The organism is Cobetia sp. PS-4MA, from assembly GCF_057670765.1.
In genome coordinates this window covers 1900357-2015699 of sequence record NZ_CM173107.1, presented here as the reverse complement: position 1 = coordinate 2015699, position 115343 = coordinate 1900357, and the positions used below count along the sequence as shown (strand labels likewise).

The window sequence follows — 115343 nt, the reverse complement described above, 5'->3', positions numbered from 1 at the left end:
GCGCCCCTGTCACTGAACTCTCGGTGGCAGGGGCGCTTTCTTGAGGACGCGATGCAGGGTGCGAGCCAGGGGGCGGGTAAAAGTGGCGTGAATGGCTTACGCCGAGAGAGGTGTCACGAATTCTTCCGGAGCATAGGCGACGCCGTCATGGATACGATAATGATCGGTAGGGCCGGAGACCTGGCAATTGCTGACGCAGGCCTGGCTGGCGGGAAGCTGGCGCAGCGGATAGCGCACACCGGATTGACACAGTTCCAGCATCTTCTTGAGCGCGCTGCGTTCACAGTAGCCACACAGGCACTCGAGGGCGTTGTCGAGGCAGTCCTCTTCGCTCATGCCTGCCCCATAGATGCGCTTGTCATCACAGACGACGAATCCGAGCGCGCCGGGGGATATGGCGGGTGTTGTCATGTCTGCTGCCATATCAGGTACTGCACTGAGAATGTTATCAGCCATGATGAACCTCATTGGAATGGGGATTCCGGCGTCTCCTCGCCAGTCGCAAGCGTGTGGATCCATGACCCTCTCTGGTCATGTCTGTACCCAGAGTAGACGGCCGTTGGCAAAGTGCCATGCAACACCGCTCCAGGTGTCAGGGAAGTGTCGATGCTGCGGCAGCAATGTGACAGATGAATGACGATTGGATGACGGAAATTCCCCGGTTCACCGGGCCTGACAGGGCGTCGATTGGCGATAGCGCATGTTGAGGGCCAGCAGGATCGCGGCGCTTTCCGCATCAAACTGGCCACTGATGGCCCCGGGGCGAAAGTGCGCCTGGAACGCGGCGATCGCCATCCAGGGCCGCTCGGCCTCCACTGGATAACCATAGTGGGCGAGTGCCGCGATCAAGGTCTTCTCCGCGGGCAGTCCATCGCTGGCCATCTGTCGTCGAAAGCAGCTGACGTCGGCATCCCGTGGCCAGGCCCCGATGCCGGCTTCATGCAGACGGCGCCAGGGGAAGCGCGGGCCCGGGTCGGTCTTGCGGTCCGGGGCGATGTCGGAGTGTCCGACGACATCCACCGCCTTGATGTCATGGCGGCGCACAATGGGGGAGGCCAGCGCGATCAAGGCCGCGATCTGCTGTTCATTCCAGGCCGCGAAGTGGCGATCAGGGGACCAGCGCCTTGCCACGCCGGAAGCTCGGGTCTCCGTCTGCCCGGGTGCCAGGGGCGTGAGCGCCTCGGGCCCGGCATTGACCATCTCGATGCCGATGGAGGTGTCGTTGAGGTGGCCGCGTTCACCCCACTGGCTGATGCCGGCGTGCCAGGCGCGGCGGTTCTCTGACACCAGCGGGTAAACGCGGGGAAGCGCTTCGCCATCTGCAGGTGCCGAGAGCAGGTAATGCGCGCTGACGTCAGCGCCGGTGAGGCTGATCAGAGAGCCTGTGAGATCATCATCGGTGTAATGCAGTACCAGGTGGCGCACGCGAGAATTGCTTTGACTCTCGGTGCTGGCCTCCATCCGCTGATAGCTCCCCGAGGCCTCGTCAGTGTCCGACCGGGAATGCTGCATGCAGCCCGACAGCAGCGTCAGCGAGGCTATCGTCAAGCAGGTGAGAGGGCGAAACGCATTGAAGCCTGATGTCATGAGTCGCTCGTGAGGGGAAGTGGCAGTGAAGAGGTGGCAGTGAATCGGGGGTCATCGCGCGGGGCATGATGGCAGTCTCCACGCCCGTCATTTGCGCTGGATGGGCTGGGATGTCCTGACATGCGGGTTGCAGGATTCGCTCTGCCGCCGCGTGCTCGCTTGAGGTATAATCCCGGCCACCTGACCCGGCGCCCGCCCCATGGTGGCGCGATTTCTGTCCCTGACAACAGTAATCGGCCTGACGCCCTGGGCGCCAGTGTGCCTGTCTTTTCCATCGCTTGCCCTTGAGGAGCCGATCCTGATGACCGTGATCCGCCAGGATGACCTGATCCAGAGCGTCGCCGACGCGCTGCAGTACATCTCCTACTACCATCCGAAGGACTTCATCGACGCCATGAACGCGGCGTACGAGCGTGAAGAGAATCCGGCCGCCAAGGATGCCATCGCGCAGATTCTGATCAACTCCCGGATGTGTGCCCTGGGTCATCGTCCCATCTGTCAGGACACCGGTATCGTCACCGTTTTCGTCCATGTCGGCATGAACGTGCGTTTCGAGGCCGAGATGAGCCTGGATGACATGGTCAACGAAGGCGTCCGCCGCGCCTATCTGCTGCCGGACAACGTGCTGCGCGCCTCCGTGCTGGCAGACCCGGACGGCAAGCGTGCCAACACCAAGGACAACACGCCGGCCATCATCCACCACAAGCTGGTGCCGGGGGATACCGTCGAGATCCACGTCGCGGCCAAGGGCGGCGGCAGCGAAGCCAAGTCCAAGTTCGCGATGCTCAACCCCTCCGACTCCGTGGTCGACTGGGTGCTGGAACAGATTCCGAAGATGGGCGCTGGCTGGTGTCCGCCCGGCATGCTGGGCATCGGCATCGGCGGTACCGCCGAGAAGGCGATGCAGCTGGCCAAGGAATCCCTGCTCGAGCCGATCGATATCCAGGAACTGCAGAAGCGTGGTGCCTCCAACCGCGCCGAAGAGATCCGTCTCGAGCTGTTCGAGAAGGTCAACGCGACGGGTGTCGGCGCACAGGGCCTCGGCGGTCTGACCACCGTGCTCGACATCAAGGTCATGGATTACCCGACCCACGCGGCCAACAAGCCGGTGGCGATCATCCCGAACTGCGCGGCGACCCGTCACGTGCACTTCACTCTGGATGGCAGCGGCGCGGCAGAGCTGCCGGCACCCAAGCTCGAGGACTGGCCGGAAATCACCCGTGAAGCGGGCGACAGCGTCAAGCGCGTCAACCTCGACACCGTGACGCCCGAGGAAGTGCAGAGCTGGCAGCCGGGCGACACCCTGCTGCTCAACGGCAAGCTGCTGACCGGCCGTGATGCGGCCCACAAGCGCATGACCGAGATGCTGGCACGGGGTGAGCAGCTGCCGGTGGATCTGAAAGGTCGCTTCATCTACTACGTCGGCCCGGTCGATCCGATCCGTGACGAAGTCGTCGGTCCGGCTGGCCCGACCACCGCGACCCGCATGGACAAGTTCACGCGTACGCTGCTGGAAGAGACCGGCCTGTTGGGCATGGTCGGCAAGGCCGAGCGTGGCCCGACCGCGATCGACGCCATCCGTGACAACAAGTCCAGCTACCTGATGGCGGTCGGCGGCGCCGCCTACCTGGTCGCCCAGGCGATCAAGAAGTCCCGCGTGCTGGCGTTTGAAGACCTGGGGATGGAAGCGATCTACGAATTCGAGGTCGAGGACATGCCGGTCACCGTGGCGGTCGATAGTGCAGGTGTCTCCGTGCACCAGACCGGCCCGGCCAAGTGGAAGGAAATCATCGCCAGCCGCGCCTGAAGGCCGTCTGCGTGATGTGCACGTCATGTCCGTGAGGGCATGAGCCAGGAACCCCGCCCGTGTCATGACATCGGCGGGGTTCTGCGCATCTGGACTCTGCCACGCCGAGGCATCGTTGCCAGCGCAGCTGTGGCATAATCTGGCGACCCTGACGCCTGCAATGGAGCTGCAATGACCGCCTGGTTACTTGGCTTTCTGCTGTTGAGCAGTCACATTCTGGGTGCGATGACCGCCGTCATGGCCCTGATGTCCAGTCGTACCTCACAGGGTGCGATTGCCTGGATTCTGTGTCTGCTGACCTTCCCCTACGTCGCCCTGCCGCTTTACTGGGTATTCGGGCGTCCCCGTTTCTATGGCTATGTCAGTGCCCGCGAGGAGCGTGACTCGACGATGCGACGCGTCTTGATGCGTTTTCGTCCCAAACTCTCCCCCTGGCTCTCGCGTCCGCTGGGCGGCAACCCCACGCACCTGGATGCCATCGAACGTCTGGCGATGATGCCGGTGACCACCGGCAATCGCGCCAAGCTGTTGATCAATGGCGAGAAGACGTTCGATGCCCTGTTCGCGGCCATCAAGGCGGCCGAGGATTACATCCTCATCCAGTTCTTCATCGTGCGGAATGATGAGCTCGGTGTACGGCTCAAGCAGGCTCTGATGAAGCGTGCCGAACGTGGCGTGCGGGTCTGTTTCCTGTATGACGAGATCGGCTCGCGCAAGCTGCCGGATGGGTACCTCAATGATCTGCTGGAATCCGGCTGCGAGGTGAGTGCCTTCAACTCTTCGCGGGGCTGGCGGCACCGCTTCCAGATCAACTTCCGCAATCACCGCAAGATCACCGTCATCGACGGCCGAGTGGGCTTTGTCGGCGGACTGAATGTGGGCAATGAGTATCTGGGCCATTCCGAGCGCTACGGCGCCTGGCGCGATACTCACCTCAAGCTGGAAGGACCCAGCGTGATGGGGCTGCAGGAGGCCTTCTGGGAGGACTGGCACTGGGCGACTGGCGAGGTGCTGTCGCTGGAGTGGGAGCCGCGCATCAGCTGTGAAGAATGTCAGCACGTGGTGATCGTGCCCTCCGGCCCGGCGGACCGTCGCGAGACGGCCAGTCTGCTGGTTCAGCAGGCCATCCACTCCTCGGTCAGCCGCATATGGATCACCAGCCCCTATTTCGTGCCGGACCAGGGCGTGCAGGATGCCTTGAAGCTGGCAGCATTGAGAGGCGTGGACGTGCGGGTGATGATCCCCGAACGTCCCGATCATCTGCTGGTGTTCCTGTCGGCCTTCTCGTTCCTCTCCGACATGATTCGCTCGGGCGTGCGCGTCTTCCGCTATCAGCCGGGCTTTCTGCATCAGAAGGTGATGTTGATGGACAGTCACACGGCGACCATCGGGACGGTCAACCTCGACAATCGCTCCTTCCGTCTGAACTTCGAGGTCACCGCCTTTGTGCCGGATCACCAGTTCGCGGCAGAGGTGGAGGCCATGCTCGAGGAAGACTTCCGTCATTGTCGCGAGATCAGCTGCGAGGAGCTGGAGGCGCGGCCCATGTGGCGCAAGCTGGTGTCGCGGGCGGCCTATCTGCTGGCCCCGATCCAGTGACCCCGCGCACTGCATGAACCTGCCGCCTGCCGAGTTGAACGAAACTCACTCGGCAGGTCTTGTCATTCGTGGCCATTGCAGGCATCTTCTCGCTATAACTGATCGCCTGTTTATTTCTTTTTGGAATAAACTGAGAGCCTGGATACTTCTCTCGCCATGCATTGGAGAGGGCATCCAGGACGGCGGCTTCATGATTCCGCGCTGAGACCTGCCATGACCGTTCAAGACCCTCACGCCAGCCAGGCACCTTCCATCGAGTATCAATTCCGGGATGACGCCGATGTCATTGCCTTCGCACGCCAGCATGTCGGCGATCAGTTGCCTGCCTTCACTATGGCCAGTGACCTGCTGGTCGAGGAGATCGGCGATGGCAACATCAACTATGTCTATCGCGTCTGCACGCCGGACCGCTCAACCTCGGTGATCGTCAAACAGGGGCTGCCCTGGGTGCGCATCATCGGCGAAAGCTGGCCGCTGTCGCTGGTGCGGGTGCGCATCGAGGCCGAGACGCTGCAGTTCGAGGCCGAGTGCGCGCCTGAACTGGTGCCGGCGCTCTATCACTTCGAGGAAGCCCGCTCGGCGATCGTGATGGAAGATATCGGCGATCACCGCAATCTGCGACACGCCTTCCTGGAGCGTGCGTCACTGCCGCAGCTGGGTCAGCAGATGGGGCATTTTCTGGCCACGACGCTCTATCGCAGCAGTGATCTGGCACTCGATGCCCACGACAAGAAGGCGCGCGTCGCACGCTTCACCAATCCCGATCAATGCAAGATCACCGAAGACCTGTTCTTCGTGGACCCTTTCTGCGATCACGAGCGCAACAGCATCAATCCGGCGCTGCGCAGCGATGCCGAAGCCCTGTGGCAGGACGCGGCACTCAAAGTGGAAGTGGCGGAGCTCAAGCAGCGCTTCCTGTCCACACCCGAGGCGCTGCTGCATGGCGACCTGCATGCGGGATCGATCTTCGTGCGTGAAGACAGCACCAAGGTCATCGACCCGGAATTCGGCTTCTTCGGTCCGGCGGGCTTCGATATCGGCAGCTGGCTGGCGGCGCTGTGGCTTGCAGCCTGCGCGCATACCGAACTCGAGGGCGACAGGCGTGACTACGTGGCGCAGTTGCGTGCCCAGGCGGTCGCCAGTTGGGAAAGCTTTGCCCGCGAGTATCGTGAGCAGGCCGCCCACACGTCGGATGCTAGCTTCGCGGCACCCGGGGTGGCGGAACGATTGCTGAGCCGTATCCTGCGTGATGCGTTGGGTTATGCGGGCTGTGAGTTGATTCGTCGCACCATCGGGCTTGCGCACGTGCTGGAGCTTGAGTCGATTAACGATGATGCCGTGCGGGCGCGTGCCGAGCGCCGTGCTCTGGCACTCGGGCGTGAGCTCATCCTTGCGCGTGAGTCGCTGGAAGACCTCGCGGCGGCGGATGGCGTGGTCGCACGTCTGCTGGGGTGAGGCATGCAGCGTCAGGGCTTTGACGCTCGTCGCAAGCGTTGCGGCGCCGGCTAGGGTAGACTCTGCGCTTTCATCGCCACGCAGACAGGCTTGTCTTGGCTGCGTGGGTCGCTGGCGGGAGATGTCCTGCCGAGCATCCGCTTTTCAATAAGAGACTTTCATGGCCCTGTCTTCCACGCCTTACAAGGTTGATCTCTCGCTGACCGACCTTGATCGTGGTGTCTACGAGACCCTGCGTTTTACCGTTGCCCGTCACCCCTCTGAAACCGAGCTGCGTCTGTGTGTTCGCCTGTTGGGCCATGCGCTGTGGTACAGCGAGAACATCGCATTCGGGCGTGGTCTGTCGGACGTCGATGAACCGGCGCTGTGGGAGAAGAGCTTGGATGGCCGCGTGCTGCACTGGATCGAGGTGGGCCAGCCGGATGCCGAGCGCCTGACCTGGTGTTCACGGCGCACCGAGCGCACCTCGCTGCTCGCCTACGGTAGCCTGCGCGTCTGGGAAACCAAGGTGGTGCCGGCAGTGGCTGGACTGTCCAATCTGAGCATTGCCGCGGTTCCTGAGGGCGCACTGGACGCCATCACCGAATCCCTGCCACGCAACATCAAGTGGACCATGATGATCTCCGAGGGCACCATCTTCATCACCGATGACAATGGTCAGCACGAGATCAATCTGGAGTGGCTGAAAGGGGAGCGCTGAGGGACATGCCGTTCGCGGCATTGGCTGACTGCCCCTGAACCTTCAGGTCAGATACCACGAGACAGCCCCCGCAAATCTTGATTTGCGGGGGCTGTCTCGTAGAGGGCGAATCGTAGAGGGCGAATCGTGTCGAACGGCTCGCAACGCAGGCAAGTCTGACTGCCGGAGAACCTGGCCTCACACCATGCTGATGTCGTGATCGACGATGAGTTGATCACGGCCGCTGGCCTTGGCGTGGTAGAGCGCCACGTCGCTGCGTTGCACCCAGCTGCTGAGGGTATCCGGATGGCGCCGTTCACTGGCCCCGGTACTGAAGCGGATCACGCCGTGGGCCAGGGGAGACGCCTCACAGCTTTCACGCAACTGGCGATCGAATTCTCGGGCCACGGCAAGATTGCCCGGCAGCAGGATCATGAATTCCTCTCCCCCATAACGACCGGCCTTGCCTGAGTATTCTCGGCTCAACGTCTGGATGTGCATCGAGAAGTGCGCCAGGACCTGGTCGCCGTAGGGGTGGCCGTGGGCATCATTGATCTGCTTGAAGTGGTCCAGATCACAGATCAGCAGACAGCTGATGTCGCGTTCGCTGAGGTGGTGTTCGGCGTGTTCATGGATCGTGCGGTGATTGTAGAGTCCGGTCAGACTGTCCAGTCGGCTCAGGCGTTCAAGCTTCTTTGCATAGGCGCGAGCCAGATCACGCTCCTCTCGAATGCGCTTGGCATAACCGGCGATCACGAGGCTCAGCAGTCCGAACGCCAGGGTATAGCTGACCCCCATGTCCAGGCTGCGCATCGCGGTACTCGCATAGGAGGAGACCAGTTGCGGGTTGGCCATCTCCCCCCACAGCAGAATCCAAGGCATCAGCATCAGGCCGCTGATGATGACGCCACGACGCAGACGGTCCGGCGGGAGAACCCCCAGCACGTAAGCGGCGGCCATAAGATAGAACAGCAGCGTCGGGCCCGAGGCGCCGTGATTGAAGACCCAGTTGCCCGGCAGCATCACGAAGGTCACCAGCGTGCAGAACAGCCAGGACATGCGGCTGAACTCCCCGTGGAAACGTGAGCGATACCACATCACCATGACCATCAGACTGATGACGGCAAGCGCCACGCTGTAGGCGGGGACCGTCAGCTCCATCAGATAGTTGAAGACAGCGGAAAACAGGCCGATCAGGACGGCGGATACCAGAAACCCGTGGTGCAGAATCTGTCGTGCGGAGCCATTCTCGCCAACCAACCAGCGCCAGCTGGTGCCTACCATTTTTGCAAGACGAGTCATGGTACCTCGACGGTCATTGGGCCAGTCGGATGCTTCAGGCATCGGCTGATGATGAAGGCTCATGTGACGTTGGTCGTTGTTCAGTGTCAGCCTACTCGAGGAAAGCCGTTTCCGGTTTCACTGTGCCCCAACGTTTCTCGCCTATGCGGGGGGCGTGACTCACCATCGTCTCAGGGGCCGCCTGTCCTCGATGATAGGCGGCAGGGCAGCAGTGGCCCGGCGACAGGCTCGGCTTTTATGAGATAGTCCTCATGCTGTCTGGACGATACTGCCAATGGCTGGCCGATGCATCTTTTCTCTTATGGCTGCCTGTCCGAGGCTATTTCCACGGCGTATAGCGATAGCTGTCCGGGTCCGAGGGGTCAGGCTTATCCGACTCGGTAAGTGCCACGAGGGTGTTGCCGTCATCATCTTCTTCCACTTTCGTGACGGTGACGGGGAAGTTGGGTGACAGGGCGTCCAGTGCCGGCCAGTCACCTTTCTGTATCGTGTTGCCCGTTTGCGGCGTGCTACTGGCACTGACCTTGATCGGGTCGCCGCTGACGGTTTGCCCGTTCTTCAGGTGCGTCGTGAGAGTGAAATGAACGTTCGCCATGTCATCCTTCCTATCAAGTGGTACTGATGGGGTCATGACTAGAACATGGTTCGTCCCATGGGAGAATTCAATCTTTTCCGGAGCGCCACGGGTCGCGGGTCACGCGCTTGCGCGACGAATGACAAGAAATGTTCATATCGGGCTTTTCTTTTTGAGATCAATGCGGTACATTACGTCTCGTCTTGAGGGGGAAGCCTTTCAAGGACGAAGTCGGGACGTGGCGCAGCTTGGTAGCGCGCTGCAATGGGGTTGCAGAGGTCGCAGGTTCGAATCCTGTCGTCCCGACCAGAATTGAAAAGAAAAGGCCACCCGGTTCACTCGGGTGGCCTTTTCTTTTGGGCGGTATTTCTCACGCCGTTCCTTCCGCGAATGCGGCATCTCTGCATGCCGGTCACCCCTGTGACCTCGTCACGAAAGTCCAGTCAGCTTTTCCTGCACTCATTTGCGATGGCGTGTTGTCGATAGTCCATTGTCGATTGTCTAACGTCAGAGGCCTCCAATCACTTGATGTCTAGAGGCGCTGATCGTCGTCGCTTGTTACCGATTGTCGCCATTTTCCTTTGCATTACCTCACTCTCGTGAATGAAAACGGTTAACACTTACATGGAGAGTCGGTTCAACCCGGAGCGCTCCATCCTCAAGGAAAGCCTGGGGGATGGCTACGTGGCAAGGACCTGTGCGGCGGAAGCCCCCAACTTCCTGTTCGAGGTACATCAGGGACAGGATTTCGTGCTGGGGATAGAGGTCGCGGGGGCACGCAGTGCCGAATTCCTGTCGATAATCACGGAGGATTACGTCTATCAGCATCCCAGCAGCGAGCCGAAGACGCTGGCGGAGTATCTCAAGAGTCGTGCGCAGCACCCGATCCGACGCAGGAAGCGTCAGGTCGAGGTATCCCCAGTGGCGTACTCTGGCTGAGAGTGCGTGCCTCAGACGTGCACATGGGAATTGCGGTACAGGCAGGATGACTCGATGCCGGGGCAGCGGTATCGAGGCGGGGCTGACACAGCCGTTCCGGCTCAGGCAGAGCGCCTGCGCCAATGTCTTGCAGCCTGCGCCAGTGACGCGCAGATCACGCATGACACCAGCGGCAGGGCCACGTCCAGGCAGGAGTCCCAGTTCCAGTGGTACAGCAGGCCATGATCCCAGGCGACTGCCTTGGGGCCACCCCCCTTGTACTCGTGCTGGGCAATTTCCCGGCCCAGAAAGATGGCGACCGCAATGGCGCCAGACGACCACAGCGTGAAGACTGGCCAGAGCATCAGCTGGATGATCACGGCGATGACGGCGTGCTCGAGAGCGCTTGTCCAGATGTCCGCCGTCAACATGTCTCAACTCCCTCCAGAATGTCTCGGCCATTTCCAGACGCCCAGCGTCAGCAGTGCATCGAATCGCGCGTGGCGATCAATCACGCGTAGCCCAGCACCCGTTGCAATCGTGCGGCATTGTCGGCGACCCATTGGGCATTGATTGGCCCCCAGTCCCGAATCACGTAATGACCAATGTTGTGACGTTGACCTTCCGCATGCTGGAATTCACAGACAATCTCGAGTTCGGCAAGTGCCGAGATGGTGTCCTGGGCGGTGCGCCTCGGCATGCCGGTGGCCTCGATGATGTCCGGCACGCTGGCGATCTCGTGGGCGATGAGATGCGCCACGAACAGGCGACGATAGAAGCTGGTCTGGGTCTTGCTGAGAACGGTGTCGGACATGCAGGCTCCGCTGTCGAGGAAATCATGAAAGTCGATAAGGAGCGGCGGGGGCGATTGCCCGCCCGCCGGGAGGTCAGTGACTGAGCGTGTAGTCGATGGTGGTGACGACCCTGACCTGCTTGATATCGGGGGTATAGCTGTCGAGGTCCGAGATCGAGAAGTAGCCCTGGCTTGCATGCTTGATATGCCCCACCTGGCTGCCGGAATCCTCGGCGAACTGTTGCGCGGCACGTCGTGCATCCGCGGTGGCAGCCGCGATCATCTCCGGCTTGAGAGCGGCAAGCCCCGTGAACAGGAATTCGGTGCGGTAGGCATAGTCCGCCGACAGCAGAATGCCTTCACGCACCAGCTCGCCGGTACGGGAGGCGCTCTGCTTGACGAGGTCCACCTCGGGCGAGCGCACCAGTACCGTGGCCTCGGCGCGGTAGCGCTCGTCAGGGCGCTGTGCGTTGTAGCTGTTGGCATGCAGGTCGGTTACCTGCGGTGACGTCACGCTGATCTGCTCGGACGGGAAGCCGCGTGCGGTGAGAAAGTCGCGAATCTTGCGTTCATCATCAGCCAGCGCTTCGTGCAGGTCGGACAGGTGGTTGGCATTGACGCTGAAATGCAGTGGCCAGAGAGCCAGGTCTGCCTTGACGTCCCGCTCTGCCAGGCCCTTGACCGTCACCACCCGGTTGGACGCCTCCCAGACCTGTGCCGCTTCCTTGAGATAGCTGCCACTCCAGACCATCCCCACGGCCAGCAGGCCGCCCAATACCAGTGAGCTTGCGAGAGTGCGCATGTCACATCTTCCTTGAGAGGTGGAAGGCCCGTTGCCGAGCCTGTCTGATCAAGCCTCGAGCCTGCCGATCAGCGCTGAGTGTGTCGATCCGCCATGGGCGCCGGATCAGTCCTGAACCTTGCCGCGCATCGCCTTGATCTTGCCCTTGCGAGTCTTGCTGTCGACCCGCCGCCGTTTGGCGCCCTTGCTGGGGCGAGTGGCGCGGCGTGCCTTCTGTACCTTGACGGCATCGAGGACCAGCGCCTTGAGGCGTGCCAGAGCATCTTCCTTGTTGAGTTCAAGGGTGCGGTGGCTCTGGGCCTTGATGATGATGATGCCGTCCTTGCTGATGCGTTGATCCGACAACTGCATCAGGCGTTCCTTGTAGAACGAAGGCAGGGTGGAGCGTTGCACGTCAAACCGCAGGTGGACGGCTGACGCCACCTTGTTGACGTTCTGGCCGCCATTGCCCTGAGCACGAATCTGGGTGAGGTCGATTTCCCAATCCGCCAGTGTCACCGAACTGGAGATGGTCAACATGGCTTATCTCCTTGTCGTGGGGAGCCGCATCGAATCTGTCGCGGCCGTGGGGTCATGTTACCGCAATCAACGTCGGGCTTCAGAATCGCCCGAGAGTCGGCCGGCAGAGTCAGCCGAGAGGGGAATATCCTCGTCTGGCACAATCTGGTTGCGAAGATATCACGGCAGGCGACACTCACTCCGCCTTCTCGGGCATGTATCTGGTACGCTGTTGCGTAGTGAGGCAGGAGTCGCTGACCGCCGGGCGGCTGATAGCCGGCCTCTGCATCCACGTGAGTCTTTCTCGTGTCAGGCGCTCTTCTCGAGCGTGCTTCCCAGTCCCCGCGACGTCAAGGCATCGGGTCGTGGCCTTCGAGACGTTCATCCGTAGGGTCATGGACATGCGGGATGTCTGGCCTCAGTTCAACCTCTTGCGCAGCGTTCACTCATGGATATTCCGCATCAACGCCTCGTCTATTTTCAGGTCACCATTGAAGCGGGGTCGATCCGGCAGGCTGCCGCTCGACTGGATATCGCGCCGTCAGCGGTCAGTCGCCAGATCGGATTGCTGGAAGAGGCGATGGCCGCCACGCTCATCGAGCGAACCCGTGATGGCGTACAGCCGACACGAGTGGGCGAGATGCTGCTGGACTACATTCAGCAGCGCGAGCAGCTGGATCAAAGCTTCGGTGAGCGTCTGGATGCCTACCAGCGGCTGGAAACCGGCGAGATTCGCCTGATCATCGGCGAAGGCTTCGTGGGCGATCTCGTCAACATCCCCCTGCGCGCCTTCCGATCCCAGTACCCGGGGATCACCCTCAAGGTCAATACCGGCAGCATGCAGAGCATCATCGACCGTGTGGTCGAGGATGAGGCGGATATCGGCCTGATGTACCACGAACGCGTGCACCCTCAATTGCGCTTCTGGCATTCAAGCCCACAACCGCTGGTGGCGATGATGTCCCCAGAGCATCCGCTGGCGGCGGTGAACCATGCGCTGACCCTGGAAGAGGTGGCAGCGCATCCCATGGCGTTGTGGGGCCCCACCCATGGAGTGCGTCAGCTGATGGATGACGGCTTTCGTGACGCGGGCGTACGTCCCCACATGGTGATGCAGACCAATTCCATGGAAGTGCTCAAGCAGGCCGCACGCTCGGAGCTGTGCATCACGCTGCTGCCGGCCTTCGCGGCTGCGCGCGAGCTGGAGGAGGGCGTATTGATCGCTCGTGATGTGGAATGCAGCGCCTTTCGCCAGGCACGCGCCCACATCATCACGCGGATCGGACGGCGCATGCCACGGGCCAGTCTGCAGCTTCTGCGCCACCTGGAGCGCTGGATCACGGCCTTCAGTGGCCCCCGTCAGGAGTAGGCCTGTCGGGGGTGAAGGCTAGACGCGTCAGCCCGCGATGGGGGTGGGCTCAGGCTTTCTCGGCAGGCGACCGGGAGCCATCCGTCACCCTGCCCGGCGCCGAGGCATCGCGTTCTGATGAGCGAGGCGCTCCGGCGTCGGTCGGCGCGCTCGGGGCATCGGCGGCAGGTGATGAGGTGTGACGCAGTTGAGCGGGAATATCGCTGAGCCAGCGATCACACAGATGATGGATGTCATCCTCATCCGCCGGGCACAGTTCGGGTGGTTGCCAGCGATCGAAGACCGCCTTCATCAGCCCGGAAGGCAGCTTGAGAGTGGTCACGTAGCTGCGCGCCAGGCGCAGGTCGCGGCGCAGGGCACCGGTGGAGATACCGGAATCATAATCTCCCGGCAGCACCCAGCGCGGGAAATTCACCTCGCTGACGGCGCTGCGGCCGGCCCCCAGATTGATGGCATCGATGCAGGCGTGAGGCCGCACCCCGGCGCGATAGGCCATCGCGATCGCCTCTGCCGTGGTGATGAGATGGGCGGCGTGGAGATAGTCATTGGCCAGCACGGCCGCATGCCCACAGCCGGCATCCCCGACGTGCAGGTGGCGGGTAGCGATGGCCTCGAGCAGGGGCGTCATGCGTTGCACGGTGGCGTCATCACCGCCGACCAGCAGCGTGAGATGGCCTTCGCTCTCATCGCGAGGGTCGCGACTGGAAGCCGCTTCCAGCCAGTGATGGCCAGCCAGCCGGGTCTGCACGGCCAGCTCACGGCTGATGTTCACATCGCCCCGGCAGAGATCGACGATGACACTGCCCGGCGGTGCCAGTCGCAGCAGGCCTTCCTTGCCGGTCAGTACCTTCTGCACCTGTTGGGAGGTTGCCAGCGCCAGCAGGTAGACCTCGCTGGTGAATCGCTCACGCGGCCGTGCATGCGTATCGAACCACCGCTCGGCCTCGCTCTTCTCATGAGGCGCGTGGCAGCGTTGCTCCACCGTGGCGGTCGCAGCGCCCGCCGTCTCGGCCGTCACCTTGTCCGTCACTTGGTCTGCCACTTCGCCCGCCACCTCAAACCCTGCCCTTGAGAGCGCCGTACGGCTCCGTGCGCCAATGGCTTCCCTGCCGATCACGCTGATTTTCATGTCGCTCCTTCCTCACCAGAGTCATGACACTGTGTAGATTGCGATGGTCCTTGATCAAGTTCAACGCCGCGCCTGGCGACGTCATCCGCATCGCGCTTGCCGCCAAGGGCATGTGGCCATCAATCGCGCGTCAGCAACTCGCGCACCAGTGACGTCCAATAGCTGACCCCGATGGGGGTGGCAGCATCGTTGAAGTCGTAGTTGGGATTGTGCAGTGAGGCACTGTCCTCGCCGTTGCCCAGCCAGATATAGGCGCCGGGGCACTCCTGCAGCAGATAGGCGAAGTCTTCCGAGGCCATGGAGGGCGGCAGATCGCGATGGACCTTCTGGATGCCGGGCAGTTGCGCCAGTACATTGGCACAGCGTTCGGCGTGTCCCGGGGTATTGAGGGTCGCCGGGTAGCGTGGCTGATAATCGAACTCGACCTTGAGGCCATGGAAGGTCGCCATGGCATCGACGGCATCATGGAAGCGCTGCTGCAGGTGCGCCCGCAGTGCCGGGTCGAAACAGCGCAGCGTGCCACGCAGCTCGACCACTTCCGGCATCACGTTGAAGGCATCGCCGGCATGGAACTGGGTGATGCTGAGAATCGCGGTCTTGTGGGCCGGCGTCTCACGGCTGATCAGCCCCTGAAGCTGGGTCACCAGCTGGCAGGCCGCCAGGATGGTGTCCTTGCCCAGATGCGGCATGGCCGCATGACAGCCATGACCGCTCAAGGTCAGGGTGAAGACATCGAAGGCCGCCATCACCGCCTCGTCATGCACAGCGGCTTCGCCCAGCGCCAGTCCCGGCCAGTTGTGCAGGCCGTAGATGGCCTCCATCGGGAACTGCTCGAACAGGCCATCCTCGACCATGCGGCGTCCGCCGCCTTCGTTTTCCTCGGCGGGCTGGAACACGAACACCACGCGCCCGGCGAAGTCAGGATCACGCGCGAGCATGCAGGCCGCGCCCAGCAGCATGGTGGTATGGCCATCGTGGCCACAGGCATGCATCTTGCCGGGTGTGTGCGAGCAATGTGAGACGGCGTTGGCCTCGGTGACATCCAGCGCGTCCATGTCGGCACGCAGACCGATGGTACGTCCCGGCCCCAGATTGCCATCCAGTACCGCCACCACGCCGGTCTCGGCAAGTCCGGTGGTGACCTCGAGACCCGCCGCACGCAGGATCTCGGCGACGCGCGCCGAGGTGCGGTGCTCCTCGAAGGCCGTCTCGGGATGCTGATGAAACTCATGACGCCAGCTGCGCAGCAGTGCCTCGTCGATGTTCTCGGGTAGTTGCATGCTGAATTCCTGTGGAAACCGGCACCCTGGAGTGCCGGCTTGAATGGGTTGAGAGGGGTGAAGCAACGTGCGAAGCCCGTGTGATCAGAGCAGTGCCTGCGCCACGACCGCCGAGCCGATATAGGTGCCAGTGAAGACCAGCAGCGAGATGATCACCAGCTTCCAGCCTGCCTGGCGGAACATGCTGAACTCGCGCTTGCTCAGCGCCAGACCCGCGTAGCCGAGCACCGGCGTGACGATGGCGAGGAAGTTGACGAAGCTCAGCTGCTCGGTGATCCAGCCGCTGCCCGGGAACCATGGCAGTGTCATCACGATGCTGACCAGCGACACCCAGGCGATGGCCGGCAGATAGAAGGGCATCAGGCGAGCGACGCCAAGGCCGAGCATGGTCATCACGTAGAGGATCAGCATGCCGGGGGCGGCGTCGATCAGGCTGGCACCGTTGATGGTGTTGACCACCCAGCCGACCACGCAGACCGCCGCGACCACCAGCGCCGTCTTGCCCAGCTGGTTCTCCGGGCGATCTTCGGCCAGCGCCTCGGAGGCAAGCTTGGCTTCCTCGTCATTCATGGCGCCATTGTCACCGGCCCGCTTGCGGCTGAAGAAGGTGAACAGACGCTCGGCGACCGGCAGGGCGATGAACAGGGACACGTAGAGGCCGGTGGCATAGGTCAGCAGGTTGCTGGCGCCGGCAAAGGCCAGCAGCTCCTCGCCCATCTCCGGCAGGGCACCGGCGATGGCGCCGGAACATGCCGCCACCATGCTGCCGCTGCCGACACCACATGCCATGGCCAGCGCACGCGGGTCGAAGATGTCCAGCGAGGTCAGGTAGCCCGCCATCAGCGCGAACCACAGGGTGCCGAACATGGTACCCACGACATAGACGCCCATCACGCCGACACCTTCCGGGCCCTTGAGGCCGTATTTGTCGGAGATGATCGCGATATTGGGTTCCCGCGCGATGGAGTAGGTCGCGCCGATCGCCTCACGGCCCATCTTGAGTACCACGACCGCGATCGGCATCGCGATCAGCATGGTGCCCAGATTGCCCAGCTCCTGCAGGATCAGCGCCGGACCTGCCGAGATCAGTTGCTCGATGGCCGGGCCGATGGTGGAGCCGAAGCGGGCGATGAACGGCATGATCGACAGCAGGATGACCGGCCCTGCCGCCGCGCTGATCACCGGCGGGATGACGCGTTTCGTGCCGCTGAACAGGTGCGGATTGCACAGTACGGCCGCAATGAAGGCATAGAACAGGGGCAACAGCAGCAGGGTGCCGGGGCCGAGAGGGAACTTGAGGATACCGATCAGTTCGGCGCCGAGAGATAGCACCACGACCAGCAGATGCAACCGCCAGTCCAGGAGTTGAGCGAGGGGCATGTGGGACTCCGCTTGTTATTGTAGTGACTGCTTGTGTAGTAATTTCTTGTGTAAGAACTGCTTGAATAGCAACGACTTGTGAGGCGCCTTCTTGTCCAGTGCGCGCTTGTGTCGTGACGACGTCTCAGACACGGGCACCGCCTCGGGGAGACCCCGAGCCTGTCGCCCTCTGGTGGAGCGATCAGCGGGTTTCAGTATTGTCACGAGCGGCGCGCTAAAGAAACATGATAGGTGTGCGAATAAATAGAGCATGCTGGCGGACGGCGATGGGCAGAGAAGGCTCTTCTCATACGAGGACACTCCGCACAGGGCGGGGTGTCGGATGGTGCAGTCGCAGTGCGACAGGGCTCAGTCGTCCGTGATCACGCGCAGCAGCTCATGGCAGGCACCGAGGCTGTGATAGTCACACTTGGCGCCGGGCGAGCTCTTGAGATCATCGAAGCGCTGGTTGTCGGCATTCAGCAGGCGATACCAGGCGCCGTAGCGATGGTCGATGAAGTGCTGCCAGGCGTAGCCCCACAGGCGTTCATACCACTCGCCGTAGTGCGACTCGCCGGTGGCCTCGTTCAGCAGCGCTGCGGCCACCAGACTTTCGGCCTGCACCCAGAAGTACTTCTCGTCGTCGCAAATGGTGCCATCCGGCGCGAAGCCGTAGTAGAGCCCACCACGTTCGCCGTCCCAGGCCAGATCCATCGCCGTATCGAACAGACGCTTCGCGGTCGGCAGCAGCCAGTCGTCATCGCGGTGACGCTTGAGCATCAGCAGCAGCTTGGCCCATTCGGTCAGGTGGCCCGGCTGGAAGCTCCAGGGACGATAGAGGTTCTTGGGGTCGTCGCGGTTGTAGTCCCAGTCGACGTTCCAGTCGCGATCGTAATGCTCCCAGATCAGGCCATCGGCCTTGGCGGCCTGACGCTGGCAGATATTGCGGGCCAGGGTCATGGCCCGCTCCAGATAGCGTTCGTCATTCGTGGCTTCAAAGGCGGCCAGCATGGCTTCACAGGCGTGCATGTTGGCGTTCTGGCCACGGTAGTCGGACAGTGTCTGCCAGTCGGCACTGGCTTCATCGGCGTATAGACCGTGATGCTCCGACCAGAAATGCTGCTCCATCAGGGCGTGGGTCTCGTCCAGCCAGCCGCGGGCCTCCTCGATACCGGCGCGCCAGGCCGTCGCGTAGGCCAGCATCACGAACGCCAGTCCGTAGCACTGGTTGGTATGATCCGCCTCGCCTTGCTCGCTCAGCGACCACAGGTAACCACCGGTCTGCGGATCGAGATGAACCTCGCGCAGATAATCGATGCCATGACGGGTCGCGGCCAGACACGCCTGGTCACCGGTGCGCAGATATTCCATCGCGAAGTTGAAGATCATCCGCGTGCTGCTGACCAGATGACGCGCTGCGGGTGCATACACACTGCCGTCATCACGATACGCCTGGAAGTAGCCGCCGCGTTCCTGATCCACCGCGCGCGGCAGATAGAAGTCCATGATCGAGCGGATATGCGTGTCCAGAAAGCCGCGGCTGGCGCACGTTGCCGGCTTGGGCGGCACAGCCTGCCGTGTCAGCGGTGCCTTCTGCGGCGCCTGCGCCAGTGGAGAGGCTTGTTGAGGCTGTTGCTGAGAAGTTTGCTGAGAGGCGTGCTGAGTCATCAGGAGACCTCCTCGACGCCGGACGCCGCCTTACTGGCGGTGAAGCTCTCCAGCGGGTTGAGCCAGTAGAGGTCCATCGCTGCCGTCCAGGAGAAGTCGCGACCGCCACAGCCTTCGCCGGTCACCGAATTGAAGTATTCATAGTAGCCTGCCGCCGCGATGCACTGCTGGCTGGCCTGCTTGATCCGGTCGGCCTCGCGGGACATGCCATATTCCTCACAGCCGATGGCCAGCATCCAGTTGATGTGCAGCCAGCTCGGCCCGCGCCAGTAGCGCTTGGGTTCGAAGCGGGTGCTGGCCGGGTGGGTGGAGGCGACACCGAAGGGCGCCTGTTCCAGCCAGTCCTCGAGCAGGCCGCCCATGCGCTGCGCCTGGGCACCGCTGGCGACCCCGGCGAACAGCGGCAGGATACCGGCGGTGGTGACGTGCTCCAGCAGCACGTTGGCGCGCGCATCGCGGCTCAGGAAGCAGCCCAGCTCATCGTTCCACAGCGCCTGCACGCCTTCCTCGGTGCGCGCCAGCGACTGCTTGAGGCTGTAAAGCGCCTCGCCGTGGGTGTTGACCAGGCCAAGCCCGGCGGCATCCTCTTCGCACAGCGCGATCAGGTCGCGCGTGCCACGGTGCAGGATGGAGATCAGGCTGATGTCCTCGACTCGGTACGGGCAGTCGCGATACAGCACCTCGGCGTCGTGCTCGTTCTGCTGGAAGAACTTCACCAGATAGATGTAACGGTCATATTCGTACTTGTGCGGGCGCTCGGACGGATCGACCAGCCCCGTATCGCGGCGCACGTATTCGGCATCGACCGGCGGCACGCCAGCCAGCGGGCCATCCCACTGGGGGCTGTTGTCCATGCCGGACTCCCAGGGGTGATAGCTGCACACGCGGCCGGTATGTTCCGGATCACGGTCGCGGTAGAACCACAGGTGATAGCGGATGACGCCAGGCAGGGTGGCGGCCAGTTTCTCCTCGGCAAGCCGGCGGTCACGGCCTTCCTCGAACAGCAGCTTCATGACGCTGGCCAGCACCGGTGGCTGGGAGATGGCGCTGGTCGCCGGGCTGCGCTTAACGCCCCAGACTTCCGGCCCCGGGAAGTAGGTTTCCGCGTCACCGTGGAAGACGATGTGCGGCACCATGCCGTTGTCCCACTGGCCTTCCAGCAGACGCTCGATCTCACGCCAGGCGCGTGCCTCGTCACCGGCGGCCAGCCAGCCCAGCGCGGTGATGGCGGCATCCCAGTTCCACTGGAAGGGGTAGAGGCCACGCGTGGGGACGGTGTAGCCGCCCAGGTCGTTGAGCTTGAGAACGTCGTGAGCGCTGAGCGCGTCGAGCTTGGCATTCATGTAAGTCGGCTCCGTTCGGGATGACAGGTTCGAAATCAAAGGTTCTGGATCAAAGGTTCGCAATCAAAGGCTCGGGTCGAAAGGGATCAACACGCCTCACGCCGACATCAGCTGGCCGCTGTGGTCATAGAAGCGCATCTTCTCGGCCAGCGGCCGGATGTGGATGTCACTGCCATTGGCGATCTCCAGGTCACTCGGTACGTTGACGCGCAGCATCTCGTCCCCGAAGCGAGCAGTCAGCTGCTTGTGGGAGCCCAGCAGCTCCGTGACCAGCACACGGACCGGCGCGAAGTCCTCGGTGGGCTCGAAACGCACCTCGAAGTCCTCGGGGCGGATACCGCACCTGTGGATCTGGCTGGTGGCCGGGGCGGCCTGGTGCCAGCGCGCATCCGGGGCGATGAAGTTCATCGGTGGATTGCCGATGAAACTGCCGACGAATTCGGTCGCCGGGTAGTGGTAGATCTCGGAGGGCGGCGCGTACTGCTCGATCTGGCCCCCCTTCATGACCGCGATGCGGTCGGCCAGGCTCATGGCCTCGACCTGATCATGGGTCACGTAGATGGTGGTGGTGTCGGAGGCGGCGAGGATGGTCTTGAGCTCGGCGCGCATCTCCAGGCGTAGCAGCGCATCCAGATTCGAGAGCGGCTCATCCATCAGCAGCACTTCCGGTTCCATCGCCAGGGCACGCGCGACCGCGACCCGCTGACGCTGACCGCCGGAGAGCTGGCCGGAGTAATGATCCAGACGGTCCTCGATGTGCATCAGCTCGGCGGTTTCCTTCACCTTGCGCTGGATGTGCGCCTCGCTGTCCTTGCGCACGCGCAGGCCGAAGGCGATGTTCTCCGCCACCGTCATGTGCGGGAAGACGGCGTAGTTCTGGAACACCATCGCGATGCGGCGATCCCGCGGTGCCAGTGAGGTGATCTCACGCTCGCCGATGCGGATCGAGCCGCTGCTCTCGTACTCCAGCCCCGCGATGATGCGCAGCAGGGTGGACTTGCCGCAGCCGGACGGGCCGAGCAGCACGGTGAATTCCTTGTCACGGATCTCGAGATCGATGGACTTGAGGATTTCCTGCTTGCCGAACTGCTTGCGTACGGCACTGATCTGGATGGCTGACATGGTCGGACTCCTTGTAATCGTGAGCGACGGCGCTGGATGGACAGGTGACAGCCGTCGTCATGCATTGGCCGGTTGAAGGGCCGTACGCTAGCGGTTGGAAATGCCCCACATGCTGAACAGGTACTTGCGGATCGCGAACAGGAACAGCAGCGCCGGGACGACCAGGATCAGACCGCCGGCGTATTTGATCTCGGCGGGCGACTCGGAAAGGCTCTGGACCAGAAAGGCCGTCAGGGTGCGTTTCTCGACGGTGAGAATCGCCGAGGCGAACACCTCGTTCCACGAGATCACGAAGGCGAATACCGCAGAGGCGGTGATGCCCGGCGCGGCCAGCGGCAGCACCACGCGGCGGAAGGCCTGCCAGCGGTTGCACCCCATCAGCCAGGCGGCTTCCTCGAGTTCCACCGGAATGCCCATGAACAGGCTCGAGGTGATCAGCACCGCGAAGGGCAGTGCCAGGGTGGCGTGGACCATCGCCAGCCCCAGGATGGAGTCATCGATGCCCACCTGGATGAAGATGACGGCCAGCGGCAGCGCCAGCAGCGGCATCGGGAAGGCCCGCGACAGGATGATGACCAGACGAAAGGCGTTCATGCCCGGGAACACGAAGCGGGCCAGCGCATACCCGGCGGGAGCGCCGAGCACGATGGCGATCACCATCGTGAAGGCGGCGGCCAGCAGCGAGTTGCCCAGCGCACTGATCACGCCCTGGTAGTGCCAGAAGAAGTCGAGGGTCTCGAAGCTCAGCGCTGGGGTCAGGGTCTTGGGCCAGCCGCTGATCTGCTCCGGGGTGCTGACACTGTTGAGCATCAGCAAAGCGATGGGCACCAGCACCCACAGCACCAGAATCGCGACACCGGCACGGAACAGCCATTTCCAGGCCATGTCATGACGGCGTGGCTTGTGTGCGCTCTGCGCCTGCGCCGGGGCCTGGGAATCGGAACGAGAAGGCACGGGAGCCGGCATGATGGCCTCGGATGTCGTGGATTTCATCAGCGTGCCTCCTTCGGAACGTTGAGGAACTTGAGGTAGCAGCCGGTGATGACCACCGAGATCAGCATGATCAACACCGCGTAGGCGGAGGCGGCGCCGGTCTGCTGATAGAGGAACTGCCAGTCGAAGGTCTCGCTCATCAGTACCGGCATGTCGCTGCCGCCCAGCATCATCACCACCGCGAAGACTTCCAGCGCCAGCAGGGTGCGCAGGATCAGTGCCGACTGGATGCTCGGGCGCAGCATCGGCAGGGTGATCTTCCACAGGCGCTGCCAGTAGCTGGCGCCGAACACCTGACCGGCCTCGTCATATTCCTTGGGGATCAGCCCCATGCCCGACACCAGGATCACCAGCACGATGGCGGTGCCGCGCCAGATTTCCGCGACCACGACCGCCAGGAACAGCGCGAAGGCGTTCTGATAGTTGAGCCACGAGGTTGGCGCATCGATCACGCTGACCGCGCTCAAGAAGCTGTTGAGAAACCCGAACTGCTCCAGGATCGCCAGCCAGATGATGCCGGCGGCCAGATCGGAGATGCCCAGCGGGATGGTCCAGATGTAGAGGATGCTGTCGCGCCCCTTGTTCATCTTTGTGACCATCAGCGCCATGCCGATGGCCAGCACCAGCTGGACTGGCACCACGACACCGGTGAGCAGCAGGGTGTTCTTGAGCGAGGGCCAGAAATTGAAGTCCTGATAGATGCGCGTGAAGTTGGCGAGGCTCACGCCGCCGTCAGGCTGGGTGAAGGCCTGGGCGAAGATCTCCAGAAAGGGGTAGAGGAAGAAGGCGCCCATGAACAGCAGGCTGGGGGCGATCAGGTAATAAGGTAGCCAGCGATCGTGCTTCATCTTTGCTCACCTTTGACGTTGTTGTGATGGCGTGTCGGAAGGGTTTCGTGGCACCGGGTCGGCATGACAGGGGTTGGCGTACCGTCATGGCGACCCGTCGAGGGGTGCCGTTGCTGCTGCTTGTGTTGCAAGTGATGCAAGTGATGCGAGTGATGCGTTCTGTCGGTGCTGTCGAGCGACGGCTCGAGTGAGCGAATTACTTGACCGGGCAGGGGCCGTCGCTGGGCGTGTCCGGCAGCCAGCAGCTGGCCCCTGCGGTGTCGATCAGCGTCTGCAGGCGTGGGGCGAGAATATCCAGCGTCTCCTCGATGTCGGCGTCGCGCAGCACGATCTGCACGAAGGCATCGCGGTAGATCTTGTTGAACAGGCCCGCCTGTTGCCCCAGGCCGCTGGGCAGCAGGGACAGCACGGCATCCTCGGCGGAAGACTGTGTCGCCACCGCCTTGCCGGACATGCGAATGCTGGCGGGCAGATCATCGGGCAATTCAGCGGTGACCACGGGGAAGAAGTTGGTGGCGCGCAGGGTGCGAATCTGGGCCTCGGGCGTCATCAGGTAGCGGATCAGCTTGCGACTGGCTGCGGGGTCGGAGGCATTGGCCGGCATCGCCAGCCCTGCCACCACCGGCATGTAGCCGCGACCGCTGGGGCCTGCCGGCGCCGGGAAGGCCACGAAGTCATCGGGACGCTTGTTGAAGGCATCCTTGAGGCGCGCGGTGTGATCGAACGCCACCCATACCTCGCCATTGAGCAGCGGTTCCTGCATGAAGCCGTAGGCGGTGGAGCGTGGATTGGTCACCGCCCAGATCTCGCGGAACTTCTGCCACATGGCCACGGCATCGGCGCTACGGAACTCGCGCACCACCGAATGGGTGAAGGACGGGTAGAGATAGCCTTCCAGGAAGCGGTGGATCAGCCCCTTGCGACCGGCCGGGAAGCCCAGCTTGGGCTGGCCGGTGGCGGTCTCGAGATTGCGCCCCCAGGCCAGCAGCTCGTCATAGCTCAGTGCATCGAGATCCGCGCCTTCGGGCAGGTAGGGCAGCGCCTTGCGATTGGCCGCCATGATGTAGGTGGCCTGCATCCAGGGGATGTAGCGCTGCTGCTCGCCGCCCAGCTTGCCCAGTGTCAGGTATTGCTCGCTGATGCCCTTGTCCTTGAGCGTGCTTGCCAGCGTATCCAGTGGCGCGAGAATGCCGGGCGTCAGCGAGCCCAGCTCGCCATGCAGGCCGCCGAGCAGGTCCAGCGCGCCTTCGGGACTCGACTTCTCCGCCTCCAGTCGTGACAGGAAGGTACCGGTTTCCTGCGGCATGTAATCGATGGACTCGGCGTAGGGTGCCAGGGCGATCTCGCGCATCTGCTGGGCTTCTTCCAGCGGCCTTGCCTGGGTGCTGAAGAAGGTGAGGTCAGCGAGGGCGGAGGTGCTGCCCAACAGTGCCATCACGGCGAGGGCGGTCGGCATCTTGCGCATGGGTGTCTCCCGGGGCGGGTAGTGGGATGAAGAGGCAGCGTTCACGGGCGGCGCGTCAGCCAGTGGTATCGCGCAGAAGAAGCTCGTAATCGAAACAGCGGTGGCGTGGCACACCCTCTCGCGGGGCCAGTACCAGCTCGATCAGCGCTTGGCTTACGGTCTCGAAGGAGATGTCCAGCGTGCTCAGGCTGGGTTGCTGGTACATCAGCGGTGGCAGGTTGTCCGCCCCGATGATGGCGATATCCCGCCCGGGCGTACGCCCGCTCTCGCTGACGGCTTCCATCACCCCGTAGGCGAAGATGTCGCTGGCGCACACGAAGGCGGTGGGGGCATCGGCACTCGCCAGCACCTCTCTGGCGACCTGATAGGCGCTGGCGTAACCGTGGGGGCAATGGCGCGAGCTGGGGGCGAGGCTGGCCTCGCGCATGGCCTGCAGATAGCCGGTCTCACGCTCCACCGCGGTATAGAGATCGCTGAAGAAGTTGAGGAACAGAATGTTGCGATGTCCTTGCTGGATCAGATGGCGAGTGGCGCGCAGGAAACCATCGGCGGCATTGATGTCGACCCAGTCGTGCTCGTCGGCGCGGCCGGTGCGACCGTGGGTGACGAAGGGGACACCGCTGTCGAGCAGGAAATCGACGCGCGGGTCCTGGATGCAGGTACGCGCCACCACGAAGGAGTCCACCTTGCCGCCATCGATGAAACGCTTGTAGGTCTCCAGCTCGTCGCGGTCTTCCGGCACCGTAGTGACGATGAGGTCGTGCTCCGGTGCGGCATCGTGCAGTGCCTGCCCCAGCGCCACCAGCAGGCGGGTGTTGAACTGGTCACGAAAGTCGCCCTGGGCGCCGTTCATGATGTAGCCCACCGAGGAGGTGCGGCCGGTCTTCAGTCGGCGTGCGCTCTGGTTGGGTTGATAGCCCACGTCGTTGGCGAAGGCCTGGACTCGTTCACGTGTCGCTACGCTGACATCCTCGAACCCCCCCAGGGCGCGAGAGACGGTGGTCACCGAGAGCCCCAGTTCAGTGGCGAGATATTTCAGCGTGATCTTCGGTGGCATGGTGCAGGTCTCTGACAAGGTGTCTGGCAAGGTGTCAGGTCGTGAAATCGCTGAAAAGCATCTTCCGAAACGTTTCGGATGGATCATTTCACTAAATTTGGCGCCCCCGCAATGCTTTCGATACCAAAGGATATGTTGGTAATGATTCGTAATTTTCAGACGTTACGCCAGTCTGTTGCGTTGGCGCTGATGACACGCTGATTGAACGTTTCACGACATCGTGAACCGGGCAGTGAAGAGGGCACTCAAGGGGGCTGACGAGGGAACTGACGAGGGCAATCAAGAGGGCAATCAAGAGGGCAGCAACGAGAACGCCCCGCAGGGCGGGGCGTCGTGGGGATGGCATGTGTCAGCCGAGAGGTGAGCCGTCGCGGGTCAGCGGCTCTGGGGTTCGAGCGCTGCGGCCTGTTCGCGTCGGGTGGGACGAACCAGGCGGCCCTGCAGTTCCTCAAGCGAGACACCCTTGGTCTCGGGCATGAAGAACAGCACGAAGATCAGTTGCAGTAGCATCATTAAGGCGAAGAAGGCAAACACCGGCCCACCGCTGAAGTGGCTGAGGATGGTCGGCATCAGCAACGCGATCAGGGCCGCGAAGATCCAGTGTACGGAGCTGCCGAAGGACTGGCCCATGGCGCGTACCTTGTTGGGGAAGATCTCGGAGATGAACACCCAGATCACCGTGCCCTGACTCATGGCATGCGCCGCGATGAACACGCCCAGCAGGATCGGCACGCCATAGCCGCCCATGGCGGAGAAGTCCTCGAGATGGAAGGCCCAGGCGATCAGGCACAGCGACAGCAGATAGCCGGCCGAGCCGATCAGGATCAGGGTGCGGCGGCCCAGCTTGTCGATCAGTGACATCCCCAGCATGGTGAAGACCAGATTGATGACCCCGATCCCGGCCGTCGAGAGCAGGGCGGCGCTCGATTCCAGCTGCGCCTCGGCCAGAATGCGTGGCGCGTAGTAGATGATGAAGTTGATGCCGGAGAGCTGATTGAAGGCCGCGATCAGGAAGGCGAACAGGATCGGCAGACGATAGCGCCAAGCGAACAGACGGGTGTGCTGCTTGGCACTTTCCTCTCTTTCCGTGCCACGGATGATGGCGATTTCCTCGGCGATGTCGGCCTTGGGGTTGATCAGTCGGATGATCTCGGCGGCAGCCGCCTCGTCATTGCGCTTGAGGATCAACCAGCGCGGGCTGCGCGGTACCTTGCAGATCATCAGCAGGTAGAGCGCCGCCGGCACGGCTTCCACCCCCAGCATCCAGCGCCAATTCTCACCATCGACGAAGCCGATGAAGTAGTTGGAGACGAAGGCGATCAGAATCCCGAAAACGATGTTGAACTGGTAGAGCCCGACCAGCGCTCCACGGCGCTCGCGGGGGGCAATCTCGGAGATGTAGATGGGCGCTGCCACGGAGGACGCGCCGACACCGAGCCCCCCCAGCAGGCGGAAGAATGAGAACACATAAGGGTCGGTGGCCAGCGCCGAACCCAGCGCCGAGACCAGATAGAGGATCCCGATCCCGATCAGGGTCGCGCGGCGGCCGAAGTGATCTGTCGGCCAGTTGCCGAAGATGGCACCGATGACCGTGCCCCACAGTGCCATCGACATGATGACCAGGCCGTGCATGAGGTCGCTGAGACCCCACTGGCTCTGCAGAGAGGTGTCCGCACCTGAGATGACAGCGGTATCGAAGCCGAACAGGAAGCCGGCGAGAGCGACCGTGATCGACCATTGAAGAATGCGTGGCATGGCGTAGCTCATCCAATGAGGCGTGAAGGAAAGACAGCGATTCGCGGAGGTTAAACGTTCAAGAGTGTAAAGGTGAATCGTGTCACCTGACAATAATAGTCTAACGTGAGCGATAACGTTTATCCGCTATACCTTAGGGTGAGAGGCGCGCCTAGCGATAACCGAGGCACCGTCACGTGCCTTTTTTGATGGCTAATATCAATTAGTTATCAATTAGGTATTACGGTTATTCCAAATTGATTTATCGTTATTCTATTTTTGTGTTCGCGCCTGGGCAGGCGTAGGCTGAAGTCCATTCACCCTTGATTGACTCAGGAGGCCGAAGGATGGCAACCCCGACACTGCAGCCCCATGTCGAGAGCTTCTTCGACGAAGACAGCAATACCTTCACGCATCTGGTGCGTGACCCGCACTCCCGGCGTTGCGTGATCATTGATCCGGTACTGGATTTCGATTACCCCGCAGCCCGCACCACCACGCAGTCGGCGGATGCCCTGCTGGCCCACATCGCGGACGAGTCGCTGGAGGTGGAATGGATTCTCGAGACCCACGTCCATGCCGACCACCTGTCGGCCGCCGCCTACCTGAAAGACAAGCTTGATTGCCAACTGGCGATCGGGGCACGCATCCGTGAGGTGCAGGACATCTTTGCGGACATCTTCGCGGCCGAGGCGGGTTTCGCGCGTGACGGACGTCAGTTCGACCGCTTGCTGGAAGAGGGCGACAGCCTGGCCATCGGCGGGCTTGAATGCCGCGTTCTGCATACTCCGGGCCATACGCCGGCCTGCGTGAGCTATGTGATCGGTGACGCCGTCTTCGTCGGCGATACGCTGTTCATGCCCGATTACGGCACCGCGCGCTGTGACTTCCCCGGCGGTGATGCGCGCACCCTGTACCGCTCGATCCACAAGGTGCTGGCGCTGCCTGACAGCACCCGCCTGTATCTGTGTCACGACTATTCCGCCGAAGGGCGCGAGGGCTTCTGTTGTGAGACCACGGTCGGGGAGCAGCGCCAGCACAATATCCACGTGCACACCGGGATTGATGAAGCGGCCTTCGTGGCCATGCGTTCGAAGCGTGATGCCGGGCTTGGCATGCCGCGCCTGATGTTGCCGGCGGTCCAGGTCAACATGCGGGCCGGCCAGATGCCGCCTGAGGACGCCAATGATCAGGCCTATCTCAAGATTCCGCTCAATCGTTTCTGACCCTCGCCGCCTGCACAGGTAAATAAATGACGTAGACTTCTTACGTGTCTATGCCCATTTTCTTTTCAAGGAGTCACGGATGAACAATCCCGCCAGCGATTCAGCCTCATCACCGTCACCAGCAACCAGGGGCGAGACGACTGTCACGGTGCCCCCCAATGCCCACAAGGTGGTGATTCTGGGAGGAGGGGCCGGCGGGATTGCCGTGGCTGCCAGCCTGCTCAAGCGTCAGGCCGGCATGGATGTCGCCATCGTCGAGCCATCGGAGCAGCACAGCTATCAGCCGGGCTGGACGATGGTCGGCGGCGGGATCTTCACCCCGGAGTCCACTCGCCGGCCGATGTCCACGGTGATGCCCAAGGGCGTGCACTGGTATCGCGAGTCCGTGGTGGGCATCGACGCGGACGCGCATGAGGTCACGCTGGGGGATGGGCGCAAGCTTCGCTATGAGCGTCTGGTGGTGGCCATCGGGCTTGAGCTGGACTGGGCGGCCATCGAAGGCCTCGAAGAGACCCTGGGCAAGAATGGCGTCACCTCCAATTACCGCTATGATCTCGCGCCTTATACCTGGCAGCTGGTGCAGTCCCTGCGCAGCGGTCGTGCGCTGTTCACCCAGCCACCGATGCCGATCAAGTGTGCCGGCGCCCCCCAAAAGGCGATGTACCTATCCTGCGATCACTGGCAGCGTGAAGATGTGCTCGGTCAGCTGGAGGTCACCTTCCACAACGCCGGGGGCGTGATGTTCGGCGTACCGGCCTATGTGCCTGCGCTGGAAGAGGCCGTGAAGGGCTATGGCATCGAGGTGCAGTTCCATCAGCGTCTGATCGCCGTGGATGGGGAAGCGCAGACGGCGCGTTTCGAGGTGGCGGCGGCCGAGGAAGGCGGTGAGCCGCAGATCGTCGAGCAGTCCTTCGACATGCTGCATGTGGTACCGCCGCAGAAGGCGCCGGCCTTGATCAAGGACTCGGGGCTTGCCAACGCCGCTGGCTGGCTGGAGCTTGAACCCGAGACCCTGCAGCACATCACCCATCCCGACATCTTCGGACTGGGGGATATCAGCGGTACCTCGAACGCCAAGACCGCCGCGGCCGTGCGCAAGCAGGCGCCGGTGGTGGTGGAAAATCTGCTCGCGACCCTGGCCGGCGAGTCGCTGGCGGCGGGCTATCGTGGCTATGGTTCCTGCCCGCTGACGGTGGAGAACGGACGCATCGTGCTGGCGGAATTCGGCTACGGCGGTGAGCTGCAGCCGACCTTCCCCAAGTGGCTCAATGACGGTACCCGCCCGACGCGTCTGGCCTGGCAGCTCAAGGCACGTGGCCTGCCGTTCATCTACTGGAACCTGATGCTCAAGGGCCATGAGTGGCTGGCGCGTCCGGCGTCACGCGATGTCTGAGCCGTCCGAGCTGACCAACGCACGCTCGCGCGGCGCGCTGGCCCGCTGGCTGCCGCTGGCGGGTTGGCTTGCCCAGTATGATCGCCAGAGCCTCGGGCGAGATCTGCTGGCGGCGGTGATCGTCAGTGTCATGCTGGTGCCGCAGGCGCTCGCCTATGCGCTGCTGGCGGGGCTGCCGGCGCAGGTCGGCCTGTATGCCAGCATGTTGCCGTTGGTGCTGTATGCGCTGTTCGGCACCAGCAGCACGCTGGCCGTCGGGCCGGTGGCGATCATCTCGTTGATGACGGCGTCTGCCATCGCAGGCATGAGCGGTGCCGATGGTACCGCGCTCTCGACGCCCGAGATGCTCGCCGCTGCGCTGCTGCTGGCGCTCATCTCCGGTGCCATGCTGGTGGCAATGGGGCTGTTGCGGTTGGGGGCGCTGGTGAATTTCATCAGCCACCCGGTGATCTCCGGGTTCATGACGGCCTCCGGTGTCCTGATCATCGCCAGCCAGCTCGGGCCCATGAGCGGCCTGCGCCTGAGTGGCGGCAATCTGCTCGAGATGGGGGGGGCGTGGCTGTCATTGCCGCAAGGGGCCGGCGTGCATTGGCCGACACTGGCCCTCGGGCTGGGCTGCTGGGCCGCCCTGACGCTGGCGCGTCGTCATCTCAAGCAGGGCCTGATGGCCCTCGGGATGCGCGAGAGCGCGGCGGGCATGCTGTGCAAGACCACGCCGATCCTCGCCGTCATCCTGTCCAGTCTGCTGGCCTGGGGCCTGCGGCTTGGCGAGCAGGGCATGGCACTGGTCGGCAGCGTGCCCGGCGGCTTGCCCACCCTGAGCCTGCCGTCCCTTGTCAGCAGTGACTGGTCGGGACTGCTGGTGTCGGCGCTGCTGATCAGCGTGGTCGGCTTCGTCGAGTCGCTGGCACTGGCCCAGACTCTCGCCGCGCGTCGGCGTCAGCGCATCGACCCCGACAAGGAGCTGATCGCGCTGGGGCTCTCCAACATGGGCGCAGGCGTCAGCGGCGGCATGCCGATCTCGGGCGGGCTGTCGCGCTCGGTGGTCAACTTCGATGCCGGGGCGGCCACGCCACTGGCGGGGGCCTTCACGGCCATCGGCATTCTGCTCGCCAGTCTGTGGTTGACGGACTGGCTGGCGTGGCTGCCACGTGCGACGCTGGCGGCCATCATCATCGTCGCCACCAGCAGTCTGATCGACCTAGCGGCGATCAGGCGCACCTTCCGCTACTCGAAGGGCGATGGGGCGGCCCTGATGATCACGCTGAGCATCACCCTCGTGCAGGGGGTGGAGAGCGGCATCATCGTCGGGATCCTCGTGTCACTGGGGCTCTATCTCAAGCGCACCAGCCAGCCGCACAGTGCGCTGGTCGGACGCGTGCCGGGCAGTGAGCACTTTCGCAATGTCGAGCGACATGAGGTCGAGACCGACCCGGAGCTGGCGATACTGCGTATCGATGAGAGCCTGTATTTCGCCAATGCGCGCTATCTGGAAGACACCGTGCTGGCGTTGGTGGCCGAACGCCCCTCGCTCAAGCACCTGGTGCTGGCCTGCCAGGCGGTCAACCTGATCGATGCCTCCGCGCTGGAAAGCCTGGAGGTCATCAATGAACGCCTGACGGCAGCCGGGGTGTCGCTGCATCTGAGCGAAGTGAAGGGCCCGGTGATGGACCGCCTCAAGCGCTCTGAGCTGCCGGTCAACCTCGGCGGCGAGATCTACCTCAGCACCTTCGATGCCTGGCAGGCGCTGAGCATCCACGGCAGCCATTGTGGCCAGTGCTGCGCACGGGATGGGGTCAGCCAGACGGCGGCGGCCGGCTGATTGGAATAGGAGAAGGCGCTGGTTTCATGGGAAAGCCGTAAAGGAAAAGTGGTGAAGTAAAAACCGTGAACGAAAACGCCCCGCCTCGGGGACTGCCGAGGCGGGGCGTTTTCGTCATCTGATCAGGCAAGACGCTCAGCCAATACGTTCAGTCAAGTACCGGCCCGATGATGTGCTTGACCTCCAGATAGCCCGCCAGGCCCCACGGGCCCAGCTCGCGGCCGATGCCGCTGCGCTTGAAGCCACCCCAGCTGGCCTGTACCAGCGGCAGCTGCTCGCTGTTGTACCACACCACGCCTGCACGCAGACGGCGGCCGACCTGCTGGGCGCGCCTGGCATCACCACTGACCACCGTGGCCACCAGCCCGAAATCGCTGTCGTTGGCGAGGCGAATCGCCTCGGCCTCATCCGCCACGCGACGTGAGCACAGCACCGGCCCGAAGATCTCCTCACGCCACAGACGGCTCTCCACCGGGACATCGGTGTAAAGCGTCGGCGCCACGAAGTAGCCCTTGGTCGGCAGGCTGCGATGGGTGTCATCGCGCAGCGCCGTCAGGCCTTCCTCGCGCGCCACATTGAGATAGCCCAGCACGGTGTCACGTTGGCGGGCGCTGGTCATCGGTCCCATCTGGGTGGCGGCGTCCAACGGGTCCCCCAGCACCAGTGCATCGATACGACTGGCCAGGGCGGTGTGCAGGTCATCGGCGATGGCCTCATGCACCAGCAGCCGCGAGGTGGCGGAGCAGATCTGCCCGGCATTGAAGTAGATGCCGGCCATCACCCAGTCAGCGGCGTCGTCGATGTCGGCATCTTCCAGCACGATGATCGCTGACTTGCCGCCCAGTTCCAGCGACACCCCACGCGTGCCGCAGGCCGCCGCCTGCATGACCTTCTCGCCGACCACATTGCTGCCGGTGAAGGAGATCTTGTCGATGCGCGGATGACGGGTCAGCGGCGCGCCGATACCTTCACCATCGCCGTGCAGCAGGTTGAACACGCCTGCCGGCAGTCCGGCTTCCAGCGCGATCTCGGTCATCACCTGTTCCGGCAGTGGCGTCACTTCAGATGGCTTGATCACCAGGGTGCAGCCCGCGGCGAGCGCCGGCGCGACCTTCCAGGCACTGGTGACCAGCGGGAAGTTCCACGGCGTGATCAGTCCCACCACGCCGGCCGGCTCCTGATAGCTGTGCGCCGCATAGCCCTCGACATCATGCGCGACCACCGCGCCCTGACGGGCATCCAGCGCGCGTGCCTGCTCGGCGTAATAGCGGTAGCAGCCGATGGCGTCATCGAGATCGATCTCGGCCTCGGCGCGAATCTTGCCGTTGTTGCGGCACGACATATCCACCAGCGCTTCCCGGCGAGATGTCAGCCCCTCGGCGAAGGCCTCCAGATAGACCGCACGCTCGTCGCCACTCAGTGCCTGCCAGCCCTCGAAGGCATTGGCAGCCGCCGTGACGGCGGCCTCCACATCACGCGCATCCCCCGCCGTCACCTCGGCGATGACGGTTTCCTCGAAAGGATTGGTGACCGCTAGACGGCGCTCGCCGTGGGACTTGACCCACTCGTTGTTGATGAACTGCTGATCGAGCTTGTGCATTGAAGTAGCTGACATGGGAGTTCCTTGCCGCCAGTGACATACGGGGGACTGGCGGTCATTGTTCAATGTTGTGAAGAGATGCGATGCGCCGAATCGGACTCAGCCGGCGATCGAGCGCTGCCACCCGGCCGCGTCGATTTCCACCAGCAGCGGGGCGCTAGCGTCGCGCTCGTCCAAGGCGACCTGCAGTGCCGGGGGGGAATCGATGGCGACGGCGGCGCAGCCGAAGCCGCGGGCCAGCAGCTGGAAGTCGGGGGCCTGGATGTCGACGCCCAGACGCGTGACGCCGGCGTTGTCCATGAAGCGGCGAATCTCTTCATAGCCCTGGTTGTGCCACAGCACGATGACGACCGGCAGCTGTTCTTCCACCGCGCAGGCGAGTTCCGACAGCGTGAACATGATGCCGCCATCGCCGACCAGCGCGATCACCGGCAGGTCCGGGCGGCCCAGGGTCGCGCCCATCGCGGCGGGCAGGCCGTAGCCGAGCGTGCCGTAGCCGGTGGAGGCATTGAAGTAACGGCGCGGTGCCGGCTGGCTGAGCAGGTGGTTAGCCGCGTAGACCGTCGCGCAGGAATCGCCGACCCAGATCGCCTCCGGCAGCGCTTGCTGGAGGGTGTCGAACAGCGGCACGTAGGGCGCGAAGGCCGGGTCGGTCGGCAGGGCGAGGGCTTCCAGCGTGGCGGCGGTGATCTGCGCGCCGCGACCTGTGCCTTTCGGGTTGCCCTTGAGGTCAGCCAGACGATCGGCGAGCGTCTCCAGCGCCAGGCTGGCATCGGCGACGATACCCAGCGTGGCGGCATGATTGCGCGCCAGCTGCTCGGGGTCGATATCGATGCGGATCAACTCTCCGCCGATCACGAAGCCATCATCAAACACCACGTCGTAATCGGTCTCGCCAAGCTCGGTGCCGATCGCCAGCACCACATCGGCGTCGCGCGCCAGCTCGCGTACCGCAGGCAGTGCGGCATTGGCGCCGAGATCCAGCGGGTGGGCGCCGCCGAGCAGGCCCTTGGCATTGATGGTGGTGACGGTGGGGGCATCCAGCGCCTCCACCAGTTGACGCGCGGCCTCAGGCGCGGCGACACAGCCACCGCCCAGCAGTACCAGCGGGCGCTCGGCGCCTGTCAGAAGGGCCACGGCCTCGTCGATCAGCGTCGGGTCCGGCGCGAGACGCCCTATGCGTGAGCGCGTGACGTCATGGGTGGTGCGACCGGCAGGCAGTGGAATCTCGGCATTGAACAGGTCGATGGGAATCTCGAGATGCACCGGGCCGGGGCGGGCACCCTCGAACAGCGCAAAGGCGCGGGCCAGCACTTCCGGCAGCGCGGACGGGTCGAGCAGGGTGTGGCTGAAGCGCGCCACGCCCGAGACCAGCTGCTGCTGGCTGGGCAGCTCATGCAGACGCCCCTGGCCCCGCCCGAGGGTATCGGAGCGATTGACGCTGGAGATCACCAGCATCGGGATGGAGTCGGCCAGCGCCTGGCCCATCGCGGTGGTGATGTTGGTTATCCCCGGGCCGGTGATGATGAAGCACACTCCGGGCTTGCCAGTGCTGCGGGCATAGCCATCGGCCATGAAGCCGGCGCCCTGTTCATGGCGCGGGGTGACGTGGCGAATGGTGCGCGCGGCGGGATCAGCATCCGGCTCCAGGCCCCGGTAGAGTTCGACGGTATGTACGCCGGGAATACCGAAGACGGTATCGACGCCGTAGGTGTCACGCAGCAGTCGGATCAGGAGTTCAGCACAGGTCATGGCAGGCTATCCGGCAGACGGGAGCGCCGTGGCGCCCCCGGAAGTCATGAGGAAAAGGAGTCCTAGGAAAAGGAGTCCTAGGAACAGGAGCCCAGGCACAGGAGGCTGGTGGTGGCACAGCGCTCTTGCGGCGGGCTGGCCTCGGCTCAGAACACGAAGACGTGGGCGATACCGGCGATGATCGGCAGGGTGATCAGCGTGCGCAGCACGAAGATGGCCACCAGTTCCCAGATCTTGAGCGGAATCTTCGACTTGAGCAGCAGGGCACCGATCTCGGACATGTAGATCAACTGGGTCAGGGACAGGCAGGCGATCACGAAGCGGGTCAGTTCGCTGTCGATGTCCTTGGCCAGCACCGCCGGCAGGAACATGTCGGCAAAGCCGACCAGCGTCGCCGGGGCTGCCTCTGCCGCGTGGGGAATCTGCAGCAGTTCCAGCAGCGGAATCATCGGGTAGGACAGCCAGGTGAAGACCGGCGTGAACTCGGCCAGCATCAGCGCCACGGTCCCGATGGCGATCACCACCGGCAGCAGACCGAGGAAGATGTCCGCCACGTTGAAGCCGGCCGATTTCACCAGCTTGAGCGGGCCCGGCGCATGCTCGGCGCGCGCGACCGCCATGCCGAGTGAGTAACGCAGCACGCCACAGTCACTCTGGTTCTCTTCACTGATCTGGCAGCCGACCGGCTCGTGGTAGTCATCTCGCTTGCGCGACAGCGGCGGCAGACGCGGCACGATGACGGCGGCGATCAGCCCTGCGATGACGACGGTCAGATAGAAGGGCACGAACAGGTGATTGATGTTCATGAAGCTGGTGACCAGCAACGCGAAGGCAATCGAGACCACCGAGAAGTTGGTGGCGATCACCGCCGCTTCGCGCTTGCTGTAGAAGCCCTGCTCGTACTGCTGGGTGGTGATCAGCACGCCGACGGTGCCGGAGCCCATCCATGAGGCGGTGGCATCGATGGCACTGCGTCCCGGCAGATTGAAGATGGCGCGGAACGGGCGACGCACGAGGCTGCCGATGAATTCCATGAAGCCGAAGTCGACCAGCAGCGGCAGCAGAATGGCCGCGAAGAAGAAGAAGGTCAGCAGGACAGGGGCGAGATCATTGAGCATCACGCCGCCGGTGAAGGCCGCCGTGACGGCGGCTGGCCCCCACTGGAAGTAGGTCATCAGCGCGAAGATGGCGCCGAGGGCGCGCATGGCAAACCACACCGGCGCGACATCGAACAGCTCATGTGCCGCGCCCTGACGTGCCCAGTTCGGCTTGGCGAGCTTGACGAAGCCGGTGAGGATCACCGACAGACACAGCACCGCGACGGCGATGGCGGGCAAGGCGCTGCCGAGCGTGGCCTTGAGCCAATCGGCCATCAGGCCCATGCCGATGTTGATGGTGTCACCAACGCTGAACGGCACCAGGAAGAAGCTGACGCCGAGCAGTGACGGCACCAGGAATTTCATCAGCCCCCTGGCCGTCAGCGGCACCGGGCGGGTGGCGATCAGGTCCTTCTTCTGGCGGGCCGCTGGGGTCGCGGCGGAGTCAGACGCGGAGTCATGCTGGGACGGTGCGTGCTCCGCCGTCGGGTCGATGCTGGTTGTCATTCGGGTCACCTTGATCTTGTTGTAATGGTCAGGCTCTGATCGGTCATTCGGCATGCGACATGCCGTCTTCGCGGGGGATTCTTCACGTGCCAGAGACGGGACAGGCCCCTGGCACGCGACCCGCCCTCCGGCGGGGTCTTTCACTGGCAGTGGAGGCGCGGTGCGACTTAGTCGCGCTGCTGCACGCCCGGCAGTACGCAGAGCATCTCGTAGAGCAGGGTCGCGCCCATCAGCGCGGTATTGCCGCTGGTGTCGTAGGGCGGGGAGACTTCCATCAGGTCACCGCCGACGATATTGAGGCCACGTGCGCCGCGCACGATTTCCATGCCCTGGGGCATGGTCAGGCCGCCGGCTTCCACGGTGCCGGTACCGGGGGCGACGGAGGGGTCCAGTCCGTCGATGTCGAAGGTGATGTACACCGGGCGATCGCCCATCATGTCACGCACTTCGGCCATCAGCGGGGCGAGTGACTTGAACCAGCACATCTCGGCGGTTTCCACGCGGAAGCCCTGCTGACGGCACCAGTCGAAGTCATCGGCGGAGTAGCCGGTGCCACGCAGGCCGATCTGCACCACGCGGTGGCTGTCGAGCAGGCCTTCTTCCTGGGCGCGACGAATCGGCGTGCCGTGGGCGATGGGCTCGCCGAACATGTGGTCATTCACGTCGGCGTGGGCATCGATGTGGATCAGGCCGACCGGGCCGTGCTTCTTGGCGATGGCGCGCAGCACTGGCAGGGTGACGGTGTGGTCACCGCCCAGGGTGAGCGGCACGCAATCGTGGCTGAGCACTTCATCGTAGAATTTCTCGATGATGTCCATGCTCTTGGGCAGGTGGAAGGTGTTGATCGGCACATCACCGATGTCTGCCACCTGCAAGCTGTCGAAGGGAGCGGCGCGGGTGGCCATGTTGTAGGGGCGCAGCATGCGCGATTCATCACGGATCTGACGCGGGCCGAGACGCGCGCCCGGACGGTTGGAGGTACCGATGTCCAGCGGAATGCCGATGAAGGCGGCATCCAGGCCTTCCGCGGTTTCCTGAGCCGGCAGGCGCATCATGGTGGCCGGGCCGCCGAAACGTGGCATGTCGTTGCCGCCCAGTGGCTGATTGAATTCGCTCATCTGTCTCTCCAGGGTCTTGAGTCGCTCGTAATTCTCTGACGGCGAGCGGGGTATTGTGATGGTTCGCCTGATCGCCCGGCCGGACGGTGTGATGAAAGCCGGCGATTCTCCTTGGCGCATACCCCAGCACTGCAGTAACCATGCCAACTTTCAGTAGATTGATTTTATTGGATTTTCTAAAAGGGTGGCTGTCGAGTGATTCATTTATGGATCACTCGTGCGCCAATACTGATTCAAAAATGGATCACTGATTCATTTGTGGATCACATTCAGGCATCATCGAGAGTGTCTTTTAGCGCAGTACTTGCAGCGCACTGTCAGGAAGAAAGACCTGCGAGAAAGAAGCGCAGAAAGCCCCGTCCCGATTCACAGGCTCGACCATGAGGTGCCCGCCATGTCAGAGCTCGACCATCAGATTCTCAAGACCATCATCGATACCGCTCATGACCACTACTTCGTGGTGAGCGCGGATGGCCAGGTGCTGGATGTCAGCCCTGGCGCCGCGGCGGTCTATGGCATGACGCGTGAGGCGCTGTGTGCCGCCAACGTGCATGACCTGGAAGCCAGCGGGGTGCTCAAGCCCTCCATCAGCCTAGAGGTGCTGCGCACGGGGCGAACGCTGCAGATGATGCAGCTCACCGCCACTGGACGGCGAGTGGTGGCGCAGGCGCATCCGGTATTCGTCGCGGGCAAGCTCGAGTGCGTGGTCAGCCGCTCGATGGATCTCACCGATATCCAGCTGCTGCAGCAGGAATATGCCGTGCTCCAGCAGCGCTTCACGGATCACCTGCGGCGCAACTCGCGGGCCAGTGAGCTGGGCGGGGGGAGTGCGGGGGAAAGTGATTGGGGGGCGGTGGGGAGTGCGCGCTCCGGTGCCGAGCAGACCACCCATGACGCGCAGCAGCAGGGGCGCGCCCTGTGCGAGCAGGCCGCGCGTGAGCAGGCGGAATGCGAAGACGCCGCGCTGGAACTGGGGGAGCTACAGGTCAAAAGTCCCGTGATGCGGGAGATAGCGCTGCTGCTCAAGCGGGTCGCGCCCACCAACGCCACGGTACTGATGCTGGGCGAATCCGGGGTCGGCAAGACGGCCTTCGCCCATCAACTGCATCGCTGGAGCCAACGCGCCGACGGCCCCTTCATCGAGGTGAACTGTGGCGCCATCCCCGAAAGCCTGTTCGAGTCCGAGATGTTCGGCTATCAAGCCGGTGCCTTCACCGGTGCGGGCAATCGCGGCAAGGCGGGCCTGATAGAACAGGCCGAAGGCGGCACCCTGTTTCTGGATGAAATCGGTGAGCTGCCGCTCGCCACCCAGACCAAGCTGCTCAAGGTGATTCAAGACGGAATGATCACCCGCCTGGGCGACACCACCACCCGCCGCGCCGACTTCCGACTGGTCGTCGCCACCAATCAAGACCTCGCCGCCCGCGTGGAGCAGGGCCAGTTCCGCCTCGACCTCTACTACCGCATCAATGTGCTCCCCGTCAGCCTGCCGCCGCTGCGCGAACGCCGCGAAGACATTCCCGCCCTGATAGAGCACCACCTCTCACGCCTCAATCAACGTCATGGTCGTCGCAAACTCCTCGATGCCACCTTATGGCCCGTCCTCATGCGCCAGGACTGGCTCGGCAATATCCGCGAACTAGAAAACTGGCTGGAACGCGCCTGGCTCAGCGCCCCAAGTGATGTCATCGACAGCGACTCAGTGAAAACACTGCTCAACACTTGTTCCACGAATAACGCTAATGGACTAGGCAATTCATTTGGCTTCAGTAATGACAAATCTAATGGAATAGGCGTTACTGAAAGTTTTCCCACTGCCGATACCTTACATAGTGACAATTTCCTCTCAGCGCCTGCCGCTGAGGGGGCGGTAGCCATGCCAGTCCCCAAACTTGGCCCCAACGAAACTCTCAAGGAAGGCCTGGCACGCATCGAAGCACAATGGCTACGCGAGATGGCTGCCGAGTTGTCCAGTACCTATGCAATAGCGAAGAGGGCAGGGATTAGTCAGCCGTCGGTAGTGAGGAAACTCAAAGCTATAATCTTATAATTTTGATGATTTATAAAGGGGTTATTCTGTGAGTAGTACTGATCTCAGCGACTTGATAGATGCTGATAAAGGTTTTTTGAAGTACCGTAGGCTACTCGTAGCTGTCGGGTTCCGTCTGATTGTTTACTCAAGCTTTAATCAATCAGACGGAACCCGGCAATTAGGTATTAAAGATTGAATTCAGGTATTAGCTAGTATTCATTACCACCAAACTTCCCATCACCCCTTCACACAACGGCTTGATCTCGCTGAAGCTTTCTTCGACGGTGAGGTCTGTCTTGGCTTTGCCGTAGGCGGTGCCGTCGGCGGCGGGGTGGTAGCTGGTGCAGTGCAGGCGGATCAGCTTGTCATCGAGAAAGAGGCCGTATTCGCGGGTCTGTGAGGTAATGGGCATGCCCTGGTGTCGTTGTGTCATGGCGATATCGAACCAGTAGGCCTGACGGTGATCCACCCGGGTCAGGCCGGAGTCGAGCATCTGACTGTTGATGGGCGCCCACTGGGCCAGTTGGTCCGTGGAGGCCATCACCTTGAGCTGCGCGTCACTGACGGTGTCACCATGCAGGTCATAGATCTCGAGGATGATCATGTCGGTGCCGGTACCGGCCTGACTCTGCCATTTCTGCACGATATGCGGCAGGCGACCCTCGGCGGCAGACCACGAGGCGGGCAGGTGCAGCGCAATGTTGATGCCCAGCGACTTGGGATGGCCCTTGGTGTGGAACTGCTGGAAATAGCCGTCGTATAGCTCGTACACCGGCTCGATCTGATATTTGGTCGCCAGCAGAAATTCCTTGAACGGCGAGGGCAGGTATTCCCCCTGGGCGCGCAGATGAATGGCCTCGATGAAGCGGGCCGCGAAGTCGCTGGTCAGCTTGTCGGTGGTCAGCTGCGAATCCAGTTCCTTCTTTATCTGACGGCGAATGCCATCCAGTACTTCGCGTGCGTGCTCCCGCCCCATCAGGGTGGCGAGGTTGTCCGCCAGACGATGGGTGATGTTCGGGAAGGCATTGTCGAAATAGGCGGAGGCAAGCTCTGCATCCGGCGCGAGGCCGGGATACTCCTCGGCGATGCGTGACAGCGTGATGTCCTGGGCGATGACGAAGCCGTAGGTACTGCTCAGCGTATTGATGACCTGGGGCGAGGAGCGAAACTGTGCCGCTTCGGCCCGTGCCGAGGCACCAGGAGTCATGAGACATGAGCCCAGGCTCAGGCCGAGCGTGAAGGCGGTGACGGCCAGCCCGGGAATTGCCCCAAAGGAGCGTGTTACGGCAAACGCCATGCGTGACATCCTGTCAGAGTGCGATCAATTCAATCCTATCATCGGCTTACGACGACTTCTCGTGTGCTGGCGCTGTTCAGATGCCTAATCAGGCAGAAGTATCAGGCTATGCGTCATGCCGGCGTTCGCGCTCCCCTTGTGAAGAGACCCCCAGACAATGACGTCCAGACAACACCTTTATTCGGTTGATCTCGAGTGGACCGGCAATCGCGGCGAGGGCACCACGCATTACACCGCCTATGAGCGCGATTTCGTGGCCCGTGTCAGTGGCAAGTCGAGCATTGAAGGCTCCGCTGACCCTGCCTTTCGAGGCGACGCTGGTCGCTGGAATCCGGAAGACATGCTGGTGGCCTCCGTTTCGGCCTGCCACAAGCTGTGGTATCTGCACCTGTGTGCCGAGGCCGGCATTCGTGTCATGAGCTATCACGATCACGCCGAGGGCACGATGCAGAAAGGCGCGCCCGCCGCTGATGGCAAGACTAAGACAGAGAGCCAGGGCGAGGCGGGACGTTTCACCTCCATCGTGCTGCGCCCCGAGATCACCTTGGCCGCAGGTGACGATATCGCGCTCGCCCATCAACTGCACCACAGGGCGCATGCGCTATGCTTCATCGCCAATTCGCTGAATTTTCCGGTCAGCTGTGAGGCGGTCATCACCCATCAGTGATACGTGGCAGACTATCCGCATCGGACTGACCGTGTCTTACAGACCGTGTCAGAACCCAAAAGGCCACCAGAGCAATCTGGTGGCCTTTTTTTGTTTGAGCCTCTCTCTAAAGAAACAGCGTCTTGCGAACTGATCAAGCGAGGGGCTCAACCGCGTGCATTCACTTCCTCGATCAGTTGGCTTGCGCCGGTGAGGTCGGGCAGGCAGGCACCATCGGCGATCTTCGCCAGCAGTACGTCTTCCGCTTCTTGGACCTCGATGGCGTGGGTGGCGATGGCGGAGACCTCTGAGGGGGCCATGACGATGACACCGCTCTATTAACTCAGCTCAGCACGCGTTAACCCTTGCGAGCCTGAAGAGACAGCGGCTCGCTTGCATCGCGTCAGGCCACTGCCTTGTCCAGCGCTTGGCTGACATCGGCGATGATGTCGTCGATATGTTCGATCCCCACCGAGATGCGAATCAGGTCCGCCGAGACACCGGCCATGGCGAGTTCTTCCTCGCTGAGCTGGCGGTGGGTGGTGGAGGCCGGGTGGCAGGCCAGCGACTTGGCGTCACCGATATTCACCAGGCGCAGAATCATCTGCAGCGCATCGATGAACTTGCCGCCGGCGATACGCCCGGCTTCAGCCTGATCGGTCCCTGTCGCGTCCGTCTTGATGCCGAAACTGATGATGCCGGAGGCCTTGCCGGCGGTGATCTTCTGGCAGGTGGCGTGATAGGGGCTGTCCGGCAGGGCGCCGTAGTTGACCCAGCTGACGCTCGGGTGCTGCTGGAGGTAGTCGGCCAGCGCGAGCGCATTGCTGCAGTGGCGCTCCATGCGCAGGGCGAGTGTCTCGAGGCCCTGCAGCAGCAGGAAGGCACTGTGCGGAGCGAGCGCGGCGCCGGTATTGCGCAGCGGCACCACGCGACAGCGACCGATATAGGCGGCCGGGCCGAAGGCTTCGGTGTAGACGACGCCGTGATAGGAGGGGTCTGGCTCGTTGAGGATCCGGAAGCGCTCCTTGTGGGCGACCCAGTCGAACTTGCCGGAATCGATGATGATGCCGCCCACGGTGGTGCCGTGGCCGCCGATGTACTTGGTCAGCGAGTGGATCACGATGTCGGCGCCGTGATCGAAGGCACGACACAGCACTGGCGTGGCGACGGTGTTGTCGACGATCAGCGGCACGCCATGCCTGTGGGCGATCTCGGCCAGACGCTCGAGATCGACGATGTTGCCGGCAGGGTTGCCGATGGACTCGCAGAACACCGCTTTGGTTTTGTCATCGATCAGTGCTTCGAGTGCGGCGAAGTCATCAAAGGCCGCCATGCGCACCTCGACCCCCTGACGCGGCAGGCTGTGGGCGAACAGGTTGTAGGTGCCGCCATACAGCTGGCTGGTGCTGACGATGTTGTCACCGACTTCCACCAGCGCCTGGATGGCATAGGTGATCGCCGCCATGCCGGAGGACACCGCCAGCGCCGCGATCCCGCCTTCGACGGCGGCCATGCGCTGCTCCAGCACGTCATTGGTCGGGTTCATGATGCGGGTATAGATGTTGCCCGGCACCTTGAGATCGAACAGATCCGCGCCGTGCTGGGTGTCGTCGAAGGTGTAGGAGGTGGTCTGGTAGATCGGCACCGCCGCCGCCTTGGTGGTGGCTTCCGAGGTGTAGCCGTGATGCAGGGCGAGCGATTCCAGCTTCATGTTGTCGACTGACATGGCAGTGTCCTTGTGCGAGAGCGTGGCGAAGATCCTGTTGTGGGGTGCGGTTTTCGTGCGTGCCGTTCAGGTGCTGCCGCAATCGGCAGGCATGGCGCGGGCCGCGATGCCGCTCAACATTAGCAACGGGGCATCTTCAGGTCCATGCGTCGTTCACGCCGTCACGACAGGCCGCTGGCTGGGCGGCACGCCGAACTGGCGACGAAAGGCGGTGGCGAAATTGGCCGCGCTGCGATACCCCGCCATCTCGGCGGCGGCCTCCACCGTGACATTGCGGTCCTGCAACAGGTGCGCCGCGCGGAGCAACTGCCGCCGTTTCAGGTCCCGCGACATGGTCTGGCCGTAGGCGTCGCGATAGCGGCGCTGCAACTGGCGCACGCTCATGCCCAGCCGGGCGGCGATCTCCGCCTGGCTCAGATAGGCGACTTCCCCGCTGGAGATCCAGTCCTCGAGCCTCGCCTGCCACTCTGACGTGTCCTGCAGGCGGCGCTGTGCGCTGTCATCCGCCAGGGGCGGTCTGGCCGCCAGACACTCGCTGATCACCTCAAGCGCCACTGACTCGATGCCGAGTCTAAGCGCCAGCGTTCCCGGCCGTTGGCGACTGAATTCCTCCAGGCGCTCGACCAGACGCGCAGATGGCTGCCAATGGTAATGGGCCAGATGCCGTGCCTCGGTCATCACCTCGCTGGCGCTTGAGATCCCCAGATGCCACGTCAGCCACGCCGGCGTCAGCGTCAGGATGGCGCTGTGCTCATAAGCCCCCTTGGGGCTTTGCAGTCGGAATTCGGTGGGCTCATCGAGGGCGATGCACAGCGCTCGTCCCGGTTTCAGCGCATGGCGCTGTGGCCCGAAACTGACCCTGGGCTCCCCACGCCATACCACGGCTATCTTCAGCGATGGCTCGATGCGGGAGCGAATCATCAGATCCGCCCGCTTGCGGATGCGGTTGAGGCGCATGAACAGGCCTGGCTGCACTTCCTGCAGTTGCATGTTGCCGATCAGCGCGCCATCGGCTGATTGGCCCTTGGCGGGCTGGCATTGGTGGTCGCTGGTCAGCGCGCGCGCCATGCGGTGCACGTGATCGAGCTCGATGATCCGGTGGCGTGCGCCTGCCGAGATGTGAGAGCTGGGGAGGCCGGGAGGGTGAGTAAGGCTCATCTTGTCGCACCTGCAAACATCAGGGAGGGTTCCGCAAAGGTTTTTATCGTCATGGAGTGCCAAAATGCCCCGTCAGTAACACAGGTGCAAATAATTATCATTAGTAGCGATGGCCAGGTGAGCCAAGGGGACACGATGAAGAAGGTGACGGTACGGGGACGCGGTCTGTGCAGGGCAGGTACGCGTCGCTTGATGATCGGGGCGGGGGTGGTGCTGGTCAGTCTGCCGGCACAGGCGGAAGACGCGACGGTGGTGCTGGATACCCAGCGGGTGACGGGGCTGCGCCTGTATGACATGGCGTCCAGTGAGCAGAGCGGCGGCTACAGCGTTGACGCTGCTACGGTGGGCTCGAAGGTGCCGGCCTCGCTGCGCGACATTCCGCAGTCGGTGAGCGTGGTGACCCATGACGCCATCGAGGACCAGAACTTCATCACGCTGGATCAGTTGGCGGCGCGTACGCCGGGCGTGCGGGTGCTGAACAATGACAGCGGTCGCTCCTCGATCTTCGCGCGCGGCTATGAATACGATGCCTACAGCATTGACGGGCTGTCCGCGCCGATGTCGAGTCTGACGGGCTCGGTGCCATCCCTGACTGCCATTGATCGGGTCGAGGTCATGCGTGGGCCGTCCGGTCTCTTCAACAGCACCAGTGAGCTGGGCGGGGTCATCAATCTGGTGCGCAAGCGCCCGACCGATACCTTCCAGGGCGCCATCAGCGGCAGTGTCGGTACGCTGGAAGACCGAAGCGTCAGTGTCGATCTCTCCGGGCCCATCGATGAACAGGGCCGTATCCGCGGGCGCCTGGTGACCCGCTCCACCGAGCAGGCGCAATGGGTGGATGACAATGACAACACGCTGAATGATTTCTATGGCGCGCTGGATATCGATCTCGACGAGAATACCGAGCTGTCACTGGGGGGGATCCACAACACCAAGGACATCAGCGTCAATCAGGGTCAGCCGGTCGATGGTGACAACAACTTCACCTATGGCCGCCGTTCGGCATTCTACGGCGCGGACTGGAACAGCTTCGAGAGCGATGCCACCGATGTGATCGCCGAGCTGACCCACCGCTTCAGCTCACGCGGCTATGGCCGACTGGCGGCGCGTTACAGTGATCGCAATGCGGATTACAACTACGCCTACAGTGGCTCGGCACTGAGCGATACCGGCGACTTGAGCAGTGTCGCGGGCTATGCCGGTTTCACCGATGAGACCTCGGTGAGCGTGGATGCCAGCTACACCCAGGGCTTCGATGCCTTCGGTAACCAGAACGAATTCGTGGTCGGGGTCGATTACAAGACATCGGACTCGGACACCACCGCGGCGCGCACCGGCAATCTGACCGGCTCCAGCGCCAGCATCAGCGAGCTGAATAACCTGGCCTATGTCGACATTCTCGGCAATGCTCGGGATGGCGTGAGCGGCTACAGCCTGTCGCGCACCGAGACCACCCTGGAAGAGCAGGGCCTGTACGGCAAGGTGACACTGCGTCCCGTGGCTCCGCTGGCAGTGATACTGGGCGCGCGGGTCAGCCAGTTCTCGGCCGAGACCGAAGACAAGCTCAATGGCGGCAGCAGCGACATGCAGGACACCGCCGTCACGCCCTATGGCGGACTCGTCTATGACCTGGACGCCGACCACTCCCTCTATGCCAGCTACTCCAGAGTTTTCGAGCCACAGACCCGCGAAGGCAAGGATGGCGACCTGATCGACCCGCGCGAAGGCGAGCAATACGAGATCGGGATCAAGGGCAGCTATCTGGATGGCGCACTGAATGCGCGTATCAGTGGCTTTCAGCTGACCGACAGCCACCGTGCTGCCTCCTCGAACGACGTGAGCGTCAGTTACTCGGTGGATTCCGGCAAGATGCGCATCACCGGTGCGGAGCTTGAACTGGCCGGCAACATCACGCCGCAGTGGGATGTCATCTTCGGCTACACCTACATGGATTCCGAGGTGCTGGAAGCCGGCAGCTCCGATGCGCTGCTGATGCTGATGCCCAACAACATGGTCAATCTGTGGACCCAGTATCGCTTCGAGGGCAACCTGCTGGATGGCGTGTCCGTCGGTGCCGGCATGACCACACTGAGCGATTTCGACAGCACCCAGGGCACCATCCAGGCACCGGGCTATGCCGTGTTCGATGCCATGCTGGGCTATCAGTTCACGCCCAAACTCAGTGGCCAGCTCAACGTCTACAACCTGTTCGATCGTGAATATTACGTGCGCGCCGGTTCGGCCAGTGTCTTCAACTTCGTGGGACGTCCGGCCAGCGCCGTCGCGACTCTCAAGTACGAGTTCTGAGCATGACACTCATCAAGACGACACTGGCAGTGAGGGGAGGACAGGGACGTCCTTCTCGCGTTCGTCCACCGTTTCATGACCGATGGCACCACCGCTTGCACGACCGACTGCGAGGCTGGGGGCGCCGGTGGGTGATGGCAGGAGTGACGTCAGGCGTGCTGCTGTCATCAAGCCCCTTCATGAGCCACATGGGAGACGCCAGGGTGCTGCAGGGAACGACGACCGCATTCACTCAGCACTCATCAGCCACGGGACATGACTACCTGATCCAGGTCGCGCTGCCGCAGGTCGCACCGCCACAAGAGGGCTATCCCGTGCTGCTGGTACTGGATGGCAATCGCCATCTGGATCTGTTCACGGCAGCGCGCGACATATTGGGACGCCGTGGCTATGACAAGGCGCCATCAGACCTCGCCATCGTCGCGGTCGGTTATGCGGGCGAGACGGACGGGCAGGTAAAGGCGGCGCGTGACATCGTCACGAAGCTACGCTTAAAAGACTTCACGCCACCGCTCACCACCGGCACGGCCCCTGAGGGGACGGGTGGTGGCGAGGATTTCCTCGACTATCTGACCCAGGCTCTGCCGCCTGAACTGGCCTCTCGCTATCCGCTCGATCTCAAGCGGCCTGCGCTGGTCGGCCACTCACTCGGCGGCCTGTTCGCGCTCCATGCCCAGCAGAAGGCACCCGAGGCCTTCGGGGCGATCTTCGCGATCAGCCCTTCGCTGTGGTGGCGGCAGGAGAATGACCCGGCCAGCTGGCCGCTGCGTCTTGCCTGCTCCGAGATGGCGGGCCCGGTGTACATCGCCGCTGGCGGACGCGAGCAATCGCCGCAGCCCAGGCGACAGGACCCTGAGCGTGACAGGCTGCGTGTCCAGCGCGCTATGATCGACAACGCACATGAGCATGCTCGCCAGCTGCGCGAGCACTGTCCGCAGGTAGCCGTCCAGTGGCGGCTGTTCGAGGGCGAAGACCACGGCAGCGTGATGTGGCCCGCCGCTCGCTCGGTGATGGAACGATTGATGAGACCGCGCTGATCCGACCGGCCGCCACGGTGTGGATTGGGCAGTCAGCAGTCAAATGCATCGCAGAATGCGCAGTAAACGACACGACGGCGGCATCAGCGTGGGACGTCTTGTCCTGGCTGATGCCGCCGTCGTTTTGCTTCAGGGCTGCTTGTGTCAGAGCAGCGCTTACATCACCGCACGTACCGCGAGGAACAGCACCGTCGGGGCGAGCAGGATGCCCAAGCCAGTGTAGAAGGTGGCGGTCATGGCACCGTAGGGCACCAGACGGGCGTCGGTGGCGGCAAGGCCAGCCGCCACACCGCTGGTGGTGCCGATCAGGCCACCGAAGATCATCGCGGAGCGCGGATTGTCGAGCCCGATGAGGCGCGCCGTCATCGGCGTGGCCACCATGGTCAGGATCGACTTCACCAGGCCGGCGGCGATCGACAGCGCGACCACTTCGGAACTGGCCCCGAGCGTGGCACCGGTGACCGGGCCGACGATATAGGTGACCGCACCCGCACCGATGGTGGTGATATCGACAGGATCGGTATAGCCGAAGGCGATGGCGACGCCACCACCGGCGACGAAGGAGATCAGCACGCCGACGAACAGCGCCACGACCCCGCGAAAGCCGGTCTGACGGATTTCCTTGAGATTGACCCCGTAGGCGGTGGCGATGATCGCGAGATCACGCAGCATGCCGCCCCCCATCAGGCCCAGCCCCGAGAACAGCGTGACATCCGAGAGCCCCTTGCTGCCGCCGGTGGTCGCGCCACCCACGTAGGCCAGTACCAGGCCGAGGATGATGGCGATGGCGGAGCCGTGCAGCTTGCCGCGTGTCAGGTTGTTGCTGATCCAGTAGGCGACATACATTGCCAGCCCGATCACGGCGAAGGCAGCGACCAGATGATACTTGTCGAACAGGTGGACGAGTGACTCGATCATGGGTCAGCCCTCAGTGTTTGTGAGCAGGAGTGGGGGAGGCATGGCGACTGCGATCCAGCACCGGGGCGCCTGTCGTCACTGAGGTTCTGGGGCGGTTCTCATCTGGCAGGGGAGCCTCTTCCAGTGCGGTTTCCGGCCGCTTGCCGGTCAGCAGAGGAACGAGTGCAAGCCCCAGCACCACCGCCAGCACGCCCGCGACCAGCGCGACCATGCCGCCGCTGAAGGCCGCGACTACGTTCTGGCTGGCGGCCATCGCGACCACGATGGGGATGTACATCGCGTTCCAGAAATTGATGCCGCTGGAGGTGCTGTCGGCCATCTTGCCGCGGTCCTTCAGCACACCGGTGATGAAGATGAGCAGCAGCATGGCGATGCCGACACCGCCGAGATTGGAATCGATATTGAGCATTTCTCCGAGCAGATCACCGATCACGAGACCGGCCATCATGCACCCTGCCAGCAGGGCAACTCCGTAGATCACCATGGCGTATTACCTTCTTGTTGTTGTCTGTCGCGTTTTTTTGGCGTTGCTTGTGTTGTGGCGTTTCAGGTACCGCGAGAATTCAAGCGTGTTGCAGGCGCGAACCCTTGTCGGCAGATGGGCGAACAGCGAGTGTCCATCCCCTGCCGACATGTCAGGGTCTTGCGGGTCAATATCACTCGTCAGTTCAAGGGTGAGAGGGGCTACCGGCAGCGACGATTGGCGTGATCGGCTGCCGGCAGGTTCATGTTGCTTTATACCTCAAGCCGGTTGTCTCGATGAGCGTCTTGATGAATGACGAGATAGACGCTCCGGTGGCTGTCGTTCAGGCGTGTGAGCGGGCCGGCTCAGGGGCGAACAGCTGTGCATATTCCTCGCGCAGCTGTTTCTTCTGCACCTTGCCCATCACGTTGCGCGGCAGGCTTTCGATGAAGAACACGCGCTTGGGCTGCTTGTAGCGGGCGAGCTTGTCGCTGAGGGCGGCAAGCACCGCCGCTTCATCGAGACTGCCCTGGTGGCCGGCCTGCATGACCACCACCGCGCAGACACCTTCGCCGAAGTCCGGGTGGGGCACGCCGAATACCGCCGATTCATTGACGCCGGGCATGTCATCGATCAGCAGCTCCACCTCCTTCGGGTAGATGTTGTAGCCGCCGGAGATGATCAGGTCCTTGTCACGGCCGCTGATGCACAGGTAGCCATCGGCATCGATATGACCGAGATCCCCGGTGATGAAGAAGCCATCCTCGCGGAACTCGCTGGCGGTCTTCTCCGGCATCTTCCAGTAGCCCTTGAAGACGTTGGCACCGCGCACCTCGATCAGCCCTGTCTCGCCACGCGGCAAGGTGGCACCTGTCTCGCGGTCGGTGATGCGCACTTCGCTGCCGGGCAACGCCATGCCCACCGTGCCGGGACGCCGCTCGCCGTCGTAGGGGTTGGAGGTGTTCATGTTGGTCTCGGTCATCCCGTAGCGCTCGAGAATCGCGTGGCCGGTACGTGCGCTGAATTCGCTGTGGGTCTCGCTGAGCAGCGGCGCGGAGCCGGAGACGAACAGCCGCATGCCGGCGGTCGTCTCGCGATTGAGGCGCTCGGATTCCAGCAGGCGCGTGTAGAAGGTCGGCACGCCCATCAGCACGCTGGAGCGCGCCATCAGATCCAGAATCTGCTCGGCATCGAACTTCGGCAGGAAGGTCATCGAGGCGCCCACCGTCAGCACGATGTTGCAGGCCACGAACAGGCCGTGGGTATGGAAGATGGGCAGGGCGTGGATCAGATGGTCATCACGGGTGAAGCGCCAGGTCTCGGCCAGCGCCTGACTGTTGGAGGCCAGATTGGCGTGGGTCAGCATCGCGCCCTTGCTGCGCCCGGTGGTGCCGGAGGTATAGAGGATGGCGGCGAGATCATCGGCGGCGCGCGGCTCGATTTCACTGCTTGCGCTGCACTGGCGGGCCTGCTCCATCAGGGTGCCGTCCTGCTCGGTGCCCAGACTCTCGACACGCGGCACATCACATTCCTTGCCCAGTGCGCGTGCCGTCTCCAGCACCTTGGGCTGGCAGACGTACAGGTGCGGCCCGGCGTCGCCCAGGAAGTAGCGGATCTCCTCGCCGGTGTAGGCGGTATTCAGCGGCAGATAGACCGCGCCGACCTGCAGGCAGGCCAGATACAGGATGACGGTCTCGCAGCTCTTGTCGATCTGCACTGCGACGCGGTCGCCCGGTGCCACGCCCAGCTCGCGTAGCGCGGTGGCCATCTGACCGGCGGCGCTGCGTGCCTCGGCGAAGGTGTAGCCGTGGCCTTCGACGGTATCGAGGAAGGTGGCATCCGGGCGCTCATCGAAGTTGCGCGCGAATTGCAGATAGAGGTTGTCGTGGTTGGCGTGAGACATCGTTGGCTCCAATGGCGTTGTTGTTGTCGTGAGCGTTGTCTTGTCATGAGCCTTGTCTTGTCATGAGACGTTGACGCAAGGCGACGTTCTGATCAGGCGTGCTCCGGCAGGTGGCGTGCCTGCCGAGTGGCTCATTCCTTGTGTGACTCTTTCCTCGAGTGGCTTATTCCTCGAGTGACGGCGCTGGCTTGCTGTCGCTGGCATCCTTGGTCGATCTGGTCGCGGGCGACTGCTCGGATGCTTTTGATGGCAGTGGCGAACTGGACAGGGTATCGCTTTCCTTCCTGCCCTCGCGCTTCGGCGCCTTGGCCAGCTCCTTGTTGGCTTTCGATTCCTTCTTGACCTCACTGCTGCACACCACGCTGTCGTTGCGGCTGAAGGCCTCGTGGTTCTGCTCGATGCGGTGCGGCTCATAGAGGTAGTTGACCATCAGGCCGTGGGCCTGCTGGCGGCCATTGGGGGAGGTGTCACCCGGCCAGTTGAGGCGATGCAGGCTGGCACCATTGCCGAGGTGGAAGCGGGCGACCGGGTCCAGCGGCTGGCCGCTGTGGTGCTTGACGTTGACCAGGTAGTGGGCGGCGAGGGCGCGCAGTTCCGGCGCCATCTTCTGCTGGGCCTCCTCGTCATTCATCCAGTCATCGTGCTGCAGGTGATGGGCCAGCAGGTCGGAGACTTCCAGGCCTTCCTCATCACGCGCGCGTGTCAGCCACTGACTGAAACCGGGCACCGGCGAGAGGGTGACGAAGCGGCTCAGATTGGGCAGTTCGCGTTGCAGCTCCTGCACCACCTGTTTGATCAGGAAGTTGCCGAACGAGATGCCTTTCAGGCCCTTCTGACAATTGCTGATGCTGTAGAAGACGGCGGTGTCCGCCTCGCGTTCGGTGGTCTGGCCGCTGTTGGCGAGCAGATGCTGGATGTTGTTGGGCACGCCCTTGCACAGCGCCACCTCGACGAAGATCAGCGGCTCGTCACCGATGGCGGGGTGGAAGAAGGCGTAGCAGCGGCGGTCCTCGGGGTCGAGACGTCCGCGCAGGTCGCTCCAGTCTTGAATGGCGTGCACGGCCTCGTAGCGGATGATCTTCTCCAGCACCGCGGCGGGCGTGTTCCAGTCGATGGCCTCCAGCATCAGGAAGCCGCGATTGAACCAGGAGGCGAACAGGTGCGCGAAGTCGGCATCCAGCGGCTTCAATTCCGGATGCTGCTTGATGAGCTTGAGCAGGTCGGCACGCATGCGCACGATTTCATAGGTGCCGCCGGGGCACAGGTTCAGGCGGCGCAGCAACGATTGGCGCCTGGGTTCACTGGCGGCGAACAGCGCACTGAGATTGGCGTTGTCCGGGGCGTCGCGATAGGCCGCGTAGGCAGCGTGGATACGGTCTTCATCGGCGGCGTAGTGCTCGGCCAGCACATGGAAGAAGGCGAGGCGCTGCTCGTGGTCCAGCTGCTGATAATCCTCAAGCGCGCGCTGGGCCATCATGATGCGCGAGGCTTCACCGCTGCTCTCGGTCAGGTTGTGGCAGCTCTCGGTCAGGCGGGCGAGGGCGGTGTCTTCATTGCCGGCGCCGGGCGAGAGGCCAACCTGCTGACGGGCACGCTGGCCGACATGGGTCAGCAGATCCTGCAGAAAACTCAGATTGATGTTCATGGCGGTTCCTCAAGGCGCGGGACGAAGCGACGTGTTCACTGCTCAAGCTCTCAGTATGGCGTCTGAGGCTTAAATATTTGCGTCGTCTTGTTGTATACAACAGATAGGCGCATCGTGTGGTAGCGTCAAGGAATCCCATGCATGACTAGACTAAAGTCAGTTTCCTGCACGGCCACTTCCCTGTTCAATGAAGGCAGGAGAGCGAAGGCAGAATGCTGTGAGAACGGCGTGGTGCTGGGCGGGGTTGCGGTGAATCAATGACGGCTCATCAAGCATCATCGCAATGACGAGGCCATCGCGCTCGAGCTTGCAGGCTCTCGAGCTCTCAGGCTCTTCAGTGTTCCAGCGCTCAGGCTCACAGGGATTCAAGGGCCGCTTTCGAGAGAAGCGCCGTCAGGCCACAGTACAAGGACGACGATGATGATCAAGATGTCTCATGCGCAACGCCTGCGAGACCTGCTGGAAGATGCCATCGTCGAAGGGCGCTTCCCGCCGGGCACCAAGCTCGACCCCGAAGCGCTGGGCCGCGAGTATCAGTGCTCCCGCACGCCGATCCGCGAGGCGCTGCAGCAGCTCGCCGCCTCCGGCATGGTGAAGGTGGTGCCCAAGCGCGGCACCTTCGTGACGCAGCTGGGCGTCTTGGAGCTGGTGGAACGCTTTGAAGTCATGGCAGAACTGGAAGCCATGTGCGGCCGACTCGCCGCGCGGCGCATCACTATGCAGGAGCTTTCGGAACTCAAGGACGCCCACGCCGCCTGCCGTGAACGCCTGGAAGCCGACGACGCCAATGGCTACTACTACGAGAACGGCCTCTTTCATCACTGTCTCTACCGCGCCAGCCACAATGCCTTCCTCACCGAAGAAGCCACGCGCCTGCACGCCATCCTCAAGCCTTACCGCCGCCTGCAACTTCACGTCCGCCACCGCATGCACAGCTCCTACGCCGAGCACGAAGCCATCGTCGCCGCGATTGAAGCCGGCGACGCCGCTGCTGCAGAGCAGGCACTGAAGGATCACGTGCATATTCAGGGGGAGAGATTTACCGATCTAGTGGCGAATATTGAGCGATTACATGCTTCGTGAGTCATAAATAAAGCTAGTCTATTTCTATTGCTCTGCCTATTGAGATTGTTATTCGCTATCGCCTAATGAGTTGGTATGTTTTCAATAGTGTGTTATTGCGTGTAGATTTCATGGTGCGCAATTGCTTCTCTAATCCTTTCTGCTTACTCGATTCAGTATATGTCTTTCTTGCAATTTTATAAAGTTGTTATTACTTTTGTTTCGAGTCTTAATAATATTTTGTACAAGGATGATTTATGAGCAAGGCTACAGATTGGGAGTTTATGTTGAATGGTGATGTGCAAGAGCTCCGAGAGCTTTCACAGCAACCAGGTTCGATGTTTTTCAACATCTATGGTGGTGTGGATCATTGGAATGATAGTCCAAATCATGACTTTAGAATGAATACTCTTTATTGTGAGGGTGAAGAAGACCCACATGTGGTATGGCAGATTGGTTATGAGTTGCTAGGTTTATTTAATGGCGCATCTGTGTTATTTAATAAAGATTATAGGAAGGCCTCTATACATAAGGTGTTGTATAATAATTCAGAAGTTCGCTATGTTGAGAAAGAAAACATGGCTGCTCTTCTTGGTAATCCGAGTGTTTCTCAAGAAGTAATTGATAGGGAGGATCAAGAATGCCGATCTTCAAATACTAAGTTTAAGCTAGTTCGGTTGGCTGCAAATAATGAAGATGTATATTTTTTCCTGAAATATCTTGACATGAATATGGATTGGACCACTCTATATAAGCTTAAGGAGGCTGTAGAATCTTTTGCTAAGCACAAAAATATTGAGCTAAGCACCAATAAAGATTTACGGAGTGCTTTCCATAATACTGCTAATAATTTTTCTTTGTCAGGTTTCGATTCTAGGCATGGATTCAAAATGAAAGTTAAAGATAATAACTCTGACCATATGACTATTTCAGGTGGTTATCGCTTTGTCACGAACATGGTTAAAAAATATCTATCTGAAGCTTACCCCGGCTTGTAATAGTGTGACAGAGGATGTTTTATTACTGGAGTTAGGCTATTTAGTGGTCTATCGGTAGTAGTAAACTAGAGCCTGGCTACATTGTGGTTTTGATTAGTGGGTTATACCCCTACTCTGTCATCTGGGCTCTATTGATTGGGAACAGTTTTTATCAGGGGTGTGTATTCTAGAATAGATATGAAGGTGCGAGTATTATACACACATCAGTGTGTAATATCCGCGCCAGTCAATGAGTAAATAATGTCTAGAATATTCAGAGAAACTGAGTGTAGCAAGCTCAACCCTTATACAACTGATTGAAGCCCTTGACGCTGAACCCCTTCAAGTACTGATCGCCAATCTTCAGGACGGGCACGCTGCGAAAGCCGGTCTTGGCGAATTCCTTCTGGCCCGCGGGGGAGCGGACATCCACCAGGCGGAAGCCGATCTTCTGCTGCTCGAGATACTGCTTGGCTGTCTTGCAGTGCGGGCAGTTGGCCATGCTGAAGAGTGACACCCGTTTCATTGCTGTGCTCCCGTGTTGATCGATCCCGCGCGTTGCACGCACCCAGCCTGAGGATGCAGGTGGGCAATGATACCAGCCGTCGCTTTCTCTCTACACCAGAACTTCCTGCACCAGCAATTCCCACATTGCGCCCCCTGAAAATCAGCCCTTGCGCGGGATATGGCTCATCGCATGTTCCGCCAGGGCGGTGATGGTCAGGCTGGGATTGACGCCCAGGTTGGCGGCGAGCATCGAGCTGTCACAGATCAGCATGTTGCGGTAATGGAAGACGCGATTCTGGCCATCGCAGACGCCTTCCTCGGGGGAGGCCGCCATGGCCGCGCCGCCCATGCAGTGCGCCGTGGTGGGGATGTTTAAGAGGATCTCGGGGATGCTGCTGCCGGGGATGGCGCCGATGGCCTTGGCGCCACGCGTGACGAAGTCATTCGCCTCGGGGATGAAGGTGGAAATGTGCTTGCCCTCGGTGACCAGCGCCTTGCGAAATGGCCAGTACCACAGGCGTTTGAGCGTCATGTCGAGGTGGCCCTCTGCCGTCTGCATGCACAGGAAGATGATGGTCTCCTTCGCGAAGCCCCACGGCAGCTGGAATCTCAGCGCGCGCAGTGGATTGGCGAGGAAGAGCTTCGCCATCGCGCTCAGCCAGGAAAAAGGGCGTGTCCAGCCGGGCTTGCCCCTGGCCATCGCGGTGAACAGCAGCCCCATGAAATCGGAGCCCGCCGGATAGCGTGTGGCTTCGATATGGGTGTGCTCATCGATATGGATGCCGGAGCCGATGGCGATGCCCTTGGACATGTCATCGCGACTGCCCGGCATGCGGCAGCTGATCAAGGACTCCGCATTGGTGCGCACCCGCTTGCCCAGCGCATCCGAGAGGTTCGGCAATGAGCCCTTGTCCTTGAGGCGGAACAGCAACTCCTGGGTGCCGAGCGACGAGCCAGCGAAGACGATGGACTGACAGGTGACACGGCGCTTGCCCAGGCCAAGATAGAGCCCGGCGAAAGTGGAGGGCACCGTCGTCACCGCATAGCCATCGGCACCATCCGTCTTGCCATTGAGCGGCACGACATCGATCACCTTGGTCTCGGCGTGCACCTGGGCACCGTGCTTCTCGGCCAGATACAGATAGTTTCTGTCGAGTGTGTTCTTGGCGCCATGACGGCAACCCATCATGCAGCCGCCACAGCCGATGCAGCTTTTTCGTTCAGGCCCTTCGCCAGCAAAGTAGGGGTCTGGATGGGGGCTACCGGCGGCGGGCGTGCCGCTTTCGCCCTCGGGGCCGAAGAAGATGCCGACCTCGGTGGGGTACCAAGTGTCCTCGCAGCCGGCGACTTCCGCCATGCGTTTCAGGGCGTCATCCGCCGGCGCGATGATTCGATTGGTCGTCACGCCGAGCATCTTCTGCGCCGTGGCGTAATGCTCAGGCATCACCGCATGCCAGTCATTGAGTCCCGCCCACTGACCGTTGTCCCAGATCTTGGCAGGCGGCACCAGCAGTGTCTGCGCATAGGTGATGGAGCCGCCGCCCACCGCGTTGCCATGCAGCACGATGACGTGACGGAAGAAGCTCATGGTGAAGAAGCCGCGCAGGCCCAGCATCGGCCGCCACAGCCAACGACTCAGACGCCAGTTGGAGCGCGGCATGTTGTCCGGCGTCCAGCGCTTGCCCTGTTCCATGACCGCCACGCGATAACCTTTCTCGGTCAGGCGATGCGCGCACACCGAGCCGCCAAAGCCCGAGCCCACGATCAGGTAGTCGTGGTCGTGCTCGTGCTCTTGTGGCGCAGTGGCACTGGCGTGGCGATCAGCGGTAGTCATCGATAGTCATCGGTAGTCATTGATAGTGCTTGAGCTGTTGCGCGATCAGGTCAACGAAACCCTCGCGGTCGATATCGAACAGCACCCTGGCGTTGTGTGGCTTGCCGGTGAGCTGGTAACGGTCGACCACCGTCATGCCCTGGGTATGCTCGCTCTGTGTCTCGACCCCGACCCAGCACTCGACAGCGGTGAACAGCTCAGGCTTCAGCAGCCAGGCGATGGTGCAGGGGTCATGCAATGGCGCACCGCTGAAGCCCCACTTGGGGTCACGGTGGTAGATCATGAAGAAGTCGAGCAGCTCGGCGACACACTGCGCAACGGGATTGTCGATGGCGCGAATCCGCTCGATGTCCTCATCCATGATCTGCGCCTGATGGGTGACATCCAGCCCGCACATCACGATGGGCAGGCCGGACTTGAACACCATGTCGGCGGCTTCGGGGTCGACGAAGATGTTGAACTCGGCGGCGGGGGTCCAGTTGCCGACACCTGCCGCGCCCCCCATCAGCACGATGCTGTCGATCTTGTGGTGAAGCTCCGGATGGGCTGAGAGAAACAGCGCGATATTGGTCAACGGGCCGGAGGGCACCAGCGTGACCTTCTGCTCACAGGCACGGACCTTCTCGGCCATCAACTCGATGGCGCTCTGGGTGACGGGGGTGAAGGCGGGGTCCGGCAGCTTGGGGCCATCCAGGCCACTTTCGCCATGCACGTTGTCGGCGATGATCAGCTCACGCGCCAGCGGCTTGGGCGCACCACCGGCGACCGGAATGTCATGCCGCCCCAGCAGGGTGAGGACCCGCAGCGCGTTGTTGAGAGTCTTGTCAGGCGTCTGATTGCCGGCGCTGGTGGTGACGGCCAGTACGTCGAGCGCGTCTGAACTCAGGGCCAGAATCAGCGAGATGGCATCGTCGTGGCCGGGATCACAATCGAGAATGATGGGGCGCGGCATTCAGCAGTCCTTGTGGTGAGTCGTATTGTCGTCGTGACTTGCCTCAATCAGCCTTTCCTTTATGCCTGAACGCAAAACGACACGCCATCCTTACGAAGGGCGTGTCGTCTGGTAGCTCATAACATACGATATGTGACTGGGCGGTTCGCAGGCGACTGATCAGAGCTAAAGCTTGCTAGTATTCTATGATTCGTCGTCATCAGGTATGGAATTAGTGCTCTGAAATGGTCCAAGATATATTGCCCGATCAGGCTGTGGAATTGGCATGGATGTTAGTGTAGTTCTGGCTCTTGGCTTGGGCTTGACGGCACCTTGGAAATTTAAGAACCAGCACTGGATACCACTTCGTCCCCTGACCGTATCGATCTTTACGTGTAATCCGATCGCGGGAGGCTCTGCCCCAGTCCAGCATATGATTTATCTGACATGTCTAGCGGCACTTGAATTTCTTCCAGCACTACTGCTATGCCGCTGGTCAGCGAGATGCGGCGGTGGTACATCATGTATCAAAATGTAGGCTGAATACTGAGGAGGTCTGGCTAGTCGCTCACCAGGAGCAGGTGGCTGAACCAGGGACTATCGCCAAGGCATGTATCATCAATGATAAGCCTAGGTAGATTCGCAGCGCGTCGAAAATATGGGAGCCGCGCCACGAATTATAATAATGCGATGCTTGAGGAAGTGGACGAGCAATGCTTCGATAGTCGACGATAAATGCACTCAGCATTTTTAAGCGTCAAAAACCAAGTTGTGATGCGCTAACACATAGGTTTAATTAACATTCGTGGGAGAAATAAATTTTTCTTTAAAGAGGCCAGTTCATGCTTTTTGGGGTCGCAATGAAAGCAATTTCATTGCAAAAATTTACCTGATCAACAGCGCCCATCGAGCGCATGTCGAATAAAGTCAAATCTATGTTATATTTCGAGGTTTTTATCTTAATATTTAGAGTGTTATGTTATATAAGAAATGTGGTGTTATCATTATCCAGTAGATTCCCTTTTAATTAGTGTCGGGGTGATGGTGATGATGGAACTATCTCTGTCGAGATCATTATTCAGTATAAGCTCAACTGCTCGCGACGTCATCGATTCGATATCTTGATCAAAACTCGTCAGTCGATAACCAAGCCAAGATGATATATCAATATTGTCATAGCCAATGATACTGACGTCTTCAGGAACAGAGAGTTTCAGTTCATGGCGAAGTATATCCATCGCACCCAGAGCCATAAGATCATTTGCACAAAATATGCCAGTAGGTTTTTTTTTGTTTTTCCACATATGTCTAAGCGCATCTTGACCGCCCGAATAACTGTAATCCCCGGTAGATTCGAGAGGGGCAGGCATGCCACACTCGATTAGTCGCTGAGTAAACCCTTGAAATCGCTCTATTTCAGCGGGGCTTGCCTGAGGGCCATGTATGAAACCTAGACTAGATAATCCTTTATCTATGAAAAGATCAGCCGCATGGCGTCCAGCGGACACATTGTCTGAATTAATCGAATTTACCCATGAAGCTTTCGTGTGGTTATTGAATGCGACAACAGGGATACGTGCGGCGGAAAACTTTTGTGCCGTTTCGTCGGTTATTACAGCTAGTGCACTTACAACCGCGTCTACACGATAGCGCGCGATTTGGTCAATTGCACCATCTAGGGCATGGTCGCTTTCGACACGAGATAGCAAAACCTGTTGTCCTTTAGATTGCAATTTTCTCGTGAGAAAATCCAATACCTGTGCATAAAATGGGTTATACATTCCACCTATTACAATTGCGACCATGTGAGAACGTTGTCCCTGCATGATGCCTGGCAAGGCATTCGGCCGATATCCCAATTCACTGGCAGCCGCCAGCACTTTTTCACGTAGTGCTGTGGAAATACTGGCATCACGCGTGAAGGTTCGCGATACCGCTGACTGAGATACCCCCGCTAAGCGGGCAACGTCTGTTGAGGTAGGGTATCGGTGGTTAGACTTGACCATAAGATTCTCTGACTGAAGACGTAAGTGCGCATGGTATATCACGTGGGAGCACTCCACGCTATATTTCGCGCTTGCTGTACCCATGAGATTTACCCTAAGTGCTGCGCCCCTGAATTTTATGCTACCCATGTATTTTTGCTTGCATAGCTATGCAATGGCATGCAAAGCTTGTTGTCAGAGTCCCAGAGCGCATTGCTCACTAGGGCCTCACTTTGAGAAAGCTGGCATAGGCCAAGCATTGAAAAGGGGAACCACATGGCTTGCAAAGCAACTCACACTTCTGTGATGCACCGTTTTGATCTGACGGGAAAGACTGCCATCGTAACGGGCGGTAATCGTGGTATCGGCAAAGCGCTTGCTTGGGCTTTGGCCGAAGCGGGAGCACACGTGGTCATCGCGGCACGGGATACAGAACGCAATAAGACCGTAGTAGAAGAATTGGAACAGGCAGGGCACGATGCCATCTCTATCTATATGGATGTGACGGACCCAACAAGTGTTGAGGATGCCGTAGAGGGATTAAATAGACCTATCGATATTCTGATCAATAACGCAGGTATCTGCTATCACGAACCTGCCATCGAAGTGTCTCCAGCTCGTTTCCTTGAAGTGATGAATGTCAACGTCAATGGCGTCTGGTTCTGTTCGCAGATCGTAGGTCGGAAGATGCTGACCCAAGGACATGGCAGTATCGTTAATATAGGTTCGATGTCCGGAATGATCGTGAACCGGCCACAAATGCAGCCTGCTTACAATGCTTCTAAAGCCGCTGTTCATCAATTAACCCGTTCTTTGGCAGCAGAGTGGGCTGGACAGGGGGTCCGTGTGAATGCAATAGCACCAGGCTATATACGTACCGATATGTCGCCTATTGATCGTCCTGAGTTCAAACAGCATTGGATCGAAGACGCGCCAATGAAGCGTGCTGGTGATCCAGAAGAGCTTGGGCCTATGGCAGTATATCTTTCTAGTGAAGCCTCGAGCTTCATGACAGGTGAAGTTGTAGTGTTGGATGGTGGTTACACACTGTACTGAATTAACGATTAGTTAATTGGAGTAATTCAAGGATGAATATTTCTAAAAGATTTGAAGGGCATACAGTCTTGATTACTGGTGGTGGAGGAGACATAGGGCTAGCCATTGCAAAACGCTTAGCTCGAGAGGGTGCTGCGATTGCACTTTTAGATATTGATACAAGAAAGCTATCGCTCGCTTTAGATACGCTTTTAGAAATTAATGCGACAGCCGAAAGTTACTTGTGCGATATTACGAATGTCACTGCTCTTGAGAAAACACTCAAAGAAATATTGGAGCGATTTGGAAGCATCGAAATGCTCTTTAATAATGCTGGATACCAAGGCGAATTTCTCCCCATTCACAAACAGTCGGATGAAGAGTTTAATAAAGTCATCAATATTAATGTCGTAGGGGCATTCAATGTATTGAGACTAGTCTCGGCGCATATGGTTGATCGTCAGCATGGTAGTATCGTTAACACGGCCAGCATGGCAGGTGTACAGGGCCCTCCTAATATGGCGGCCTATTCAGCATCTAAATTTTCGGTTGTAGGGTTAACCGAAACCGCTTCTAAAGATTTGGCGCCGTATGGTATTCGCGTAAATGCGATTAGCCCTGCTTTTGTTGGACCTGGTTTCATGTGGGATCGACAAGTGAAGCTGCAGGCGGAGGTTGACTCTCAGTATTACGCCAACGATCCGGACGAAGTTGCGCGACAGATGATAGCAAGCGTCCCGATGAGACGTTACGGGACGGTCGAGGAGATAGCTGGAGCGGTCTCATATTTATTTAGTGATGATGCAAGTTATATCACTGGTGTAAATATTCATATCTCGGGTGGGATTAATTAATCCGCATCTTGCTGATTATAATAGAATGAGTTCGCCAATCCGGTGGTGTAATTGTGATGTTACATCACCGGAAGGAGTCTGCATGCAGCCTATTTCACAGAAGAATGATGGTGTTTTTTCATTTCGTTTGATGGCGATCACTATGACAGCCGCCATGGGTGGCTTTCTGTTTGGTTTTGATAGCTCCATTATAAATGGCACTGTAGATGCCGTTCAAGAAACGTTTTCTCTTAGTCCTAGCATACTTGGTTTTACCGTTTCTATTGCTTTATTAGGAGCAATGGTGGGTGCGTGGTATGGCGGAGCCTGTTCCCATCGTTGGGGACGAATCAAGTGAAGTGGACCCCATCCTTTGGACCACCTGACGGGTCGTCTAAGCTCGGATCAGGTCATCATCGGCGTCAGGCCGCCTGGGTCAGTGGTTGAGAGAAGTACACTTCATCAGGTGTAGCATCGTCCAGCCCTTGGTGGGGCCGCTCCGTGTTGTACCAAGCGAAGTAACACTTCAGATCCCTTCGCAAGTGGGCGCCACTCTCGAAAGCCTTCAGGTAAACGCACTCGTACTTCACGCTGCGCCAGAGTCGTTCCACGAAAATGTTGTCCTGATAGCATCCCTTGCCATCCATGCTTATCCGGACATCATGGGCTTCCAGCACTTCGGTGAACGCCTGGCTGGTAAACTGACAGCCTTGATCTGTATTGAATATCTCGGGCTTTCCATAGCGCGCCAAGGCTTCCTCCAAAGCATCGATACAGAAGTCCGTATCCAGGGTGTTGGAGACCCGCCAGGCCAGCACGCGACGGCTGTGCCAGTCCATGATGGCCACCAGGTACATGAACCCGCGCGCCAAGGGAATGTATGTGATATCGGTCGCCCACACTTGATTGGGGCGGTCGATGACCCGCCCCCGCAGCAAGTAAGGATAGATCCGATGCCCCATGCCCGGCCGGCTGGTGCATGGCTTTGGATAAATAGCCTGTAGGCCCATCTCGCGCATCAATCGCTGAACGCGCTTGCGGTTCACCGCGTATCCCTGGCGATTGAGATGGGCTGACATCCGTCGTGAGCCATAGACCGGTGTGCGCAGATGCTCCGCGTCGATCAGACGCATTAACTCCAGGTCATAGGCCCCTAGCGCCTTGCGCTGATAGTACATTGAGGAGCGACTGATACCGAGTAGCTGGCACTGACGCCGGAGGCTGATGTCGGGCGCCTGCGGCTCGACCAGTGCCACGCGCTGGGCCCGGCTCAACGACCGAGCCCGCGTGACAAAAAATCCCGTTCCACCGTCAGCTTGCCGATCTCGCGGTAGAGCGTATCGATCTCCTCCTGGGTCTTCTGAGCGGTTTTACCGGAACTCTTGCTCTCGAAGACGCCGGTGGCGTTGTCCAGCAGTTCGCGTTTCCACTGACTCACCATGGTGGGGTGGATCTCGAAGCGGGCCGCGATCTCCGACGTGGTCTGCTCTCCCTTGAGGGCGGCGAGGGCTACCTTGGCTTTGAACTCACTGCTGTACTGTCGACGTTTCCTGCTCATGATCAAGCTCTCCTGGTCGGTCTGATCAGAGCTTAGCGCCTGGTCCGAATTCCGGGGACCACTTCAAAGACTATGGTTGTAGCTGCTATTCTGCTTTCAGTAAGCGCCTTGGGTTCCGGGATTGCGTTTTATGTCTGGGATCTAATTCTATGGCGCTTTATCGGCGGTATTGGTGTAGGAGTAGCTTCAGTGATTGCCCCTGCTTATATTGTAGAGGTCTCGCCTGCCAATTTGCGAGGAAGACTCGGAACACTACAGTTATTAGCAATTGTGATAGGTATTTTTTTGGCTTTACTGGTGAGTGCATTGATTGTCGAGTTAACTGGTGGGGCTAATGCCACTGGCTGGTTAGGACTGGCGGCATGGCGGTGGATGTTCCTTTCAGAGCTAGTCCCAGCATTGCTTTATGGTGGATTGGCACTAATGCTTCCGGAATCACCACGTTACCTAGTTAGCAAAAATCGTATATCGGAAGCTAGCCAAATTCTCTCCAGTATTGTCGGGATTAGTGATGCTAAGGCCAACCAAGATAAAATTGCTGCTATACGGTCCACTATACAACAGCACACTCCTGCATCGTGGCGTGATATCAAAGATTCTAGATACATTTTTATACCTATTGTGTGGGTTGGTATACTTCTTTCAGTATTTCAGCAATTTGTAGGTATAAACGTCATATTTTATTATTCAACTACTCTATGGCGTTCTGTAGGATTCCAAGAGTCTGATTCTTTTTTGATTTCTGTGTTCATGGCCACCACTAATATTTTTGCTACTCTTATTGCAATCAGTCTGATTGATCACATTGGCCGAAAAAAACTCCTGATGATAGGATCAGCCATAATGTTTTTGTCATTGACTTGCATGGCTATAGCTTTCGCTCAAGCTGCACACGTCGATGGTGAATTAACTCTACCTTCACCTTGGGGAGCAATTGCGTTGGTCGCTGCAAATTTTTTCATCATTGGCTTCGGTGCGAGCTGGGGGCCTGCCGTATGGGTATTGCTAGCTGAGATGTTTTCGAATCGAATTCGCGCCATGGCTCTTGGATTAGGGGCTGCAATGCAGTGGTTGGCAAATTTTGTGGTAAGTATGTCATTTCCGCTACTGGCTGAAGTAGGTCTTCAATATGCTTATGGCATGTATGCTGGATTTGCAGGTCTTTCTGGGATTTTCGTCTATATTGCAGTACGCGAAACCAATCGATGTCAACTTGAAGATATGGAAGATACTCAAGTTCTCCAAGTTTCCGAATATCATATGCCAATTAAAGCTCGGTAAACCGTCTTGAGATAGTGCCGCTATCTTCTCGGTTGACTGACCAAAGCGAAGCAAAGCAAAGCAAAGCATGGGATATCGATAGCTGGCCCAAACCAACGATACCAGATTCACGTCCGCTATGACTTGGACATGAGCCAGCGTCAGATCGGCAGGGGGGCTGTGCCTCCACAGCAGTACGACGGCTGTGAGATTCAACGCAACGCCACAGCCGATGACCCAGACCCTCTGTGTTCACCGGCACCGTGCTGCCACCAAGTGGACAAAAGCGCCTGCCGAGTATGATGATCGTCGTTGCCGGCCGGATGCGTGAGGAGTTGAGCCTACAGCAAATCAGTGCCTGCATAGCGCCCTTGGCCGGCGTTAGTGTTAGTCATCAATGGATCGACTCCTTGATCCGGAACGACAAGACGCGGGATGGTGATCTTTGGCAGCATGACTACCTAGGATCATGGCCGAGTTGACGCAAGCGGCCATGATCCGCTTGTTGAAGCCGCGTCGGCTAGCGGTCCAGATCATCACAGGGCAATGGCTAGGAATTTGCCGGCAACGAAGCGGTGGCCAAGGCCGTGACGGAGGCGATGTACTTTTGTGATCCTCATTGCTCCGCGCAGAGTTATACAAATGAGAACACTAATGGCCTGACCTGGCAGTATTCCCGAAGGAACGGATTTCCGATAGGTCAGCAATGCAGAGCTACAATAAGGGGACGATAAGCTGAACGACCGCGCTCGAAAACTGCTCGGCTATCGGACACCGGCGCAGGTGTATCTGAGAGAATACTCAGGTGACCTGGATACCATGGGAGCAGGGCCGCCCACCCACCTTGCTCCAGGGGCTGGCCAATTTGGTACTGGTGCATAGATGCGAATCATGAGTTGACTGACTGGGACAGTGCTCTTTGAGCCTGCTTCATCAATCTAATAACTCTGCTGGTAGGGAAATAGGTCAGAAAGTGAGCGCTGATTCGGTTGAAGTATCATTTTGAACGCTTTAATAGCTTAGAGCTGGATTTATCGGCGGCCTCTTGGGCCTCGGTTAACATCTGCACCAGCACTTCCACCGGCTGAGCGCCGGGCACGTAGTACTGACCGACGATGGTGCTGGGCACCGACTGGATACCGGCGTTGCGTAGTGCTTCCTGCTGGACCGCGACTTCCTGCTCGCCCGCGCCGGATTCAAGAAAGGCCAGCGCCTGTTCGACGCTCAGATTCTCATCGTGCAGGCTTGCGATCTGGGCCAGTACCTGACGGTCTCCCACGTCCTTGCCATCGTGGAAGTAGGCGGTGAACAGCGCTTCCAGCAACGGGCGCTCCACCAGGCCCGCGGACTGCTGGCGCCAGACGATGCGTTGGGCATCGGTGGAGTTGGGCGTGCGCTCCATCAGGGCGTGGCGGAAGGTGACGCCGCTCTGCGCGCCAGACTGGGCCACCTGGGCATCCAGTTCCGCGCCACGCTCGACACTGCCGAACTTCTGTGCGCGGTAGTCGGCGCGCGCCATGCCTTCACGTGGCACCCACGAATTGAGCTGGAAGGGCAGGTAGCTGACGCGCACCTCATCCTTGAAGTCGAGTTGCGCGATGGCCTCGTCAAGATGGCGCTTGCCGATCCAGCACCAGGGGCAGACCACGTCGTAGGCGACCTGGATATCGAGCTGTGACATGGGGATTCTCCTGCTGATATCTCACGCGCTCCTCATTGCAGCTTGAAGGCCGCTGTGAGAGCACGTCGGAATGATTTTGAGCAATCGCTCATCAGTGTCCTGCCATCCTAGAGATTTTGGGCCTGGGACGCTACCGAAAACGCCCTGTCCGATCATGTGTCATGACCGGGCAGGGCGTTCGTGTACAGCGCTAATAATTCAGTACTTGGAGTTCAGCGCTTGGAGCTCAGTGCTTGGAGTTCAGTGCTGCGTATTCACTGCACCGGACTCAGCAACTCAATCAACTCAGCGCCTTGCGCAGATCCGCCAGCGCGCGGATATCGTCCGGGCCGGTGCGGCAGCAGCCACCGATGGCCGTGGCGCCTGCGGCCAGCCAGCGCGGTGTCCAGCCGGCGAGGTCATGATCGTGTTCATAGCCGTGCTCAGAGCCGTCGCCATCAGACTCAACCGAGACGGCGCAGGCGGCAGACCAGGTCTTGGTGACCGGGTCATAGACCTCGCCGGAGTTCGGGTAGATGACGATGTCCTTGTCCGTCTCGCCGCGAATCTCGCGCACCAGCGATTCAATGTGCTCAAGCGCGGTGCAGTTGACGCCGATGGCGACCACCTGCTCGCAGTCAGCGATGGCACGCACAGCCTCTCGGATCGGCGTGCCGTCGCTCAATTCGGTGGCGTTGCGCGCGCTGAAGGCGATCCAGGCACGCGCCGTGGGGAAGTCATCGCGCAGGAGGTCACACACGGCCTGGGCTTCCTCGGCACACGGCAGCGTCTCGACGGCTAGCACGTCCGGTTTGGCATCGAGTAGCGTGGCGAGGCGGGCACGGTGGAAGTCGCGCAGGCCGGCGCGGTCCAGCGCGTAGCCGCCACGGTATTCGCTGCCATCGGCGAGATATGCGCCATAGGGGCCGACCGAGGCCGCGACCAGCGGCGGGCAGTCCAGGCGCTCCGGGTGCGCGGCGAGGTACTCGCTGCGGGCCTGGGCGGCCAGGGTGACAGATCGCTGGATCAGCGCGCTGGCCTGGGTCTCGCTCAGGCTGCGCGCCATCAGGCCCTCGAGCGTGGCCTGATAGCTGGCGGTGGTGGCGACATCGGCACCGGCCTCGAAGTAGGCGCGGTGCACATCGACAATCGCCTGCGGCTGATCGGCCAGCACCCGGGCCGACCACAGCGAGTCGTTGAGATCGAATCCGGCACGCTCAAGCTCGGTGGCCAGGGCGCCATCGACGATCAGGAAGGGCTGCTGGGCGGTGATGGCGCTCAGCGGATTGCGGGTGGCTTCAGCGGGCATCGAGGGCCTCCTGCGGGGTCGGAGCCGGGGAATTGGCGGCGTCGGTAGACGAGCGATGGGTCAGAGAGTGGACCAGATAGCACAGCGCCACGAAGGGCACGCCGAAGTAGAGCGCGATGCGCTGGTTGGGGTCAAAGGCGATGCCGATGCAGGCCAGCGCGCAAAACAGGAAGGCGGCAATCGGCACGATGGGGTACAGCGGCGCGCGGTAGGTCAGCTCGCCGGCGCTGTGGCCGGCCTTCAGCCACTGGCGGCGGAAGCTGAACTGGCTGGCGGCGATCGCCATCCACACCAGCACCACGGCAAGCCCGGAAATCGACACCAGCGCCAGATACAGGGTGTCTTCGGCATAGACGCTCGAGAGCAGCGACAGCAGGCCGCCGAGCATGGTGATCAGCAGCGCGGGCACCGGAATGCCGCGCTGATTGACGCGACTGAACACGCGGGGCAGCGTCTTCTGGTCCGCCAGGGTCCACAGCATGCGCGAGGCGGCGTAGAGACCGGAATTGGCCGCCGACAGCAGTGCGGTGATGATCACGAAGTTCATGATGTCCGCCGCGTAGGGGATGCCGGTGAGCTGGAAGACCGCCACGAAGGGGCTCTCCTTGAGACCGGCGCTGTCCTGGGGCAACAGGGCGGCGATGACGATGATGGTGCCGATGAAGAAGATGATCAGCCGCCACAGGGTGGCGCGGATCGCCAGGGGCACGTTCTTCTCGGGATTCTCGCTTTCGCCGGCGGCGATGCCGATCAGTTCGGTGCCGGAGAAGGCGAAGCTGACGGCCAGCAGTGTCATCAGGATCGGCATCACGCCGTGATCGAACACCCCCTCCTGGAGGATGCGCGTGACGCCCGGCGCCTCGGTATTGCCCGAAAGTGACGTGAAGCCGAACATGGCGGCGGCGCCCACGGCGATGAACACGATCACCGCGGCGACCTTGATCAACGACAGCCAGAATTCGGATTCGGCAAAGAAGCGCGCCGAGACGATGTTCATGCCGAACACGATCAGTGAGAAGATGCCGCACCAGATCCACGGTTCGACGCCGGGGAACCAGCGGCCCATGAACACGGCGGAGGCGGTGAATTCCGAGCCCAGCGCCACCGCCCAGGTCAACCAGTAGAGCCAGGCGACGGTATAGCCGGTGGCCGGACCAAGATAGCGGGTGGCATGGGCACTGAAGGCGCCGGGTTCCGGGTGGTGCACGGCAAGCTCGCCGAGACACATCATCACCAGATAGACCACCAGTCCGCCGATCAGATAGGCGAGTACCGCCCCCGCCGGACCGGCCTGTTGAATGGTATAGCCGGAGCTGAGAAACAGGCCGGTGCCGATGACACCGCCGAGGGACAACATCACCAGGTGGCGCTGCTGCATGCTGCGTTTGAAGTCGTGGGCGTTGCTGTCAGTCATGGTAGGGGTCACTCGAGGTGCTGCCGATGAGAAAGGTCTCTCTCTGGCAGCCGTCGTTCACGATGGCGTATGGCATGGCGAGAATCGGTCGGGAATACGCAGAAATGCAACGAATATCATAATTTAATCAATTAGTTGTCACAAAAGGCTGCTTGGGTTGATTGGCTATATGGTTAGATGGGTAATGAGCTTGCGATTCATTTCTCGGCCCAGGGTTTCCCTCCAGCGCAGCGAGTGGCGCTGGAAACGACAACGGCCACCCGAAGGTGGCCGTTCTGTTACACGTGTGTCGGAAAAGGCAACCGATCAGACGAGGCTTTCCAGCGCCTTCTCGACGATGTCGAGACCTTCTTCCAGCACTTCCGGCTCGACCGTCAACGGCACCAGCACGCGAATGGAGTTGGAGTAGAAGCCACAGGACAGCAGGATCAGCCCCAGCTCCTTGGCCTTGGCACACACGGCAGCGGTCGCGGCGGGGTCCGGCTTGCCATCGGCGTCCACCAGCTCGAAGGCCGCCATGGAGCCCTGGTTGCGTGAGTGCGCGACATGCGCGAAGCGTTCTTCCCACTGGGCGAAACGCGCGGCCAGTTGCTCGCCCATCTGGGTGCTGCGCTCCAGAATGTTCTCTTCGCGGATGACGTCGATGACGGCCAGGGCCGCGGCGCAGGACAGCGGGTTGCCGCTGTAGGTGCCGCCCAGAGAGCCCGGACCGGAGGAATCCATCACCTCGGCGGTACCGACGACGGCTGACAGCGGCATGCCGTTGGCCAGACTCTTGGCCATGGTCATGATGTCGGCTTCGACGCCGCTGTGCTCCATCGCGAACAGCTTGCCGGTACGTGCGAAGCCGGACTGCACTTCATCGGCGATCAGCAGGATGCCGTGCTCGTCACACAGCTCACGCAGCGCGGTGAGGAAGCTCGGCGAGGCGATGTAGAAGCCGCCTTCGCCCTGCACCGGCTCGATGACGATGGCGGCGGTGCGATGCGGTGCGATGTCAGTCTTGAACAGGGTGCGGATGGCGTTCAGGGACTGCTCTTCGCTGATGCCGTGAATCGGGTTCGGGTAGGGCGCACGGAAGATGTCACCCGGCATCGGGCCGAAGTCGTTCTTGTACGGCAGCACCTTGCCGGTCATCGCCAGGGTCATCATGGTGCGGCCGTGGAAGGCGCCGTCGAAGGTGATGACACCGCTGCGGCCGGTGGCGGCACGTGCGATCTTGATGGCGTTCTCGACCGCTTCCGCGCCGGAATTGACCAGCAGGGTCTTGCGTTCCGGGCCACGCACCGGCGTCAGTTCTGCCAGCTTCTGGCTCAGTTGCACGTACGGGGCGTAGGAGATGACGCCCGCGGCGGTGTGCATGACCTTGTCGAGCTGTGCCTTGACGGCGGCGACGACCTTCGGGTGACGGTGACCCAGGTTGAGCACGCCGATGCCACCGGCGAAGTCGATCCAGCGGTTGCCGTCCGCATCCCAGATCTCGGCGTTCAGCGCGGTGTCGGCGAACTGCGGCGTGGCGGTGACGGCACCCTTGGCGACGTACTTGTGCTTGAGGACGTCGAGTTGTTCGTTGCTCAGCTGAGAGTGGCTCATGTCAGGCTCCTTTTCTTGTTGCCGGTGGCATGGCGCGGGCCATGCCACCGTTGTCTAGTAAACGTGGTGGGATAGCGTTGTGAGACGTCCTCTCGAGGCATCGTCGCGAGGCGTCCTCACAAAGTCAGAGGCCGCCGATGCAGACGTACTTCAGCTCGGTGAACTCTTCCAGACCGTGATGGGAGCCTTCACGACCCAGACCGGACTCCTTGATGCCGCCGAAGGGCGCCAGCTCGGTGGAGATCATGCCCTCATTGACCCCGACCATGCCGTATTCCAGCGCTTCCAGCGTATGCCAGATGCGACGGTAGTCGGTGGCGTAGAAGTAGGCGGCCAGGCCGAAGGGCGTGTCATTGGCCATCGCGATGGCGTCTTCATCCTTGTGGAAGCGGAACACCGGTGCCAGCGGCCCGAAGGTCTCCTCATCCGCCACCACCATCTCGGTGGTGACATCGGCCAGCACGGTGGGCTCGAAGAAGCTGTGGCCCAGGGCGTGCGGCTTGCCACCGGTGACCAGGCGCGCGCCCTTGCCGATGGCGTCATCGACGTGGCTCTGGACCTTGCTGACGGCAGCGCCGTTGATCAGCGGACCGATGGTGTTGCCATCGACCAGGCCATCGCCGACCTGCATGGCGGCGACCCGCGCCGCGAGCTTCTCGACGAAGGCATCGTAGACGCCGTCCTGGACGAGGAAGCGGTTGGTGCATACGCAGGTCTGGCCCGCATTGCGGAACTTGGAGGCGATGGCACCGTCGACGGCGGCATCGACATCGGCATCATCGAAGACGATGAACGGCGCGTTGCCGCCCAGCTCCATGGCGGTCTTCTTGACGGTGGAGGCACACTGCGCCATCAGCGTCTTGCCCACCGGGGTGGAGCCGGTGAAGGAGACCTTGCGGATGCGCGGGTCGGTGGTCAGCACTTCGCCGATGGCGATCGGCTTCATGGCGGTGACGACACTGATCAGACCTGCCGGAAGGCCGGCTTCCAGCGCCAGATCCGCCAGCGCCAGCGCAGTCAGCGGGGTGGCTTCGGCCGGCTTGATGACCACGGCACAGCCTGCGGCGATCGCCGGCGCGCATTTGCGGGTGATCATCGCCAGCGGGAAGTTCCACGGCGTGATGGCCGCCACCACACCGATGGGCTCGCGCAGCACCATCAGGCGCTTGTCGGCACCGTGGGACGGCAGGGTCTCACCGGCCATGCGCTTGGCTTCTTCGGCGAAGAATTCGATGAAGGAGGCGCCATAGGTCACCTCGCCACGCGATTCCGCCAGCGGCTTGCCCTGTTCCAGGGTCATCAGCTGGGCGAGGTCTTCCCGGTGCTCAAGCACCAGGTCGAACCAGCGGCGCAAGAGGGCGGAGCGCTCCTTCACCGGCACCTTCTTCCAGGCGTTGCCGGCGATCTCGGCGGCGGCGACGGCGTCACGGGTATCCTCGGCGCTGACTTCCGCGACACGGGCCAGTTGCTCGCCAGTCGCCGGATTGGTCACGTTGAAGGTGGTACCGGTCTCGCGGCGCTCGCTGCCGATCAAGGCAGGGACGAAGACGTCGCGGCTGTTCTCCGAGTTGACGTAGCGCTTCAGGAAGTCGCTGGTCGGGAGTGCAATACGGGACATGTGGAGCTCCTCTGGCGGTCTGGCGTGCAGTGCATTCATTGAGTGGACAGCGCTGGCGAATCGCGCGGACTGTCCTGATATCGGCTCGCGGTAGTCGAGTCCGATGGGGCCGGGCAGGCGGACGGACCTGCCCGGCGGTCACATGACGAGGCCTTTGCTCAGTGAGCGGTGAAGGCCGGTGCCATGATGCGGTCGCTGTATTCACGGCCGAATTGCTTGAGGGCGATGGCGTACATCACCAGGCCCAGTGCCATCCAGGCGCCGAAGATCAGCCACTCGGTGCCGGTCAGTGCGGACGGGCTGCCCGGCAGGTACAGACAGGCCATGGCGAAGGACAGCAGGATGGCCAGCACACCGCACAGCTTGCCGTGACGCACGCGGAACGGGCGCGGCATGTCCGGCTCACGGATGCGCAGGATCAGGAACGAGATCGCGACGAACAGATAGGCGATGACGATACCCAGCCCGCCCGCATCGACGATCCACACCAGTGCCGGACGACCGAAGAAGGGCGCGATGCAGGACAGCAGGCCGATCAGCAGTACGGCATTGGTCGGTGTCTTGTGTTTCGGGTGCAGCTTGCCGAGGGCGGCCGGCAGCATGCCGGCATGCGCCAGGGCGTAGATGGCGCGCGAGCCACCGATGTAGAAGGCGTTCCAGCTGGTGATGATGCCGGCGATACCTGCAAGGATCATCAGCTTGCTGGCCCAGGGTGTGTTGAACAGTGCCTGCATGGCATCCGGCACGCTCAGTGAACTTGCCAGCAGGGAGTCGTGATCCAGTGCCAGGCTGGTGGCCAGGATGATCAGCGCATACCACACCACTGCCAGTACCACGGACATCATCAGCACCTTGCCGATGGCGTTGTAGGGCAGATTGATCTCCTCGGCGGCCTGGGGGATGACATCGAAGCCTACGAACAGGAAGGGCACCAGCACCAGCACCGCGATGATGCCAGCCGTCACGCCACCCTCAGACTGGGTGAACAGCGGCGTCATGTTGGCGACGTCCCCCTCGAACAGGGCGCCGGTCACGAACAGGACACCGGCGATCAGGATCACGCCGGTCACGACTTTCTGCAGCAGCGCTGCCGTGGTGATGCCGACATAGTTGATCGTCATCATCGCCAGAGACCCGCCGACACCGACGGCGACCCAGGTGGCCTTGACGTCCCAGCCGGCGATGGTCCACATGTGACCGACGGCATAGCCGGGTGCGAGGTTCTCGATGACGGTCGGCAGGGCCACCGCCTCGAAGGACACCACGCTCAGGTAACCGAGAATGATGGTCCAGGTGCACAGGAAGGACGAGAAATGTCCCATGGCACGGTAGCTGTAGACATGTTCGCCACCCACCTTAGGCATGGCGGCGGCCAGTTCGGCATAGGTCAGGCCGATCAGCACGACGGCGATGCCGCCGATGATGAAGGCGATGATGGCACCGATGCTGCCGGCATTCTGGATCATGCCGCCGGTCAGGACGATCCAGCCCCAGCCGACCATGGCACCGAAGGCTAGGGCCAGAACGTCGCCGCGGGCGAGGACTCTGACAAGTTGTTCTGCAGGGGGAGTTGTTTGGGTCATGGGGGATGCGTCCGAGTCGATCTTGGAATTTGTTATATGGCGGTGCCGGACCTGCTGATGTCTTTCGTGTGCGTCTGCTGTCCTCTGCCGAACGTTCTGGCGGGTAAGCAGGTGCAAGGTCAGTCCTGTCGCTGGCTGAGGCTTGTGGGAAAAATTCGCTCCTGTCGACATCGCAGGAGCGATCCAGCCATCGTGGGCTGTGAGCATCAGTCAGTAGGCAGCGCCTGAGGGACACGCTAACAGCGGCCACTGTTCAGGCGAATAGACCAATTGAGCGTTTGACTGGACCAATCTTGGTGGACTGCGGATAATCAGGGATGAATGGGCGCTGTACCCCGCCAGCCAGGCTGGTTGCTCACGTGATTTATGCAGCGTATGGACGTTACGTGCTACATGAACGATATCGGGAGACCTGCATGGAACTGGCCACGCTTGAGCCATTGATCGAGTGCTATCGCCGCCAGTCGCAGGCCCTGGGCAAGCAGGTGCGGCTGGAGCAGGCATTGCTCGAGATGATTCGTGAGCAATGGCCGGTGGGGGTACGGCTGCCTGCGCATCGCAAGCTGTGCGAGGCGCTGGGCGTGGCACGCAACACCCTGTCATTGGCCATCAAGTCGCTGATCGAGGAAGGCTATCTGCACACCGGGCAGGGGCAGGGCACCTGGACGCGCCGCCCGCATGCCGCGAGACCCGGCAGCGCCTCGCCCGAGGCACCTGCGCCACTGCCGCTCTCCACTCGCGCACGCCGGGTGCTGGGCGGGCAAGGGGCGAGTCTGATCCAGAGTGGCGCCTTCGTGCCGGGCATTCCGGATATCGCGCGCTTTCCGATGCGCAAGTGGCGTCAGCTGTATGCCAGCGTCACGGTGCCCCACAACGCGTTGCTGCTGTCGTATTCCAGCGGTGGCTATGGCCCGCTCAAGCGGGAGATTCGGGATTTTCTGCGCCGCTGGCGCAACATCGATTGCGATACCCAGCAGATCATCATCACCGAGGGCACCCACCACGGCATCGAGCTGTGCGCGCTGGCGCTGGCGGACGCCGGCCAGCAGGTGGTGATGGAGTCGCCCTGCTACTGGGGGGCACGCAATGTCTTTCTGGCCGCCGGACTCGAGACCCAGCTGATTCCCTGGCGGCCCCGGGATGACACCGCCGATGCCCCGGGCCACGAGATCGCCCTGCTGGCGCGTCGTCCGGTGCAGATCGCCTATTTCACCGGCTCGCATCACTATCCCTTGAGTGTTCCTACCTCACGGCGTGACAAGCTGGCGCTCTGCGAGGCCTGTCAGCCCGCCTATATCCTCGAGGATGACTACGAGTTCAGTGGCGATGACCATGATCAGCTGCTGTTTGACCCGGACGCCGACAATCGCCTGTTGGTGGGCTCGTTCTCCAAGCTGATGTTTCCTGGCCTGCGGCTGGGCTATCTGGTGGTGCCGCGCGCGCTGGCCGGGCCGATGAATCGGTTGCGCAGCGAGGTGTTTCGCGAGGGGCGCATGCTGGATCAGGCGGTTCTGGCGCAGTTCATCGCCGATGGGGATCTCGATGCCTGGTATCAGCGCATCCAGCGCGATTATCTCGGCCGACAGCAGGTGGTGCATGACCAGCTGTGTCAGGTGAAGGGCGTGATCAGCGTCTCGCCGCCCTCGCGCGGCATCAGCCTGTGCGTGCAGTTCGCCCCCGAGATCGATGACAGGCGTGTCGCGCAACTGATGGTCAAGGAGCATCTGATCGTGCGGCCACTGAGTATGGTCTGCAGCAGCGAGGACTCGCGGCGCGGCCTGGTGCTGGGGGTCGGCATGCTGGCGGGCGAGAGTCTGGTCAGTGAGGTGGCCCGCCTCAGACGCACGCTGGAGAGCATATTGACCATGCGCGACATCCGGTAGGGCGGCTCTCCGCTGACGCGGCAATGAGCAGCGTCAGAATTGAAAACGCCTCCGCCCGGCAGGGCGAAGGCGTGGTATCGACACTGAACGCGAGTGCTACTTTGCCTGCTGCATACGCTCGGTCAGCTTGCGGAATTCCTCACGCATGGCGCTGTTCTCGAAGCTGGTGGCGACCGGTACCTGCAGGCCGGCGAGGGTGTCGAAGGTCTTGACGCCCTGGCGGATCAGGTCGGCGACATGCGCGCTGAGCTTGACGGTGCGATAGGTATTGGTCGCCACTGCAAGTTCGAGTTGGCTCTTGGTGAGCGATGTCTTGACGCGGTCGCGCTGCTCGCTCACCAGCGAGCGATACAGGTTGATCGTCTTGAGCGTCAGCGCATTGGCGCGGATGTTATTCTCCAGACTCTCACGTGAGCCGCCTTGCTTGATCAGCGCCCGCGCATCCCGCGTGGTGGCTTCGGCTTCGTCGGCGAACCCTTGCAGTTGCGGCAATACCTCGTCATCCACGCGCGTGATGAAGTCCTGCTGCATGGTCACGATCATGCGGTGGAGCATGACGACCATGCCGTAGTAGCGACGCGCGTAGTCCAGATTCTCGCCACTGTCGCGGGTCAGCTCGGCGAGCTGCTGGGCCACCGACTTGATGCTGGCAAACACGACACTCATGGTCAGCACGTCGTCGCCGACCACCGAGGACAGCCACACCTGGACCTGGTCCGGCGTCAGGGTGATGCCGATCTCCTCGAGCCGCGCGGCCAGCTTGTCTTCCAGCGTGGTCAGCTCGCCTTGATAGGCGGTGATGTTCTTCTCATGCGCGGCGATCAGCAGGTCATAATCGCCGCGTGTGCTGGCGGTGAATTCGCGCAGGGTATCGGTAGGCGTGAAACGCGTCAGCGTCGAGACCTCGGTGTCGGGCGCCAGGATACGCTTTTCCTTCAATTCGGAAATCTCACGACGCGATTCGCGAATCTTGTCCTCGACCTGTCGATAGGTGCTGCGCAGGGTCGAGAGTTCCGGCACGTCGAGGGCCTGCATGGCTTCCTCGATCATCTCGTCCATATCGCTGCGCGCGGAGGCCTGATCGCGGCTGATCCAGGCCTCTTCCGGCAAGGTGTCCATTTCATCGAAATAGCCGACCGCCTTCTTCAAGGTGGCGAAGGCTTCCGGCTGGTCGAAGTGCATGTCGTCGGCTGCCAGGGCGAGACCCGGCGTCAGGGTGGGCGCGAGGGTCGCCAATGACAGACTGAGCGCTGTCAGGAGGCGGGTGGCGGGGCGGCGAGACACTGGCGAACTACCTTGGGGCATCGGGGACACTCGGGTCGGCGTGGAGCATGGCAGCGCAGAGTAGCAAAATCGCTGACAGGCGTCTCCGAGTTCGCGTCGTGCAAGGCGTGCTCAGTGAGGCTCATAGGTCTCGGGCTTACCGGTGGCGGGGTCGATGCGGTCCAGCGACGGGCCACGATAGTGGTCCATGATCAGCGCCACCGCTGCCTCGCCGTACTGCGCGAACCAGAAGTCGCCCATGCCCTTGAGGCGCTGGATATTGGTGACGCTGATATCGTCCATCGCATCGTCAGGCGCCCTGGGCAATCCCGGTTGCGGGCGCATCTCGGCGTTGACGCGGATGTAGCTGCCCGGCGGCGAGATGGTGATGGCCTGATAGCCGACGACCTTCTCGTCGGAGAGCACGTCGATCAGACTGCCTTCCAGCATCCACTGCACCGCGCCCCAATGCTGGGAATCCGGGCCGTTGATCTTGCGCGTGCGCGTCCCGGTACCGATCGACAGCACGCGCCGGGTGTCATGCGGCCACAGTCGACAGGCCTCGGCGATGGCGCACATGGTCGGGTTGTTGGCGATCACGCCACCATCGATCAGCCAGGTCTGCTCATTGTCCGTCCCGAGTTTCATGTCGCGGGTCGGGAAGTAGGTGGGCGCGGCGCTCGAGGCATCCGCCACCTGCCAGGCCAGCAGCTTGTGATGCTCGCGCTTGCTGGACTTCAACACATGCGGGCGGCGTCTCTCGATCCCGTAGGTGACGACGAGGACCTGCTTGCCGTCAGGGACATCCCGGAGCTTGGCCTGGCCGAGATGCTTCTTGATCATCGCGCTCTTGCCCTTGGCCTCGTACCTGGGCGCATTGATGCCATCGAGTTCGAACCAGCCGCGGTTGTCGACGAAGATCTTCCTGGCATTGGTTGCGCTGTAGAGCCCGTTGATGTCCTCGAGGCTCATGTCGGTGGTAGCCAGCGCCAGCGCGATCAGGCTGCCGGTAGAGGTGCCTGCGTAGAAATCGACGCAGTCGCGCAGTGTGGTCTGGTGGTCGCGCTTGAGTGTCGCATCGACATGCATCAAAAACCGAGCGGTGGCTGCCCCACGTATGCCGCCCCCATCCAGCGAGAGAATCAGCTTGGACATGCAGGCCTCCTGCAGCGCGAGTGACGTTCCTTTCCTGCCCATGGCATTCCCTGGGCTGCTACCAGAATAGAGAGGCCAACGCTGTCCATCCGTGTGAAATGCCTGATACGGACCGACAGGAGGGCCTGATACTGGCAGGGAGAAGAGGTGATTCGAACGCGGCACAAGCGTTGAGACGCGGTGTGCATTCCTTGAGCAGACCCCTATGGGGATGTGAAAAAGGCCACCCGGATCGGGTGGCCTTTGGTGTTGCTGCGTGGTGATCGTCTCGTCGCTGGCCGGACAGTGATCACCAGTCGCTGGCGCAGTGAAGCGTTCGAGGACGCATCGTGATCAGGTGTTGAGCACGACGCCACCATTGAGGTGGATCGTCTGTCCCGACATGTAGCTTGAATCGTCGCTGGCCAGATAGACGTAGGCCGGGCCCATCTCGCTGGGTTGCCCGGGGCGCTCCATCGGTACCTGCTTGCCGAATTCGGCGACCTTGTCATCCTCGAAGCTGGCGGGGATCAACGGTGTCCAGACCGGGCCGGGGGCCACGGCATTGACGCGGATGCCGCGGTCCATCAGCGTGCCGGACAGCGAGCGTACCAGCCCCTGGATGGCCCCCTTGGTGGCACTGTAATCGATCAGGCTGTCATTGCCCTTGAAGGCGTTGACCGAGGAGGTGGCGATGATGGAGTCGCCCCTGGAAAGATGCGGGACGGCGGCCTTGATCAGATAGAAGTGACTGAAGAGATTGGTCTTGAAGGTGCGTTCGAGCTGCTCGTCATCTATCTCGGTCACGTCATTCCAGTCGTACTGCTCGGCGGCGTTGTTGACCAGGATGTTGAGCTTGCCGAATTCCTCCAGCGTGCCTTCTATCACCTTGCGGCAGAAGGCCGGGTCACCGATGTCACCGGCGATGCGGCTGGCCTTCTGACCTTCGGCCTCGATCAGTCGGAGGGTTTCCTTGGCGTCCTCTTCCTCGCTGCCGACGTGGGTGATCATGCAGTTGGCACCTTCGCGCGCGAAGTGTACGGCGGCGGCGCGCCCGATGCCGCTGTCGCCTCCGGTGATGACGGCGACCTTGCCCTTGAGCTTTCCGCTGCCCTGATAGCCTTCCCGGATATATTCGGGGCGAGGCTGCATGCGATGTTCATCACCCGGTTGATGATCCTGATGCTGCGGGGGTTGTAGTTGACTCATGCTGTCACTCCTTGTCCGTGAATCATGATGACGACGCAATCGCCTTCAGACGCGAACGCCTACCTGAATGACATGTGGATCTTCGTGCGGATTCAAACCCCTATATTCAAAAAACTTGATATTCATGTGGGGCCGGGTCATGCCACCAATGAAAACGCCCGTTGCTCAGGGGAAAGCAACGGGCGGGGGTGTCATCTTTGGCTCAGGCCAGGTGTCAACGGTTCAGGAAACGACGCCCTGTGGCTTGTCGTGCACGGTCGCCGGGGTGGGGGCCCCCTGGGGCGAGACGGAGGCCACGGCGGGGGCATGCGTCTGCTCCCGTTGCAGAGGTGAGGCCTGGACATTGAGCTCTGGCAGGTTCTCGGGGTCATGCCCCGGACCGGCTTCCAGCGTGGGCAGGGCCTCTCGGATGATGCAGGCACACAGGCGGCGGTGTGCCTGGAGCATCAGGCCCTCACGCTCCAGGTATTGCATCAGTCGCGTGGCTGACACCAGCGCGACGATGGGATGCAGACCGCGAAAGCGTTCCTCTACCTTTTCGGCACTGATGGTCGCCAGTTGCTCTGGGGTGGTGTGTGGCATTGGTGGTTCCCCTAGATGGCACTCGGTGTCCCGAGTGCGGATGATGCGTGTCATTCGCTGGTCATGACGGCGTCTGCCGCCACGTGAGAGTGTCTTTCTGTCAGGCGTCGCTGTTATAGGTGTCGTTGTTTGCGTGCGTGAATCGTCGTGCTAAATCACCCTCTCGCCTGTCCCGCAGACCGCCTTTCCCCATAGTGTGTCGCCTCAAGGCGGGGTCAGGCAATGACCCGAGAGGCATGCGTGGCGGGCACGATCTCCCGAGCAGGCCGTGGTCTGGCTGGCGCTCAAGCCAGAGAGCATCGCTGCCGCGTGTCTGGCACCTTCGCGCCAGCGTTTTGCATTATGCAACTTCCATTGATTAACGATTGTGGATTTTCGTAACCACCTAGCCAGTATTAGAGATATCACGAGAATGTGCCAGTTCTGTTGCAGGGGCTATGTTGTCTCTCAACCGTTGCCACTGCTGTTGTCCTTTCTGGCAGCTATCCCTGTGGAGTGACTGGCCCATTATCGCCATGACGCGCATGGCTAGTAGGATAACGCCCCTCTGGATCATGCAGATGCCTGCCAGCGGGATATTGCGTCAATGCGCGTCGCCCCGGCTGGAGTTGCCTGCAGGTATCGATTGTCGCGTGATCTCTTCTAGCCTGGATATGCCATGAAACGTTTTGTGCTGCTCGATACCGCCCCGATCCCCGGTACCACGGATTCGCTCTGTCTGTTCGAGTATGGCGAGGACTTCGTCATCAAGATAGAGAGCGGCAAGGGGGGGCAGCTGATGAATACCCGCATGCATGGCTCGGAAGACGCGCTGGCAGAGATTCCTGCTGGCCTGCTGAAGAGTCGCGGAACGCCGTCGGCGCCGCAGCGTGTCCTGATCGGCGGTCTGGGCATGGGCTTCACGCTGGCCTCGGCGCTTGCGCACTTCAAGGCAGATGCCGAGGTGGTGGTCGCCGAGCTGGTGCCGGGCGTGATCACCTGGAATGACGGCCCGCTGGGGGCCAAGGCGGGGTATCCGATCCGCAATCCGCGCACGACCGTCGAGAATCGCGATGTGGCCGAGGTGTTGCGCGAAGCACCTGGCGGCTTCGATGCCATCATGCTGGATGTGGACAATGGCCCGGAGGGACTGACCGCTGACAACAATGATTGGCTCTACAGCGCGGAAGGGCTGGCGGTATGCGCCAGGGCACTGCGTCCTGCCGGCATTCTGGCAGTGTGGTCGGCCACGGCCGATGCGCGCTTCTCGCAGCGTCTGTCGCGGGCCGGTTTAAAGGTCGAGGCACGTCAGGTGTATGCCCATGGCACGTCCGGAGCCAGGCATACGATCTGGATCGCACGTCATGTGGACGTTCCGCGACCTCCGAGTCCGGGCCAGGGGCGGGCAAGGGAGAGAACAAGGGCAAGCGTGCTGGCGGCTCATTCAAGGGTGCCGGGGCGAAAGGCAGCCGCCGCCGGTAATGCCGTGCGGCCGGGGCGTCAGCCTCTTTCGCCAACTTCTCGACCGCCATCAACGACAACGGGCTGGCCACGTCATGTGGCCAGCCCGTGTCATGTCCTGCCTGGCTATTGTCGAGCGTCAGGCGTCAGGCGCTAGGCGCTAGGCGTCAGGAAACATATCAGGCCGCTTCGCGAGCCTTCATGTCCTTCAGGTACTCATCGGCGAGTCGCTGCTTGGTGGCGTCGTCGAAGACGCGACCGGCCAGCTGGAAGACTTCCTGCTCTTCCTCGTCCAGATGGTGAGTCACCAGATGCTCAAGCTGCTTGGCGGCGGCCAGCCAGCCCGGTGAGCTGTAGTCCGTCGTCTCGAGTTTCTCGACCAGCTCATCGATTTCATGGTGCTCGGCCACGCTGTGACGCGCCTTTTCCTGCGTCATGTCGTGTTCCATCATCGGGATGTAGAGCGCGCGCTCCTCAGCTCCCGCATGGTTGGTGAGCGATTCCTTGAGGCGCTTGAACAGGTCATCGCGAGGCTCGCTGTCACCTTCGGTCTTGAGCAGCATGTCCAGCAGGCGGCGTTGTTCGTCGTGGGTCTCGCGCAGGGCTTCAAAGATGGTCATGTTCGGGCTCCTCATCAGCGTCAGCTTGTCGAGTGGCTGGGCGAGACGCGTGGCCTGTCTCTTTTCTTGCCGGACTCTCAGCTTCTCCCTTCAAGCTTTTGGAGTTCCAGCATTCCAGAAGACGGCTCACGTCTGTCAGGGGCTCGCCGTGTCAGCGCATTTTCTCGAGCTCATTGTGTCAGGTATGTACAACTCTGGTGGCGGATCGAAAGAACTTCAAGGGCGCAACGCCGGTTGCCCTTGAAAATCCCCCGCGTGAGAGCAAGAGATGAGGTATCGCTCATTTATTGTCTGCTGCCGCCTCACATGTCAGCAGGCGCTGCCCAGGAATCCTGACATGTCACACGATGCGACCACCTCCCGCTCCGACACCCCGGATACCTTCAGTCGCAAAGGCTCCCACGCCCCTGAGTTGTCTGCCGAGCTTTCCGGCAGCCAGCTAGATCGTCCACCGGGCGGCGGCTGGCCATCGCTCAAGGCAGTGGAGACCTTCATCTGGCAGGAGCATCTGCCCGTCAAGGGCCACCTCAGCCTGATGAAGATGAACAAGCCGGATGGCTTCATCTGTCCGAGCTGTGCCTGGCCGAATGGCGACAAGCCCAAGGGGGCCAATTTCTGTGAGAACGGTGCCAAGGCACTGGCATGGGAGGCGACGCGTGAGCGCGTCAGCGATGAACTCTTCGCTCAGAACACCGTGAGCCAGCTTCGCGAGTGGACGGATCATCATCTGGAGAAGGAAGGGCGCCTCACGCATCCGCTGCGTTACAACGCGGCTGAGGATCGCTACGAGGTCACCAGCTGGGAAGCGGCCTACGCCGAGATCGGTGAGCGTCTCAAGAATTATGACGACCCGAACCAGGTCGAGTTCTACACCTCGGGGCGCACCTCCAACGAGGCGGCCTTCCTGTTCTCGCTGTTCGGGCGCATGTACGGCACCAACAACTTCCCCGACTGTTCGAACATGTGTCACGACACCACCTCCCGGGCATTGCCGGAGTCCATCGGTATCGGCAAGGCGACAGTGAATCTCGAGGACTTCAAGCAGGCCGATGCCATCTTCATCTTCGGCCAGAATAGCGGCACCAACAGTCCCCGCATGCTGGGCGATCTCCACGAGGCGCGTGAGCGCGGCGCCGAGGTGGTGAGCTTCAATCCACTGCGCGAGCGGGCGCTGGTGAGCTTTGCCGACCCGCAATCGCCCAGGGACATGCTGAGCGGCAAGGGCGTCGAGATCAGCACCCAGTACCATCAGCTGCGCATCGGCGGTGACCTCGCTGCCGTGCAGGCGATGTGCAAGTACGTGATCGAGGCCGACGATGCGCTGCGTGAGCGCAATCCGCATGCGGTGGGGCTGCTGGATCATGACTTCATCGCGCAGCATACCCACGGCTTCGAGGCCTTCGCCGATCACTGCCGCAAGCTAGACTGGCAGGATCTGGTCGAGATGTCCGGCCTGTCGCGCGAATCACTGGAGCAGGCGGCACAGACCTATCTGGAAGCCGAGCGCGTGATCTGTTGCTGGGGCATGGGCATCACCCAGCACGCCCGCGGCGGCGATACCATCCAGCAGATCGTCAATCTGTTGCTGTTGCGCAGCAATATCGGCAAGCCCGGCGCCGGGCCTTGTCCGGTGCGCGGTCACTCCAATGTGCAGGGGGATCGCACCGTCGGTATCGAGAACCTGCCCAACGGGGCGATGCTGGATGCCTTCGATCGTGTCTTCGACATCCAGTGCCCACGGGAAAACGGCCATGATGTCGCCGAATGCTGTGAAGCGATTCTGCGTGGTGAGACACGGGCCTTCATCGGCATGGGCGGCAACTTCTTCCGCGCGATTCCGGACCAGAAGCGCATCGTGGAGAAGGTGCACGAGCTGGACATGACGGTGCATGTCGCCACCAAACTCAATCGCAGCCATCTGCATCCCGGCAAGCACGGCTGGGTATTGCCGACGCTGGGTCATAGCGAGCGGGATCTGCAGGCCGGCGCCGATGGCAAGGGCGCGGAGCAGACCACCAGTGTCGAGGACGGCATGTGCAATGTCTCGCCCTCACGCGGCGTGATGGCGCCGGCAGATGCCAGCCTGCATTCCGAGATCGCCATCACCTGTCAGCTGGCCAAGGCCACACTGCCGGCGCATCCCACGCTTGACTGGGACTGGTTGCAGGCGGATTACGCGCGCATTCGCGACCGTATCGAACAGGTCTTCCCGCAGATCTTCCCGGATTACAATGCCCGCCTGGCGCAGGGTGGCTTCCACATCCGCATCGCCCCGCGTGAGCGCATCTGGCACACCGACTCCGGGCGCGCCAACTTCCTGTTCCCCGAGGGACTTGGCACCGATGAGCAGGGCCTCGACAAGGTCACCCACGAGACGCAGGACATGGACAGTACCTTCCTGCTCAGCACCATGCGGGGCCATGATCAGTTCAACACCACCGTCTATTCCAATGATGACCGCTATCGGGACGTCTACGGGACGCGCATGGTGGTGATGATCAGCCCGCAGGATCTGGAAACGCTCGGCCTGTCCGAGGGCCAGCGCGTGCGTATGGAAACCGTGAGTGAGGATGGTGTCGAGCGCAGCATGGCCGGTTTCAAGCTCAAGGCCTACGATATCCCGAGCGGCTGTCTGGCAGCGTATTACCCGGAAACCAATGACCTGATTCCGCTGGATCACCGTGATGCGCGCAGCAATACGCCGGCCTCGAAATCGGTGCCTGTCAGATTGCGTCTGATGGACAGCGAAGAGGTCAATGCCAGTGAAGGAGTGCTGGCAAGCGCTTGAGGCCCCTCTGACCGGGAATGTCTGAAAAAAATTTGCATCCTGCACTCGGCGTCAGGTTATGACGTGAGGGAAGGACGATGCGATCAACGCCACGCGCTGCACTGAAAGAGTGCGCCGCGTGGCGTTTTTGTGGGTTACTGCCATATTGAGGGCATCTTACGGGGATCTTGCGCCATCACCGGCCAAGTGACGCTAGCGATACGTCAGAGAGGGCATTGCTGCGCCAATGGCTGCCTCACACCCCCTCCAGCGCGGGATCCTGACGCCAAGGACAAGTTATGGTGCCGGGCAGTCCGCGGACAGGTACGCGGGCATCTCAAGGACTGGCGCGTTTCTTGCGTGGTGGTTGGGTGGCGATCGCAAGTCCCGCCCATCCGCACTTCGCCAGCAGTTGGCAGGCTCTCATCGACCGACGCGCTGCCCGTCGAGCGCAGCGTTCCATGAGAGCGATCTGCCAGGTGGCGAGAAAGCATGGCACCTTAACTCCGGCTGACACGGCCTCACACGAAGAGACTAGGCGCGATGCACGAGTCCGAGGGATACCCCGCATGGCAGATGACCGCTCATCAACTTCACAGACCTCACCGCTGGCTTCGGCCGCAGGCAACGACTATCCCTTGAGCGAAGTCCCCGCTTCGGCACGACGTGGGCTGCTCTCCACTTCAATGGTGCTGCTCGGCTTCACCTTCTTCACCGCCACCATGTGGGCCGGTGGGTCACTGGGCGCGGCCTTCGAACTCAATGAGCTGATGTGGATCATCGTGATCGGCAATCTGCTGCTGGGGAGCTATGCGGCGGCGCTGGCCTACATCGCCTGCAAGAGCGGTCTCAACTCGGTATTGATGGGGCGCCTTTGCTTTGGCGAGAAGGGCAGCCGTCTGTCGGACTTCGTGCTCGGCTTCACCCAGATCGGCTGGTACGCCTGGGGCACCGCGACCATCGCCATCGTGCTGGTCAAGACACTCGGCTTGCCCGAATGGCTGACCACGCCGCTGATGGTCATCTTCGGTTTTGCCTTCTGTCTGACGGCGATGATCGGCTATCGCGGGCTCGACATGCTCTCGCGCGTTGCCGTGCCGGCCATGCTGCTGTTCATCCTGTTCAGTCTCTATACCGGCATGGTCGATGTCGGTGGCATGGCGGGACTCGCGGCACTGACGCCCACGGATTCCATGAGCTGGACGGCCGCCATCACGGCGGTGATCGGTACCTTCATCAGTGGCGGCACCCAGGCGACCAACTGGAGTCGTTTCGCGCGCTCGCCGAAGATCGCCGTGATCGCCACGCTGGCGGCCTTCTTCGTCGGCAATGGCCTGATGGTGCTGACCGGTGCGCTCGGCGCGATGATCTATCAGCAGGCCGATATCGTCGATGTGATGATTGCCCAGGGGCTGGTCAGCCTTGCCGTGCTGATGCTGTTTCTCAATATCTGGACCACGCAGGACAACACCATCTACAACTTCGCCATCGCCGGCTGCAATCTGCTGCGCACGCCGCATCGTCAGCGTGTCACCCTGGGCGGCGCGGCCATCGGCACGGTGCTGGCGGTACTCGGCATGTATGAGTGGCTGATTCCGTTCCTGATTCTGCTCGGCACCTTCATTCCGCCGATCGGCGGCGTGATCATGGCCAACTTCTGGCTCGGCCACAGAGGCCAGTATCCGCGTCTCGCCGAGATGCCCAAGGTGGATTACCACTGGCCGGGCCTCGCCGCCTACGCCATCGCCTGCCTGTGTGCCTGGAGCTCCCCCTTCATGCCGCCGGTCGTGGGTGTCGTGGTCGCCTTCGTCGTCTACGGCGGGCTGATCAAGCTTGCCAAGGTCGAACTGGCCGACAAGACGGCGGCATGAGTGACTGATCGCCTGATGTGAAGGGCAGAGGAATACGAAACGCCCAACGAGTTCTGGACTCGTTGGGCGTTTTTCATGGGGGAGAGAAACGTCAGGGGAGAGTCACTTGATGCACAACGGGGTTGTGCATAGAATGAGGGCAAAAGGTGCTGCCATGGCGGTGGAATTCAGGGATGTGTGGCTCGAGAGCTTCTACGAGCAAGATGTTGGCCACCGCAAGATACCTGCGGCGCTCTCAAGTTCGCTCTATCGCAAGTTGCAGATTCTCGATGCCGCAAGCCAGGAGTCTGATTTGAGGATTGCCGCCAGGCAGTCGTTTCGAGCATCTCCAGGGCAATCTCGCAGGTTATTGCTCGATTCGCGTCAACAAGCAGTATCGACTCATCTTTCGATGGGAGGCAGGGATTGCCCATCAAACATATCTAGACCCGCATGCTGACAAGGGCTAGAGCAGGTAGCAGTGATGAGAAACACCCAGCGGCGCCCACTGACGGTAGGCGAGATGTTGACGGCAGAGTTTCTGGAGCCGATGGAGATCGATATCCGCACACTGGCCGAGGCGATGGGAGTGCACAGAAATACCCTGAGCCGTATCGTTCATGACAAGGGGGCCTTGACGGCCCCGATGGACATTAAGCTGGCGGCTGCGCTAGGCAATACGCCGGAGTTCTGGCTCAACATCCAGCATGCTGTGGAGCTTTGGGATGTGCGTCATCGTGCCTACGCGCAGGATGCCAAGGGCGTACGTCGCATTACGCCGCAAGTTGATGCCGCCGAGCTTGCCTCGCATTGACGTCGCACGCTTCACGGCAAGAGATCGGGATGGCGTGAGGCCGACAGTTCATGCCCAGTAACACAGAAAGCCCCAGCCTGATCCTCAGGCTGGGGCTTTCTGTTATTCAGGCTTCAGTCATTCTTCAGGTCGTTTTCGGCTACACCTGAATCACCAGGCAGACGGCAATCAGTACCATGCCGAGCCAGCCGAGCGGAGCGATATGTTCTCCGACGATGGTCACGGCGAGCAGGGCAGCGACCAGCGGCTCGAACAGCGTGAGCAGGGTGGCCTTGCTGGCGGCGATGGTCTTGAGGCCATAGCCGAAGGCGAGATAGCCGAGGAACATCGGTACCAGTGCCATGTAGAGTGCCACGCCTGCGTTGCCGGCAGTGGCGAACAGGCGCGGGTCTGCCACCAGCATGCTGAGGCCCAGGCCTGCGATCAACGCGATGCCGGCGACGCCAAACAGGCTTCCCATGGCCGCGCGAGCGTGGATACCACCTTCCATCATGCGCCGTGCGATCAGCGAGTAGACGGCGTAAGTCACCCCGGCGATGATGCCCAGCGCGATACCTGCCAGGCGCGCCAGTTCATCAGTGAAGGCAAGGCGACCGTCAGCACTTTGCCCCGTGGCGAGGGGCGTCGTCATGCCCTGATGGCCCGTTTCGCCCAATGCCATCATCACCACCCCGGCGATGCCCAGCGCGAGGCTGAGATACCAGCTCGGCGTGAGTCGATGGTGACCGAACAGGCGCTCCAGTATCGCGGCCGCCAGGGGCGCCGTGGCGATGGTGATCACCGTGCCGATGGCGACGCCCGCCAGATGCATCGAGGTATAGAAGGCCAGCGGGTAGATGACGACACACACGGCGCCGAGCAATACCCAGCGCTTCTGCGCCAACACAAGCCCCAGGCAATCAGTGATGTTCGGGCGTGCCACCCACGCCTGCAACACCCCACCGATCCCCATGGCGAAGGCGCCGGTTGCCAGTGGGCTGACGTCCTGATTGAAGTGGGCCGCCGTGCCGGTGGTGCCCCACAGCAGCGCCGCAAACAGCACCGCCAGGCTGCCCAGCACTCCCGACTTCGAGGGTTGGGAGGTCAGAGGAGAGATCGTTGTCATCCAGGCATTCCTTTGGCGTGAGAGGTGCGCTCTTTCTCGTCGGCTCGCCATGCATGCCGCGAGCACGCAGAGTGTGCTGAAACCACTTTCTGTCATGATCACGACAACGCGGCGAGTCACTGCGGTCTGCGCCCCGTCGTCAGCTCAGTGCAACCGGCTCAGTGAGGCCAGTTCAGTGAGATCCGTTCAGTGAGATCCGTTCAACGTGGTGTCCTGTCGCCGGACTCCACTACCGCATGGGGACCAGCCGTGCTGGCTCTCTGTGGGGTAGTCGAGCATTGCGACGCTTTCGCAGAAGGACTCCTGCCCGCTATCGCTGCCACCCCAGAGGCCCGTCGCCAAGTCAGTCTCCAGATCAGATGCCCGCTCTGCCTCAAGGTCAGGGCGTCGTGATGCGTGGGAGGCCCTTGCCCATGCGGTGGGCGCTGGCTGCGGACTGGCCGTCGGTGTCCTGGGGGCGCGGGAGCGAAGCTGCAGCATCAGGCAGGTCATGATCAACAGCATGCCGACCGCCCCCATCATGGTGAACTGCTCGCCGACCACCACGACCGCCAGAACGCCTGCCACCAGCGGCTCGAACATGGTCAGCATGGTGACGCGACTGATGGGCACGCTGGCCAGTCCACGCCCGAAGACCAGACTGGCCAGCAGCATGGGAATCAGCGCCATGTAGATGGCGACACTGGCATTCACCGGCGTGGCGAACAGGCGCGGGTCGTGGATGAGTCTGGCGGCTCCAAGGCCGAGCAGCAGCACCACACCGGCGGTGCCGAACAGGCAGCCCATCGCCGCACGCCCGTGGGTGCCTTGCAACATCATGCGTCTGGCGAGCAGCGAATAGGTGGCGTAGCTTGCGCCGGCCACGATCCCCAGGGCGATGCCGATGAACTTGCGCTCATTCATGAGCATCGCCCCCTCACCACTCGATTCCAGCAGTGGCGTGGCTTCAGGCAACGCGGTCTCGCCGATGGCCATCAGCGCGACGCCGATCATTCCCAGCGTCAGCGCGGCATACCAGCTGGCAGTGACCTTCTTGCGGTCCAGCAGATATTCCAGTGCGGCGGCTGCCAAGGGGGCCGTGGCGATGGTGATGACGGTGCCCATCGCGACACCGGTGTATTCCATGGCCGAGTAGAAGGCCAGGGGATAGCAGATGATGAACAGAGCGCCCCAGGCCACCAGGTGTTTCTGTGCGAGCAGCTTGTGTGCCTCGGCGCGAAGATGGCGGCGTGACAGGATGGCCTGGAGTACGCCGCCCACCCCCATGGCGAAGGCGCCAGTGGCCAGCGGGCTCACACCCTGATTGAAGTGGGCGGCCGTGCCGGTGGTTCCCCACAGGCAGGCAGCCAGCAGTACGCACAGGTTGCCGGTCTGACGTTGGAACAGCGGGGAGAGCGAAGCGTTCGCTAAGCGGTGTTGCATGGTTGATGGCTCGCAATGAAAGGTGATTCGGTGACCACGAGATTACGCTTCATTGCGAATCGATATTGTGCTGAAACTACGCTTCGTTCTGCTGGAGACAGCCAAGTGAGCCAGCAGGCATCTGAAACGCCGCGTCAAGGGCGGGAGAGGTGCTGAAGAAGGTCAGGGGAAGACGCTCAGCTGGAGATGGTCAGGCTGGAGTACTGGCGAGTCATCTCGCGCGGCGTCATGCCGAAATGGTGAGAGAAGCGCCGCGTGAAGGCCGACAGGTTCTGATAGCCCACTGCCTCGGCGACCTGCTGGACACTGAGGTCGGAATGGATCAGCTGCGCACGGGCGCGCTCCATGCGCCGGGCTGTCAGGTACTGCTTGACGCTGACGCCCAGGTTGTCACGAAAGATCTTGTGGAACTGGGTAGGACTCAGATGCGCCAGAGCCGCCAGTGATGCCACGTCATGCGGATGATCCAGCTGCTCGTTCATGACATCCAGCACTCTGAGCAGACGCCGATCGACACGCTTGTCGCAGGTCTGCCGCTCCAGCAGGCCCAGAAACAGCTCGATGGCCAGACGGTCGATCTGGGCATCGACCTTGCCCTGGAGCTGGGCTTCGAGAAACAGCAGATAGTTCATCAGCAGGGTACTGATGGAGAACACCACGCGCCGAGTGGCGGCGAGATTGTCGGGCAGGTAATCCAGGTCCGCGACGATGAAGCGTGCCGCGTCATGGGCCTGGAACTGATGGATCTCGCCCGAGCGGATGATCACGCATTCGCCGGTGACCACGGTACCGGTGTAGCCGCCGACCTGGATGTCGAGATGGCCCCGGATAGGCAGCACCAGCTGCGGATATTCGTGATCATGCACATCGGCGCGTGGCGTGTAGGAACGTAACGAGAGTGCCGTCATGGTGTCGTGGTCATTCGTCGATCATCCCTCAGGGTGGCAGGCCCGGGGCTCGCGGGAGTCTGGGCTCAGCACGCTCAGCGGCTCAGTTCGATGTTGCGTGTCTGACCACGCCCGACCTGGACCTGGCTCAGGATGAGCGGGCTGCGGGTGCCATCGGGCAGTTTGATGACGCCGGCGACATAGAAGGTGCCGGCGGGCAGGCCGGTGGCATTGAAGTAGCCATTGCTGTCGGTGCGCACGATATGGGTATAGGCCTGGGCACGCGGGTCGGCGCGCTCTGCCGTCTTGCCGGCCAGCGCCAGTTCCGCGGCTTCCGCGGAGTAGGTGGTGACCGGCGCGATCGAGATGCCTGCCTGGTTGGCATGGATCGTCTGACCCTGCCAGTCATAGGACATGCGGCCCTTGATGACCGAGGTTCCCGTCTTGTCGAGCTTGGCGTACTCCGCCTCCGGGAAGGCCACTGTCCGCTTGACGCGCTGATCGCCGTCCTCGGAGGGAGTTGTGCTGCCGAAGTCCGGAAGGGAAATGCTGTCGGCGATACGGGACGCGCTCTCGCAACCTGCCAGCAAAGTGGTGGTGAGAATCAACGCGAGAGGGGTACGCAGGGTGCGAAGCATGATGGCCATCCTTGGAATGACGAAGGGATCAAGTCCACATCCTACTGTGCCGCGAGATGACTGAAAACGTCAGCCGCCGCGAAAGACGTAAGCCACGCTCCCGGGGCGAGGGGTGGGGCCTGCCGCGTTCGCTCGGGTTGCATCGAGCGCGATGACAGGGTTGCGCAAGTGCGAACGCATGATTCATTAGTCTTTCGTCTATGAGGGGGGTGACAATTGTTACCATTCACCCAATGTTAATGTTTCCCGCTTGACCTGCTGCTGGCCTGCCAGCGTGCTCGAGTGTGCGTATCTGTTCCCATGATTGCCCGGAGAGCCCCATGACGACTTCGCCTGAGACCGATGCCTTGCCTGATTCGACTCATGACATCGCACGCGTCGATGCTTCCCGGCGTCGCCTGCTCAAGCGTGGTCTGCTTGGAGTCGGTGCCGCGACACTGACCAGCCTGCCATTGTCGGCGCTGGCGCAAACGGTCACCAGCAGTGCCCGGGAGACGGATGAGGATGGCGCCTTTGCCGCCTTCATGTCCCTCTCGGCATGGCTCTTGAGTGACAGAGTCCTCAATGAGCGCCTCGGGCAGCGGTTCTTCGAGGTACTGGCGCGTACGCCCGTCGATGGCGTGCCGGGCCTTGGCACGCTGGTGGACCTGAGAGATCGTCTCCTGGCCCTGGGGGAGCAGCGTGAATATCTGCGCGAGGATGACGTGAGCGAAGCCGAGATGGCACTGGTGCGCCGCGTGCTGCAGGCCTGGATGCTGGGGACGGTGGGGCAATCTGCCACCGACCCGCAGGCCGAGGTGATCGCCTTTGAACATGCCGGCATGTATGCAGGTCCCCGCGATGTCCAGGTCGTGCGGACCTATTGCCCGAATCGTCCCGGTTTCTGGGCCGAGCGTCCTGCCTGAACCCACTCGTTCATCTGCCAGCATCGCCATGAGAGCGGGCGGCAACGAATGCCCTGACGACATCGCAGTCCCGCTGCGGTGACGCAAAGCACCTTGAGGAGAACCCCGCATGGCTGAGGAAGCTCGTACGTATGACGCTGACGTGATCGTGGTGGGCTCCGGCGTTGCCGGTGCCCTGATCGCGCATCGTCTGGCCGAAGCCGGCAAGGCGGTCATCATGCTGGAAGCCGGCCCGCGCCTGGAGCGCTGGCAGATCGTGGAGCGCTTTCGCAATCAGGCCGATAAGATGGACTTCATGGGGCCGTATCCCGCCAGCAAGGCGGCACCGCATCCCATGCTGCACGGCGACAATGCCGACTATCTCGTCCAGAAGGGTGAGCAGCCCTATGACGCGCAGTATATCCGCGCCGTCGGCGGTACCACCTGGCATTGGGCGGCCTCGGCCTGGCGCTTCCTGCCCAGCGATTTCCGTCTCAAGAGCGAATATGGAGTAGGTCTCGACTGGCCGATCGCCTATGAGGACCTGGAAGACTACTACTTTAGGGCCGAGGTGGCGCTGGGTGTCTGGGGGCCGAATGATGTCGATCTCGGCAGCCCGCGCAGCGCCGAGTATCCGATGGCGCCTCTGCCGCTGTCGTGGAACGAACGGCGGGTCAGCGAGCGCATCAATCCCCACGGTTTTGACATGGTTACCGAGCCGGTGGCGCGCAACAGCCGCCCCTACGATGACCGCCCGACCTGCTGCGGCAACAACAACTGCATGCCAATCTGCCCGATCGGGGCGATGTACTCCGGCATCATTCACGTCGAGAAGGCGGAGCGCGCCGGTGCCAGACTGATCGACAATGCCATCGTCCATCATCTGGAAAGCGATGCCAGCGGCAAGATCCGCGAGGTGCGCTATCTCGACCCGCAAGGCAAGCAGCATCGACTGAGCGCACCCAAGGTGGTGCTGGCGGCCAATGGCATCGAGACGCCCAAGCTGATGCAGATGTCGGTGAATGCGCATACCCCCGACGGTGTGGGCAACCAGAACGACATGGTCGGCCGGCATCTGATGGATCACCCGGGTACCGGTGTGAGCTTTCTGGCCGATGAGGCACTGTGGGCCGGCCGTGGCCCCCAGGAGATGACGTCCATCATCACTTGGCGTGACGGGGATTTCCGCCGTGAATTCGCTTCCAAGAAGCTGCACCTTTCCAACATCGCCCGGACTCAGCAGATGACCACCGAGGTGCTGGCGGAGACTCCCCTGAGGCTGGGCGCGGACCTGCAGGCGCAGATCGACAATCGTGCCAGCCGTTATGTGCAGTTCGACAGCTTCCATGAGCTGCTGCCCGAGCCTGCCAATCGCATCACGCCGTCAAAAAAACGTGACGCACTTGGTCTGCCGCGCCCGGAATTCCGTTATGCTATCGATGATTACGTCAAGCGCAGCGCCGTGCATACGCGGGAGCAATATGCACGCATCGCCAAGCTGATGGGAGGCACGGACATCGCGTTCCGTGATGAGTTCTCCAACAACCAGCATATCTGCGGTACGACCCTGATGGGAGATGACCCGACGCAATCCGTGGTGGACCGCGATTGCCGAGTGCATGGCCACGACAATCTGTTCGTCGCCAGCTCCGGCAGCATGCCGACTGTCGGCTCGGTCAACTGCACTCTGACGATTGCCGCCTTGTCTCTTCGTATTGCCGATCTGCTCGAACAGGAAATATAAGCATGGTCCCGCACGCCCGTACTGCTGGCATTCGTGATGCCATTGATGAGAATGCCCGAGGTGCCCGCCTCACGGCCCGTCCCGCGCGTCTGGCCCGTGCAATTCGTCTTGCTGCCATTGCCGGTTCCAGTGCGCTGTTGCTCAGCGCCTGTGGCAGTGGTGAAGATGAGCACGCCAGGCAGGTGGAGGCCGACAAGGCCGCCACCAATGATCCGGCGTTGATCGAGAAGGGCCTGTACATGGCACGCGCCAGTGATTGCGCTGCCTGTCATAGCACGCAAGATGGTGATGAGTACGCCGGCGGCCTCGGTTTCGAGACGCCGGTCGGCAAGATCTTCGCCACCAACATCACCCCGGACACCGAACACGGCATCGGCAACTACACCCTCGAGGAGTACACCCGTGTACTGCGCGAAGGTGAGGCGGCCGATGGCCACAATCTCTATCCGGCGATGCCGTTTCCGTCCTATGCACGTCTGACCGATGACGACATCAAGTCTCTCTATGCCTGGAACATGCATGATGTGACGCCGAGCGCCACGCCGAACCGTGAGAGCGAGATTCCGTTCCCGCTCAACATGCGTTGGCCGATGGCGCTGTGGGAAGAGATCTTCTCGCCGCTGGAGCCCTGGCAGGATGACCCCGAGAAGAGCGCCGACTGGAACCGTGGCGCCTATCTCGTCCAGGGGCCGGGACACTGTGGCAGCTGTCACACCGAGCGTGGCATCGCCTTCCAGGAGAAGGCGCTGACAGGCGATGAGAACGGCTATCTCGGTGGTGCGATGATAGAAGGCTGGCGCGCCTTCAACCTGACGCCGGACATGCAGGATGGTCTGGGCAGCTGGAGTGAGCAGGATATCCAGACCTACCTCGCCACCGGCAATCTCAAGGGCAAGGCGCAGGCCGGCGGCCCGATGGCGGATGTTGTCACGCACTCCATGCGTCACATGAGCGAAGATGATCTGCGTGCCATTGCCGTCTATCTGAAGTCCATCCCGGCCGTGAATGGCAAGGGTGAGCAGGGCGAGGCGATCAATGATGGCGATCGCCAGGCGGAAGCCGAGCAGGCCAGCGAGCCTCACGTCGCCACGCGGTTCAATCAGGGGGCACCGGCTGACGATGTCCTGTTGCTGCGCGGTCAGCCACTCGACAAGCGCCCGGATGACGAAGCGCTGATCGGCCAGCTGACGGATACCACCCCGGGTGTGCGCCTGTATCTGGGCCACTGTGCCATGTGTCACGGGGCGGATGGCGCCGGCACCCAGGATGGTTACTACCCGTCTCTGTTCCACAACAGCGTGACCGGCAGTGTCTATCCGGACAACCTGGCGCAGGCGATTCTCAATGGCGTGCAGCGCGAGAACAATGGTCACAGCGTCTTCATGCCGGCCTTTGATGACAACCTGACCGACGGCGAGCTGATCAACCTGATGGACTACCTGGAGAATCGCTTCGGGGAAGGTCACCAGAGTGCCTCTCTCGCGGCGCCTGATGCGCGTCGTCAGCAGTTGGCGGACAAGCTGGAAGAATGGCGCAAGCACTGAGGCGCCCTTGATCGCCCCCTCTTGCGTGAATGTGAACGTGAGAAGGGGGCAGGAATTGCCTGGTCAGTCGTCGAGGCATGCGTGAAGACCGCCACGACGACTGGCCGACAGGCTCACCCGGCGCCAGAGACAACCAGTGCTGGCGCTATGGTGAGGATGGGGTAAAATTGCTCTAGGCAGGACACCGACATCACATTCATCCCGCTCGGTTGCGCTCAAATGCAGCACAAACTGAAGAACTGCGGTAGAATGTGCGCCCAGACTTTAGCTCTTTATCAATTATTCGAGGCAACATAGCAGTATGACCGACGCTACTCTTGACGATCAGCTTGCATCCCTGTTTCAGGAGCAGGACACCAAGCAGGACCAGAACGCCCGCATCAAGGAGCTGGAGCGTCAGCTGCGTGAAGCCAGCAAGGAAGCCGACAAGCTCCGCAATGCCCGTGACAAGGCAAAGAAGGAAGTCGAGGACCTGCGTGCTCGCAACGAGCGTCTGAGCGAGAAGGCAGCAGCCTCTGACAAGCACCGCAAGCAGGTCGAACACGAGTTCAACCAGAAGCTGGTGCAGTACAAGGCGCGTCTGGCCCGTGAACAGGCCATCGCCCAGTCCCGCATGATGCCGATGGCAGCCGCTGAAGAGCAGGCGGAGTCCGAGGACACCGCAGACGCGGCTTCCCTGGAAGACCTGGGCCTGAACGCTGCGGCTATCCGCGCGCTGACCGAAGCCGGCTACGATGACGTCGCCAAGGTCCGCAAGGCCCACGCTGACGGCGTGATCGCTGAGGTCAAGGGTATCGGTCCCAAGGCTCAGTCCCAGATCGCGGAAGCGCTGGACGCCTGATCGTCGCTGATGAATGAAAAAACCCGCCAATTGGCGGGTTTTTTTGTCTCTGGCTGACGCGCCTGGCGCTTGACGGCCCGAGGCGGCCTGAGGGACAAGACGGCCTGGGATCAAGACGGCTCACGACTGTCACTCACGGCTGGAGTTCGGGCCAGGTGACCTTGGCCTGCTGCTCGCCCAGCCAGTCATTGAGCGCCTGACGCATGTCACTGACGGCAAGCGCATTGCCATTCAGCGCATGTACCACCTGGGGCAGGCTTGGCGCTTCACCGGCCTGGGCCGGCCACTCCTGCTTGAGCATGAAGGCAGCCTTCGTCGGGTCTTCCTGATGCAGGGTGCGTTGTGCCGCGGCGTGGGCCTGGCCCAGCTGTTGAAGCTCGGCATCGAGAGCGTCATCGGCGATGTCGGCGCGGCTGACCAGCAGCATGCGCGGAAGATCCAGCATGTTGGCGCGCGGCAGCCAGTCCTTGGAGAGCGGGTGCAGGGCCACCAGACGGGAGGCGTCATCGCCACCCAGGAAGGCGGCATGCATCTTGCGACTGTTGATCAGCGCCTTGGGCGCATCGCCGGCGTACTCATCACCTTCCAGCGCTTCCAGCGAGCGCGGGCTCACCAGCTGCATGCTGGAACCGACCTTGACCTCGATCCACTGCTTGAGCGCCAGATGCGAGCGCGCATCACTATCGCTGATCACCACCCGCACTGCACGCGTGGTGTCATTCAGGAAGCGGATCAGCATTTCCTGCGGCTCGAACAGCTTAGTATAGCGGATCAGCTCATCGCGTGCGACCAGGCTGACATCATCCAGGTCCGCGCCATCCAGTACCCGCAGCGGCACGCCGCTCTCGGCCAGTGCCTTGAGATTCCAAGGCGTAAGATAGGCGGCGTCCAGCGTGCCATCACGCAGCCCCTTCATCACCTCATCCGCACTGGCGAATTGCGTCAGGGTCAGCGGCTCGCGCAATGAGTCCTCGAGGGTGCCTTCGGCTTCCAGCACGACGGCAGGGCTGGCGCTGACACCGGCGTCGGCAGGCATGCCGATCTCCAGGGCGCTGGCCTCCTGTGCCAGCATCAAGCTGCCACCGGCGAGGCACCAGGCCGCCAGTGTACGTCGCAGGGGCAGGCGTTGGGCACGCGGGGTGAGGGGGAAAGAGTCAAGCAGGGACATCTGGCACTCCGGCAACGGTAACAGAGAGGCGGTAACTCACCGCCATGACAGCGCTCACGCGTGGGCGCTCATGGTAGCTGTTCGCGGTCATGGTGTCAGGCGCGGCGCGGCGTCATGCCTCACCTTGAGCATGTGGAATCCTTGCACACGAAAATGCCCCGCCACTCGAGAAGTGGCGGGGCATTTTCATGTGCAGCGGTTGTCCCGAGCGCCCTGGAGATCAGTCCGTGACGCTCGGGTGGCCTGCTTCAGGAGCGTGAACGCGCGGCCTGCTCATCAAGCGCTCGGGCATCGCTGTCCGCGACCACGCCATCGCGGCGGGCGAAGTGGTCGACCCACAGCGCGATCACGCCGTCGCCGGTGACATTGGTGGCGGTGCCGAAGCTGTCCTGTGCCAGATACAGCGCGATCATCAGGCCAAGTTCCGCCTCGCCGAAGCCGAGCATGCTGCCCAGCACGCCCAGTGCGGCCATCACGGCGCCGCCCGGCGCACCGGGCGCGGCGATCATGGTCAGGCCCAGCATGATCAGGAAGGGGACGACTTCGCCGAGACTGGCGATGGCTAGGTCATGGCTCATCATCATCACGGCGGTAGCGCAGGTCACGATGGTGATGGTGGAGCCTGACAGGTGGATGGTGGCACACAGCGGCACGCTGAAATCCGCCACTTCATCGCTGACCCCGTTGGCCTTGGTCTGACGCAGGCTGACCGGGATGGTCGCGGCGGAGGACATGGTGCCCAGCGCCGTCAGATAGGCGGGCAGCATGTTGCGCAGGAGTCCCAGCGGCGAGCGACGCTGGACGAGCCCGGTGATCAGATAGGCCGTGCTCAACCAGATCCAGTGCATCACGATGGCCAGCACCAGCACCTTCCAGAAGGTATCCAGAGTCGACAGCGCCTTGCCCTCATAGGCCATCTCGGCAAAGGTACCGGCGATGAACAGCGGCAGCAGCGGGATGATGACGCTGTTGAGGAACACGTCGACCACTTCACGTGATTCAAATACTGCGCTTTTCAGGGTCGGAAGCTCCCGACGACTGATGACGACACCGAAGACGAAGGCCAGTACCAGCGCCGTCATCACCGGCAACGCGGCCGGAATCTCGAGATCGAGGAAGGGGGCCAGTGCGTCGCGGCCTTCGGCCACGGGCGCCATGCCGGACAGCATGCCCGGCAGCAGATTGCTGGCGACCAGGAAGGCGAAGATGCCAGCGAGAATGGTGGAGCCATAGGCCATGCCGACGGTGCGTCCGAGCATGGCGCCTGAATTCTTCGGCAGAGAGGCGATGCCACTCATCACGTAGAACAGGATGATCAGCGGGATGGTGAAGTTGATCAGCTGGCCGATGATGACCTTGGCGGTCAGCGCCGCGCGGACCACGATATCCGGGGCCATCAGACCGATCAGAAGACCGGCGATGATGCCGAGGACAAGTTTGACGATGAGCTTCATGTGGATCTCGAGAGTTTGACGGGTTCTTGCCCTGAGTACAGGCCGTGAATCGCGTACCATCTCGCTGGTCGGCGGACTGCAGGTCGTCGCAGTCAGGCCACGCACCGAAATGGCGCGCAGAGTGTACCTGAATCGACTACCTGAATCATGGCGTCATTTGCCGCAGTCCGTGAGTGATGGCGGCATTCGCTGTCGTCGGGGCCCACGGACCCCTTGAGAGGGACGTTTAGGCCTTGTGGGAGGGTGCCGCTGGCCGGCGCTGTCTGAGCAGGTGATGCCCGAGCGTCAGCGCCCCGAGCGTCAGCCCGAACACTGCCATGCCCTGCCAGCCGAAGAGGCTCATCATCTTGACCCCGACGGCCGAGCCCAGGCCGGCACCGGTGTAATAGCACAGCATGTAGACGGCATTCATGCGGCTCTGCGCCTCGGGGTCGATGGAGAAGACGCGTACCTGATTGGGAATCTGGGCGGCGAAGACCCCGAGATCCAGCAGGATGATGCCGATGATCAGCCCCGTCAGGCTGTCTCCCCAGAGGCCGAGTACCGCGAAGGCGGCCACCACCATCGTGAGCGCGAGGCTGATCAAGGGGCCTGCGCCGACGCGATTGACCAGACGTCCCGACGCCTTGGCTCCGATGATCCCCGCCAGTCCGATGATGCCGAACAGTCCGGCTTGCTGAACGCTGTAATCAAAGGGCGTGTCGGTGACATGAAGTGCCAGTGTCGCCCACATGGCGTTGAAGGCCGCGAACCACAGTGCGCCGGTGAGCGCGGATTCGCGCAGCGGCGCATGGCGTTTCAGCAGCGTGAACATCGAGGCGATGAGCCTGTGATAGGCCATCTGCACCGCAGGGGCGCGACTCGGCAGCTGACAATACAGTGACACGCCGATGATGATGGCGAGGATGGCGGCGACCAGAAAGACGCTGCGCCAGCCCCAGTACTCGGCGATGCTGCCGCTCAGGGGGCGCGAGAGCAGGATGCCGATGGTCAGCCCCGTCATCAACGTGCCGATCACCTTGCCGCGCCTCTGCGGTGTGGAGAGTGACGCGGCAAGCGGGATCAGCTGCTGGGTGATGTTGGCACCCAGACCGACCACGAAACTCGCCACCAGCAATGGCCAGAGACTCGGGGCAAGAAAGACGCCCAGCGAGGCCACGGCCAGGGTGATGGACAGATTGCGGATCAACAGGCGTCTGTCCATGGTGTCGCCCAGCGGCGAGATCAGCAGGATCGCCACGGCATAACCGAACTGCGTGGCCGAGGGAATCATGCCGATGGTGCCCTGACTGACGCCGAGTGAGGCCGCCATGTCGGCCAGCAGTGGCTGGTTGTAATACAGGTTGGCTGCCGTGGCGGCCACGGCAATCGTCATCAGCAACAGCAGGCCGCGACTGATGGGGGAGGACTCGGGGTCTCCGTGGTCGTCTCATCTTGATGGCTCACCGAAAGGCTCCTCTTGCGCATTGTGCTGATGCGCTGATCTGGCGTCGATCAAGGTGGCCTACGGTATGTCGCCATCACCTATAAGAGAAATGTTGATAATGGATATCTTTGATGCCGAGCTGTTATCAGCGCGAGCCTGATGAGGCCCGGTCTACCCTCGAGACGCTCTCGCGCACGACCAGCGTGGGGGCAAGCTGGGTCTGGCCCGGGAAGGGGGAACCCTCCAGGCGGGCGATGAGCTGTTCCACTGCCGTGGTGCCGAGATCGTAGATCGGCTGGCGGATGGTGGTGAGTGCCGGGTTGAGGTAGGCGCTGATCTCGATGTCGTCGTAGCCGATGATCGACAGCTCGCGTGGGACCTCGAGGCCAAGATCCTGCGCGGCGCGCAGACAGCCCAGCGCCAGCAGGTCATTGAAGGCGAAGATGGCGTCCGGTCGATCCCCGGGGTCCGCCAGCAGCAGGTGAGCGGCGCGATGGCCATCTTCCAGCATCAGGTCGGTGGCGACCTGCCAGTCCTCCGGTACGCCCAGGCCGGCGGCCTTGAGCGCCCCGAGTGCTCCGCAAAGGCGCTCCCGCGAGCGGGCGTGATCGCGTGGGCCGGTCAGCAGCGCGATGCGCTCGAGTCCACGGGATATCAGATGCTCGATGGCAAGCCTGCCCCCCAGGCGCGAGTCGTCGTTGACCACCGTCATGTCCCAGCCCGGTTGAGGGTCGGCGTCCATCATCACCGTCGGCAGTGGCAGGGCGCTAAGAGCCTGCAGAAAGCCCGCGCCGTTCTCGGCGGTCATCACCACCAGCCCATCGATGCGGCGATCGCGCAGTGTCTCGAGATAGCTGAGCTGCTTGGCATCGATATCATCGCTGTTGCACAGGATCAGGCTGTAGCCTGCCTGATAGCAGCGGTCCTCGACTCCACGGATCACCTCGGCGAAGAACGGGTTGTGCGCGCTGGTGACGATCATCCCCAGCGTGCGGCTGCGATTGGATTTCAGCGCGCGTGCCACGCTGTCCGGCCGATAGCCGAGTGCCGCGATGGCCTCGCGCACCCGCGCTTCGGTGTCCCTGGCGACGGGCCGAGTGGCATTCACCACATGTGAGACGGTGGTGACGGAAACGCCTGCCCGTGCCGCCACATCCTTGAGTCGAATCACGCTGCCTGTCCCCTGTCCCTGGTGGAATGATGCGTCTGTTCTGACGCCTGTCGTCACGTCTGTCGATGTGAGTGTTGTGGCGTGTCGGTGGCGCCGGCGGTGAGCGGTGACGAAGACGCCGGCACGAGGCCGGCGTCTTGATGTCACGTCTCGCGGGCTCGCGCTTACTCGGTGATCAGCTTGAGCGGCACGTCGGTGGTCTTGTCGACATCCTCGCCCTTGAGCAGCTTGTCGGCGACTTCCACGCCGAGACTGCCGATCAGTGACGGTTGCTGCGCGATGGTCGCGTCCATCTTGCCGGCCTGAACCGCCTTGATGCCTTCATCGGTGCCGTCGAAACCGACCAGCAGGATGTCCTTGCCGGCCGCCTGCAGCGCGCGCTGTGCGCCAAGCGCCATTTCATCGTTCTGCGCGAAGACGGCATTCACCTCAGGATGCGCCTGGAGCAGATTCTCCATCACGTTGAGGCCCTGGGTGCGATTGAAGTTGGCCGGCTGGCTGGCGATCAGGCTGATGTCCGAGTGACCCTCGATGGCCTTGAGGAAGCCTTCCCCACGGTCACGTGTCGCGGAGGCACCGGCCACGCCCTCAAGCTGGACGACCTTGCCTTCTCCGCCGAGTTTCTCGGCGATGAAGCTGCCGGCCAGTTCGCCACCCGCGACGTTGTCGGAGGCCACGTGGGCGGCGATCCGGCCGCCGTTGGCGCTACGATCCAGCGTCACCACCGGCACGTTGCGCGCATTGGCGGTACGCACGCTGGAGACGACGGCGTCGGAGTCGGTCGGGTTGACCAGCAGCAGGTCCACGCCACGTGACAGGGCGTCTTCCACGTTGGACAGCTCACGTGCGGCGTCATTGCTGGAATCCAGCACGATCAGCTCATGGCCGAGCTCCGCCGCCTTGTCCTTGGCACCCTGCTGCAGGCTGACGAAGAACGGGTTGTTGAGTGTGGACACGACCAGCGCGATGTTGTCCGCCATGGCGGATTGCACCGGCATCATGCTCAGACCGGCGGCGGTGATGGCGGTGGTCAGCGAGGAAACGAGCAGTTTTTTCATGGCGTGGTTCCTTTCATTGTTGTCGACGCCATCGTCTGGCGTCTTCGTTGTCGGCGACCCTGGCGATGCATGACCCCGTGGTTGGCGCACGGGATCGAGGGTCTTCGATGCTGCCGGGAATGAAATCGCAAGCGTCTTTCGCGCGCGTTCGAGACTATTTCTGGGCGCGGCTGTCGATCAGTACTGCAAGCAGGATGACGGCGCCCTTGGCGATCATCTGGAAGTAGCTTGAGACCCCCATGATGTTCAGCGCGTTGTTCAAGACCCCGATCACCAGTGCGCCGATCAAGGTGCCGAAGATGCGGCCTCGACCACCCATCAGGCTGGTGCCCCCGATGACGACGGCGGCGATGGCGTCGAGTTCGTATCCGGTGCCGGCATTCGGCTGTGCCGAACCCAGACGGGCGGCCAGGATGGCACCCGCCAGTGCCGCGAAGGCACCCGCGATGGCGTAGACGCTGATCTTGATGCGATTGACGTTGATGCCGGACAGGCGTGCCACCTTCTCGCCACCGCCGACCGCATAGACGTGACGGCCGAAGCGGGTGTGATGCAGCACGCCCCAGCACAGCACATAGACGAAGAACATCATGTAGATAGGAATCGGGACGCCCATCCAGTAGCCGCCGCCCAGGTTCCAGAAGCTGTCAGCGGCTTCACTGACGCCGATGGAGACCGGGCGACCATCGGTATAGACCAGCGTCGCGCCGCGCAGCACCGTCATCGCCACCAGGGTGACGATGAAGGCTTGGATGCGTCCGAAGGCGACGAACAGACCCGAGACTGCGCCCAGTGCGGCACCGGCGATGATGGTGCCGGGCACGCTCAGCCACGGTGACAGGCCGGCGGCGGTCATCGAGGCGGCGAAGGCGCCGGTCAGTGCCAGTACCGCACCCACTGACAGGTCGATACCGGCGGTGAGAATGACGAAGGTCACGCCCATGGCGATGATGGCGTTGATGCTGGTCTGGCGCAGCACGTTGAGCAGGTTGTCGGCAGACAGGAAGTTGTCGGACAGGCCGGCGCTGACGGCGATCAACAGTGCCAGCGCGATCAGTGCCTTGTTGTCGACCAGCAGGCGCATGATGTCGAGTCGACGGTCGCCGGCGGCGGAGGAAGTGGGAGTGGACATCAGTTCGGCATCTCGTGGGGGAAATCAGAAGACGTGTGTGGAGGGGTCGCTCGGGTGGCGCCAGTGCTGGCACTCAGCGGGCTCTCGAGACCGGAGGCGGCTGTCATGATCGCTTCCTGGGTGGCGTTCTCGCGGCTGAATTCACCGGAAATCCGGCCATCGGCCACCACGAGAATGCGATCTGCCAGACCCAGCAGCTCGGGCATCTCGGAGGAGATCAGCAGGATGCACTTGCCCTGACGCTTGAGCTCGTTGATCAGCAGGTAGATCTCGCGCTTGGCACCGACATCGACACCGCGGGTCGGCTCATCGAGAATCACCAGCTCCGGTGCCGGCATCAGTGCCTTGGCCAGCGACACCTTCTGCTGATTGCCACCGGACAGCGTATCGACCGCCTGGGCGGTATCGCTGATCTTGATCTGCATGCTCTTGACGAATTGCTCGACCGCGGCGGCTTCCTCGCCGTGACGAATGCGCCCCAGCGCACCGCAGAAGTTCGGCAGGGCACTGAGAGACATGTTGCTGGCCACCGAGTGCGCCAGAATAAGTCCTGACTGCTTGCGATCTTCCGGTACATAGACTAGGCCTGCCGCCAGTGCCGCGGCCGGCGAGGGGAACTGCCCGGACTGTCCGTTGAAGGTCACGCTTCCCGCCGCGATGCGGGTATCACCGCACAGCGCGCGCGCAAGCTCGGTGCGTCCTGCGCCCATCAGGCCGCCGAAGCCGAGCACCTCACCGCGGCGCGCCGAGAAGCTGATGCCATTGACGCCCGGCGCGTGAAGCTCCTTCACCTCCAGCATCACCTCGCCATTAGGGCTGGCGGGCGTATAGGGATAGCGCTCGGCCAGTTCACGGCCGACCATCAGGCGAATCAAGCCATCCTCATCCAGTTCCGCCGTCGGCCCCTGGTGGATCATCTGACCATCACGCAGCACGGCGACTTCATCGCACATGCTGAAGATCTCGTTGAGACGATGGGTGATCAGCACCAGTGAGCGTCCCTCACCGCGCAGCTCCGCGACCACCTCGGCCAGGATGTCCGTCTCGATGTCCGTCAGGGCATCGGTGGGCTCATCCATGATGATGATCTCGGCGTCAAGCGACAGGGCACGTGCGATCTCCACCATCTGCTGCTGACCGATGCTCAGTTCACTGACGGCGGTGCGTGAATCCAGTGTCTGGCGCAGGCGATCCAGCAGTTGGCGGGCATCGGCATGCAGGCGCTTCCAGTCGACGGTGCCAAGCGCAGTGCGTGGTTCACGCCCGAGGAAGATGTTCTCGCCGGCGGACAGGCCCGGCACCAGATTGAGTTCCTGGTGAATGATGGCGATGCGACTGTCCATGGCCTGGCGTGGGGTGGTGAAGATGACTTCCTCATCGCGAAGCCACAGGGTGCCCGCGTCATAGCGATACACGCCGGAGAGAATCTTCATCAGCGTTGACTTGCCTGCGCCGTTCTCGCCAGCCAGCGCATGCACGCGGCCGGCGCGCAGCGTCAGGTCGACGCCCTTGAGCACGCTGACCCCGGAAAAGCCCTTGTCGATGCCGCGCAATGCCATCAGCACGCGAGGGGCAGCGTCCTCATTGACCTTGGGCACTTGCGGGGTCGGATGCGTGACATCTTGCGTCTGCATGCCCATCAAAAGGGAACTCCGCAATGCAGGATCAGATTGGCGTAGGGCGTGCACTCACCGGTGCGCACGATCACGCTGGCCTTGGGGAGTTCGGCCTTGAAGGCCTCGTGCTCGATCACATGGCGCTCAAGCGGCTTGGCGTCACGCTGCTCCAGTGAGGCCAGTCGGGTCGAGAGCGCGTCGTGAAGCTCCGGGCTCTTGAGCGCCAGCTCGCTGGCATGGGTCACGGCTTCGATGCACAGCTCTGCAAGCAGGGCGTCGAGCACCGGCAGCATGGCCGGCAGCCCGGGAATGACCGCCAGATCCACACAGGGGATATCGGCGGGAATCGGCAGGCCGGCATCGGCGATCACCAGGGTCTGGGTATGGCCGAGGCGGGCGATGTGCCCGCTGAGCGGCGCGTTGAGTAGGCCTTGTCGTTTCACGTCTCAGTCCTTGAATGAGGCAGGGGCGAGTCGATCCAGTCATTTACCTGACGGGTTCACCATGGGCGACAGTATGACGCGCAAACGTTTGCGGCGCGGTAGGCGAAACGTCGTAGCCCCTGTAGAGCGACTACTTTTTTGTAGTGAGGGGGTGAAAAGTCACGGGATACGTGGACAGCCGGTCTTGGAGCAGACCATTGAGAAAGTTTTGCCCCTACCCAAAAAAACACCGCCTCTCAGGGCGGTGTTCTTGTTTGTCTCTTGTCTTATTGTCAATTTCGGCATGCCATCAGACGTGATCAGTAGCTCTCGCGCTCCGGCTCCGACCTGACGCGGCGCTCCTCTTCACTGAGGTGCTGGGCCTGCTCGTCGATATGGCCATCCAGATGCCAGTCGTCTTCCATGCCGGTGACGCGGTCATTCATCACGCCTTCCTCGTTGTCGACCTGCTGCACGACGCCTCCTTCCGTTTCAGAGGCCGCTTCCTGTTGCTGGGCGGCGAGTTCTTCTTCGCTAGGCTCCGGCTCAGGTTCGGCATCGAAGTCGAATTCCAGCTGACCGGTCTCGGGCTCGGTGATGGCTTCCTCGACCCAGGCGGCGCTCAGCGGACTGGTGGTGGAGGGCGCCACCACATAGTGGCCGGGGTGATCGCCATCCTCGGCATCCAGCACCTGACGCGGCTTGCTGGTGACACTGGCGGCGAGAATCACGATCAGCACGTGAATGGCGGTCAGGGTATAGAGGAAGCCGACGGCCCCGAAGCGCTCCATCAGCAGACCCGCGGTGAGCGGACCCAGAATCGCGCCTGCGCCATGCATCAGTACCAGCGTGCCGCTGGCGGAGATGATCTGTGGTGTGGTCAGCAGGTTGTTGGCTGCCGCCAGGAACAGCGAGTACTGGGTCAGGATCAACCCGCCGAGGCCCGCCCCCAGCAGCGCCATGGTCAGCATGCTGCCGCCACTGAACGGCACGCCGCCGATGGACAGCGCGATCGCCCCGACACTACAGCCCAGAATCACCTTCTTGGCCGAGAGCTTGTCGGAGAGCTTGCCCAGCGGCCATTGCAGCAGGGCGGCCCCCAGGATGAAGGCGCCCATGAACCAGGAGACTTCCTGCACCGGCAGGCCGGCGCGGTCGGCATACACCGCGCCCATGCCGAAGACGGTGCCGTTGGCGATGCCGGTGGCGAAGCCGCCCAGAGTGCCCAGCGGTGCCAGACGCAGCAGACGAACGATCCCCATGGCCTCCGGCTGTGCGCCTTCGGGCTGCGGTGAGGCGGACAGCAGCATCGGCACCAGCGCCAAGGACATGATCACCGAGACCAGGATGAATAGCAGATAGGTATTCGGGTTGGCGACGTTGAGCAGCAACTGGCCACCGCCCATGCCCAGATAGGTGATCACCATGTAGATGGCCAGCAGGCGGCCGCGCATCTGGTTGGTCGCCTGGCTGTTGAGCCAGCTCTCCGCCACCACGTAGAGGCCGGCGAAGGCGAAGCCGGTGATGAAGCGCATCGCGATCCACACCTCGGGCACCACATAGAGCGCGTGGATCAGGATGCACACCGAGGTGATGGAGGCCAGCGCCGCGAAGGTGCGCACATGGCCGACCCGACGCAGCTTGCGCGGTGCAAGCGTCGAGCCCAGCAGGAAGCCGGCGAAGTAGGCCGACATGATGATGCCCGTCATGGTGTTGCTGAAGCCTTCCGAGGAGGCACGAATCCCCAACAGACTGCCCTGCAGTCCGTTGGCCAGCATCAGCATCCCCATTCCCAGCAGCAGCGACCACAGAACGACCGCCGCGCCCAGACTGCTGGTCGGCTGCAGTCGCTTGGGCGGCGTGTCGAGCGGCTCGGTCTCGAAGGTGGGAGTGGGTATGGCTTCCTGCTGGGGGTGCGGCATGGAAGGGGCCTCATCGGTCAAGGTCGGTACCGTTTGAGCGGTGCCGACGAGATGTCAGGTACGACACTTGCGTGCGTGGTGATGGTCAGTCGTGGTTGGTCCTTGCGGGAACGGCGCTCAGTCTACCGACCGAATCCGCAGTCTGCGACCCGTGGCGCGCCATTGCGTGGATGAAAGGCGACAGATCTGGAAATTTGTCGCAATGATGTAATGGGCTGGATGGATATACAGTCACCCGTGAAATCCTGACCTCGGAGGGGCTGGGGGCACGCTGGCGTTGTAAAAGGCACGGCATCAAGCAAAGTGAAATATCCTGAAACTCCCTGTTGGCGGGGCCTGCACCAAGGTTGGCCCTCTTGAATCGCTGGATACACTCCTTGGCAACACACGCTGATGACACCACATGGTCGAGCGTTTCGTACGCAAAAAGTCTCGGAAAACCCGAGGGGTGGATGCATATACAGTGATGGGGATGGAGTGAGATAGCATGTGAGCGTCGAAAAAGCGCCGATCTGTCGCATGGTCGAATGGTCAGCGACCAAAGTAGATGCGAATCTGCCCGAGGACACACTCAACAACATCATAATCAAGAGGTTATTCATGACCCTGACCGCCGCACTCGCCAACGCTGATTCCGCCTCCGGAACTGACACCGTCACTCGTCAATGGCATCGCCACGCTTCGATGTCTGCAACTCCTTCCACTACTTCTTCGCGTGTTGCCGCCCCGAGTCGCGCTGCCCTGATGGCTGGCGTGCTTGGCCTGGCTCTGCTGTCACCGCTGATGGCGAGTGAAGCCGAGGCGCGCGAGCTGTCCGTCTCCACCGTGCTGTCGGATGCCTTCCCGTGGGGGCAGGCGGCCGAGAAGTGGGCGGAACTGGTAGAGGAGCGCTCCGGTGGCGACCTCACCCTGCGTGTCTATCCGAATGCCCAGCTGGTGGCAGGGGATCAGACCAAGGAATTCTCGGCCATGCGTCAGGGGCTGATCGATCTCGCGGTGGGCTCGACCATCAACTGGTCGCCCCAGGTGCCGGAGCTCAACCTGTTCTCGCTGCCGTTCCTGATGCCGGACCACGCCGCCATCGATGCGCTGACTCAGGGTGAGTCGGGCAAGCAGGTCTTCGCCGCCATCGAGTCCAAGGGCATCATGCCGCTGGCGTGGGGCGAGAATGGCTTCCGTGAGGTGTCCAATTCCTCGAAATCAATCACCACGCCGGACGACTTGAAGGGCCTGAAGATTCGTGTGGTGGGCTCGCCGCTGTTCCAGGACACCTTCACCGCGCTGGGCGCCAACCCGACCCAGATGAGCTGGGCGGATGCCAAGCCGGCGCTGACCACCGGTGCGGTGGATGGTCAGGAGAACCCGCTGTCGGTGTTCGATGTGGCACGGATCGATCAGGTCGGCCAGACCCATCTGACCCTCTGGCACTATATGGCGGACCCGTTGATCTTCGCCGCCAACCAGCGTGTCTGGAAGTCGCTCAGTGAGGAGGAGCGCACTCTGCTGACCGAGACCGCCAGGGAAGCGGGTGCCTGGGAGATCGCCATGAGTCGTGAAGGCAATGCCCAGCGGCTGGCGGATATCGAGGCGCGCGGCGTGAATGTCGTCAAGCTCGATGACGATGCGATGCAGGCCTTCCGTGATGCCACCCAGTCGGTCTACGAAAGCTGGACACCGAAGATTGGTGAGGCGCTGGTCGAGACGGCACGTGCCGAGGTCGAGGCCTCGCGCTGAGTCTGGCCATGATCGCTGCTGATCACGGAGCAGATGACATCGGGAATAATGCGGTCTGTGCGCGTTATTGAGTGAAGAACCACGCCGGGGCCTGACAGCCTCGGCGTTCGTGTGGATCGCGTGTCATGTCGCAAAAGTCGCAACAACCGTCTCAACAAGCCTCACATCAAACCGGCGCCAACGCAGCGCCTGCCCCCGCGGACAGACTACCGCCACGCGTGCGGCCGGAATCCTGGCTGGCGGCGTTGGCGCTGGGCCTGATCGGCATCATCAGTCTGGCCAACGTGGTGGTGCGTTACGCCACCGATGCCTCCTTTGCCTTCACCGAGGAATTCTCGGTCTTCCTGCTGGTGTTGCTGACGCTGGCGGGCGCCTCGGTGGCGATTCGCCGTCAGGCACATATTCGTATCGCGCTGCTGGAAGACGTGCTGCCGTTGCCGCTGTGGCGACTGGTGGTGGTGTTGCAGACCCTGGCGGTACTTGTCGTGCTTGGATTGGTCGTCTGGTTTGGCGGCACCTTCGCGCTGGAGGAGTATCAGTGGGAGTCGCTGTCACCGGGACTGGGCCTGCCCAACTGGTGGTATGTGATCTGGCTGCCGATATTGGCGCTGGCGATGGCCTGGCGCCAGCTGCAGCAATGTGTCGAGCGTCTTGCGCAAGGGCCTGGTCATGGACCCGGTCAGGATGCGTCGCCGGAGCACAAGGAGTCAGATCATGAGTCCTGATCTCTGGTTGCTCGCAAGCTTCGCCGCGCTGTTGATACTCGGCGTGCCGGTGGCCTTCGCGCTGGGGCTGTCGGGTGCGGTGGGTATCGTCGCGGGGCTGCCGGTGAGCATGCTGGCCACCTTGGGGACCAATACCTACAACAGCATTGCCAAGTATCCGCTGATCGCCATTCCGCTGTTCATCCTGACGGGGCTGGTGTTCGAGCGTGCCGGAGTGGCGGCGCGGCTGGTGCGCTTTGCCCAGGCGTTGATCGGGCCGCGTCACGGTGGCCTCGCGCTGGTGGCGGTGCTGGTGTGTCTGATCATGGGCGGCATGAGTGGTTCCGGCCCGGCAGATGCCGCCGCAGTGGCGATGGTGATGATTCCCAGCATGACACGGGCGGGATACCCCAAGGCGTTCTCGGCGACGCTGATTGCGGCCTCGGCCTCCACGGCGATCCTGATCCCGCCCTCTATCGCGTTGATCCTCTATTCCATCGTGGTGCCGGGGGTGGATCTGCGCGCGCTGTTTGCCGCAGGGCTGATTCCGGGCTTGCTGGTGGGTGTGGCCTTGCTGGTACCGGCCTGGGTGCTGTCGCGGCGCTATCGCTGGGAAGATCCGACTCAGGTGGAACGTATCGCGCTGGGTCCGGCGTTCCGCTCAGCGATCCCCGCGCTGCTGGCACCGGTGATCATCCTGGGCGGGCTGCGCTCAGGCCTCTTCACGCCCACGGAAGCGGCGGTGGTGGCGGCCGCCTACGGGCTGTGTGTCGGGCTCTTCATCACCCGTGAGCTCAAGCTCTCTCAGGTGTGGGAACTGCTCAGGGAAGCAGCGGTGATCTCGGGGGTGGTGATGCTGATCATCGCGCTGGCGGGCATATTCGCCTGGGCCGGCACCATGCTGGGTACCTTCCGCCATCTCGCCGAGTGGTTGATCACGCTGTCCGATAGCGGCACGGTGCTGCTGATTCTGGTGATGGTGGCGGTACTGATCGCCGGGATGCTGCTGGATGCGGTCTCCATCTACCTGATCCTGATGCCGGTGCTGATTCCGGTGATGCAGCACTTCGGGTGGCATCCGGTATGGTTCGGGATTCTGCTGGCGATGAACATCGCGATCGGCCAGTTCACGCCGCCGGTAGCCGTCAATTTGATGGTGACCAGCAGCGTGGCCGGTGTTCGACTCGAGAAGACCGTCGGATGGGCGATGGTCTTTGTCGTGGCGATGCTCGCGGCCCTGGCAGTGGTGATGCTGTTCCCGGAACTGGCGCTATGGCTGCCGCGCATCCTCGGTTATGCCGTGTAACGCAACCGAGTGAGCGCGTTGTTGAGTGCGAAAGCGGAGCGGAGCCTTCAAAAGCGGCTTGTCGAGAGGCAAGCCGCTTGTCATGGCTGCCACACCCACCAGATGTATTGCCCGGACGCTGACTTCACCCGCACGCCTACTGGAAAATCCAGCAGGGGGAAGCACTTGCGCACTGTCGCGTCTCATCACGGGCACGTGGCAACTCGCCTGATAAATGTTAGCCTGCATATATTCTTGTGGGGTGGCGGGCGCTTGAGACCTTGAATGCAGGCGGAGCTGCCTCCATAGGTTGACGTTGACTGAGCGTCAATGCTGGCGACCAATCTCGCCTATCGCCCCCCGCATGCGTGATCTCACCTCCAGAGGATCTCCAAAGGACATGTGTCGATGAACGAAACACCCCCTGACATGCCATTGGCAGGTTTCAATGCACTGCACGAGATGGTGGTGGGAGAATTCCTGATCAGCCCCATGCTGGTCTATGCGCTGGCGGCGCTGGTGATCGCCGGGTTGATTCGCTCGTTGCTGCACCGGGTGCTTGCCAATCATGAGTTATGGTTCGAGGCCTGGTTCGACATCTCGCTCTTCATCATCTGTCTGACGGGAATCGTCGCACTGGTGACCTGACGCCTTCACCGAATCGCGTCTGGTCCGTCACTCATCGTCATCGCGACAGCGCTCGCGTCGCAAGCGTCAGATGTCCCTCGTCATTCACCTGTCGCGTCACTGTCGCAACGTCACCCCATCTTCGAAGGCGGTCGAGCTCAGGCGTCACTGGCAAGCATCACTCTGCGCAACCTCGTGTGAGCCGAGGTTCCCGTCAGGATCAACTCTTCAAGGAAACTGCATGAGCAAGTCTCGACAGAAAGTCGTGAAATGGGTCATTACCCTGTGTCTGGTGGCCGTGGCGGTCTGGTGTGCCATCTGGCTGTGGAAGACCTACATGTACAGTCCCTGGACGCGGGATGCTCGCGTGCGTGCCGAGGTGATCACGCTGAGCCCTGACGTGTCCGGCTGGGTGAGTGAGCTCAACGTGGCGGACACCACTCGCGTCAAGCAGGGCGACGTGATTCTGCAGATCGACCAGGCCCGCTATGCGGCGGCGCTGGCTCAGGCCAAGGCGAGTCTGGCCAGTGCCAAGGCCACCTTGCGGCTCAAGGAGCATGAAGCCAATCGACGCAGTCGCCTGACCAACCGGGCGATCAGTGAAGAGGAGCGTGACAGTGCTCGCCTCGAGGCCGAGGTGGCTCGCGCCGATGTGCAGCAGGCCGAGGCGGCGCTTCAATCCGCGCAACTGGATCTTGACCGTACCCAGCTGACCGCCCCGGCGGATGGCAGCATCCTCAACATGCACCTGACGCAGGGCAACTATGTGACGGCGGGTACCTCGGTCATGGCGTTGATCAAGGATGACTCCTTCTATCTCAGCGCCTATTTCCAGGAAACCAAGCTGCAGCATGTGCGCAAGGGAGATCCGGTCCAGATCACGCTGATGAGCGGCAACAAGGACTTCAAGGGCCGTGTCGTGGGAATCGGTGAGGGGATCGCCGATGACAATACCGCGACCAATGCCCAGCAGCTGCCGCAGGTGAGTGCGACCTTCAGCTGGGTACGCCTGGCACAGCGCATCCCGGTGAGAGTGGAGTTCGATGATATCGAGGCGGTACGGGCGTCCGGGGTCAATCTGGCGGCAGGCATGACGGCGAGTGTCCGGCTGCTCAGTGACATCACCGATGCCGAGGATAGCGGCTATGGAGCACCTTGATCGATGTCTCCGGCACTCGCGGCGTTTCTCAGACCCTCTTCCTTTGCCCTGAAGTTCGCCTTCAAGGGTGTCCTTGCCATGTCACTGGCACTCTATGCGGCCTTCTATTTTGATCTGGATCGCCCGTACTGGGCGCTGATCTCGGCGGCCTTTCTGCAGATACGCCCGATGTCGGGGATGGTGGTCGAGAAGGGCATCTGCCAGATCGCCGGCACCGTGGCGGGTGTCGGTGTCGCCGTCGTGATCATGGGGCTGTTTGCCCAGGCGCCGGAACTGGCACTGGGCAGTGTCACCCTGTGGATCGGCCTGTGCATCTACGGGGCTTCGCTCACCCACAACAACCTCTCCTATGGCTGCGTGATGGGGGCGGTGGCCTGCATGATCATCGTGGTGCTGACGTCCTCGGCGCCCGGCAACTTCTTCTCGGTGGCGCTGGCTCGCCTCAGTGAGTTGAGTCTCGGTGCACTGTGCGCCGTGCTGGTCAGTGCGCTGGTCTGGCCGATACGTGTGCGGGACCATCTGGGGCAGCTGGCGGATACCGCCGTCAACGCCACCTTCCGTTATATGGCGCTGGCCTTCTCGGACCCCTCCCAGGATGACCTGAGCGCCGAGCAACGGCATGCCGAGGAGAATCGCGAACGTCAGGCGATGCTCGAACAGATGATGACCGGCCTTGGGGCGCTCAACAATCTCGAGATCGATGCCCACTCCGCGCGGTATGAGGGGCCCCAGGGCAAGGGGCGTATCCGCGGTGTCCATCTGCTGACTCGGCGGAGCATGCGCCTCTATGCCACCCTCAAGGCACTGCATCAGCTGCGTCACCCGGAATTCTTCCTGCGCCATCACGCCACTGGCGCTGACGGTGAGTCCGAGCACCACAACGCCATCGACGACGACGGGCAAGACGATCAGTTCGCGCGTCCGGCCGTTCAGCAACCGGAGCGCTTCAGTCAACCGACACAGGACCTGATGCAGCGACTCGGCAGCGCCTTCCAGAGCATGGCCGACAACCAGGGGATCGGGCAGGCACGCGCCACCTTGAAGGAGCTGCGCGGAGAATGCCTGAGAATCTCGCGCGGTCAGCGCAATCTGTCAGCCCTCGAGGCACGGCTGCTCTATAGTCTTCGGGAAGTGCTGGGCCATGCGCTGGTGATGCTTCAGGCGCGTGAGGTCATCAATCATCCCGGTCGTCATCAATTGCGCCAGCCCAGCCTGAGCTGGCATCGCGATCACGGACGAGCGGCGACCAATGCGCTGCGTGCCATGCTGATCTTCGGGACTACCTCCATCTTCTGGCTGGCGACGGCCTGGGACAATGGGGCGGTGGCCATGCTGCTGGGCACGTTGTTCTCCGGTATCTTCGCCAGTCGCGATGACCCCGCCCCCATCATCCCCATGGTGCTCAAAGGCCTGCTGTTCGCCGTTCCCAGTGTGCTGTTGTTCGGCAATGTCCTGTTGAGTCAGGCCCAGCATTTCGTGCCGTTCATTCTGATCTTCAGTGTGCCGTTGTTCATCGGCCTGATGGGGTCCGTGGTGCCGGTGCTGGCGGGGATCTGTCTGCCGTTCGTGGTGTTCAATATCCTGCTGGTGATGCCCGACAACGGCATGACCTTCGATGTGGCCTATACCCTCAACCGGAGTCTGGCGGCCG

General features: G+C 61.7%; 95 protein-coding genes, 1 tRNA gene and 2 pseudogenes (1 of these 98 running past the window's edge). 38 read left to right on the top strand and 60 right to left on the bottom strand.

Annotation, left to right across the window (positions count from 1 at the left end; all coding sequences use genetic code 11):
* Positions 1–96 precede the first annotated feature (96 nt).
* Both AC26AR_RS08580 and AC26AR_RS08575 read right to left on the bottom strand, forming a co-directional pair.
* On the bottom strand, positions 97–411 hold the full coding sequence (locus AC26AR_RS08580; protein ID WP_479398852.1) for a hypothetical protein: 315 nt from the start codon (positions 409–411) through the stop codon (positions 97–99).
* Between the two features lie 252 nt (positions 412–663).
* A complete protein-coding gene (locus tag AC26AR_RS08575) occupies positions 664–1587 on the bottom strand; it encodes an N-acetylmuramoyl-L-alanine amidase (RefSeq protein WP_404627078.1) in 924 nt (307 codons plus the stop codon).
* A 301-nt stretch (positions 1588–1888) separates the two neighbouring features.
* Between AC26AR_RS08575 and AC26AR_RS08570 the strand changes: the two genes are divergently transcribed.
* From AC26AR_RS08570 to AC26AR_RS08555, 4 genes are all read left to right on the top strand, one after another.
* Entirely contained in the window at positions 1889–3394 is a 1506-nt protein-coding gene (locus AC26AR_RS08570) for a fumarate hydratase (RefSeq protein ID WP_077375915.1), read from the top strand.
* A 171-nt stretch (positions 3395–3565) separates the two neighbouring features.
* Positions 3566–4993: a cardiolipin synthase gene (gene cls / locus AC26AR_RS08565; protein ID WP_488106739.1), complete on the top strand. Its 1428-nt coding sequence runs from the start codon at positions 3566–3568 to the stop codon at positions 4991–4993.
* A gap of 213 nt (positions 4994–5206) precedes the next feature.
* Positions 5207–6448: an S-methyl-5-thioribose kinase gene (gene mtnK / locus AC26AR_RS08560; RefSeq protein WP_488106738.1), complete on the top strand. Its 1242-nt coding sequence runs from the start codon at positions 5207–5209 to the stop codon at positions 6446–6448.
* Positions 6449–6608: 160 nt separating this feature from the next.
* The gene (locus tag AC26AR_RS08555; protein WP_077375924.1) at positions 6609–7148 is read left to right on the top strand and encodes a YaeQ family protein; all 540 of its coding nucleotides are present in this window, start codon (positions 6609–6611) and stop codon (positions 7146–7148) included.
* Positions 7149–7325: 177 nt separating this feature from the next.
* Here the strand turns inward: AC26AR_RS08555 and AC26AR_RS08550 are convergent, their stop codons facing one another.
* Both AC26AR_RS08550 and AC26AR_RS08545 read right to left on the bottom strand, forming a co-directional pair.
* Entirely contained in the window at positions 7326–8429 is a 1104-nt protein-coding gene (locus AC26AR_RS08550; protein ID WP_488106737.1) for a GGDEF domain-containing protein, read from the bottom strand.
* A gap of 319 nt (positions 8430–8748) precedes the next feature.
* A complete protein-coding gene (locus AC26AR_RS08545; protein ID WP_084208554.1) occupies positions 8749–9024 on the bottom strand; it encodes a hypothetical protein in 276 nt (91 codons plus the stop codon).
* 211 nt (positions 9025–9235) lie between these two features.
* Here AC26AR_RS08545 and AC26AR_RS08540 point away from each other — a divergent pair.
* Positions 9236–9312: transfer RNA gene (locus AC26AR_RS08540), tRNA-Pro, on the top strand.
* A 315-nt stretch (positions 9313–9627) separates the two neighbouring features.
* Positions 9628–9942: a hypothetical protein gene (locus tag AC26AR_RS08535; protein WP_488106736.1), complete on the top strand. Its 315-nt coding sequence runs from the start codon at positions 9628–9630 to the stop codon at positions 9940–9942.
* Between the two features lie 101 nt (positions 9943–10043).
* Here the strand turns inward: AC26AR_RS08535 and AC26AR_RS08530 are convergent, their stop codons facing one another.
* From AC26AR_RS08530 to arfB, 4 genes are all read right to left on the bottom strand, one after another.
* Complete coding sequence (locus AC26AR_RS08530; protein WP_488106735.1) at positions 10044–10352, bottom strand: hypothetical protein; 309 nt, start codon at positions 10350–10352, stop codon at positions 10044–10046.
* Positions 10353–10432: 80 nt separating this feature from the next.
* Complete coding sequence (locus tag AC26AR_RS08525) at positions 10433–10735, bottom strand: winged helix-turn-helix domain-containing protein (RefSeq protein ID WP_077375943.1); 303 nt, start codon at positions 10733–10735, stop codon at positions 10433–10435.
* A 73-nt stretch (positions 10736–10808) separates the two neighbouring features.
* Complete coding sequence (locus AC26AR_RS08520) at positions 10809–11516, bottom strand: SIMPL domain-containing protein (RefSeq protein WP_176494013.1); 708 nt, start codon at positions 11514–11516, stop codon at positions 10809–10811.
* A 105-nt stretch (positions 11517–11621) separates the two neighbouring features.
* Positions 11622–12035, bottom strand: coding sequence for an alternative ribosome rescue aminoacyl-tRNA hydrolase ArfB (arfB, locus tag AC26AR_RS08515; protein WP_404627068.1), 414 nt, complete (start codon positions 12033–12035; stop codon positions 11622–11624).
* Between the two features lie 427 nt (positions 12036–12462).
* Between arfB and AC26AR_RS08510 the strand changes: the two genes are divergently transcribed.
* Positions 12463–13383 carry a LysR family transcriptional regulator gene (locus AC26AR_RS08510; protein ID WP_077375953.1) on the top strand — a complete coding sequence of 307 codons (921 nt, stop codon included), beginning with the start codon at positions 12463–12465 and terminating at the stop codon, positions 13381–13383.
* Positions 13384–13432: 49 nt separating this feature from the next.
* On the opposite strand, the gene AC26AR_RS08505 is transcribed toward AC26AR_RS08510, so the two are convergent.
* The 11 genes from AC26AR_RS08505 to AC26AR_RS08455 form a co-directional block, all read right to left on the bottom strand.
* Positions 13433–14512 carry an NAD(P)-dependent oxidoreductase gene (locus tag AC26AR_RS08505; RefSeq protein WP_488106734.1) on the bottom strand — a complete coding sequence of 360 codons (1080 nt, stop codon included), beginning with the start codon at positions 14510–14512 and terminating at the stop codon, positions 13433–13435.
* A gap of 119 nt (positions 14513–14631) precedes the next feature.
* Positions 14632–15792, bottom strand: a complete 1161-nt coding sequence (locus AC26AR_RS08500) for a M20 aminoacylase family protein (protein WP_084208563.1) — start codon at positions 15790–15792, stop codon at positions 14632–14634.
* An 84-nt stretch (positions 15793–15876) separates the two neighbouring features.
* A complete protein-coding gene (locus AC26AR_RS08495) occupies positions 15877–17172 on the bottom strand; it encodes a DUF3100 domain-containing protein (RefSeq protein WP_488107870.1) in 1296 nt (431 codons plus the stop codon).
* Between the two features lie 348 nt (positions 17173–17520).
* A complete protein-coding gene (locus AC26AR_RS08490) occupies positions 17521–18819 on the bottom strand; it encodes an AGE family epimerase/isomerase (RefSeq protein ID WP_488107869.1) in 1299 nt (432 codons plus the stop codon).
* Entirely contained in the window at positions 18819–20162 is a 1344-nt protein-coding gene (locus AC26AR_RS08485) for an MGH1-like glycoside hydrolase domain-containing protein (RefSeq protein WP_191237094.1), read from the bottom strand. Before AC26AR_RS08485 ends, AC26AR_RS08490 begins: the two co-directional genes overlap by 1 nt.
* A gap of 96 nt (positions 20163–20258) precedes the next feature.
* The gene (locus tag AC26AR_RS08480) at positions 20259–21284 is read right to left on the bottom strand and encodes an ABC transporter ATP-binding protein (protein ID WP_271302489.1); all 1026 of its coding nucleotides are present in this window, start codon (positions 21282–21284) and stop codon (positions 20259–20261) included.
* Between the two features lie 87 nt (positions 21285–21371).
* Positions 21372–22277, bottom strand: coding sequence for a carbohydrate ABC transporter permease (locus AC26AR_RS08475; protein WP_488107868.1), 906 nt, complete (start codon positions 22275–22277; stop codon positions 21372–21374).
* Positions 22277–23125: a carbohydrate ABC transporter permease gene (locus AC26AR_RS08470; RefSeq protein WP_077375970.1), complete on the bottom strand. Its 849-nt coding sequence runs from the start codon at positions 23123–23125 to the stop codon at positions 22277–22279. Before AC26AR_RS08470 ends, AC26AR_RS08475 begins: the two co-directional genes overlap by 1 nt.
* A gap of 196 nt (positions 23126–23321) precedes the next feature.
* The gene (locus tag AC26AR_RS08465; protein WP_141391550.1) at positions 23322–24590 is read right to left on the bottom strand and encodes an extracellular solute-binding protein; all 1269 of its coding nucleotides are present in this window, start codon (positions 24588–24590) and stop codon (positions 23322–23324) included.
* A gap of 55 nt (positions 24591–24645) precedes the next feature.
* Positions 24646–25647 carry a substrate-binding domain-containing protein gene (locus AC26AR_RS08460; protein WP_279874886.1) on the bottom strand — a complete coding sequence of 334 codons (1002 nt, stop codon included), beginning with the start codon at positions 25645–25647 and terminating at the stop codon, positions 24646–24648.
* 375 nt (positions 25648–26022) lie between these two features.
* The gene (locus tag AC26AR_RS08455) at positions 26023–27495 is read right to left on the bottom strand and encodes a sugar porter family MFS transporter (protein WP_488107867.1); all 1473 of its coding nucleotides are present in this window, start codon (positions 27493–27495) and stop codon (positions 26023–26025) included.
* Between the two features lie 233 nt (positions 27496–27728).
* Here AC26AR_RS08455 and AC26AR_RS08450 point away from each other — a divergent pair, with 233 nt between their 5' ends.
* From AC26AR_RS08450 to AC26AR_RS08440, 3 genes are all read left to right on the top strand, one after another.
* Complete coding sequence (locus AC26AR_RS08450; RefSeq protein WP_488107866.1) at positions 27729–28607, top strand: MBL fold metallo-hydrolase; 879 nt, start codon at positions 27729–27731, stop codon at positions 28605–28607.
* A 79-nt stretch (positions 28608–28686) separates the two neighbouring features.
* The gene (locus AC26AR_RS08445; protein ID WP_488107865.1) at positions 28687–30000 is read left to right on the top strand and encodes an NAD(P)/FAD-dependent oxidoreductase; all 1314 of its coding nucleotides are present in this window, start codon (positions 28687–28689) and stop codon (positions 29998–30000) included.
* Entirely contained in the window at positions 29993–31822 is a 1830-nt protein-coding gene (locus AC26AR_RS08440) for a SulP family inorganic anion transporter (protein ID WP_488107864.1), read from the top strand. Before AC26AR_RS08445 ends, AC26AR_RS08440 begins: the two co-directional genes overlap by 8 nt.
* A gap of 148 nt (positions 31823–31970) precedes the next feature.
* On the opposite strand, the gene AC26AR_RS08435 is transcribed toward AC26AR_RS08440, so the two are convergent.
* The 4 genes from AC26AR_RS08435 to speB form a co-directional block, all read right to left on the bottom strand.
* The gene (locus AC26AR_RS08435) at positions 31971–33437 is read right to left on the bottom strand and encodes an aldehyde dehydrogenase family protein (RefSeq protein ID WP_488107863.1); all 1467 of its coding nucleotides are present in this window, start codon (positions 33435–33437) and stop codon (positions 31971–31973) included.
* 84 nt (positions 33438–33521) lie between these two features.
* The gene (locus tag AC26AR_RS08430; RefSeq protein WP_488107862.1) at positions 33522–35174 is read right to left on the bottom strand and encodes a 5-guanidino-2-oxopentanoate decarboxylase; all 1653 of its coding nucleotides are present in this window, start codon (positions 35172–35174) and stop codon (positions 33522–33524) included.
* Between the two features lie 146 nt (positions 35175–35320).
* A complete protein-coding gene (locus AC26AR_RS08425) occupies positions 35321–36637 on the bottom strand; it encodes a YjiH family protein (protein WP_084209696.1) in 1317 nt (438 codons plus the stop codon).
* Between the two features lie 308 nt (positions 36638–36945).
* Positions 36946–37896, bottom strand: coding sequence for an agmatinase (speB, locus tag AC26AR_RS08420; RefSeq protein ID WP_077376000.1), 951 nt, complete (start codon positions 37894–37896; stop codon positions 36946–36948).
* A 394-nt stretch (positions 37897–38290) separates the two neighbouring features.
* Between speB and AC26AR_RS08415 the strand changes: the two genes are divergently transcribed.
* Positions 38291–39946, top strand: a complete 1656-nt coding sequence (locus tag AC26AR_RS08415; RefSeq protein ID WP_488107861.1) for a sigma-54 interaction domain-containing protein — start codon at positions 38291–38293, stop codon at positions 39944–39946.
* 187 nt (positions 39947–40133) lie between these two features.
* On the opposite strand, the gene AC26AR_RS08410 is transcribed toward AC26AR_RS08415, so the two are convergent.
* Positions 40134–41225, bottom strand: coding sequence for a hypothetical protein (locus tag AC26AR_RS08410; RefSeq protein ID WP_488107860.1), 1092 nt, complete (start codon positions 41223–41225; stop codon positions 40134–40136).
* A 157-nt stretch (positions 41226–41382) separates the two neighbouring features.
* Here AC26AR_RS08410 and AC26AR_RS08405 point away from each other — a divergent pair, with 157 nt between their 5' ends.
* Complete coding sequence (locus tag AC26AR_RS08405; protein WP_488107859.1) at positions 41383–41892, top strand: OsmC family protein; 510 nt, start codon at positions 41383–41385, stop codon at positions 41890–41892.
* A 146-nt stretch (positions 41893–42038) separates the two neighbouring features.
* On the opposite strand, the gene AC26AR_RS08400 is transcribed toward AC26AR_RS08405, so the two are convergent.
* The 3 genes from AC26AR_RS08400 to AC26AR_RS08390 form a co-directional block, all read right to left on the bottom strand.
* Complete coding sequence (locus AC26AR_RS08400; protein WP_488107858.1) at positions 42039–42191, bottom strand: hypothetical protein; 153 nt, start codon at positions 42189–42191, stop codon at positions 42039–42041.
* A gap of 83 nt (positions 42192–42274) precedes the next feature.
* On the bottom strand, positions 42275–43582 hold the full coding sequence (locus tag AC26AR_RS08395) for an O-acetylhomoserine aminocarboxypropyltransferase/cysteine synthase family protein (RefSeq protein ID WP_488107893.1): 1308 nt from the start codon (positions 43580–43582) through the stop codon (positions 42275–42277).
* A gap of 168 nt (positions 43583–43750) precedes the next feature.
* Positions 43751–44755 carry a helix-turn-helix transcriptional regulator gene (locus tag AC26AR_RS08390; RefSeq protein ID WP_488107857.1) on the bottom strand — a complete coding sequence of 335 codons (1005 nt, stop codon included), beginning with the start codon at positions 44753–44755 and terminating at the stop codon, positions 43751–43753.
* 135 nt (positions 44756–44890) lie between these two features.
* Between AC26AR_RS08390 and AC26AR_RS08385 the strand changes: the two genes are divergently transcribed.
* Complete coding sequence (locus AC26AR_RS08385; RefSeq protein ID WP_488107856.1) at positions 44891–47062, top strand: TonB-dependent siderophore receptor; 2172 nt, start codon at positions 44891–44893, stop codon at positions 47060–47062.
* A 155-nt stretch (positions 47063–47217) separates the two neighbouring features.
* Complete coding sequence (locus tag AC26AR_RS08380; protein WP_488107855.1) at positions 47218–48099, top strand: alpha/beta hydrolase; 882 nt, start codon at positions 47218–47220, stop codon at positions 48097–48099.
* Positions 48100–48255: 156 nt separating this feature from the next.
* Here the strand turns inward: AC26AR_RS08380 and madM are convergent, their stop codons facing one another.
* The 4 genes from madM to AC26AR_RS08360 all read right to left on the bottom strand — a co-directional run bounded on the left by madM (position 48256) and on the right by AC26AR_RS08360 (position 53028).
* Positions 48256–49017: a malonate transporter subunit MadM gene (gene madM / locus AC26AR_RS08375; protein ID WP_404984044.1), complete on the bottom strand. Its 762-nt coding sequence runs from the start codon at positions 49015–49017 to the stop codon at positions 48256–48258.
* 10 nt (positions 49018–49027) lie between these two features.
* On the bottom strand, positions 49028–49501 hold the full coding sequence (gene madL / locus AC26AR_RS08370) for a malonate transporter subunit MadL (RefSeq protein ID WP_077376063.1): 474 nt from the start codon (positions 49499–49501) through the stop codon (positions 49028–49030).
* Between the two features lie 322 nt (positions 49502–49823).
* Positions 49824–51383, bottom strand: a complete 1560-nt coding sequence (locus AC26AR_RS08365; protein WP_488107854.1) for a malonate--CoA ligase — start codon at positions 51381–51383, stop codon at positions 49824–49826.
* A 163-nt stretch (positions 51384–51546) separates the two neighbouring features.
* Complete coding sequence (locus AC26AR_RS08360) at positions 51547–53028, bottom strand: malonyl-CoA decarboxylase (RefSeq protein ID WP_488107853.1); 1482 nt, start codon at positions 53026–53028, stop codon at positions 51547–51549.
* A 420-nt stretch (positions 53029–53448) separates the two neighbouring features.
* Here AC26AR_RS08360 and AC26AR_RS08355 point away from each other — a divergent pair, with 420 nt between their 5' ends.
* Both AC26AR_RS08355 and AC26AR_RS08350 read left to right on the top strand, forming a co-directional pair.
* Positions 53449–54111, top strand: coding sequence for a GntR family transcriptional regulator (locus tag AC26AR_RS08355; protein WP_488107852.1), 663 nt, complete (start codon positions 53449–53451; stop codon positions 54109–54111).
* A gap of 236 nt (positions 54112–54347) precedes the next feature.
* Complete coding sequence (locus AC26AR_RS08350; protein ID WP_488107851.1) at positions 54348–55088, top strand: hypothetical protein; 741 nt, start codon at positions 54348–54350, stop codon at positions 55086–55088.
* Between the two features lie 277 nt (positions 55089–55365).
* On the opposite strand, the gene AC26AR_RS08345 is transcribed toward AC26AR_RS08350, so the two are convergent.
* The 4 genes from AC26AR_RS08345 to AC26AR_RS08330 form a co-directional block, all read right to left on the bottom strand.
* Entirely contained in the window at positions 55366–55593 is a 228-nt protein-coding gene (locus AC26AR_RS08345; protein ID WP_479398776.1) for a glutaredoxin family protein, read from the bottom strand.
* A gap of 141 nt (positions 55594–55734) precedes the next feature.
* Entirely contained in the window at positions 55735–57408 is a 1674-nt protein-coding gene (locus tag AC26AR_RS08340) for a GMC oxidoreductase (RefSeq protein WP_488107850.1), read from the bottom strand.
* A gap of 16 nt (positions 57409–57424) precedes the next feature.
* The gene (gene rihA / locus AC26AR_RS08335) at positions 57425–58360 is read right to left on the bottom strand and encodes a pyrimidine-specific ribonucleoside hydrolase RihA (RefSeq protein WP_488107849.1); all 936 of its coding nucleotides are present in this window, start codon (positions 58358–58360) and stop codon (positions 57425–57427) included.
* 983 nt (positions 58361–59343) lie between these two features.
* The gene (locus AC26AR_RS08330; protein WP_417536876.1) at positions 59344–60345 is read right to left on the bottom strand and encodes a LacI family DNA-binding transcriptional regulator; all 1002 of its coding nucleotides are present in this window, start codon (positions 60343–60345) and stop codon (positions 59344–59346) included.
* A 255-nt stretch (positions 60346–60600) separates the two neighbouring features.
* Between AC26AR_RS08330 and AC26AR_RS08325 the strand changes: the two genes are divergently transcribed.
* The 3 genes from AC26AR_RS08325 to AC26AR_RS08315 all read left to right on the top strand — a co-directional run bounded on the left by AC26AR_RS08325 (position 60601) and on the right by AC26AR_RS08315 (position 62550).
* A complete protein-coding gene (locus AC26AR_RS08325) occupies positions 60601–61380 on the top strand; it encodes an SDR family NAD(P)-dependent oxidoreductase (protein ID WP_417536877.1) in 780 nt (259 codons plus the stop codon).
* A 32-nt stretch (positions 61381–61412) separates the two neighbouring features.
* Positions 61413–62213 carry an SDR family NAD(P)-dependent oxidoreductase gene (locus AC26AR_RS08320; protein WP_417536878.1) on the top strand — a complete coding sequence of 267 codons (801 nt, stop codon included), beginning with the start codon at positions 61413–61415 and terminating at the stop codon, positions 62211–62213.
* A gap of 82 nt (positions 62214–62295) precedes the next feature.
* The gene (locus tag AC26AR_RS08315; protein WP_488107848.1) at positions 62296–62550 is read left to right on the top strand and encodes an MFS transporter; all 255 of its coding nucleotides are present in this window, start codon (positions 62296–62298) and stop codon (positions 62548–62550) included.
* Positions 62551–62614: 64 nt separating this feature from the next.
* Here AC26AR_RS08315 and AC26AR_RS08310 read toward each other — a convergent pair.
* Positions 62615–63750 (bottom strand): IS3 family transposase gene (locus AC26AR_RS08310; protein WP_488106879.1). Its coding sequence is split into 2 segments (ribosomal slippage): positions 62615–63492 and positions 63492–63750, totalling 1137 coding nucleotides; the frame shifts between segments, so codons are not numbered across the junction.
* A 72-nt stretch (positions 63751–63822) separates the two neighbouring features.
* On the opposite strand from AC26AR_RS08310, the gene AC26AR_RS08305 reads away from it, so the two are divergent.
* Together AC26AR_RS08305 and AC26AR_RS08300 are read left to right on the top strand one after the other, a co-directional pair.
* Positions 63823–65031: a sugar porter family MFS transporter gene (locus AC26AR_RS08305; protein ID WP_488107847.1), complete on the top strand. Its 1209-nt coding sequence runs from the start codon at positions 63823–63825 to the stop codon at positions 65029–65031.
* A gap of 67 nt (positions 65032–65098) precedes the next feature.
* Positions 65099–65892 (top strand): annotated as a pseudogene (locus AC26AR_RS08300) (transposase).
* A 115-nt stretch (positions 65893–66007) separates the two neighbouring features.
* Here the strand turns inward: AC26AR_RS08300 and AC26AR_RS08295 are convergent.
* The 6 genes from AC26AR_RS08295 to AC26AR_RS08270 all read right to left on the bottom strand — a co-directional run bounded on the left by AC26AR_RS08295 (position 66008) and on the right by AC26AR_RS08270 (position 74187).
* Positions 66008–66691: a DsbA family oxidoreductase gene (locus AC26AR_RS08295; RefSeq protein ID WP_488107846.1), complete on the bottom strand. Its 684-nt coding sequence runs from the start codon at positions 66689–66691 to the stop codon at positions 66008–66010.
* 280 nt (positions 66692–66971) lie between these two features.
* Positions 66972–67979 carry a homocysteine S-methyltransferase gene (gene mmuM, locus AC26AR_RS08290; protein WP_488107845.1) on the bottom strand — a complete coding sequence of 336 codons (1008 nt, stop codon included), beginning with the start codon at positions 67977–67979 and terminating at the stop codon, positions 66972–66974.
* Positions 67969–69393, bottom strand: coding sequence for an amino acid permease (locus AC26AR_RS08285; protein ID WP_488107844.1), 1425 nt, complete (start codon positions 69391–69393; stop codon positions 67969–67971). The genes mmuM and AC26AR_RS08285 overlap by 11 nt, the downstream gene beginning before the upstream one ends.
* Before the next feature lie 306 nt (positions 69394–69699).
* Entirely contained in the window at positions 69700–70986 is a 1287-nt protein-coding gene (gabT, locus tag AC26AR_RS08280) for a 4-aminobutyrate--2-oxoglutarate transaminase (protein WP_371861075.1), read from the bottom strand.
* A 124-nt stretch (positions 70987–71110) separates the two neighbouring features.
* Positions 71111–72604 (bottom strand): NAD-dependent succinate-semialdehyde dehydrogenase, encoded by a 1494-nt coding sequence (locus AC26AR_RS08275; RefSeq protein ID WP_084208602.1) that lies wholly within the window; start codon positions 72602–72604, stop codon positions 71111–71113.
* A gap of 158 nt (positions 72605–72762) precedes the next feature.
* On the bottom strand, positions 72763–74187 hold the full coding sequence (locus AC26AR_RS08270) for an APC family permease (protein ID WP_488107843.1): 1425 nt from the start codon (positions 74185–74187) through the stop codon (positions 72763–72765).
* Positions 74188–74603: 416 nt separating this feature from the next.
* Between AC26AR_RS08270 and AC26AR_RS08265 the strand changes: the two genes are divergently transcribed.
* A complete protein-coding gene (locus AC26AR_RS08265; protein WP_488107842.1) occupies positions 74604–76070 on the top strand; it encodes an aminotransferase-like domain-containing protein in 1467 nt (488 codons plus the stop codon).
* 96 nt (positions 76071–76166) lie between these two features.
* On the opposite strand, the gene AC26AR_RS08260 is transcribed toward AC26AR_RS08265, so the two are convergent.
* The 4 genes from AC26AR_RS08260 to AC26AR_RS08245 form a co-directional block, all read right to left on the bottom strand.
* The gene (locus AC26AR_RS08260; protein ID WP_488107841.1) at positions 76167–77354 is read right to left on the bottom strand and encodes a hypothetical protein; all 1188 of its coding nucleotides are present in this window, start codon (positions 77352–77354) and stop codon (positions 76167–76169) included.
* A 111-nt stretch (positions 77355–77465) separates the two neighbouring features.
* Positions 77466–78488, bottom strand: coding sequence for a patatin-like phospholipase family protein (locus AC26AR_RS08255; RefSeq protein ID WP_488107840.1), 1023 nt, complete (start codon positions 78486–78488; stop codon positions 77466–77468).
* 333 nt (positions 78489–78821) lie between these two features.
* Positions 78822–79676, bottom strand: coding sequence for an SDR family oxidoreductase (locus AC26AR_RS08250; protein ID WP_488107839.1), 855 nt, complete (start codon positions 79674–79676; stop codon positions 78822–78824).
* A gap of 222 nt (positions 79677–79898) precedes the next feature.
* Positions 79899–80258 carry a hypothetical protein gene (locus AC26AR_RS08245; RefSeq protein ID WP_488107838.1) on the bottom strand — a complete coding sequence of 120 codons (360 nt, stop codon included), beginning with the start codon at positions 80256–80258 and terminating at the stop codon, positions 79899–79901.
* A 658-nt stretch (positions 80259–80916) separates the two neighbouring features.
* Here AC26AR_RS08245 and AC26AR_RS08240 point away from each other — a divergent pair.
* A complete protein-coding gene (locus tag AC26AR_RS08240) occupies positions 80917–81855 on the top strand; it encodes a spermidine synthase (RefSeq protein ID WP_488107837.1) in 939 nt (312 codons plus the stop codon).
* Between the two features lie 22 nt (positions 81856–81877).
* On the opposite strand, the gene AC26AR_RS08235 is transcribed toward AC26AR_RS08240, so the two are convergent.
* Positions 81878–82318: a hemerythrin domain-containing protein gene (locus tag AC26AR_RS08235; protein ID WP_077376112.1), complete on the bottom strand. Its 441-nt coding sequence runs from the start codon at positions 82316–82318 to the stop codon at positions 81878–81880.
* 337 nt (positions 82319–82655) lie between these two features.
* Between AC26AR_RS08235 and AC26AR_RS08230 the strand changes: the two genes are divergently transcribed.
* The 5 genes and pseudogenes from AC26AR_RS08230 to AC26AR_RS08210 all read left to right on the top strand — a co-directional run bounded on the left by AC26AR_RS08230 (position 82656) and on the right by AC26AR_RS08210 (position 87749).
* Complete coding sequence (locus AC26AR_RS08230; RefSeq protein ID WP_488107836.1) at positions 82656–85106, top strand: FdhF/YdeP family oxidoreductase; 2451 nt, start codon at positions 82656–82658, stop codon at positions 85104–85106.
* A 548-nt stretch (positions 85107–85654) separates the two neighbouring features.
* Entirely contained in the window at positions 85655–86956 is a 1302-nt protein-coding gene (gene codB / locus AC26AR_RS08225) for a cytosine permease (protein WP_176493965.1), read from the top strand.
* Positions 86957–87065: 109 nt separating this feature from the next.
* A pseudogene (locus tag AC26AR_RS08220) lies at positions 87066–87212 on the top strand (hypothetical protein); the annotation flags it as partial.
* Between the two features lie 43 nt (positions 87213–87255).
* On the top strand, positions 87256–87405 hold the full coding sequence (locus AC26AR_RS08215; RefSeq protein WP_488107835.1) for a type II toxin-antitoxin system RelE/ParE family toxin: 150 nt from the start codon (positions 87256–87258) through the stop codon (positions 87403–87405).
* Positions 87406–87419: 14 nt separating this feature from the next.
* Positions 87420–87749 carry a HigA family addiction module antitoxin gene (locus tag AC26AR_RS08210; RefSeq protein WP_488107834.1) on the top strand — a complete coding sequence of 110 codons (330 nt, stop codon included), beginning with the start codon at positions 87420–87422 and terminating at the stop codon, positions 87747–87749.
* A gap of 139 nt (positions 87750–87888) precedes the next feature.
* Here the strand turns inward: AC26AR_RS08210 and AC26AR_RS08205 are convergent, their stop codons facing one another.
* The 4 genes from AC26AR_RS08205 to AC26AR_RS08190 all read right to left on the bottom strand — a co-directional run bounded on the left by AC26AR_RS08205 (position 87889) and on the right by AC26AR_RS08190 (position 91801).
* Positions 87889–88854, bottom strand: coding sequence for a DMT family transporter (locus AC26AR_RS08205; protein ID WP_488107833.1), 966 nt, complete (start codon positions 88852–88854; stop codon positions 87889–87891).
* Between the two features lie 186 nt (positions 88855–89040).
* Entirely contained in the window at positions 89041–90276 is a 1236-nt protein-coding gene (locus tag AC26AR_RS08200) for a DMT family transporter (RefSeq protein ID WP_488107832.1), read from the bottom strand.
* 176 nt (positions 90277–90452) lie between these two features.
* On the bottom strand, positions 90453–91184 hold the full coding sequence (locus tag AC26AR_RS08195; protein WP_488107831.1) for a helix-turn-helix domain-containing protein: 732 nt from the start codon (positions 91182–91184) through the stop codon (positions 90453–90455).
* Positions 91185–91258: 74 nt separating this feature from the next.
* On the bottom strand, positions 91259–91801 hold the full coding sequence (locus AC26AR_RS08190) for a carboxypeptidase regulatory-like domain-containing protein (RefSeq protein WP_488107830.1): 543 nt from the start codon (positions 91799–91801) through the stop codon (positions 91259–91261).
* Positions 91802–92121: 320 nt separating this feature from the next.
* Between AC26AR_RS08190 and AC26AR_RS08185 the strand changes: the two genes are divergently transcribed.
* The 4 genes from AC26AR_RS08185 to AC26AR_RS08170 all read left to right on the top strand — a co-directional run bounded on the left by AC26AR_RS08185 (position 92122) and on the right by AC26AR_RS08170 (position 96814).
* Positions 92122–92706 carry a sugar dehydrogenase complex small subunit gene (locus AC26AR_RS08185; RefSeq protein WP_488107829.1) on the top strand — a complete coding sequence of 195 codons (585 nt, stop codon included), beginning with the start codon at positions 92122–92124 and terminating at the stop codon, positions 92704–92706.
* Positions 92707–92815: 109 nt separating this feature from the next.
* Complete coding sequence (locus tag AC26AR_RS08180) at positions 92816–94429, top strand: GMC family oxidoreductase (RefSeq protein ID WP_077376139.1); 1614 nt, start codon at positions 92816–92818, stop codon at positions 94427–94429.
* A 2-nt stretch (positions 94430–94431) separates the two neighbouring features.
* Positions 94432–95973 (top strand): c-type cytochrome, encoded by a 1542-nt coding sequence (locus AC26AR_RS08175; protein ID WP_488107828.1) that lies wholly within the window; start codon positions 94432–94434, stop codon positions 95971–95973.
* A 301-nt stretch (positions 95974–96274) separates the two neighbouring features.
* Positions 96275–96814, top strand: coding sequence for a hypothetical protein (locus AC26AR_RS08170; RefSeq protein ID WP_077376142.1), 540 nt, complete (start codon positions 96275–96277; stop codon positions 96812–96814).
* A 133-nt stretch (positions 96815–96947) separates the two neighbouring features.
* On the opposite strand, the gene AC26AR_RS08165 is transcribed toward AC26AR_RS08170, so the two are convergent.
* From AC26AR_RS08165 to AC26AR_RS08125, 9 genes are all read right to left on the bottom strand, one after another.
* A complete protein-coding gene (locus tag AC26AR_RS08165) occupies positions 96948–97982 on the bottom strand; it encodes a substrate-binding domain-containing protein (protein ID WP_488107827.1) in 1035 nt (344 codons plus the stop codon).
* A gap of 248 nt (positions 97983–98230) precedes the next feature.
* Positions 98231–99436, bottom strand: a complete 1206-nt coding sequence (locus AC26AR_RS08160; protein ID WP_084208616.1) for a dicarboxylate/amino acid:cation symporter — start codon at positions 99434–99436, stop codon at positions 98231–98233.
* 226 nt (positions 99437–99662) lie between these two features.
* Positions 99663–100811 (bottom strand): MFS transporter, encoded by a 1149-nt coding sequence (locus tag AC26AR_RS08155; protein ID WP_488107826.1) that lies wholly within the window; start codon positions 100809–100811, stop codon positions 99663–99665.
* 196 nt (positions 100812–101007) lie between these two features.
* On the bottom strand, positions 101008–102033 hold the full coding sequence (locus tag AC26AR_RS08150; protein ID WP_488107825.1) for a LacI family DNA-binding transcriptional regulator: 1026 nt from the start codon (positions 102031–102033) through the stop codon (positions 101008–101010).
* A gap of 164 nt (positions 102034–102197) precedes the next feature.
* A complete protein-coding gene (rbsB, locus tag AC26AR_RS08145; RefSeq protein ID WP_488107824.1) occupies positions 102198–103091 on the bottom strand; it encodes a ribose ABC transporter substrate-binding protein RbsB in 894 nt (297 codons plus the stop codon).
* A 154-nt stretch (positions 103092–103245) separates the two neighbouring features.
* Positions 103246–104223, bottom strand: a complete 978-nt coding sequence (gene rbsC, locus AC26AR_RS08140) for a ribose ABC transporter permease (protein WP_084208619.1) — start codon at positions 104221–104223, stop codon at positions 103246–103248.
* Positions 104223–105857, bottom strand: a complete 1635-nt coding sequence (locus AC26AR_RS08135; protein WP_488107823.1) for a sugar ABC transporter ATP-binding protein — start codon at positions 105855–105857, stop codon at positions 104223–104225. Before AC26AR_RS08135 ends, rbsC begins: the two co-directional genes overlap by 1 nt.
* A gap of 5 nt (positions 105858–105862) precedes the next feature.
* A complete protein-coding gene (rbsD, locus tag AC26AR_RS08130; protein WP_136937754.1) occupies positions 105863–106282 on the bottom strand; it encodes a D-ribose pyranase in 420 nt (139 codons plus the stop codon).
* Positions 106283–106581: 299 nt separating this feature from the next.
* Positions 106582–108183: an MFS transporter gene (locus tag AC26AR_RS08125; protein ID WP_084208655.1), complete on the bottom strand. Its 1602-nt coding sequence runs from the start codon at positions 108181–108183 to the stop codon at positions 106582–106584.
* A gap of 744 nt (positions 108184–108927) precedes the next feature.
* Between AC26AR_RS08125 and AC26AR_RS08120 the strand changes: the two genes are divergently transcribed.
* The 6 genes from AC26AR_RS08120 to AC26AR_RS08095 all read left to right on the top strand — a co-directional run.
* Entirely contained in the window at positions 108928–109917 is a 990-nt protein-coding gene (locus AC26AR_RS08120) for a DctP family TRAP transporter solute-binding subunit (RefSeq protein WP_488107892.1), read from the top strand.
* A 218-nt stretch (positions 109918–110135) separates the two neighbouring features.
* Positions 110136–110642, top strand: a complete 507-nt coding sequence (locus AC26AR_RS08115; RefSeq protein WP_255303171.1) for a TRAP transporter small permease — start codon at positions 110136–110138, stop codon at positions 110640–110642.
* Complete coding sequence (locus tag AC26AR_RS08110) at positions 110632–111927, top strand: TRAP transporter large permease (RefSeq protein WP_084208657.1); 1296 nt, start codon at positions 110632–110634, stop codon at positions 111925–111927. Before AC26AR_RS08115 ends, AC26AR_RS08110 begins: the two co-directional genes overlap by 11 nt.
* Positions 111928–112314: 387 nt before the next feature.
* Complete coding sequence (locus AC26AR_RS08105) at positions 112315–112554, top strand: DUF1656 domain-containing protein (RefSeq protein ID WP_240499517.1); 240 nt, start codon at positions 112315–112317, stop codon at positions 112552–112554.
* Positions 112555–112774: 220 nt separating this feature from the next.
* The gene (locus tag AC26AR_RS08100; RefSeq protein ID WP_488107822.1) at positions 112775–113692 is read left to right on the top strand and encodes an efflux RND transporter periplasmic adaptor subunit; all 918 of its coding nucleotides are present in this window, start codon (positions 112775–112777) and stop codon (positions 113690–113692) included.
* 3 nt (positions 113693–113695) lie between these two features.
* Positions 113696–115343 carry the 5' portion of an FUSC family protein gene (locus tag AC26AR_RS08095; protein ID WP_488107821.1) on the top strand. The gene runs 581 nt beyond the window's last position, so the window shows 1648 of its 2229 coding nt (coding positions 1–1648); its start codon is at positions 113696–113698; its stop codon lies beyond the right edge, outside the window.

Coding starts and splice junctions, on each gene's coding strand:
- AC26AR_RS08425 (WP_084209696.1), bottom strand. CDS start 36,637: ATGAAATTCCTGGTGCCGTCACTGCTCGGCGTCAGCTTCTTCCTGGTG.
- AC26AR_RS08360 (WP_488107853.1), bottom strand. CDS start 53,028: ATGAACATCAATCTGAGTTTTCTGCAGGATCTGCTGACCCATGTCGGC.
- AC26AR_RS08355 (WP_488107852.1), top strand. CDS start 53,449: ATGATCAAGATGTCTCATGCGCAACGCCTGCGAGACCTGCTGGAAGAT.
- AC26AR_RS08575 (WP_404627078.1), bottom strand. CDS start 1,587: ATGACATCAGGCTTCAATGCGTTTCGCCCTCTCACCTGCTTGACGATA.
- AC26AR_RS08430 (WP_488107862.1), bottom strand. CDS start 35,174: ATGACCTGTGCTGAACTCCTGATCCGACTGCTGCGTGACACCTACGGC.
- AC26AR_RS08250 (WP_488107839.1), bottom strand. CDS start 79,676: ATGAGTCAACTACAACCCCCGCAGCATCAGGATCATCAACCGGGTGAT.
- mmuM (WP_488107845.1), bottom strand. CDS start 67,979: ATGCCCGCTGAAGCCACCCGCAATCCGCTGAGCGCCATCACCGCCCAG.
- AC26AR_RS08470 (WP_077375970.1), bottom strand. CDS start 23,125: ATGAAGCACGATCGCTGGCTACCTTATTACCTGATCGCCCCCAGCCTG.
- AC26AR_RS08170 (WP_077376142.1), top strand. CDS start 96,275: ATGACCGACGCTACTCTTGACGATCAGCTTGCATCCCTGTTTCAGGAG.
- AC26AR_RS08345 (WP_479398776.1), bottom strand. CDS start 55,593: ATGAAACGGGTGTCACTCTTCAGCATGGCCAACTGCCCGCACTGCAAG.
- AC26AR_RS08295 (WP_488107846.1), bottom strand. CDS start 66,691: ATGTCACAGCTCGATATCCAGGTCGCCTACGACGTGGTCTGCCCCTGG.
- AC26AR_RS08525 (WP_077375943.1), bottom strand. CDS start 10,735: ATGTCCGACACCGTTCTCAGCAAGACCCAGACCAGCTTCTATCGTCGC.
- AC26AR_RS08160 (WP_084208616.1), bottom strand. CDS start 99,436: ATGAAGCTCATCGTCAAACTTGTCCTCGGCATCATCGCCGGTCTTCTG.
- AC26AR_RS08440 (WP_488107864.1), top strand. CDS start 29,993: ATGTCTGAGCCGTCCGAGCTGACCAACGCACGCTCGCGCGGCGCGCTG.
- AC26AR_RS08555 (WP_077375924.1), top strand. CDS start 6,609: ATGGCCCTGTCTTCCACGCCTTACAAGGTTGATCTCTCGCTGACCGAC.
- AC26AR_RS08100 (WP_488107822.1), top strand. CDS start 112,775: ATGAGCAAGTCTCGACAGAAAGTCGTGAAATGGGTCATTACCCTGTGT.
- AC26AR_RS08205 (WP_488107833.1), bottom strand. CDS start 88,854: ATGACAACGATCTCTCCTCTGACCTCCCAACCCTCGAAGTCGGGAGTG.
- cls (WP_488106739.1), top strand. CDS start 3,566: ATGACCGCCTGGTTACTTGGCTTTCTGCTGTTGAGCAGTCACATTCTG.
- rbsC (WP_084208619.1), bottom strand. CDS start 104,223: ATGTCCACTCCCACTTCCTCCGCCGCCGGCGACCGTCGACTCGACATC.
- rihA (WP_488107849.1), bottom strand. CDS start 58,360: ATGCCGCGCCCCATCATTCTCGATTGTGATCCCGGCCACGACGATGCC.
- AC26AR_RS08195 (WP_488107831.1), bottom strand. CDS start 91,184: ATGACGGCACTCTCGTTACGTTCCTACACGCCACGCGCCGATGTGCAT.
- AC26AR_RS08340 (WP_488107850.1), bottom strand. CDS start 57,408: ATGACTACCGCTGATCGCCACGCCAGTGCCACTGCGCCACAAGAGCAC.
- codB (WP_176493965.1), top strand. CDS start 85,655: ATGGCAGATGACCGCTCATCAACTTCACAGACCTCACCGCTGGCTTCG.
- AC26AR_RS08410 (WP_488107860.1), bottom strand. CDS start 41,225: ATGGCGTTTGCCGTAACACGCTCCTTTGGGGCAATTCCCGGGCTGGCC.
- AC26AR_RS08445 (WP_488107865.1), top strand. CDS start 28,687: ATGAACAATCCCGCCAGCGATTCAGCCTCATCACCGTCACCAGCAACC.
- AC26AR_RS08435 (WP_488107863.1), bottom strand. CDS start 33,437: ATGTCAGCTACTTCAATGCACAAGCTCGATCAGCAGTTCATCAACAAC.
- AC26AR_RS08400 (WP_488107858.1), bottom strand. CDS start 42,191: ATGGCCCCCTCAGAGGTCTCCGCCATCGCCACCCACGCCATCGAGGTC.
- AC26AR_RS08390 (WP_488107857.1), bottom strand. CDS start 44,755: ATGAGCCTTACTCACCCTCCCGGCCTCCCCAGCTCTCACATCTCGGCA.
- AC26AR_RS08350 (WP_488107851.1), top strand. CDS start 54,348: ATGAGCAAGGCTACAGATTGGGAGTTTATGTTGAATGGTGATGTGCAA.
- AC26AR_RS08570 (WP_077375915.1), top strand. CDS start 1,889: ATGACCGTGATCCGCCAGGATGACCTGATCCAGAGCGTCGCCGACGCG.
- AC26AR_RS08180 (WP_077376139.1), top strand. CDS start 92,816: ATGGCTGAGGAAGCTCGTACGTATGACGCTGACGTGATCGTGGTGGGC.
- AC26AR_RS08330 (WP_417536876.1), bottom strand. CDS start 60,345: ATGGTCAAGTCTAACCACCGATACCCTACCTCAACAGACGTTGCCCGC.
- AC26AR_RS08210 (WP_488107834.1), top strand. CDS start 87,420: ATGAGAAACACCCAGCGGCGCCCACTGACGGTAGGCGAGATGTTGACG.
- AC26AR_RS08500 (WP_084208563.1), bottom strand. CDS start 15,792: ATGCAACTACCCGAGAACATCGACGAGGCACTGCTGCGCAGCTGGCGT.
- AC26AR_RS08510 (WP_077375953.1), top strand. CDS start 12,463: ATGGATATTCCGCATCAACGCCTCGTCTATTTTCAGGTCACCATTGAA.
- AC26AR_RS08535 (WP_488106736.1), top strand. CDS start 9,628: ATGGAGAGTCGGTTCAACCCGGAGCGCTCCATCCTCAAGGAAAGCCTG.
- AC26AR_RS08135 (WP_488107823.1), bottom strand. CDS start 105,857: ATGCAGACGCAAGATGTCACGCATCCGACCCCGCAAGTGCCCAAGGTC.
- AC26AR_RS08385 (WP_488107856.1), top strand. CDS start 44,891: ATGAAGAAGGTGACGGTACGGGGACGCGGTCTGTGCAGGGCAGGTACG.
- madM (WP_404984044.1), bottom strand. CDS start 49,017: ATGATCGAGTCACTCGTCCACCTGTTCGACAAGTATCATCTGGTCGCT.
- AC26AR_RS08235 (WP_077376112.1), bottom strand. CDS start 82,318: ATGACCATCTTTGAAGCCCTGCGCGAGACCCACGACGAACAACGCCGC.
- mtnK (WP_488106738.1), top strand. CDS start 5,207: ATGACCGTTCAAGACCCTCACGCCAGCCAGGCACCTTCCATCGAGTAT.
- AC26AR_RS08185 (WP_488107829.1), top strand. CDS start 92,122: ATGACGACTTCGCCTGAGACCGATGCCTTGCCTGATTCGACTCATGAC.
- AC26AR_RS08505 (WP_488106734.1), bottom strand. CDS start 14,512: ATGAAAATCAGCGTGATCGGCAGGGAAGCCATTGGCGCACGGAGCCGT.
- speB (WP_077376000.1), bottom strand. CDS start 37,896: ATGAGCGAATTCAATCAGCCACTGGGCGGCAACGACATGCCACGTTTC.
- AC26AR_RS08200 (WP_488107832.1), bottom strand. CDS start 90,276: ATGCAACACCGCTTAGCGAACGCTTCGCTCTCCCCGCTGTTCCAACGT.
- AC26AR_RS08270 (WP_488107843.1), bottom strand. CDS start 74,187: ATGACCCAAACAACTCCCCCTGCAGAACAACTTGTCAGAGTCCTCGCC.
- AC26AR_RS08530 (WP_488106735.1), bottom strand. CDS start 10,352: ATGTTGACGGCGGACATCTGGACAAGCGCTCTCGAGCACGCCGTCATC.
- AC26AR_RS08240 (WP_488107837.1), top strand. CDS start 80,917: ATGAAACGTTTTGTGCTGCTCGATACCGCCCCGATCCCCGGTACCACG.
- AC26AR_RS08190 (WP_488107830.1), bottom strand. CDS start 91,801: ATGCTTCGCACCCTGCGTACCCCTCTCGCGTTGATTCTCACCACCACT.
- madL (WP_077376063.1), bottom strand. CDS start 49,501: ATGGTGATCTACGGAGTTGCCCTGCTGGCAGGGTGCATGATGGCCGGT.
- AC26AR_RS08305 (WP_488107847.1), top strand. CDS start 63,823: ATGGTTGTAGCTGCTATTCTGCTTTCAGTAAGCGCCTTGGGTTCCGGG.
- AC26AR_RS08230 (WP_488107836.1), top strand. CDS start 82,656: ATGTCACACGATGCGACCACCTCCCGCTCCGACACCCCGGATACCTTC.
- AC26AR_RS08460 (WP_279874886.1), bottom strand. CDS start 25,647: ATGCCACCGAAGATCACGCTGAAATATCTCGCCACTGAACTGGGGCTC.
- AC26AR_RS08245 (WP_488107838.1), bottom strand. CDS start 80,258: ATGCCACACACCACCCCAGAGCAACTGGCGACCATCAGTGCCGAAAAG.
- AC26AR_RS08520 (WP_176494013.1), bottom strand. CDS start 11,516: ATGCGCACTCTCGCAAGCTCACTGGTATTGGGCGGCCTGCTGGCCGTG.
- AC26AR_RS08325 (WP_417536877.1), top strand. CDS start 60,601: ATGGCTTGCAAAGCAACTCACACTTCTGTGATGCACCGTTTTGATCTG.
- AC26AR_RS08550 (WP_488106737.1), bottom strand. CDS start 8,429: ATGACTCGTCTTGCAAAAATGGTAGGCACCAGCTGGCGCTGGTTGGTT.
- AC26AR_RS08110 (WP_084208657.1), top strand. CDS start 110,632: ATGAGTCCTGATCTCTGGTTGCTCGCAAGCTTCGCCGCGCTGTTGATA.
- AC26AR_RS08465 (WP_141391550.1), bottom strand. CDS start 24,590: ATGCGCAAGATGCCGACCGCCCTCGCCGTGATGGCACTGTTGGGCAGC.
- AC26AR_RS08495 (WP_488107870.1), bottom strand. CDS start 17,172: ATGCCCCTCGCTCAACTCCTGGACTGGCGGTTGCATCTGCTGGTCGTG.
- AC26AR_RS08480 (WP_271302489.1), bottom strand. CDS start 21,284: ATGTCAGCCATCCAGATCAGTGCCGTACGCAAGCAGTTCGGCAAGCAG.
- AC26AR_RS08165 (WP_488107827.1), bottom strand. CDS start 97,982: ATGTCCCTGCTTGACTCTTTCCCCCTCACCCCGCGTGCCCAACGCCTG.
- AC26AR_RS08120 (WP_488107892.1), top strand. CDS start 108,928: ATGGCTGGCGTGCTTGGCCTGGCTCTGCTGTCACCGCTGATGGCGAGT.
- AC26AR_RS08490 (WP_488107869.1), bottom strand. CDS start 18,819: ATGACTCAGCACGCCTCTCAGCAAACTTCTCAGCAACAGCCTCAACAA.
- AC26AR_RS08485 (WP_191237094.1), bottom strand. CDS start 20,162: ATGAATGCCAAGCTCGACGCGCTCAGCGCTCACGACGTTCTCAAGCTC.
- AC26AR_RS08365 (WP_488107854.1), bottom strand. CDS start 51,383: ATGTCTCACGCCAACCACGACAACCTCTATCTGCAATTCGCGCGCAAC.
- AC26AR_RS08415 (WP_488107861.1), top strand. CDS start 38,291: ATGTCAGAGCTCGACCATCAGATTCTCAAGACCATCATCGATACCGCT.
- AC26AR_RS08545 (WP_084208554.1), bottom strand. CDS start 9,024: ATGGCGAACGTTCATTTCACTCTCACGACGCACCTGAAGAACGGGCAA.
- AC26AR_RS08285 (WP_488107844.1), bottom strand. CDS start 69,393: ATGACTGACAGCAACGCCCACGACTTCAAACGCAGCATGCAGCAGCGC.
- AC26AR_RS08105 (WP_240499517.1), top strand. CDS start 112,315: ATGAACGAAACACCCCCTGACATGCCATTGGCAGGTTTCAATGCACTG.
- AC26AR_RS08275 (WP_084208602.1), bottom strand. CDS start 72,604: ATGTCCCGTATTGCACTCCCGACCAGCGACTTCCTGAAGCGCTACGTC.
- rbsB (WP_488107824.1), bottom strand. CDS start 103,091: ATGAAAAAACTGCTCGTTTCCTCGCTGACCACCGCCATCACCGCCGCC.
- AC26AR_RS08580 (WP_479398852.1), bottom strand. CDS start 411: ATGACAACACCCGCCATATCCCCCGGCGCGCTCGGATTCGTCGTCTGT.
- AC26AR_RS08450 (WP_488107866.1), top strand. CDS start 27,729: ATGGCAACCCCGACACTGCAGCCCCATGTCGAGAGCTTCTTCGACGAA.
- AC26AR_RS08255 (WP_488107840.1), bottom strand. CDS start 78,488: ATGTCCAAGCTGATTCTCTCGCTGGATGGGGGCGGCATACGTGGGGCA.
- AC26AR_RS08315 (WP_488107848.1), top strand. CDS start 62,296: ATGCAGCCTATTTCACAGAAGAATGATGGTGTTTTTTCATTTCGTTTG.
- AC26AR_RS08395 (WP_488107893.1), bottom strand. CDS start 43,582: ATGAAGCTGGAATCGCTCGCCCTGCATCACGGCTACACCTCGGAAGCC.
- AC26AR_RS08155 (WP_488107826.1), bottom strand. CDS start 100,811: ATGACGATTGCCGTGGCCGCCACGGCAGCCAACCTGTATTACAACCAG.
- arfB (WP_404627068.1), bottom strand. CDS start 12,035: ATGTTGACCATCTCCAGTTCGGTGACACTGGCGGATTGGGAAATCGAC.
- AC26AR_RS08175 (WP_488107828.1), top strand. CDS start 94,432: ATGGTCCCGCACGCCCGTACTGCTGGCATTCGTGATGCCATTGATGAG.
- AC26AR_RS08405 (WP_488107859.1), top strand. CDS start 41,383: ATGACGTCCAGACAACACCTTTATTCGGTTGATCTCGAGTGGACCGGC.
- AC26AR_RS08125 (WP_084208655.1), bottom strand. CDS start 108,183: ATGCCGCACCCCCAGCAGGAAGCCATACCCACTCCCACCTTCGAGACC.
- AC26AR_RS08320 (WP_417536878.1), top strand. CDS start 61,413: ATGAATATTTCTAAAAGATTTGAAGGGCATACAGTCTTGATTACTGGT.
- AC26AR_RS08265 (WP_488107842.1), top strand. CDS start 74,604: ATGGAACTGGCCACGCTTGAGCCATTGATCGAGTGCTATCGCCGCCAG.
- AC26AR_RS08475 (WP_488107868.1), bottom strand. CDS start 22,277: ATGAAATCCACGACATCCGAGGCCATCATGCCGGCTCCCGTGCCTTCT.
- gabT (WP_371861075.1), bottom strand. CDS start 70,986: ATGAGCCACTCTCAGCTGAGCAACGAACAACTCGACGTCCTCAAGCAC.